This window comes from Bacillus thuringiensis (genome assembly GCF_022095615.2).
Lineage (GTDB): Bacteria > Bacillota > Bacilli > Bacillales > Bacillaceae_G > Bacillus_A > Bacillus_A cereus_AG.
Map to the genome: position 1 here is coordinate 3189769 of NZ_CP155559.1, position 115343 is coordinate 3305111.

Genomic DNA, 115343 nt, shown 5'->3' on the forward strand with positions numbered 1-115343 from the left:
ACATTTTAAAAATATTATCCTTATAATATAAATAAAGAAGCTGTTCCTTCCAGCTTCTTTATTTATATTACATTTTTCGCAACAATTTTCATATGTTCTGGTGCGATAATCTCCGTTATACTTTCTTGGAAATCTTCCCGCAACAATTCTTCAATATGTTCTAGCTGCACTTCAACATGAGTGCATTCTAGAGTATGTATATTCAATAGTGCATAATGATTTTTTTTCTTAATGACTAAATATTGATTTTCCTCTGTCACGAGCATCGAACCTAATCGTATTCCTAATAGGCGTTGATCATCAAACTTCATAATTACTTCTCCTTCCTTCACAGAGATGTGATTAACATTAATGAAATCACGTTTATGGAAATGCTTATCATTTAGACTATATCATAATTTGATTAAATATAAATATCATTATTTCTTTTAATAAAAATTCCTATCTTTTCATATATTTCGATACAAAAAACTTTCTCAACATAAAATTAGAATTTTCAGTTTTTATTCTTTTGAAAATCTATTATAATAAAGTTAATAAATGTTTGACCTCTCCTAATTCATGTACATATGGATGATCAGTAGTTGCTGTTGCTACTGATCTATTTTTTTGATTTCAGAAAGTAAATATGCTGCATCTTTTCCTACACCACAAATCAGTGCAGAACCTCTTTGAGATTGCCATGGCAAACCGATATAATATAATCCTCTTACTGGACTTATTCCCTTTACATGCTTAGGCAATCCATTCTCATTCACTGCCTTTTCTATTTCAATCCATTTATAGTTCTGAATAAAACCTGTTGACCATATAATGCTTTCTGCACTATACGTGCCACCATTTTGAAACATAATGCTATTTTCTGATGCACCAACCACTTTTCCCTCTAGTTTAATTGCTCCACTACGAATGAGTTCCTTACCTTCAAATCCAAAAATGGGATCCTTTCTCTTTTGAAACCACTTCCCCCTCTTTGTATTTATTTCAGCGTACAATAAACCTACCTTTTCTAACCTATTAAAAATACTTTTTCCAAATAAATGTAACGGTAAAAATGTTAACGGATGACTGATAGCCATTGTAACTTCATGAGTTTTTGCAAGTTCTACTGCAATTTGCATTCCTGAATTCCCGCCACCTACTACTAATACTTTCCCCTTAGTGATTTGTGATGGTGATTTATATTGTGATGAATGTATTTGATAGACATGTGATGAAAGATGTTGTGAAAATGAGGGAATGTATGGTTGCTGAAAACCACCTGATGCGATAATAACCTTTTTCGATTGTAAAACTTCTGTAGGAGTGTGTAATTCAAATATTTCTTCCTCTTTCCTTATTTTTAAAACTTTTGTTTGCAATTGTACCGGTAATTGAAAATGCCTTGCATATTCTTCTAAATACATTGCAATTTCAGCTTTATGTGGAAATCCATTTCCTTCTCCTTTTAATATCATACCTGGTAAACTACTATATTCCCTCGGTGTAAAGAGCTGTAAAGAATCATATCTGTTTCTCCATGAATCACCAACTCGGTTTCCTGCCTCAAGTAGTAAAAAATTATATCCTTCTTGCTTCAAGTAGTATCCCATTGTTAATCCAGCTTGACCCGCCCCAATAATAATTAGGTCTTTCATTCTAATCCCTCCTCCTTATATATGAACAATTGCTCATATATTCATACGTTTCCATAATCATAACATTTTATTTTTATATAATTCAATATCTACACAAAATAAAAAAGAGCAGTTTACCATAAAGTAAACTCCCCTTCATTCTATCTTCCCAGTCTTTATCGCCTGTGCCCAGTCATATCTTCCCTGTTGAACAGCCAATTTAGCAGCTTCTTCCCAATTATAAGGAACTGAAATTTGTTCAATTATCCATTCTCCCAAAACCTCTTCTATCACTACATATTTTGCATGCGGAGTTCCTGATTCCATTTTATGCATAATAGGTAACTCATCTTTGTATGCTGGAAATCCTACACTCCCTGGATTTATAACAATTTTTCCGTTTACTAAATGCACAACTCTAGGAATGTGTGTATGACCGCATACTATTATTTTTTGCTCAATATTTTGGAGTTGATCCATTATATTTTTTTCATTCTTTAATACCGCACCATATTCATTCATCTCTTCTAACAAATACATCTCATCTGAAGTCGGTGTACCATGACAAAATAACATATCGTCTATAATAAATTGTGCAGGATGTTGTTTTAACCAATCTATATGATGATTCGTTAATTGATTTCAAACAAAAGTTAGTGTAGTAGATTCCTCTTGTATAGGTTCCCAAAGTATGCGATCACAATTCCCCTTAATATGTATCATCTCTTTATTCATTAATAATTCAATTGTCCCTAAAGGATCTAACGGCCCATACAAGCTATCACCTAAATTTATTACCATTGCGACGTGCAATATCTTTTAATACGGCTTGTAAAGCGTGGCTATTCCCATGAATATCTGAAATTATCGCTATTTTCCGCTCCATTGTTACCCCCTATTTTCATAAATTATTTCTAAACCATTTCCTCATAAAATATAATTCTATTTGAAAACGGATCAATCACAGTTAATTCGATTGTACCCCAAGGTGTTTTTTCTATATCAGGATTCGAATAAGCATATTCTTTCCTTGATAATACAGAATGATAATCCTTTACATTATCTATTTTGATCCGAATTGCACCACCTGGCGAAGCATCCCCATGATGCTCTGATAAATGTATCACATCATTATGTAACGAAATTTGCATATATAATGGCATATGTTCCTCATACCGATGTTCCCAATCCAGTTTAAATCCTAAAAAATCAAAGTAAAATAGCTTTACTTTTTCAACATCAAAAATTCTAAATATAGGTGTAATCATTTATAATCCTCTCCTATTTATAAACATCTGCCGCCAGTTCCCTCAAAACATCCACATTTACTACTTCAAAGCAACCATTGTTTTTCGTTATAATCTCTTTATCACAAAAAATATTTAATGTACGTAATAGATGCCGATAACTCGTTCCTAACAATTCAGCTGTTTCCGTTAAATTCCCACTAAATACAATTCTATTTCCGTGCTGCACCGCTCGTTCCCCTGCTGCTAACATGTAACTCGCAAGTCTATTTTCAAGTGGATATAGTAAATTAATTGTACTATTTTTTGAAAGTCGATTTAATTTATGTGCTAACGATCCGCAAATACATCTTAAAAATTTCGCATCATGAAATAGTTGATTTCTCACTTTGCCTAAAGGTAAACCAACACAATATGAATCTGCCATCACTTGTACGTTTGAAGCAGTTTTTTGAGAATGAATTAACTCCACATCTCCTAACAACTGCAAACTGTCATAAAAACATAATAATACAGATTTCCCGTTACTTAATGTATTAAATGCTTTCGCTTTTCCTTCAACAAAAAAATATAAATAATCTATCTCTTCATTTTCTCTACAAATAAACTCATTCTTTTTAAAAAATATTAGTTCCATATACGGCTTCATATCATTACTAAAAAATGCGTCAATATTATTTTGTTTCATATACTCTGCTAATTTAATAGAATTACATACTTTCTTCATAGTTCCCCCGCCTTTACAACTCATCCCCATTGTAATCAAAATTTTCTTCTTTCACTATGACATATGTCATAGTAATAGACAATTTCAACATGATACAGTCATTACAAATATGAAAATTAAAGGGGATATTACATTGTATAACTTTCTTTCTGTCTTTATTGGTGTGCTCATCGCCGTTATGCTTCCATTGAATGGGATTTTATCTGAATTAATTGGCAAGTATACAGCAAGCGTTGTCATTCATCTTGTCGGTTTAATTGCAGTTATTTTCGTTTTAATCATAAACAAAAATAAAGTTCATTTCGATAAAAGTATTCCACTTTTTTTATATAGCGCTGGAGCGATTGGGGTATTCACTGTTCTTTTTAATAATATAAGCTTCTCCGTCCTTGGTGCCTCTATTACGATCGCATTAAGTTTACTCGGTCAATCCATTGCTTCCATCGTTATTGATCATTTCGGCTTATTAGGAATGAAAGTTACTAAATTTGAAAAGAAAAAACTAATTGGATTATGTTTCATTTCTTCTGGAATTATAATCATGACAATTTATTAATGGGGGCAAGAGAATGTTATATATTACTATCGCTATTTTAGCTGGTGTTTCTATCGTTGTTGCTAGAATTATTAATGCGAATTTAGCAGCAAAGATTGGAAATTGGGAAGGCACGTTTTTTAATTATATTACTGGATTATTTTTCTCTATGCTATTTTTAATTTTCAGTTCAGATTCATTGTATATCTCTAGTCATACGTTACAATCTATTCCTATCGCTGTTTACTTAGGCGGATTAGTAGGCGTTATCGTCATCTCGTTATCGAACTATATTACGCCTAAAATATCAGCATTTTATTTAACGTTACTCATCTTTATCGGGCAATTATTTGCCGGGACTATCATTGATTTCATTTTGTCACACGAACTCTCAATGGGCAAAGTTGTTGGTGGCATTCTCGTATTAATTGGGCTCACTTACAATTTACTCGTAGATCGCCCGTTAAAAACTGTGAAGCATAACCAAGTTCAACTATAATACTTTACGCTTCCCTATCATATATTAATAGAAAAGCTCTTCATACGAAGTAATAGAGAGGAGAATATTCTATTAAGAAAATCATTTTACTGCTAGGTAGTGCATTAATTATTTGTGGAATCGTATGGTTTGTAAACTCTGGAAAATCTATTCAAGATTTCTATACAGCAAATAAGCCCAAAAAGAAGGCTACTATCATTTCAACTCAAAGAGATCCAAATGAGCCCCCTGTCTTTTTAGGAAAACAGGAAATAAAAGATATACATGTCGAGTCAATTAAAACAAAAAAAGATATCTTTCTCACAAAAACAGATGAATTACAAACGTTTATTAACAGTATGGATACCGCTAAAAAAGGAAAATTAACATTAGATGAAGAAGGATCAGATTTAATAGATTGTGATATGTGGATTACTTTCGAGGATGGAACTTATAAAAAATATTTCATATGGATAGTTGACCATCACAGTAGTGAAGTGATGATTGCTCAGCAAGATGCTCCTGATGATGTAAACCTTACGTACTATCAATTAAATGAAGACAGTTCAAAAAGAGTTTATAACTTATTTAAAAAAATTATTTAAATAAAAAAGTCATGAGCAAGTGAGCTCATGACTTTTTGCACTATATATATTCCGGGAACACTTTACATCCCTTTTCCTGTTCTATATCATGCCCAAAGAAAACAATCGACTTCTCTTTCATCACAACTTCTTTCAAACGTTTAATTGAAGATAAAGCTAATTCTGGATTGAATCCGGCAAATGGCACTTCATCTTCAAAATTTTCTTTCGTATACGATGCATCAATTGTTAATAATACAGAGCCGGATTTTTCTGTCTTAATTAATAGCGACTGGTGCCCTGGAGTATGGCCCGGTGTATGCAATAATTGAACTCCTGGTACGACTTCATAATCGCCTTCAATAATCTTGTAGTTTAAATTCGGCAATATACATTCTTTCATATATTCTTCACTATGTTGTGCCGTCTCATATTCATCACGCTGTACAATAATCGGTGTATTTGTAAAAGCACCATTTCCACCTGCATGATCAAAATGCAAGTGAGAGCTAATAATATAAAGAAGGTCTTCCGGCTCATAACCAACGCGTTTTAAAATATTCACGATTCTATCTTCTTCAGTCATTTTCGGTAAAATCTGCCCTTCAACAAATGTACCGTCAAATAAATTTTCATTATTAACCGCACTTTCTGGCATACCTGTATCTACTAAAATTGGCCCTTCTTCTGTCTCCAATAAATAACACCATACTGGTAAGTTTAATAAATTCCCCGGTGTGAGCGTACTATTAACAGAAGAATGATCTAACATACAACGACCTGCTGGGATGAAATAAAGCTTCTTTACCGTCATTATGTATCCACCTTTACATTTAGTTTTGAATAAAACAATACAGTAAAGAATTCCTCTCGCTAGAAATAAACTCCTCCTCACTTTTCATTATTTCAGCTATTATTTTTGAGTCATTCACAAATTCTCCTTACACTATTAATTACTATTCGTTATTTTTCTAAGAATCCAGGGTAATAAATCAACTGTTTGTATTTTATAATACGAAAAGGATACACACTTAAACGAATGTTACATATAAAAGAACCGACTACCTATATGTTGAAAAAAGTAGTCGGTTCTTTTATATTTATTATTGCTCTTTATGTGCGACGAGCTGCGATTATAAAAGGTAATATGCTATTGGTTTTTCACTGTAATATTTCCGTTATGTGTGTTTAATTTAATTATATTTTCTCCCTTTCCAATAACCGTATTCCCGTTATATTTATTCAGGATATTCGCGCTGCCGTTATCGACAGAAACATTAAATTGAACATTGGTTGGTTCTTTTTCGGTTTCAATATTAATTTTTCCATTGTGAGTCGTAAAATTGAGATTTCGATCCAGTTCATTCGTTTTCAGAGTAAGACTTCCATTTTTAGTTTGCCCCTCTATTTCACCTTCAACATGGTCTAGCATTATTCGTCCGTTGTTCGATTTCACATGAATATTTTGTGCCAATATATCCTGGAAATCTATAATTCCATTGTTTGCTTCTGCGATAATTTTTGGCGAATTGATTTCTCTTAATTCAACACGTCCATTGCTTGTATTGATATTAAAATGTGTTGCGTTTATTTTTTTAGCAGAAACGTAGCCATTATTATTGGAAACTTTTAATGAATCATATTGTTTTTCGGGTAGATACACATTTAATGTTAATGGCGCCAATACTTCAGAAATATTAAAGTTGAACCAGCTCTGTTGCTTTTCTTTGTAAGAAATAAGAAGCGTTGAATCTTTCTCATCCGTTGCTAATGTTCTTTTTACGTTAGGATTAACTTCGCCATCTAATTTCACTTTCATGTTACTATCTGTCGTAGGATTGATGTTAACACGAACGTTATTCGTATCGATAATGACGCTTGACACATTATTATTGTTAATGACCTTTTCTTCTGAAATTGGTACTGCAGCAATTGAACGATATGTGAATAAACTTCCGATAATGCCAATAATAAAAATAATACCTGCAATGATTGAAAGACTCTTTTTATTTATCATGCTTCAAACCACCTTTTACTAATGCTATATTGAACTTTAAATAACGAACAAATCCATTCTTTGCTAGCTTCGTTAAAAATAACATAGCAATAACAATGAAATATCCAAGTCCACAAAGTGCTAAAGAAACGAAAAGATTAAATAACAAGAATGTATTTGGATGTATAATAGTATCAACTAAAACAAGTAATGGTGTGCCTAAAAATGAAATACCTAGAACCCATCCTGAAAAAATCAATGCCGCTAATGTAATTGCAGGTCCAAGCACGATTAACAAATTGAAAAAACCTAATCCAATTACTGCCCAAATTGCCCGGAAAACATTTCCTGTTGTCGCACTTGTTGTTACTTTCTCAATATGATAATCTGCTAATAATTCTTTGGCGATTTGAGATGGAAAACCTAATGAGGCTGCAATTTCTTCTTCGCTTTTCCCTTCCTCTAATCCGAAAGTAAAATGTTCTTCATAATCTTTTAAAATGTCTTCACGCTCTTTATCAGATAACCTTTTTAGAGATACATTTAATTGTTGTAAAAATTTATCTTTCGTCATTACGTACACCTTCTTTAATTAATTGATTGACACCTTGTGAGAACTCATTCCATTCCTCCAAAAGTTGGTGCAAATACGTTCTACCTTTATCCGTCAGTGTATAATACTTCCTTGAAGGCCCTTCTGAAGACTCCTGTAAATAAGTTGTAAAATACTCTTCTTTAGTTAATCTACGAAGTAGCGGATAAACAGATCCTTCTGATATTTCAATTTGATTGGATATACTTCGAACTAATTCATATCCATAACGGTCTTGCTTATCAAGTAAGACAAGAACACAAAGTTCTAAAACTCCTTTTTTAAATTGTACATTCAATATTCATTCACCCTATTCTAATTGAAATCCACTACTGTTTATTGTTCAGTACTGTTTTATAATAAGTAACTACAAGTATAATATAACAGTTAGTATTGTTCAATGCAAGGTACACTGGAAAAATAAGTATACCTTTCATCCGACGCTTATAAAATCAAAACGGTGGGTGGTCCTCTCCAGTTGCAAAGTTCAAAATAAAGCTGAAACAAGTCTTTTACAAAATGGAAAGAACGCAACTTTTTTACATAATGACACTTTACCTACTATAATAAAGGAGAATGACTCTTACTTTAATGGAGGGAATAGAAATGAAAGCAATTGGTTTACATGAATACTTACCTATTGAAGAAGAAAACAGTTTAATTGATATTGAAGTTGAAAGACCTGTTGCTACAGGAAGAGATTTACTTGTTAAAATTAACGCTATTTCCGTTAATCCAGTTGATACAAAAGTCCGATCTCCGAAAGATAAAAAAGAAGATGTAGCGAAAATACTTGGCTGGGATGCTAGTGGTGTTGTCGTGCAAACTGGCGAAGGTTGTACGTTATTTAAAGAAGGCGACGAAGTGTTTTACGCTGGAAGCATTACGAGACAAGGTACATATAGTGAATACCACCTAGTTGACGAAAGAATCGTCGGCAAGAAACCAAAAACGTTAAGTGATGCTGAATCTGCAGCAATTCCTTTAACAGCTATCACAGCTTGGGAAGGTTTATTCGAGCGCTTAGGCATTGATTATAATAAAAAAGATACAAACTCATTTAAAAACATTTTAATTATCGGCGGAGCTGGTGGTGTAGGTTCAATTGCCATTCAACTTGCAAAATGGGCTGGACTGAATGTAATCACAACTGCATCCCGCACCGGAACGATACACTGGGTTGAAAAATTTGGTGCCGATTATATTATTAACCATCACCAACCTTTACAAGATCAAATCGTAGAGTTTGGTCTAAAGGATGTAGATTATATTTTCTGCTTAAACAACACAGATCAACATTGGCAAGCAATATGTGACCTCATTAAGCCACAAGGTAAAATTTGCTCTATCGTAGAAAATGAACACCCTCTTGAGATGGGTATTTTAAAAAGTAAAAGTGCTACACTCGTTTGGGAATTTATGTTCACAAAAGCGATGTATGAAACTGGTGATATGATTACACAACACGAACTATTAAATAAAGTAAGTGAACTACTAGATGAAGGCATTTTAAAAACTACTTTAAATGAGACATTCACACCAATTAACGCTGAAAACGTAAAGAAAGCTCATGCCCTGCTTGAAAGCGGAAGTACCATTGGGAAAATCGTTTTAGAAAAGTTTTAATAACAAAAAGTCCGATTTCCAAATGAGAAATCGGACTTTTTACTATCTTTATTTACTTGAAATCTCTTGATCATTTTGAACATCTAACGGAGGTCGTTTTCCTATTCCGAAAGCATAGAAGCTAATTGTTACGATAGCTAAGAAAATAATACCTACAACTAGTGAAATACGCGTGTCATCGTTAAACCACATTCCGATTAATACCATAATTAAAAAGGCAATTGTTAAATAGTTTGTAACAGGAGCAAATGGCATTTTGAACGGATGATCTTTCATCTCTGCCCCTTTTTCTTTTCTAAAATTAATCTGACTAATTAAAATGACGAACCATGGTACCATACCAGGAAGTACACTCGCGCTATATACATATACGAATAAGTTTTTCGGTGCGATATAACTTAAAACAACACCGACCGCTAAACCGATAATTACACCAACTGTACCGAATAAAGGTACACCATTTCCAGAAAGTTTCGTGAAATACTTCGGCGCTTGTCCATTTACACCTAACGTATAAAGCATACGGCCCGCACTATAAATACCACTATTACAACCCGACATTGCTGCTGTAATAACAACGAAGTTAATAAGTCCCGCAGCTGCCGTAATACCAACCTTCGCAAAAGTCGCTACGAACGGGCTACCAATTGTACTTAATTGATCCCACGGATACACAGTTACAATAACGAAAATAGCACCAATATAGAATATTAAAATACGCCAAATTGTACTTTGAATCGCTCTTGTAAGTGTCTTCTTCGGATCCTTCGCTTCACCAGCAGTAATCCCGATTAATTCTACCCCCTGGTATGCACCAACTACAAGTGATAATGCAAAGAAGAATCCTGAAAAACCACCTGTAAAGAAACCACCATTTGACCAAAGGTTAGATATACCAATCGCTTCTCCACCGTTACCAATTCCAAAGAAAATAAGTCCAAATCCCGCAATAATCATTAATAGAATTGTAACGATTTTAATCATCGCAAACCAAAATTCAAATTCACCAAATGACTTAACAGAAATTAAGTTAGCTGCGCCAAGAATAACCATCGCGATTACACCTGGTATCCAAGCTGGTAAGTCCGGGAACCAATATTTCATATATGCCCCAACCGCAATGATTTCTGACATCCCAACGATAACCCACTGGAACCAGTTACTCCATGCTGTCATATAACCAGCTAACGGATGAATATACTTATGACCGAACGTCGCAAATGAACCTGTACTCGGCTCCATATACAACATTTCACCCATCGCACGCATAATGAAGAAGATAAAAACACCTGCAATTGCATACGCAAGCATTACTGACGGACCTGTCCATTTAATCGTGCTGGCTGACCCCATAAACAAGCCAACACCAATCGTTCCGCCTAAAGCAATCATTTGAATATGACGTGCTTCTAAGCCTCTTTTCAATTCTTTGTTTGCCACTTCACTTCCCCCTCTTAGATGATTCATAGCCGCATTTTAATACAAGATGCTTCCCCTAATTCCTTTCGGCCTTGAAAATGATGAAGCAAACGTCATTTTACACTAGCTTTAAAGCTATCCTAAAATCGTTTTTTTGCTTCTTATAAAATTCTCAAAACCTTTCATCTTCCAATATTCTATAAATCTTAAAATTACTTACCTTATATTAATTCATTTATCTGAAAAGTTCAATTATTTTTTCAATAAATTATTATTCATAAGTCTGATTAATTTTTAACTAAATTAACAATAAAATACATCTATTCAATATGGTTCCGGTATGAATATTATTACAGTATAAATAACCGAGGAGAGTATTCCTTCCTCGGTTTCACATCTCATTTACTTCAATCTTTATAGTTGATAACGTAAATTCCCACTCGTCCCATTCATATACCCATCAGAAATTTAATATATTAATAAACTACTAACCACTTTACTCTAGCCCAATTTTGAGGTAGGAATCTTACTACCATAAAATTGCGGAATAAAATATAAAAGAGTCTCATTTTTTAATGAGACTCTTTTACCATTTCATATTTAAATCATTTTTGAAGCTTTTTTCCCTAAAATAAACACTTTAGTAAACACCATCATGATAACTACTATAGCTAGAAAATAAAGCGGCATCACCAGTAACGAGCCCGTATGCAGCTGGCTCATTCCCCAAATTGTCATCGTTACAATTACATAGTAGCCTAAGCTAAACAATGCTCCGGCTGTACCAATAACATCTTGAAAATCTACTAATGCTAAACTTAAACAGTTAGGTAACGCTACTCCAATTCCTAATAGCAATATAAACATCGCTATTAAAAATCCAATCATATATATTACGTTTGGATTTGATCCAACAAACGTAATAACAGATAAAAGGATAGCTCCCCCTGTCATTACAAGACAACCAATATATATAATTTTCTCTGGTTTATACGTGGCAAGCAATCGTTTTGAAACTTTCGCTCCAATAATAGAAGCAGAAGCAACAACAATCCCTAAAAATCCATACATACTAGGTGATAACCGAAAGTATTCAATAAAGATAAACGGTGCTTCTGCATAATAGCTAAATAAAACACCATTCGCTCCTCCAATTAATAACCCATATGTTACTACTTTCGGATTTGTAATTAACCTCTTCAAAACTGAAAAGACATTTATTTTATTCGTTACTGAGTCCGTCTTTGTTTCCGGAAGAGAAACAAACGTATACAGAAAAATCCCGATACTCATAACTACTAAACTTAAAAATACGATTTTAAATCCAAACATTTGATCAAGAAAGCCACCAATTAACGGTCCTATCGCTGGTGTAAAAGCAATGACTGCCGAAATTTGAGCAAACATAACATGGCGTTTATGCCCTTCTACACTTTCACGAAGAATCGTTTGTGTCACAACAGAGCCAGCACTTGCTCCAAACGCTTGAATAAAACGACTTAACAATAAAACTTCAATGGAATTTGCAATAAAGCATAAGAAACTCCCAACGCCATATACGACAATTCCAAATAACATTGCCGGGCGACGACCAACTATATCTGATAACCATCCAATAAAAAATACACCTAAAGCAAATCCAGCGAAATACACACTAAGAGTTAACTGTACCTCATTATTACTTACATGTAGCGCCTGTGAAATGTCAGGTAAAGACGGTGTGTAAATCGTTTCACTAATTTGCGGAAATGCCACAAGAATAATCATTAACAAAAGTGATGGTACTGAGACTTTTTTCATTTTTCATACCCTCCTATAACTTTGAAAATCTCAGAAATAAAAAGACTTTCCTAAGCTACGGAACAGGAGGGGCCATTATAGAAATTCGATCATAAAACAACAAAGAAAACACCTCAATTACGTATGTTAATACTTATAGGAGGGTAATATTAACATTGATTTTTTAAATATACTTTTTCAATTATATTACATATTGCGTTTCTTTTTCTAGTGCTAGGCCTTAGAGTATTTGTTAAAAAGATAACTTGATGCTACCACCTTTTTATGGAATAATTAGGAATAGTTTGAATTGATAGTTCTAATTATTAAACGATAGACTAGCATATTTCTAATTTCACAAAGCTTACAAACAGGAGGCCTTTCGTAATGATTGAAATTTTAAAGACAGTACTAAATTTCCTGATTGCGCTATTCTCAGGAGAATTACCAATTGTATATTATGTGTGGATTATTACCCTATTCCTAATTCAAATAAGCCAATCTACTCTGAATTATAAACTCTTTAACAAGAAAGATAATTTCAGCACTTATACATCGGAAGGATTACTTGCTTTTATTATTTTATTATTTGGAGGTATGTTAGTATCTAAGTTACTTGCTTACATAATAGACGATCCTACTATTAGTATGACAAATGTAACACATTATTTTATTTCTCTTATTATATTAACTATATTTGTCGTCATAAGCTGTCTTAAAGATTTTATAGAAACATCTATCAAAAATAAAAATGTGTCTCTTTTTAGCTTTTTAGTAGTTTCCTTAATAACTAGTATACTTTCATTCAAGTTTTTATCACCTTTAATCGAAGGTTCTTTTTCTCTTTCTAAATCTTTTATAACCACTTTAATCATTCTTGTAACTATATCAATTCCTCTATTAATTGCCTTAGAGGAAAAGTATGCAGATGAAAAGTAATTCTTGCATTTATAGTTTGAAATTGAGTGTCTATTCTTTTTTAACGGTATTACTAAAAAATAACAGTCATTGAATCGAAAATTAAGCAGAAATGAGGACATACAATTGAGCATTGAACAACAATTATATGATGAAGTGAAAAGTTTAATTGACCAAAGGTATCCGCATAATTGGGGCGGAGCTGCAGCAATCCGTGTAGAAGATGGATCCATTTATACAAGTGTGGCCCCTGACGTAATAAACGCTTCAACAGAACTTTGTATGGAAACAGGTGCTATTTTAGAAGCACATAAATTTCATAAGAAAGTTACACATTCGATTTGTCTTGCAAGGGAAAATGAACATTCTGACTTAAAAGTGCTATCACCTTGTGGTGTATGCCAAGAACGTTTATTTTATTGGGGACCAGAAGTACTATGCGCCATTACAAATTCTAAACAAGATATCATTTTCAAACCGTTAAAAGAGTTGCAACCATACCATTGGAGCGAAGCATATCATAATGAATTCGTAAAAGAATGGAGTACAAGATAAAGTGAAGGCTGTTCGCAAATAGAGAAGAATAAAAATTATTCACTAAAAAAGCACCGTCACAAATGACGGTGCTTTTTCTATGTAAGAGCTACTAGAAGGTTCCCTTCTAGCCTACTCCCATTTATAAGTCCAAAATTGTTCAAGTTGCAGCCATTTTAATGTTGCTGCATCTTTGTTTTTGATTTTTGCATGTGTTTCTTCAAGCATTGCTTCTGTTTGTGAACGGTGCGCACCTAGTGCTGCTAATTTATGTTCAAATACTTCACTAATATTATTTACAACATCCGGTTCACCGAGTACTGCTTCACGATTTTTCGTAATCGCAACTGCATGAATGACTGGACGTTCTTCTTTTTGCATACGTGATACAGCGCGAACGACAGCGCGGCCAAATGCATCATGATCTGGATGTACGCCGTGCTCTGGATAAAATGTAATAATTCGAGATGGGTTTACTTCTTGAATGATCGCTTCAATTTTATCTGCAACGAAATCAACATCTTCAAATTCTAACGTTTTATCATGGAAACCAAGCATTCTTAAATCTTGAATCCCCATCGCTTCACATGCATCTTTCAATTCTTTTTCACGGATATTTGGAATCGTTTCACGGTTAGCGAATACGTTTTTCCCCATGTTACGTCCCATTTGTCCTAAAGTACCACACGCATATGTTACAGGTACTCCTTGATCTGTTAATAAGCGAATTGTTCCTCCCGCCGCAAATGCTTCATCATCTGGATGCGGAAATACAACAAGTACATGTCTCTCCATAAGTTTCCCTCCTTCTTACTTAAATGGCGTTAAGCTTAACTCAAGTGCAACTGCTAATCGGCCTTGATTATCATGCCCTGCAAGTATTAAACGCTCTTTATCGTCTACTTCCCAGTGCGTAATACCTTCAGCATATACCCAGCCATGATCCATTTTTAAACCAACTCGGTATGGATTCGTTCCAGTAATCTTCCCGCGCTCAAAGCGAATAATTGCATTTCGAATGAATGCTCCAACTGTCATCATCTTTTCGTTAAAGTGTGACGCATACGCTCCGTTCGTTGTTTCTAAATGAATATATACATCTTTATTTACAAAACGTTCAATTTCATTTTGAATAAGAGAACTATCTTTTACTATTTCCATCGGAATTCACCTCTTTAAACCATTTTACGCAAAAATAATGTAAATTGCTATCTCTATATTAGAGGACAACGCTCACTTTTCCTAATAATTTGCACTGTGTTTTTTATATTTTTTATATGATATGTAAAAAATATATTTTTTCCTTCACTTTGTTAAATAGTTTTCTTTCTTTTTTGAATTTGCTACAATATATTTTATCCCGTATTTATGCAGCGAGATACATTTCGACAATTGAATACATACTTTAAAGAAGGTGACATGATTGGAACAATCAGCACATGAAGTAGCAAATTGGCAATATTATTTTGCAATTGCCGTATTTTTAATCACGTACGGATTTATTATTTCTGAGAAATTGAATCGTGCTGTAATCGCACTATTCGGCGCTGCTATTATGATTATTTTTGGAGTTGTAGATTTACATACCGCTTTCACATCACATATTCAATGGGAAACGATTACTCTTTTAATCGGAATGATGATTCTCGTACATATTACGAGTCAATCGGGCGTATTTGAATTTGTAGCCATTAAAGCAGCAAAAGCAGCAGGCGGAAAACCAATCCGCATTTTATTATTACTATCCCTTTTAACCGCTGTCGGTTCTGCATTTTTGGACAACGTAACGACCGTTTTATTAATCGTTCCTGTTACACTGTCCATTACACGTATTTTAAAAGTAAATCCTATCCCTTATTTGATTTCAGAAGTACTATTTTCAAATATAGGCGGAACAGCAACATTAATCGGTGACCCACCGAACATTATGATTGGATCAGCAAACAAGCATTTAGATTTTAATGCCTTTTTACTAAACTTAGCTCCAATCGTAATTATTATTTCTATCGTTACACTTGGCATTATTTATTTCATGTATCGTAACAAACTAAAAACAACGCCTGAGCAAATTGAAAAATTAATGGCATTAAATGAAAAAGATTATATTAAAGATCAAAGTCTCCTTTTAAAATCGATCACGATTTTGGGACTAACTATTTTAGGCTTTATCCTTCATTCTGTTATTCATGTAGACGCTGCGGTTATCGCGATGACAGGCGCTACACTTCTTATGCTAATCGGAGTAAAAGAACATGATATTGAAGATGTATTTGCCCACGTTGAATGGGTCACCATTTTCTTCTTCGCCGGACTATTCGTTCTCGTTGGCGGGTTAATTGATATCGGACTTATTTCTTCACTCGCAAAAGAAGTACTAGACGTAACGAATGGTGATATAGGTTTTGCCGCTATACTTATTTTATGGGTATCAGGCATCGCGTCTGCGACAATTGACAACATCCCATTTGTCGCAACGATGATTCCGCTTATTCAAGATTTAGCTACAGGACTCGGACTATCTGTCGACTCTCCGCAAATCGAAGTACTATGGTGGGCGTTATCACTTGGAGCTTGCTTAGGAGGAAACGGAACATTAATCGGAGCATCTGCAAACGTAGTCGTTGCTGGTATTGCAAAACGTGAAGGACATTCTTTCTCGTATATGGACTTCTTAAAAATTGGTTTACCGTTAACTATTATTGCATTACTATTATCACACGCGTATATATATTTACGTTATTTAATGTAAAAGTTGTAGTGTGTGAAATTATATCGTCAAATACAAAAGGTTTGCAGCACTATGCTGCAAACCTTTTTTCATCACCAAAATATACCGATAATTGCTAATCCACCTAATATCATACCACCAATTTGTCCGACGATTGCTGGTGATAATTGAACGCCTTTTCGCACTTCAACAACCGGTCTTTCGTGCCTTAGTTGCTGCACTTCACTTTGCAGTTGATGTACACTTCCGTGCAATTCTTTAATTAGTTCCTTTAATTCAGCGACTTCTTCATTTACTGGTTTTGCTTTTTCTAAATTCATTTTGCATAGCTCCTTTTTCTCTAATCAACACATTGTAAAAATTCTCCAACAAGTGCTCTTTTTCCTTTCTTCACAGGCCTCATTTCTAAATTATTCATATAATAGATTTAAGAATGAGATTTAGAAAAAAGCTTAAATTTATAACTATACCTATGTATAAGTCTGAATTTTCAGTTATAATTAAAATTAATTACATTTTATACCAGTTAACTAAAAAGGAGGGATTATGATTGACTATTTTATCTATCAATAATTTATCCAAAAGTTACAAACATAAAAAAATATTAGATGGCATTAACCTCACAATCAACTCCCCAGGAATTTGGGCTTTAGTAGGTCCTAACGGTGTTGGTAAAACTACTTTTTTAAATGTAGTTACCAACCTTTTGCCCGCTACATCCGGAAATATTGAATTGATAGGAAAATCTAACAAAGATGTTTCAGTGTTTAAAGACGTTTCTTTTTTACAGGACAATTCTGTACTATATGACTATTTAAATGGCTACGACCATCTTACATTCATTTGTGATGTGCAAAAACTTTCAAAAGAACGCATGAATGAAGTTGTAAAATATGTAGGAATGGAAAGTTATGCGAAGAGGAAAATTAAAGATTACTCATTAGGTATGAAACAACACCTTCTCTTAGCGATGGCAATCTTAAACAAACCAAAGCTTATGTTCCTTGATGAACCTCTGAATGGCTTGGATCCAACTAGTGCGATACTAATGAGGAATATTTTATTACGCTTAGTAGAAGAAGGTACAACAATCATTCTTTCTTCTCATAATTTGTCAGAGATTGACCGTGTTACAAAGAAGATTCTTTTTTTAAAAGACGGTAAATTACTAGAAGAGGATATGACAAAGTACGAAAAAATTTATTATCACTTCTTATTTTCAAATTTAAAACATGCACAACACGTTTTATTACAAGAAAACGTACAAGCAGTGTTAACTAAGAATAGCCTTCGAATCCAATTAGAACACCACACCATCCAAGACCTTATTAATCTATTTTATTCTCATAACATTAATATTATTGATATTCAAAAAGAAGTTATCGGTTCTGAAAAAAGATATGAAGAAGTATTTAATGTAAGTGGTGATACGGCATGAAAATATTTCTATTCGAACTAAAAAAAATGCTCTACTCTAATATTCTCTTTACTTTAATCATTGCTACTATACTAATCATCTGCGGTTTATTTCTTCATAATGCGCTTAAACAAGAAATAGTCCAAATGAAAAAAATCGAATTATTTTCTAAATACGAAACAGAAGTTTCTAATCAAGTTACAGGGGATCAAGAAACATTAAAAAAAGGACCTAACGCAAAAATTGAATCTCGATTAGAGGTTGGGCTTCCGCTATTAAAACATTTAAATCAACTTATACAAGAAGTAAAAGAAAACAAGTGGAAAAATGAATTACAGACTGAAATGAAAGTGTATGACTTAGCTATGCGCTTTGAACAAGTAGAAGGAGGTTTCTCAGCCAGCGAAAAAGATATGAAAAAAGCAATTCAACTGAATGAAAACTTATTACAACAAGGTTTGCCAAAAGAAGATCTTGACCTTTCCATTCAACCATCTCTGTTTATGAAAAAGGTAATTTCACTACTACTCACTGCCCCAGGATTTCTTATTTTGCTACTCTTACTAGGTACAGTCATTACGAAAGAATTTGAAGACCATACGATTAAGTTAGCCTATACTTTACCTATTTCTCGTAGTCACTATATCTTAATAAAATTTTTCAGTTTACTTCTTGTTAGTCTCCTATGGATTTTACTAGTATTTTCACTGTCTTATATACTACCGACAATATTCGGAAAATCTACCGGTAATATTTTTAATTACCCACTTTTCACAAAAACAGAAACTATTACTAGTTCAGGTACATACTTAAAAACAGCTCTCACTTACAGTCTATGTTATTCCACTGTGGCTATTTCCTTATTAGTACTTATTGGATTTTGGATAAGAAATACTCTTGTTACATATTTAATTCTCACTTTTATTTTGAGCAGTGGTTTCATTTTATCAAAAATCGGCTTTAATCCGTTTCTATCTCCCCTTTCCTATCAACAAATAGATCGTGTCATTTTAAATAATAATGAATATTATCCATTAGGTGCAGCGGTCCTAATTGGAAGTACACTTTTGCTCTTACTATGTGCTATATGCATGAATCGAAAGCGGGGTATGTAACATGAAACAACTCTTCCAATTCGAATTCAAAAAAGCGTTTAAGAAAAAAACAACATGGATCGCAGTACTAACCTCTATTCTTTTCGTTAGTAGCTTATATTTCTTGAATTATTCTGTTGCGGAAGATATCCAGCGTGGGAATTTATCATTTGCACAAAATAGCATTAACATTTCGCAACAAATTTTAAAAGAACTAGAATTGCAAAAGATTGAAGCTGAACAGAATGGCGATATTGAAAAAATTACTGAAAATAAATTAGCTATTCAAGAATCGCAGCAATCTCTTTCCAAGAAGAACAACTGGATTGCGAACTATTCTCAAGGTAATTGGCAAAAAATATATGAAGAAAATATAACTGAATTACAATTTATGTTTAAGAGCTCAAAAGGCTCTAACTCGTTCCCTCAAGCAATTGAGAAACAAAATATTTCCTTATTTACAGCACGGGCAACGTTGGAAGAATTAGTATTACTGAAAAAAAATAAAGCTGAACCATTCATTCAAAATACCATTTATACCCCCTATCTATTTACAATTTACGATCAATTTACAGGTAATGCCTTAGAAGATTGGAAAAAGAGCACTATGCGTTATGGCACAACTGGCTCTTTATTTTTATATCAAATAATCCAGTACTACTATATACCAGTACTCATTTTATTGGGATGCTTTATTTTTGGAAACAATATCTCTTCTGAAATGAATAATAAGAAGCGTGGTTTGCACTTTTACTATACTTTGCCTATTAAACGAAAATCATTATTTATAACAAAGTATTTTAGTGGCTTTCTTTCTACACTTGTTTTCGTTTTACTAATGCTACTCATTCCTTTGTTATGTAGCTATTTCACGAAAGGAATAGGAAATTTTGATTATCCGGTCCTTGTATACGAAGGATCAGAGCTTAATCCATTTGGCAGTGAGTATAATAGTTTAAATCCCATTAAAGACCAATTTCACTTTATCACTTTGAAAAATTACTTCGGACAAGTATTATTACTAACTGTTGTACTCACATTTTTTCTATATTCTTTTTACTATATTTCATCACTTTTAATAAAAAGCCTAAGTATTACAACGTCTTTTGTAGGTATTATAACTTTTATCGGAATGAAGAGTTTCTCTTCTCCTTACAACCCATTTACTTACGTGAATATTCACAGTGTTCTAACTGGCGAAACAGCGACTTTAGTTTTTAATCCTTCTATTAATCTTTCAAATGGGATTATGTTAACATTTGTCTTAGGCTGTACTCTTTTATTCGCAGGATACAAACTATTTAGAAGAACATATAACTAGTACTAAAAATAAAAAAGGAAAACTAGTACCTATCTAGTTTTCCTTTTTAGTCAATTATTCATAGTATGAATAATTGATATGTTATCATCACGTTTATTTTTGCAGCCCTATCCATTCCCCCCGTAATATCCCCATAATCATACGATCAAAACAATTCCCATCTCTTTGCACTGCTTCTCTCATACAACCTTCTATCTGAAAACCCATCTTTTTATACAACCCAATAGCAGCTTTATTATAAGAAATAACATCCAGACCGACGCGGTGCAAATTCAATTCATAGAAAGCATATTTTAAGATAAGATGGATCGCTTCTCTTCCATATCCCTTCCCTCTATCATTTGCATCTCCTATACCAATGGCTAATAAACCCGTTCTGTTATTCCACTCTATGCCATGAATTGCAACAAAACCAATTAAGCGATCATCTTGAACTGTCCTTACCATGAAAGAAACACTATTCGATCTTCGCCCCTTTAATAGCCCATCACTTGCAATTTCTTGTATCGATTGCGGGAATGCTACATCTGTATCTACATTCCTTACATACTCACTATCTTCTTGCCACATAGCCATTACTACAGCATCTACTTCTCTCATAGCTGATAATTTAATCGTTTTATTTTGAAATAGATTCATTGTCATTTCAAACTCCCCCTTTTTTAATAACAGGGATAATTATTAGCCTATTTATCCCCTTATTCTATAAACTGCTTTATACACGGGATACTTACAATAAGCGCTGACATTGGCACATCTCCTCTACACGAAATTAACTTCATTGTATAATTTTTCGTTTATTCTAACAATATTAAAAAGCCCTCCAAATTTAGAGGGCCTTTCCTAATAGCGAAACTATATTATTTCGTAAACATTTTCTCCGCTTCATCCATTGCCATTTTGTTACCTAAAGCAGAATAGTCAAGCCATGGTTGGTCATTAATAATGTATACGTGCTTACCTTTAACAGCTTTTAAGTCTTTCCAAATTGGTGTTTCTTGAAGTTGTTTAAATGCAGCTTTCGCTTTATCATCTCTGTTAACAACAACGAAAATAGCATCTGCATCAAAGTCAGGTAATACTTCTTGTGAAATGACTTCGAAAGGACGGTTTCCATCAATTTTCTCTACACCATTTGCAGGTTGTAATCCTAAGTCTTGGAATAAAATTGGTCCCATCGGTCTTTTCGTACTAAATACTCGTAATTCTTTTGCAGTAACACGAATTGCCATTACTTTTTCGTTATTACCTAATTCTTTATCTATTAAACTTTTTACTCGTTTTGATTGCTCTTCGTAATCTTGAATATATGTATCCGCTTCTTTCTCACGGTTTACAAGTTTACCAACTTGTTTTAACTGATCTCTCCACGTGCCTTCATCTAAGTTGAAAGAATGTGTTTTTGCAATTTTTTCGTATTTCGCTAAATCTTTGCCCGCGTATTTTTCATCCACATAAATGTCAGTTGGCTTCAATTGAAGTAACGCTTCCATATTCGGATCTGTTACAACACCAAGTTTCTTCGTATCTTTCAACTGCTCTTTTGCGTGCGGTAAGAAATCTTTTAAATCTCCACCAATAACAGAACCTACTGGTGTAATTCCTAATGCAAGTAAATTATTTGTTAAATGAATGGACATAGAGGCGATTTTTGGATTATTACTTTTTTCCGTTTTTTTCGTTGCCTCTTCATTAGCTTTCGTTTGACCACATGCTGCTAATACTAAAATACACATCATGCTAAATAAAATAGTAAGTTTCTTTTTCATATGTTCTCCTCTTTGAAGTATTTATTTTGTTTTTGTAAGTAAATAAAGAAAATACGGTGCTCCTAATGCCGCCACTACTACACCAGCTGGAATAGAGTTTGGCTCAAATATAGAACGACCTATCGTATCTGCTAGTACTAAAATAATCATTCCAATAATGCCAGCTAGCGGAAGGAAATGCTGATAGGTAGTACCTACTAACTTTCTTGCGATATGCGGAGCAACTAAACCGATAAAACCAATTCCTCCTGCCATCGATACACTCGCGCAAGATAATCCAACCGCTGTAGCTAAAAGGAGTAACCGTTCTTTTTGAACAGAAACACCAAGCCCTGCTGCTACACTATCACCTAGTGACAATGCATTTAACGTTTTAGATTTTATCCATGTATACGGGGTTAGTATGAAAATCCAAGGTAATAATGCAAGGACATGAATCCAATCCCTTCCCCACACGTTACCAACTAACCATCTAGAAGCGAATGTATACGTCTCATCATTTAACTTGAGAGAGAAAAATAACGAAATCGCACTAAATCCAGCTGAAACAGCAATACCAACGAGAATAAGTCTAATAGGAAGTAAACCTTTTGACCGATCACTAGCCAGTATAATAATTAAAAATGCAGCTAGTACTCCCCCGCCAAATGTAAATAACGGTATTAAAATCGATGCATTCTCATTAATAGAATGAAAGAAAGTAACGAATATAATTAGCCCGAAAGATGCACCTGCATGTAATCCTAAAATACCAGGGTCTGCAAGTGCATTACGTGATAACCCTTGCAAAATCGCACCGGAAATCCCAAGGCCAATACCAGCTAACATTGTGATTATAATTCTTGGCATACGATAATCGTATAGCACGGTCTCACTCTCAAAATCACCATAACCGAAAAGCGTTTGAATTACTTTGAGCGGTGCAATGCTCAGTGTCCCTGTATTTAAACTAATTAAAATGACAGCGATACTAATACAACCAAAAATTGTAGTTACAGTAATGGCTCTCTTTTTATCTGTGTTCAAAAGATCCTTCACTTATAGCTCCCTCCCAACTTTACGTGCTATATAGAGGAAGAACGGAACTCCAACAAGAGCTACCATAATTCCTATTGCAAGTTCTTTAGGAGGGTTTACTGTTCTTGCCCCTAAGTCAGCTAAAACTAATAACATAGCTCCTAAAAATGCTGACATAGGAATAATGAGTCGATAATTCACACCAACTAATTTTCTAGCAATATGCGGGATAACTAGTCCTACAAACCCAATAGAGCCAACAGCTGAAACAGATACACCTGCAAGAATGACTACTATAATCATCCCTAGTATTCTCGTTCGGTTCGTTTTTACTCCTAAATTCGTAGCAACATCATCCCCCATTGATATGAGTGAAATAGATCGCCCTAACACTGTCGCAAAAACAATCGTTATGAGAATAATAGGAACTAAAAATTTCAAGTGTTCCCACTTAACCCCTGCAACACCTGAACTTAACGAATGCAAAAGCGCTGCCATAACGGCTCCAGCAATCGTTAACCTCATCGGTGTTAATCCGCCTGATGTTGCCGATCCGATAATAAAAATGAGTACTGTACTTAAGACTGCTCCAATAAAGGAAACAATCATCAAATAGGAATACGGCATATGCGGGAAAAAGGCAAAACTAAGTGCTACTACAAACATCGCACCTGCATTTACGCCAAGCACACCTGCATCCGCTAAAGGATTTCGTGTTACCCCTTGCATAACAGCTCCAGCCACCGCAAAAGCAGCTCCTACAACTGCTGCACCAATTACCCTTGGGAGTCTTAATTCATAAATAATTTGGTGCTGCGTTAATTTCGGATTATAATCAAAAACCGCTGTCCATACAGTTTGCAAATGGATATCCTTTGCACCAAATGCAACAGCTAAAAATATAGAGACGATTAAACATAAAATTGTTAAGCTCATGAAACATATGAACTTAATATGTAGCCAGCTATTATTGCCAGCATATACAGCAGGCTTATGTAACATGTTTCATTTCATCCTTTATATTCAGTTGTTTTTTATAATTATTTTTTATTTGTAATTATTATTGATAATAATTATCATTTTCATTTAGATATTATATCGCCACTTTTTTTAAATAGCAAACTATTTTTTTACTTTGCTACAATATTAAAATACTTATTACAATTCCCTTCCAAAACTTACAAATACACGCAAAATAGACTACTAGCTTATTTTTAAAATTGTAGTATACTTAGTCATTATTTTGAGTTTTCAAATAAAAATATTGAAGGTGACCCAATGTTATATATAAAACAACTACTACACTTCACTTACGCGCAAGCATTATCCTGCTTATTCCCAGGCGTTATTTTCTTAACACTAGCCCTTTCAAAAATCATATCGATCCCAGGGTTATACCGATATGATTTCATACTCATCGTATGTCTTCTTATGCAGTGGGTTATGTACAAGACTGGCCTTGAGACGAAAGACGAATTAAAAGTAATTACCGTCTTCCATCTCATCGGCCTTTTACTAGAAATATATAAAGTACATTTCGGTTCATGGAGTTATCCGGAAGAGGCATATTCAAAGGTTTTTGGAGTTCCACTTTACAGCGGCTTTATGTATGCAAGTGTCGCGAGTTACATATGCCAAGCGTGGAGAAGATTGCATTTGCAAATGCATCATTGGCCGAAGGCTATTTTTACAATACCTCTAGGAGCAATGATTTACTTCAATTTTTTCACACATCATTTTCTATATGACTTTAGATGGGTATTAACTTTACTTCTATTCATCGTTTTCTTTCGGACATTTGTGGAGTTTTCATTACGAGGCGTTACATATAAAATGCCACTCGTTCTCTCTTTTTTCCTTATCGGGTTCTTTATTTGGATTGCAGAGAACATCGCAACATTTTTCGGTGCATGGCAATATCCAAATCAACGTGAAGCGTGGAATCTCGTTCACTTAAGCAAAATTAGCTCATGGTTTTTACTCGTTGTTATTAGCATTATGATTGTTACACAACTTAAACATTTGAAGGAGTCGAAAAGATAATACTGATTATATAAAAATAGTTAGCCCATCACTCATTAGAGATTGATGGGCTTTTTTACCGTCCTTATCAAAGGAGTTATAAATTACAAGAGCATAAGCAGTTGCACATTATGAACTAGTACTAGCTGCAGATGTCGCTGCAGATGAAGCGGCAATCGTTGCCATCATAGCTGCTTGTTGTGCTTGTATAAGGACTTCTATCATAGTTTGTAAACCTGTGTTGGTAGCTTTACTTTCCTCACCTTTCTGACTTACGAACAGCTGAATAGCAATAAGAATATTTGTATCTGTATGCCAACGGAACAATTTCTCTCCCTGTAATTTTTCAATAAATGCTTTAATAGAATGAATCTCTTTTTCTCCATCCTCAAGTAACGCTAGTAGCCCGATAGCTGGATAATGCATCTGTTTCACTTTTACCTTTTCTTGTTTTAACAAATTCCATATGTTTGTACATGTTGCAACTAACATTTCTTCACGGACATCCTTCTTTAGTGAAAGAATGTGACTCAAAAATTGAAGATCATTCCCTTTACGCAAACCAGCTTTTGCTAGTTTCTGATACAGACGTTCTACACGGTCCATAAGTGTTTCTACATTCTCTGATTGTCCTGCTAATAAAACCGCAAGCGGATAATCATTAGTACTTGTAAGAAAAAGATGATCCTCTTTCATGCGTTTATATACTTGCATCGAACGCTGAATTTGCGTGCCATGCTGTTCATTTTCTTCTGTTAAAAGCACAGTTGAAGCGAGATACGTAAATATACTCCGGCTAAAGCCACCAGTGACCAATTGTTCATATAAATCTAAAAACTTCCGAAAAGCTTTCTTGTAATCTGTAAAGTGAATATCTAATGTTGCGGCCACTACAAAACGATGATAAGACTTTAAGTATGAAAACATCCCTACCTGATTCTTAATATAACTACTAATTTCTAAAAAACGTCCGAGATCAAACAATTTATCACTACCTGCATACATAGCAGCAATCATCATTCCTGTTCGAGAATCACTCGTTTTCCATTTTAGTTCTCCCTTTAACTGTACATATGTATGTTTATATTGCTCCAACTTTTGTTCTAATGTAATCATAGTATTCACCCCTATTTCTAGTTCTTCTCTATTATTATACGTATATTCCATATTTAGGAATACTATAATTAATAATCACACCATAAAAATTATAAAATTCTCTTATCCTTCTTCATCAGCACCACGATGATAATCCCTAATCCTTCAAGAAGTTATACAAAAAAGGTAGATAATAATTTATCTACCTTTTTTTGTATATATTATTTAACATTACAACTGTATTGCTTGTTATATGCAATTAAGACTAAAGAGCTTTAATAATACGTTCCATCGCTTTCATTTGCCCAATATGATCAGCTTCATGATAAAGCATCATACCGTAAAGCTCCCCTACTGTTTCCAATCCTAGGAATGGCTCTGGCAGTTTATTTTCAAATGCTTCTGCTGGAATTTCGTTAATACGTTTTGCTTGTTCTTTTAATTGAGCCGTTAATACTTCTAACGATGGTCCTTCTGTTTTCCATTTAGATGGTCGTGATCCATATCCAAACATACCTGGATATTCAGTTGGTAATTGTTTAAATTCTTTTCCAAACATGAAAACTTCTGCTGCTGTTAACACGTGACCGATATGCCAACGAATTGTATTGTTAAAACCCTCTGGCTGCGTATCCGCAGTTTTATCATCTAACGTTTCCATAAATTTAACTAACGCCCCGCGCGTCATTTCAAATTGTTTTAAACCCACTAGTCTATTCATTTTATCGTTCCCCTTCTTGATGTACAATTTATTATGAACTAAGAATGTTCAACTTATTAAAGTTTCACTTTGTTTAATTTATCAGAAACAATGAAGAAATACATCTAATTTGCTTAGTAAAAATAATAAAAAGGTTCACCTCTCGTAAATATAGAATTACTTACTACACAAATAGTTTAGTAAATAAAAGAGGAGTGTTAATTTCATGTTACATGTTTTAAAACAGCAATATAATCTTATTAGCGCTACAAGAGAAACTCTATTTTCGTTTTTGGAAGAAATCCCACTAGAAAAATTACATAGCACTGTTCCTAATTTCGGGAACGGTAGCATTATAAAGACGCATATTCATGTAGCCGATTGCTATCGATACTGGCTTGGATCATTCGCATTCAAGCAAAAACGAGCAGATTTTTCATTCGCTAGTGATTATGAAATTGAGCATGCAGATGTGGCAATAGTCCGTGCTAGATTTAAGTTAGTAGATGAGACTGTACAACGTTTTTTAGATGAATACAATGACCGTTGGCTCGAAAATATAGCCAATGAAGTGAAATGGCAAAAAGAACCTTGGAGTACAACACCGCTATGGCTTTTAACTCATACAGAAACGCATGAGTTTCATCATAAAGGACAAATCGTATCCATGGCTCGTCACCTCGGATACACTCCTCCTGATACAGATCTTAGTTAATTCTAACAACTCAACTACTATAACTGTCGTTAGCATTGTTTATATATGAAAAGGCTCTTCATTCTTTTTGATGTTGTTTATAGTTCTGCAATTTTTTTGCGGCACAAACTTGTATGTTATTTTAATTATGTTTGTGTCGTGTTCTTATTTATTAGTTTCATATCCAAAAAAAAATATATTAATATGTTTCCTTTTATTATTGCAGTTACCTAATCAATAAGAGGTTCTTTCTTTTTATTACAACTTTGCACAAAATAAATACGAATATTCCGAAAAATAAAGTTGAAAATGCTGGTAAAATTTTATCATTTGGCACGTACACACTCCAAAAAGAATTCAGAAGCGCATGAAAAATTAGACACATAAAAATACTTTTAGTTGCGTTAAAAATTGTAGTTAATAAGAAAGAAACGGCAATTGTCGTAATTATAAAGGCTATAAAATCCCTTTGAGTTTGATTCGTGCCTGGAATAAACCATAACGGCCAGTGCCAAATTGCCCATATAAAGCTTACAATAACCGTACTTAAAAATGCCGAAAATCTTTTCTGAAGGGCAGGTTGTAAGAATCCTCTCCATCCAATTTCTTCAAGACCACCACCAACGATCATTATTGGAAAACTAAGTAACGCCACGTATAATGGTTTTTGCATCGTTGCTCCACCAAATATCGTTGGAAGGTAACAGCTAATAAAAGCTAGAATAGTGATTAGAATATACCATGCAAAGTGATGTTTAGGATTTACAATATTTTTAATGAAACTTCTAAACTCCTCTTTTGATCCATATTTTTTCTTTAGACTAATCGCAATGATTGCCGGCATGATTCCGCCGAAAACAAATAGTATCCTCGCTAGCGGTGTACCAAATGTCGTAATGTTTAATCTTATCAAGCTAATTAATAACCCCCAAAGTGTCCATGTAACTATTAAAGTACATATTACATATCGTTTAATCTCATTCCCCATTTACTTGCCTCCTTTATTTTAATTACAGCATAAATTTGGATAAAATAAAATATTTAATGTTAAATTATCCCAAAAAAAAACATTAAAGGAACATCCATACTAAATCAGGCTTTTATGAGTGAGCCCACTTCCACCCACCTACTTTGCTTCATTCGCAATTCGAATGTGGAGTCTTACTATCCGTTAAGGGGGGATAAATAAACAAAAAAGGCTTGTTTTGAAAAACGATAAAGACACGCGCTTTTAAAGTGACGATAAAATAATTTAATTCTTGTTGAACTACAATGTAGATTATTGGTACATGCTTGTTTTCAGCTTAAAATATCTATAAAAAACTCGTTGATGCATTTTGTTATGTATAAAACTTTTATTATTCGTTTTAGGTATACCATATCATGATAAAATTCATGTAACATCAAAGTAAGACACATACTTTTCAAACAATACACAAAATAAAACTCTTCTTCCATGTAGAGCAAAAATATTTATATACTCTATCACCAAACTTAAGGAGAAATTTATAATGAGATTAGAGAGTGAAAGAATTTATTTAAGGCCCCTTTGTGAACTAGATGCACCCATTATATTAGAAAGTACGATGGATAAAGAAATAAGATATATGACTGGGACCAAGCCTACTTTTTCATTAGAACAAATTAAGAAACATATAGAAAATATAAATAATGATTCAAGTCGCTATGATTTCGCTATTTGCTTGAAAGGCAATGACGAAATGATTGGAGAGTTATCGATTTTAAATATCGATGAGGAGAACCAAAAAGCAGTATTCAGAATATCGATGATTTCTATTCCCTTAACCGGAAAAGGATATGGAACTGAAGCTATTAAAATAGTTTTAAAGTTTGTTTTTGAACAACTCACATTAAATCGTTTACAGTTAGAAGTATTTAGCCATAACTTACGTGGAATTAGAGCTTATGAAAAGGTTGGGTTTATAAAAGAAGGAACTTTACGTCAATCTTTATTTTATAACGATACATACTCGGATGAAATTATTATGGCCATACTTAAAAGTGATTATAAAAATATGCTATAAAGAACCGATACTTGTTTCATCCAAGTATCGGTTTTCTCTATACAAAAGTGCTATTCTTCTTTCGTATAAAACAAATATTTCTCCACTTACTTCTTTGTAAAAGACTCCCTCGTTACATCAATAAATTGCTGTAACGGCGCTGTCATCCATTTATCTTTATGCCAAGCAATTTGTGTATAAATCGGAGAGATTGCATTTTCTAAATGTAACTCTTTTATCGTCCCTTCTCGTATATCTTTTTCTACTACTATTGCTGGTAAAACTGCTATACCTAAATCTGCAATAACACATTGTTTAATTGCCTCGACACTAACAAATTCAATCTTATTTGCTGGATATACGTCTTCCCTGCGAAATAACTCTTCAAATAAAGTCCGATACGAGCAACCAAGTTCTGTTAACAAAAGTGTTTCCTTCTCTAAATCTTTTATAGAAACGGGAGTTTGCTGAAATAAACGATGCCCTGGAGCAGCTACTACTTTTAATTCTTCTTTCATAAGTGGTTCCACATGCAAAGCATCTTCTGTTTTACATTCGTCTAAAATAAATGCAAGATCTACTTTCCCCTCCATCAATTGTTCCTTCGCATCTTTATTGGAGTGTGCGGGTTTAAATATAAGTTTTATTTGTGGAAATTGCGCTTTAAATTTCTTTAATATGGATGGAAGTCTATATGTACACTGACTTTCTTGTGCACCAATTATTAACGTACCTGCTAGTTCCTCATCATCTTTCACAGCCATTTTTGCTTCGTTACTAAGTGCAATCATCTTATCAGCATATAGTTGAAACTTTCTGCCTGCTTCAGTTAAGAAAAGACGTTTTCCTAACCTTTCAAATAACGGCGTACCTAACTCAGCTTCTAACGTTTTAATTTGCGCCGTTACGCTCGATTGAGCAAAGTTTAATTTCTTCGCAGTTTGTGTAAAGTTCAAAGTATCTGCCGCTACTTTAAATGTAATTAATTGTTTTATCTCCATTTACCATACCTCTTTTCGATCGATATTTCCGATTGATTACATCGAAATAATCTTCTTTTTCTATCGATATTTGTATTGTATGATAAAGAGCATCGACAAACAATAAAAATGGAGGTATTCCATATGAAAGCACTTTGTTTCGAACAGTTTGGAAATCCAGATGTACTACAATATAAAGAAATACATGATCCAATCATAAATCCAAATGAAATTCTTGTCCGTACGAAAGCAATCGGATTAAACTTCGCTGATATTTATAGACGCCGCGGCGATTATCATCTCGCTGGCAATCCACCTTATATATTAGGCTATGAAGGAGCTGGAATTGTTGAAGAAGTAGGAGCTGACGTTACTACTATCAACCCAGGAGACCGTATTGCATTTACGGACGTCCCATTTGCAAACGCAGAACTAGTAGCTGTTCCATCAGAGAAAGCAATCCCACTTCCTAAATCTATTTCTTTTGAAACAGCCGCTTCTGTATTATTACAAGGATTAACTGCACACTATTTAACGAAAGATAGCTATCAAATAAAACAAGGTGATATAGCTTTAGTACACGCTGCGGCTGGTGGCGTTGGGCAACTTCTTATTCAAATGATTAAACTACTAGGCGGAACAGTAATCGGCCTTACGTCATCAAACGAAAAAGCAAAAGTAGCCACGTTAGCTGGCGCTGATCACGTATTTTTGTATACTGAATCATGGCCTTCAAAAGTACTTGAAATAACAAATGGTACTGGAGTAAATGTTGTATATGAATCAGTAGGCTCTACATTAGAGGAAAGTTTTAACGCTACTAAAACTAGTGGTACTGTCGTATTTTACGGAATGGCTGGCGGTAATCCTGCGCCCGTTGATCCGCGTATGCTTATGGATACTTCAAAAACGTTAACTGGCGGAGACCTTTGGAACGTGCTTACTACTTTTGAAGAACGTAAGCAGCGCTCTACTCAATTATTTGATTGGATCGCTAGTGGAAAATTAAACATTGCGGGTCCTACTACATTCTCTTTACAAGACGGTGCCCGTGCTCATGAATTATTAGAAAGCCGTAAAAGTACTGGGAAGATTTTATTAATCCCATAATACACAAAAGGAAGCTAGATTTCTCTACCTTCCTTTTCTTATATCTATTTGAGATAGTATTATATTTCCACACTTTCTTTCCCTTTTGCAACATAGCTCATATCTCCAACTGACTCGACTGTATATGTTCCACCTTGATATACAACCTTCGTCACACTAGCGTTTTCCACTCCAAGTTTTGTTTTGCTACTGTCTAACATTTCTATTAAGGCAGTAATCAAAAGCCCATGAACGACAACTAATACGTTACCGCCGCCATTTTTAGCAGCTTCTTCACTAATTTGATCAATCTCTGCTTTTATACGAGTAGAAAACAACTCCCAATCTTCCGCTTGTTTCGTAGGATCTGCTGCTCTAATAAGATCAATAACTTCTTGAATAGAAAACTTCATGAGTTCTTCTGGTGACGAAACGCCTGCAGCTTTTCCAACTACATCCCACATATTTTCAAGCTTTTCACCTTCAAAAATACCGAAATTCAATTCTCGTAAATCTTTTCTTTGCTCAAGTTTCAATTTTGACTGCTCACTATATTTTAATACTAAATTAGCAGTTTCAATTGCGCGGCCGCTGTCACTACTATACGCATTCGTAAAATGAATATCTTTTAATCCTGTTCCTAAATTAGTGGCAACTTCCACACCTTTTTCTACTAACGGAGAGTCTGCCCAACCTTGCGCGCGATGATTCGTATTTAATATTGTTTTACCGTGTCTTGTAACATATAACGTAACTGCATTCTCATTTCTCTCTGTTTCTCGCTTATTCATTCTCTTCGCTCCCTTTACATTGCTAAATCAATTTTACCATCTTAATTATTCATAGAGCAAAATATACGTCAGTAATATTCTTACTAAAAAAACGCTATCTTTCTGTATATCCCTACAAAAAGATAGCGTCTTTTATAATTACATTTCTTAACCGATTTTCCTACTCAGCAAAAGCACTCGAATATTGCACCATTCCTTCTACACCTTCAAGAGCATTTTCCCTTAATTCCATTACCATAAACACTTCATCTGGCACTTCAAATGGTGCTTTTATATTCCATTCACTTGCTTTCTTAAAACCAAATTTCGGATAGTACTCTGGATGTCCTAATACTACAACTGACCCGTATCCAAGGTCTTTCGCTTTATCTAAAGCAGCTACAATAAGCTTTCCACCAATTCCTTTTTTCTGATGGCCCCTAGCAACTGAAACCGGTGCAAGTGCTAATGATTCTACAGAAGTTCCATTCTGTTCTATCTTAATTTTGGATAACATAATGTGACCGACTATTTCCTCATCTACCGCAACAATTGATAATGCAGGAACAAATGCTTCACATTCTCTAATACGTTTTACAAGTTCATGTTCTGTTTTATCACTAAATTCTTCATGTAAAAATGCTTGTTGTACAACTTCTTCTGTTTTTCTATAATCGTTTTTTTGTTCTTGTCTAATCGTTACCATTCTATATTATCCTCTATTCTTTCTTATTTCTTTTTGGATTTTACGAAGCGCTTTTTTCGATCCGCGTTCAATATCATGCTGCATTTTTCTTTCTTTATAATCGACAAATAGTGTATTTAAATCGTATCCCTCTGGGTATAATTCTTTTGCCGCTACCTCTAACGTAATACGTTTTACATTCACTTCAACGAATTCACCGTTATAATATACAACGACGTTATAGAAATTATCTATTTCCTTATAGATAATACCAAAATCATCATAATCTAATACATTTACACGATCGCCGATTTTATACTCGTAATGGTTTTCTCTTTTTTCTTGCACGAATTTCGGTTTTCTAATTTTACTTTCATTCACTTTTTCTAAAGCGTACTCTTTATTTCCCATATACTCTTTCGCTCTTTTCAGTACATGTTCTTTTACGCTCATTTTATTCGCAATCCAAAGTGCATTACTTTCCCCTGATTTACCGATCACTATTTTATATAGAGGCTCTAATGTCTCACTATTAAATTGCATTGCTGCATTCATAAAATCATCGTGCATTTCTGAGAAGCGTTTAATTTCACCGTAATGCGTACTCGCAACTGTAATACATCCTGCAAGGTACAACTCTTCTAAAATAGAAATTGCAAGTGCTGCTCCTTCATTCGGTTCAGTCCCGCTTCCTATTTCATCAAATAATAGCAACGTATTATTATTTGCCATCCTCATAACCTCGGATAGATTTTTCATATGAGATGAAAATGTACTTAGTGCATTTTCAATACTTTGATTATCACCAATATCTACAAATACATTTTCGAAAATAGCAATTTCTGTTTCTTTATCTCCAGCAATATGCAGACCTGACATTGTCGCTAATGTTAACAATCCGATTGTTTTTAATACAATTGTCTTCCCGCCCGCATTTGGTCCTGTAATAATTAAACTACGATAGTCTTGACCGATTTCAAAGTGTAACGGTACTACTTTCCCATTTAAAAGCGGATGCTTACAATTTACTAAATGAATGTAGCCATGATCATTTAATTTCGGCTCTATTCCATCAATTGATTTACTAAACTTCGCTTTCGCAAATACCATATCATACTGACTAATTAGCTCCATGTTAATCTTTATACTATAAATGTTTTCTAACACCATTCCTGATAAAGTCGCTAAAATCTGATACTCTTCAACCGCTTCTTCTGCTTTCAAACCTGCTAATTCTGCATTCAATTTCGTAACCGTATGCGGTTCTATAAATACAGTAGAACCTTTAGCGGACGCTTCAACTATACTTCCCGCAACTTGATTTTTATAAGAAGATTTAATTGGAATCGTATACCTATCATCCTTCTTACTAATAAAGAATTCTTGAATATACTTCTTATTTGCACTACTATTTAAAAACTTCGTTAAACGTTCTTTTATTTTCCCATCTACCGAATCAATGTTATTTCGAATTCGTTTTAACTCTTTACTTGCAGCTGCATCAATACTATTACCTTTAATTGAAAAGTTAATTTCCTCTTCAATACTTTTATATTCAGTCATTGAATTTGCATAAGAAGCCAATACTGGCGCAAAAAATTCTTTATCTAACATAAATTTTTTAATCTTTCTACAGCCACGTAAAAAGTCAGAAACACTTACTAATTCTTCTGGATCTAAAATCAGCCCTTTTTCTATTTTTTGAATTGTACTAGCAATATTAGAAATGCCGAAGAAAGGAACATGCCCTTCTGCATCTAATATAGCTCGTGCTTCTGTCGTTTCATTCAAGCGATTCCTCACTACTTTTATACTCGTACTCGGCTCTAATTTGTTTAATAATTCCTTACCTAATCCACTTACACAATAAGATTTCACTATATCCTTTAATTCGTTATATTGTAACTTTTCAAAAGTCATCGTATTCATTTTGTTTCTCCTCACTATGATTGATTTTTATCATAAATGAAGATACCTACCCATTAGATTCCAATGAGCTCTACATTATTCAATTACCATTTTTATACATTAAATATATATACAAAAAAGCTGCGGGGATACCGCAGCTTTTACATTTACAAGGCATGTGTAATAACATATGAGGAAATAAGCCATAAAAAAACGGATGGCACTCCTCTTATTACACGCTTTATAAAGTATTGTAGGTATCTTCATAGGTATCGAAATAAATCCATGACAAAATTAGGGGTATGCTATACATAAAAATCCCCTGGTCTTATCCGATTTATTTCATTAAATTTTTCCTATTTAGTACCTACCGCACTCACAAAAAGCACCTCTCATTAATTTATATTATAGTCATTGAAATCTAATTTACTGAAATCATCATACTATATGTTTTGTAAGAAGTAAAGGTGTCATACCTTTATAACTATGCAGCATGTAAAAAGGAAGGTGGAAACCTACCTCTGAACATATATAGAAACTGATCCCCCACTTACATGGAACTGTCCCCATCCGTCCTTATTAATTGTTACAGTATTTGTTTGATTACCCGTAATATCGTACCATACTTCCCCTGCGTTATTCTTTCCAACATCCATCCACTTTTCCCCTCCTGGTCCATCAGAGATTAATGTTGCTAAACCAGAATTAGCATGTACACTATCACCTTCTCTTGTCCAGCCAATCACATCTGGATGATCAAAATAATCACGCTGCGTACCATATGCAAAGTTTTTTCGTGCCGTTAAAATCGGATCAATTTTGTCCTTTAACGCTGGAATTTCATAGTTACTATTTCCTTTTGTACCATAGTAATCACCATAGAAAACAGAAGGATATCCCTCTGCACGCGTTAAAATAAATGCATATGCCAACGGTTTGAACCAAGGGCTCACTACAGATTCCAATGACTGACCAGGCTGTGAATCATGATTTTCAACTAGCGTAACTGCAAGTGTAGGATGATTCGCAACTACTGTTCCTTTTAAAATATTTCTCATATCATAATTCCCATTTCCTTTTGAAGCATAATGAAAATTATAATGAAGTGGTGCATCGAACACAGATTGATTATAGTTGACCTTCGCTAAATAATTATTTAAAGTCTGGATATCATTTTGCCAATATTCAGCTACTGCAAACATTTCTTTCCCCGTTTGCTGTCTGACATGATTTACCCAATCGCGCAAATATTCATGATCAATATGTTTAACAGCATCTAGACGAAAGCCATCTAAATTTAATTCATTCGCATACCACGTTCCCCATTTTTTCATTTCATTCGCAACATCTGGATGATCAAAATCAAGATCCGCATACATCAAATAATCATAATTCCCATTCTCGCTAGACACTTCCCAGTCCCACGCTTTACCTATGCCCCTAAATTTATAAATTCGGTTTAATTTCCTTCCTTCATCCCAATCCGTTCCGTCAAAATGATACCATTTCCATTTGAAATTAGAATAAGAATCTCCACGCCCCGGAAAGTTAAATCCCGTCCACGCACTAATTTCATAATCACCTGATACTTCAACATTTCGATTGCTCGGGTCTACCTCAACTGCTGTGACAGTTTCCGTATAATCAGCCCCACCTTTATGATTCATAACTACATCACCGTATACATCGATGTTTTTCTTATGTAAAGCGTCAATTGCAGATTTCAATTGTGCTTTCGTCCCATATTTCGTCCGCACTGTTCCCTTTTGATTGAATTCACCTAAATCATATAAATCATATGCTCCATATCCTACGTCATTTTGCGTAGTTCCTTTATATGCAGGTGGTATCCAAACAGATGTAATGCCTTTTTGCGCTAAATTTTCAGCATCAGTACGCAAACGATTCCAATGATTCCCATCATTCGGAGCGTACCACTCAAAATACTGCATTAGCGTTCCATTGTTAACTGTATCTGCATATGCTTTACTCCCCCCATATATACTAGGTAAAAACATAACAACTGATAATCCGACTATTGTTATTCTTTTAAACATCTGTACTCCATCCCCTCCAAAGAAAACGTTTGCATACTTTATCGGAATTATTATAATATTCGTTCCACAATTAGTAAAGTAGCAATCTCTCACTCTCCCACATTATTTTTAGTCTAACTTCAAATATTCAACGTAGTTTTAATTTCACATCTCATTCAAGATTGTTTACAATTTATCTATAAAAGCATAACGGGGGGATTTCTATGACCGACTTTCAAAAGCAATTTTTTGCAAGATTACATATAGAAGAAAAAGACACAGTTTCATTTGAAGATTTACCTAACATTATGTACGCAATGGCACAAACTGTCCCATTTGAAAACTTAAATGTTCTCGAAAAGAATTTTAAAGAAATATCAAAAGAAAATTTGAACGAGAAAATTTTAGTAAATAACCGTGGCGGTCTTTGTTATGAACTCAACCCCACTATGTATTACTTCCTGAAAGACTCTGGATTCGATGTTCATCTCGTTTCAGGAACAGTGTATAACGCTGCAAATTCTATATGGGCTGTTGATTCTGGCCATATAGCAACTGTTTTAACACATCATAATGAACTTTATTTAATTGAAGTAGGATTCGGATCATACTTACCTCTTGCACCTGTTCCTTTCTCAGGTGAAGTCATTCACTCCGTTACAGGAGATTATCGTATTCGTAAAGAAATAACCGAAAAAGGAAACTACATTTTAGAGATGCGTAAAAATAATGAGTTTTTGGATCAATCTTCTGCTGATGATTGGACGTTAGGCTATGCATTTTATATAGAAGCAGTTGATGAAGAAAAAGCAAATGCAGCACAAAAGATTATTGTCGAACATAAGGGCTCACCGTTTAACAAAGTACCTCTTATTGTAAAACTAACTGAAGATGGGCATGCATCTTTAACAAAGGATAGTCTGACAGTAGCAAAGAACGGTAATAAAACGAAAGAAACCGTTACAGACATGCAATATACAAACCTTTTACATTCAAAATTCGGAATTACACTATAAGCATGAAAGCCTTGCTATTTTAGCAAGGCTTTCATTTTCCAGCAGGGATTTTTTGCAATTTGTTGTATTTCATAGTTATATAGGAATATAACTACATATTTAGAAAGGAAATGATTATGACAGAACTTAAAGGTCGACTACAAGTAGCTGATAAAGAGAAATGGGATTTAACGGATATATACCATAGCATTGAAGATTGGGAAAGCGATTTTCATAAAATTGAAGTATTAACGAAAGAATTACACGAGTTTAATGGACATATTCACGATGGTAACAGTTTATTAGCCTATTTAACAAAGAGTGAAGAAATTTCTAGCATAATATCTTTAATGTTCGCTTATGCGCGATTACAATCTGATCTTGATACGCGCGATACTGACGCTCAATCTCTTGTCGATAAAGTGTCACAATTACATGTGAAAGTAAGTGCGGCTAAATCGTTCTTTTCCCCATTCTTACTTAGCGTAGATGAAAACACATTACATTCTTACATAGAAGAAGCAGAAGGTTTACAATATTATAAAGAAGACTTATTTGAATTATACCGTTATAAAAAACACGTATTGAATAAAGACCAAGAAGAGATTTTATCACAAATGGGTGAAGCACTTTCCTCTCCGCAGCATACATATGGCATGTTAAATAATGCGGATATACTATTTGGTGAAGTGACTACTGATGATGGAGAAAAAGTTGCTTTAACGCGCGGAATGTATGCAAAATTAATAGAAGATGAAAATCGCGAGAAACGTAAAGAAGCCTATAAAGCTTATTACAAACCATACGTTCAATTAAAGAATTCTATCGCTTCTACTTTATCTGCTGCTATTAAAAATAATGTTACTGTTTCAAAGCTAAGAAAATATCCATCAGCTTTAGAAAAGTCATTATTTGGCGACATGGTTCCGAAAGAAGTATATGAAAATTTAATTGAGACGACGAAAAAAAATATTCAATCATTACATACCTATAATGAACTTCGAAAAGAAAAATTAAATGTAGATGAACTACGTCAATACGACTTGGGCGTTGATTTAGTAGCGGGTGTAAAACAAGACATTCCATATGACAAAGCATTTGACATGATGATCGAATCACTAGCTCCATTAGGTGAAGAATATATTGAAACATTAAAAAGCTTTAAAGATAAACGTTATATCGACGTGAGAGAAACGCCAGGAAAACGTTCCGGTGCTTATAACTTTGGTGTATATGGTGTTCATCCTTTCATTCTTTTAAATCATCACGATGATTTAAATAGCCTTTTCACCCTTACTCACGAATGTGGTCACGGTATGCATACACATTACTCACACGGATACCAACCAAGAATTTCTGCACACTATACTATTTTTGTCGCAGAAGTCGCTTCTACAGTAAATGAAGTGCTATTAATTCATCATTTATTAAAAGAAGCAAAAGATGCTAATGTACGTAACCATTTAGTAAACCATTTCATCGAGAAATTTAAAGGCACTTTCTTTACACAAATTATGTTCGCAGAGTTTGAAAAAATCACACATGAAATGGCGCAGCAAGGTAAACCATTAAATGCCCAAGTCTTTAGCGAAGTTTATGAAAACTTGTTTAGAGAGTATAATGGCGACTCTCTCGTATTTGACGAAGAAGTAAAATACGGCTGGGCTAGAATACCGCATTTTTATCGTCCATTTTACGTGTACAAATATGCAACTGGATTCGCTTCTGCAATCCAAATTGCTGATAAGTTATTGAGCGGCGATCCAAATGCTCAAAAACATTATATTGAATTCCTTAAAGGTGGAAGTTCTGACTATCCATTAAATCTACTGAAAAAAGCTGGTGTTGATTTAACTACGCCAGAACCGATTGAAAGTGCACTAAATCGTTTCAGCTCACTTGTTGAAGAGTTTTCAGCATTATAAAAAGCATGCAGAGTATATACTCTGCATGCTTTTTTCATTTGGGTTACTTTATGCTAAATGTTGCTGCGTTACGCAATGAATCATGCCACCATATGCAAACAGCTCATTTACATAAATGCCGACAATTCTTCTTCCCGGAAACTGCCCTTCAATGATTTGAAGCCCTAACTTGTCATGCTCATCGCCATATATAGGAACTAATACAACTTCATTTCCAATATAAAAATTCAAATATGAGCCCTTACAGTCTGCTTCTTTTACCATTCTTCTTGTCACCGGTACTGGTATGAGCTGAAATGGCTTTCCATCTATATTTCTTGACTGTCGCAATTCTTGATAATGCTTTTCATACGCTTCCAAAAGGTATGATTCACTTTCCCCGAAAGGATCATATTCATAAAGAATTGTATTTTCATTTACAAAACGTGCTGCACCATCAATATGATAATCTGTATCTTCATCATAATTATCCTCACCGCGAATACCGGTTATCCATATAAAATTCGTTACTCCTAAATATTTGGTCAACTCCGTTTCAATCTCTTTCTGACTTCGTGTAGGATTTCGATTCTCATTTATAATAGAAGTTTTCGCTGCCATTAAGGTCCCGTTTCCGTTTACCTCAATTCCTCCGCCCTCTATACAGACACTAGATTCAACTTTTGGAATACTATACCTTTCACTTATTTTAGTTGGTATAATAGCATCATTTTCATACGGATATTTATCCCCCCAACCATTAAATACCCAGTGTGTTAGGCGGAGATTTCCCTCTTTATCTTTCACAAAGATCGGTCCATTATCTCTTATCCAAACATCATCAGTTTCCTGAACTAAGAAATCAATTTTATCTATATTTACTTTTTCTTCCATTAACTTTGATTGGACATGTACTTTCTCTTCCTCATCACATACAACAATATGCACATTTTCACCGTAATGAAGTTCCTTTGCCATCGCTACCCAAATATCATCTAACTTAGCTTTGTAACCTTCACCTCTATGCGCTTTATCATGAGGCCATTGGAGCCATGTCCCCTCATGCTTTTCCCACTCAGCTGGCATATAAAACAAACTATTTTCCATACTTTTCATACATGTTCACCCCTTCTTCGAATGTAAGTTCAGTCTAAACTTTGACATCGTGTTAAGGTCAACAGGAATATATTCATTTACTTGTAGAAACTTTATAAGGTGACTCTTTACTTCTTCTTGTGATACACTATTTCTCCTTGTAAAACCGTCACCAAAACTTTCGCATTCGGAATCTTATCGGCCTTCATTTTAGTAATATCTTCATTTAGTAATACCATATCAGCTGATTTCCCTACTTCAATTGAGCCAGTGATGTTATCAAGACCTAATGCTTTAGCTGGCTTAATTGTATAGGCATCAATAGCTGCATATACATCAGACAAACCCTTGTCATCAATGCTTAATGCATTCGAAATCGTCACAAGCGGATTCAGTTCGTTTACATCCCAATCACTACTAAGCGATACATTTGCACCTGTTTTCCAAATTCGTCCTAGCGGCATAATTCGTTTCATCTGTTGATCTGAAAAATACGTACTTGCCCATCCTTGTTTAGGGTCTTCCGCAAAATCATGCCCTACCTGAAAATCAGCACTAACACCTAACTTAGCAAAACGATTTATATCACTATCTTCTACCATTTCAACATGTGTGAGCGTATAAGGCTGATTCGCCCCTTCTTTTTTCGCTGCTTCAATTGCATTTAAACTCTCTCTTACCCCGCCATCTCCAATCGTATGAATGAGTGCACCGTAACCAAGTTTATTCAGTTCCGTCAACCACCATTTCATTTTTTCTTCTGGAATATAGTTCAAACCATACGGCGTTCCTTTAAACCACTCAAATTTATATTTTTCTAGTATTTTAGCTGTACTATTAATACTAATTCCATCACTATACATCTTCACTTGATTAATAAGCATTCGAGATGATACATCATCACGCTTAATTTTTTTGAAATACTCCATTTGTTCTGCTTCATTTAAATTCGGATATACCCACGGACGAAGTACTACTCGCGATGTTAACTTTTTCTCATCATTTACTTTATTCCAAACATCTAACCAGCCTCGTTTCCAATAGAGACGTCCATCGCCGACTGTAGTAATACCATTCTTAGCAACCTCATCTAATCCGTCTAACAAACCTTCATAATTTTTTTCAAAGAGATTGGGCTGAGAATTCCATGCTTTTTCCATTACGATATCTCCTGCTGTATCATAAAGAATCCCAAAAGGTTCTCCTGTCTCTGGATCCCGAATAATTCTTCCGCCTTGCGGATCTTTCGTATCTTTATTTATTCCCGCTAACTCCAATGCCTTCGAGTTAACCCATACAGAGTGAGAGGTCCTTTCCATAATTAATACGGGATTATTAGGAAATAACTCATCAAGAACTTGTAATGGGGTTTGATGTTCTGATTTTTCATCCATATCTTTTAACAGCTCTTCCAAACTGAATCCTGTTCCACTTATCCATTCGCCATCTTTCACATCTTTTTTACAAGCCTTTAAATACGAGCGTTGTTTTTGCAGCGAAGCATCTGGTGAGACACTACAATTCCCTGCTGCTGGTGATTTCGCTTCAAATATATGATTATGATTGTCCACAAAACCAGGGAGGATAAAACGTCCTTGTAAATCCACCACTTTCGTATCTTCATTTATAAACCTCTCTACATCCTTATTTGAACCAACAAATGTAATTTTTCCTTCTTTAACAGCTACAGCCTCTACAATGTCTTGCTTTCCATTTGCAGTATAGATTGTACCATTTTTAAACACTACATTTTTGGGCAACTGATTAGGTAGAACAAAGTTACCATTCTCCCCTTCTCCTACTCCAGGAGTACATGCTGAAATCCATGTCATACTTAGAATCAGACAAATAATCATGATTGTTTTTTTCATATTCTTTCTCCTTTTTATTATGATAAATTACTTACATAAATAGAATAAGGATTGACATAATGTTAATGTCAATCCTTATTCTCAGTCTATTTTCATAACTAAAAAACAAATTTGTGTCACATACTCTTCTGCTAAACAATCACATTCAGGCCCTTTTATATAGACTTCATATGGATGACCATCAATTATATAACCGTTCCTTTCCACCCACTCTTCTAACGCCATATAAGCATAACCTATATAGTCATAGCTGCCATAATGCATAGTGGTAATAATTTGATGTTGGTGTATCTTTTTTATTTCGCACCCTTGTAATACACTTTTATTGTCTCCATCCATAATCGGTATTCTTAATTCAATATCACTGTGGCCTGGCATAAACTCTTCATCATAAAAGACGCTAGAAGGCGAACCAACTATTTGAAAGTTATTTTTTTGTACTTCTTCATATAAATCATAGAAATAATCATCCATATCATCTATATCTATTTGTAACCTTTGAGCAATTACTGTTATTTCATTTCTCGTTCCCATTAATATATCGTAATTTCTATGACGAGCAATATTTAAAGCATGATTCATATTAACCATTTCATTCATTTCAGAAATAACCTGTAAATTTTGTTTTACCTCATGAGACAATTCTACAATTTGCGCTTGCATATGCTGAATAAATGAATTTTGATCTGATGACTGGAGAATGACTTTAATTTTCGGCAAAGGAAACTTGTACTCCCTCAGCTTTTTAATTTTCAACGCTATCTCTAGCTGCCCTTGCTCATAATATCTATATCCATTAACTGGATTTACATATGCCGGTTTCAATATTTCCTCTTTATCATAATGTCTTAACATCCGTGTACTCATTTTACAAATCCGTGAAAACTCAGTAATTGTATACATATACTTACCCCTTGAATACATTCTCTTATAAGCTTATTTTAAAACCAATCAAAAATCTTTCTAACTGAAGAACCTTCATTTTGATTGTCTAACCTCTTCATTTTCGATGGTAATAATTGACTTGGACAATACCACGTTAAACAATTCATTGCGCCTCCCATAGTCGATATTTCTCCTACATGAATTTGAATAACTTGTTTCTCCGTATATTGTTGAATATATCGTAAAACTTCCCCATCTTTAGCTAGTCCAAACTTAGGGACATACAGAGCATCAAATGTTTCTAACATATTTATATATAAACCTTTTGCCGATGCTATTTCTTGATCATATTGCCCTTTCTCTGTATATGAGGAAGGAACAACTATGAATTCAGCCTCTGGCATTTGCTCTTGAATAATCTCTTGAACATGATATCTAAATTCATGATCCCCTAGAAAATCACTAATAAACATCGTATGTTCATCAATAAATTTAACCATTCCGTCTGCGTGTGCAAGTACGTCTCCTTCTTCAGCAGGAATAATAATAACTCGGCTCACATCTAAATCCCATTCTAATTGCTCAATAATCTCCTCTTCTGTCCAATCGTCATTATCATCAAATACGCGTTCTGTTAATATAACAGTATCTTTTTTATTCCAAATTAAATTGCCACCATCTAATATTAACGGGGATTTCACATATTCAAAGTCGTTCTTTTTCAACCATTTATTAAATTGTTGATCTAAATATCGTCCTTGATCATCTGGCAAATAATTTGGTCGATATTTAAATTTAACTAAATGATTCGTTACAACTGGCGCAACATCCCTTAGCCAAATATCATCATATTCAAAGAAACTTGTATGAAAGTCTTGCTCCTCAACAGATAAAGAAATAAGTTGATCAGTAACTCCCTTTTTTTCATTTAAATTTTCATTAAAATAAATAAGTTCTTCATAAAATGGTTCATAATACTCATTTGATTCATCTGGTATCGCAGTAAAAATAATTCCCTTTTGTTTTTGTTCCATCTTATTTACCTCACTTTTTATAATAATTGAGTGGCCTGCTCTTCCACAATACCTTTCACTTTTCATTACAAATTTTGAAACACGCACATTTCTTGAGTGGATTATAGCACGGAGAAATATTATATATTTATATAAAAAATATAAAGCCGTCATTGAGGCGTAAATTGGCTCTTGACAAGATTTAGAAATGCAATAGCGCCGACTTAATCGTTACATAATTTTCTCATCACAATGCATCTCCATTACTTCTAGCAGACGATGTTGACATAAATTCAATATATGCATTTCTACACCTATACAAATCGCTTCTAATGGAAGGTCATTCGGATCCTGCCCAAAAGGATCTTCAATTTCAACTCCTATTGCTTCAATACCAATAAACGCAAAACTTATAAACGTAGTTGCAAGTACTGTAACCCAGCCAAGACTATCAACAAGACCAATTGGTAACGTCCCGCAAAATATGAGCAATAAAATTTTTATATGCGCAAAATATGCAAAAGGAATAGGTGTCGTTTTAATACGATCACATCCCCCCACAGCCGTAAGCAGATTATTCAAATCAGCTTCCATATTAATTATTGCATTTGGATGAATTTGACCAGATTTCAAGCCTTTTGATAGTATAGTTTTTAACATAAGAACTATACTAATCGGTAAATGTATAGACTCGGTCAACATTTCTTTTTCCTTCTCAGAACAAATGTTAAACAATGCCTTTATTTCAGATAAATCTTTTTCGTCTCTCAAATGTCCTTTCGCTATCTTTGGAAAAGCAATTAATAAATGTAAAAATTTTAGTTTTTCTTGATCTATCTTTTTCCCCTCGGACTCCCAATAACACAAAAAACTAACTGCCAAATTTCTAGTACAAGCACCAATCGTGCCAAATAACTTCCTACCTTCCCAGTACCGATCATAAGCAGTGTTAGTACGAAATACTAATAATAATCCTAAAGCTCCCCCGACGATTACCCAAGGAGTCTGATTTATATTTATTTCTGCATAGTAATAATTAATCACAGCTACTATCGTTGAAACACACGTATAAAATAAGATTTGCGGGAAAATATCTCTTATAATTGTCCCTTTTAATGTAAATATTTGATGTAAACTATTTTGATTATTGTAATGCACCATATTTACAAAAACCTCTTCCCTTATTAACTTTTTATTTTTTAAATCATGAGAGTATACAATTAAATAGCAGAATCATAAACCCTATCATGATGAGGCTGGTTAAGATTATTTCTTTCAATACCGTTACTCCTTTTTTCCAAAAGATAAAATACCTTATTTAATTTCAACAACAAAAGTCTACTCTTCTAAATCACGACGCATTATTTTAAAATTTGCAATGAATAAAGCACTAATTAGTACAAGAATCGCGCAGGCATATAACAATGAATCTATCGGACTATCGTGATCTATAATAATGAGACGAACGATAGCTGTTATACCTATATATATAAAATATCGTAATGGGAAATGAAAATTCATTTGAAAATACTTTATAATCATTACGATGAATTCAAAATATAAAAAAAATACGACGATACTATCAATTAAATGATAACTAGATTCTTCACCATTTAATTTCAGTTCTTGTATAAATTGAACGACTTCTTTCATAAGAAACACACTTAATACAATCCCTAAACAAATCAAAGCTACATTTAAAATGTACTGTAGAACGATAGGGAAAAACGAAAATACTATTTTTAAGTTCTTTAACACAAACATTTTTCTCCTTTTTTATATAAAACGAAAAGCGAATACACACTGTAATTCATTTATCATTATATTTAAATTTCATTGTTTCAGATAATAAGGAATAACAAAATAGGTAAAGTTAGGATTTCACCTATTTTGTCTCAAAAGCAACATAATGAAATTCCAATCCATTACTTCAATGCAATCGGTTGTTGTTGTGTCACACAATGAATCATACCGCCATTTTTATAAAGCTCTCTCACATCAATACCAACTACTTTACGATCTGGGTATAATTTCTGAATCGTATCGTTTGCGATTTTATCATTTGGATCATTATAATTAGGCACCAATACCACTGTATTCCCAATATAATAATTGATATATGACCCTTTATAATCGAGAGTTTTTCCATTTTTTAATACAACTTTTTCTTTACTAAGCGGTAAGTATTCATACTTATATTTCTTTCCTGAAGCATTTTTTGCATCTAACAATGTATCCATATCTTTATTAGATAAACCCCATTCAGCTAGGTCATTTTCTTTCATCGTTACAATGGTAGATTTATTATGGAATTTAGCAAATCCATCAATATGAAAGTCCGTAATATCTAAATTAGGTACTCCATCTAACCAAATAAAGTTTGATACCCCAAGGTCACTTATATATTTTTCAATTTCCTTTTCTGATAAATCAGGATTTCTATTTTTATTCGTTACTGCACTTCGAGTTAATAACGCAGTCCCATTGCTGTCTAATTCAATTGCGCCGCCTTCAAGGACAAATTTCCCCCAATCAATTCTTTCAATCCCTGATTGTTTACTAACATTTTCACGTATACGAGCATCATTTTTATAAGGCGTTTTCTTTCCCCATCCATTAAATGCCGGATCTAATATTTTTAAATTTTTATTATTGTCATAAACAAAAATCGGTCCACTATCTCGTGCCCATACATCATCAGTAGGAGCGATAAAGAAATCAATTTTATCCATATTCAGTCCTTTATCTATTAAAAGCGTATTGATTCGCTCTTTCTCCTCCTCATCGTATGCAACAATGTGGACTTTCTCACCCTCAGTTAAAGCACTTGCCATCTTAACCCAAATCGGTTCAACTTCCTGCTTATACTCTTCACCATATGTGTATTCATGAGGCCATTGTAGCCATGTACCTTCATGTTTATCTTTTTCATCGGGCATCGTATATTTCCCGACGGTTTTCTGTACCTCTACTTTTCCATTCTCTTTCCCTTTAGCATTTTCATTGTTCCCCTCAAAAGAGCATCCACTAACAATCGTTGTAGATAATGTAGCCATTAAGCAAAACTTCACTATTTTTTTCATTTTGTAAACCTCCTGTTCTTGTCTTCAATAATGTAAAGCTTCACATAGTGTGAAGCTCAAGCTTTTTTATCGATGTAAAATTTACCAATTAATCTTCCGCATAAATTCAATACGAATAGATAAACTTCACACAGCAGCTTTCCTTTATTTAACATTCATATCATTTAACTTCCTATATAAAATTATTCTACTATTCCCCCTTCATAGTTACTCCTTCGCTGAACATTCCCAAATAAAAAATCGGTATTGATAAATTCATATCAATACCGATTTACAAATCATTATTTTCCTTCTATTAAATCATTCGCCATTTTCCTAAACTCTTGATTAAATGCATCATTCATACCATTTTGGACGTTAGAGAATAATATGACAAACGTTTTTTTATCCCAGTTAAAATTATTAAAAGTATTCCAACCTGCTAATACGCCGTGGTTGTGATAATAATCTGGATACGTATAGAAACTAAATCCATATTTTCTTGCAGGTGATGCAGTAAACATATCCAATACACTTTGTTTAGATAACAGTTTTCCATCCATTATTGCCTCATCTAATCTTTTCATATCTTCAACGGTGGTATACATTTCACCACACCCATATAACCAGTTCATTTTTAAGCGAGGTGCATCTATTAACTCATTATCTTTTTTTGTATAACCTTCTGCTAAGAAAATATCTTCAGGAAGAGTTGCCCCCATTCCAGATTCATGCATACCAACAGGAATAAAAATATTCTCTTTCACATATTCAGCAAGCGGCTTATTCGTAATCTTTTCTACAATATACGCAAGCACCATATAATTATAGTCTGTATATTTCCATCCTGTCCCTGCAGGAAATTGTAACGCTTGCGAACCAATCCACGTTACTAACTTTAAACGTGAAGCTGCGTCAACACTGCCTTGCCCCTGATCTGGTAACCCGGACGTATGTGTTAACAAATTTCGCAACGTAATGTTTTTATCTGCTGGAAACGATGGAATATACTTATTTACATTGTCTTCAATATTTAATTTCCCTTTTTCTTTTAGCTGCATAATAGATATTGCAACAACTGTTTTCGTAATAGAACCAATGCGATATTTCGTTCTTGGCGTCGTGAACACTTTATCTTTCACATTCGCATAACCGTAGCCTTTTCGTAAAATGACATGGTCTTTACTTGCTACAAGAACACTCCCATTAAATCCTTTATCTTTTAAATACTGATCTAATTTTCCAGCTGCAATTTCATAACGCTTTTTCTCATTCGCATCAACTTCCTGTTCAACATCTTTTTGCTTACTTTTTAAATTAGAAAATGCCTTTATATCATATTTCTTTCCTTTACTTGCATGTATTAATGTAACAACACTTCCACAAAAAACAGCAAAAATAAAGAAAATAATTAACCATTTCTTTAACATACTAGGAACCCTCTTTTATCTAGTTTCACTTAACGTGCATCCATTCTACTTTATATTTTTTAATTATCAAATACTTTATAGTATTATTTAATATTCACTCTGTTAGAGCTAGATTCCTTTTTCTCATATTCAGTTTTTGGCTACTCTCTATTGTATTTCTTTCTTGCAAAATTTCCACCATACAATCGGATACACCCTACTATAATTTTAACATCTTATGTAACATTTGTTACACATAATAAGAAACGGAGTTGTTACGATGAAAAATATTGATAAACGCAATCGTTTAAATGATAGGGTGTTTCATTACAGGGTAACAAAAAACATAGTTTCAGTTGAATATTACGGAAAACAGATTATGATATTAAAAGGAAATGACGCTGAAAAATTTTTATACAAAATAAATCATGCACATAACGATACAGAAAAACAACTCATTATGGCTAAAGTGACAGGCAATTTCAAAAGGGGCAATGAACGTCACTGAAAACGAATCTCATTTACTTTTTTGATTATACAACATATAAAAAAAGAAATGTCGCTCATTCGGCATTTCTTTAGACTTTCTTCATAAAAAATTTACATTGCTAACTTTCTTTTTTGTTTTTACTATATAAACTTACTGCCGAAATACTTAGTACTACCACTATACACAACCACGCATACGTATACCCTTTCTCGTCCACAATATAACCAAATAAAACAGGCGCAACAATAATAGCAATCTGGTTTAATGTAAGTGCCAAGCTAACTGTTATCCCAATAGATTCTTCACTTGCACATTCAGCAACTTCGACGATAAAAAGACTAAACCATCCAATTGAAAAGAAGCCTAACAATGCACTTACACCATACAATACTCCACTCGTTACTGTATGTATGCTTATTACTAACAATAGAATCAAACCGATAGAAGCACAGACAGCTATAAATAAAGGTATGCGCCGATTCCCCTTATAAAACAAATCACTACTAGCTGCTAATACAACACGGCCAATCATCCCAGAAAAGAACATCACTGAAAATACTGTTCCGGCTACAATAGATGTAATGGATTGTTCCCTTACTAAAAATTTCATAAAATGCCCAACTAACACCATTTGTAATGAAATCATACAAATACCCGTTATATATATTGGGTACAACTCTTTCTTACATATCACTACTTTTAGCTCCGTCCAAAAAGAAATTTTAATATATTCTTTCCTTACTTCCGCCTGAACATATGGCTCTTTATAAAATATAAAAAATAATAATCCTCCAATTATACAAATGCATGCAATACTATTTATCGCGTAAGTGACATTATATTGTATTGTAAGAAACGGAATTAACACTCCCGCTAACGCGCCACCAATCGGTATACCAGCTTGCCTTATTCCCATCGCTAATCCACGATTTTCTTTTGGGAACCATTTCATAATCACTTTACTTCCTCCTGGCTGGGAAACACTATAAAACATTCCTACTAATAAAAGTACAAATAATAGCCCATTAAATCCGCTTACTATATTAGTTAGTAAAAGCGAACCTCCTAGCAAAAATGAACTTATAAAAATTAATATTTTTTCATTATATTGATCAAGTAATCGACCTACAAAAAGCATACAAAATAACGGCCCAATATTTACAACACTTATTAACAATCTACTCTCCATATTCGTAAGCGCATATTCTTCTTTCCAAAATAAAGTAAAAACTCCTACACCATACGTTATAAGGGTCGCTGTTGTTTGAGCAATTGTCGCAAAAATTAACATAACCCACTTATAAGTACTATTCATCCTTTCTTCGATCAACACATTAATCCCTCCATCCCCTTCCATTATATGAAAGTTCTAATATCATATAAAATAAAGATTTATCATATAATCCATCAAAAAAAATGATACCTTTTCGGAGGGATGATACGTGGATATAAAAGATTTAACTGTATTTTACGAAGTCGCGAAGGAAAATAATATTTCTCACGCAGCTAAAAATTTAAACTATGTACAATCAGGCGTAACAATGCGTATGAAACAACTAGAAAATGAATTAGGTGTGCCTTTATTTTACCGTAACGGAAAAGGGGTAACTTTAACTTCTAACGGTGAGATTTTATTAACATACGCCAAACAAATTATCCACTTAATGGATCAATCTATAAAAGCGGTTCAAAGTAATGGAACTGAGCCTAAAGGCACTTTAAAAATCGGGTGTACAGAATCTACAACCGCTGTAAGGCTCCCCTCTATATTAACGGCCTACTATGAGAAATACCCAGAAGTCGAATTGATTTTAGAAACAAATACGACCGAACAACTAATTAGGCTAGTGTTAGAACGAAGACTAGACGGAGCGTTTATAGCAGGATCTACTCAGCATGCTGAACTTCATACAAGTGTATTTCGTGAAGAAGAATTAGTTCTCATTAGTAAAAAACCTTTATCCTCTCTTACAGACATAGGAGATATGAATTTACTCGCTTTTAGTCACGGTTGCTATTATAGAAGTTTACTTGAAGACTGGCTTCAAGAAGAAGACCTCTCACCTAAACGAGTATTAGAGTTCGGAACAATTGAAGCGATACTCGCCTGTGTAAAATCGAATATGGGCGTAGCAATTATGATGAAATCTATTTTAAATGATCATGATCATGCACATAACTTATCATTCAACCCTTTACCTAATAGATTCAAAAAAGTTCCTACTACTTTTATTACTAGAAAAGATCTATATCACTCAGCTGCATTACAAAAATTTATGGAGATGATTTAACAATGCGTGAAAAGAAAATACGTGGGATGAAACGAAAAACAAACACTATGATAAAGCGAATTGAAGAACATACAAAAACGTTCCCTTCTGCTTTCTATAACGATGAATATTGGTACATGCCTTTACCAGTTTCTCAAGCTTTTATCGAGTCTCATAAAACACCTAGAAAAGTAAAACGATTATGTATACAAACTTTAATAGATCGAGTAAATCATTTAATAAAAACAAAACCGAGTGATACACATACATATCGAGTTGTTACTTTAATTTCTATAGAAAATTTATGGAGATCGCAAATTATCGTATTTAAAAACAATGACTACTTTCAAAATTTTTTCAATAGAAATAATGAATTTCAAACATGGATTCCTCTTTCAAATGAAATAAATTTTTGGGAAACATGGGGAATTTCAATTTGCCCTACCGCCCAACTGTTGCACTTTCAAGAAGTCATTTATGATGAGGATGCAATCGATAAAAAAGAGATTTGGTTTATTGGAGAGTTATCTTAAAAGGGGTACTTTCAAATGAAAAGCTTCCCTTTTTTCACCTAACAAAATCGCTATATAATGAATTTATCATTTTACTATATAGGAGGTTTTCAAATGGTAATCCCTAAATATCCTGATGTCCCTACTCTTACGAAAAAACAAATCGATCAAATTACGGAAATCACTTTTCTAAAAGAAATAAAACCACAAAAATGTGATGCAATTTTCGTTTTCGGCGGTTCTCATCCTGGCAATTGGCAAGCTCCTCTAGAAGCTTATCGACAAGGTTTAGGAAATAAAATTATCGTTACAGGTGGTACTAGTTTGCATGGTATGAAACATCCGAGCTGGAATTACGGGGATTTGTCAGAAGCAGAAGTAATTGTAAATAAATTAATTGAACATGGCGTATCAAAAGATGCTATCTTGTTTGAGACAAATTCCCTCCATTCTATCGCTAATGTAATGGAAGCGAAAAAAATTTTTGATTTCACAAAGATTAATCGGTTACTATTTGTATGCAAAAGCTTAGGAGCCGGTCGGCAATATAGAGTATTAAAGAAACATTTACCTAAAACTGTTACTTGTATTCCATATACATTTGATACAAGTTTCGATGGTGATTTTATAATTAATAGATATAATTGGATGGAAAATGAAAAGAGTCGCTCTATGATTTTTGGAGAATACTTGAGAAATGTTTGCTACGGTAAAAAAGGTGGTATTCAGCCACCCGAAAAGGAAGTTCAAGGCTTAGAAGAATATGTATTCTACTACTATAATCTAGCATAATAGGAGAAAAGGTATACCAAAACGTCGGTATACCTTTTCTCCTATTTATTTTTCTTTTAACACACTATGTAATCGATCAGGATAATTTGTAAACATTCCTGTAGCACCCCATTTAATTAACAATCTCATATCTGGTTTCTCATTAATTGTATATGGATGTATTAACAGTCCATTTCTCCTAGCCATTTTCATATATGACTCATCAATAATTAGTTCTCCGTTATCATTACGTAAGTTTGGCCCAATACCAACTGCATACTTTTTAATTTCTTGAAAATCTTCATCCGTTACGCTTTTCGGTTCATGTGTAATACCAGACCATTCAACAATCTCATTGTTTTCATTTGGATAATACCAAAGCAGTTGAACTAACGGAATATTTTTATTCATACTATGAATCTTTGTTAAACTATCTTTACTAAATGATTGAATCATAACACGACTAGATGACATGTTTTGACCTACTAAATTATATTTATTTAACAACGCTAACAATTTCTCTTCCATTCCTGGATACACATCTGGTGATTTTGTTTCAATATAATACTTCATACTTCTACCGTACTTTTGGAATATTTCTTCAAGAGTTGGAACCTTTTGACCAACATACTCGCTCTTAGCTTTTTCTGGATAAGCTTTATTGAACCAAGATCCTGCATCTAAACTCTTTATTTCACTTAATGTTTTATCTCGTACTTCACCTGTACCATTTGTAGTTCGATCAACTGCTGTATCATGCATTGCAATCAACTGGCCGTCCTTAGTTAACTGAATATCTAATTCCAAATAATCCGCTTTCATTTTTTTCACAAGATCATAAGAAGCAAAAGTATGCTCCGGTGCATGTCCACTTGCTCCGCGATGTGCAATATTTAAAAACTTATTCGTATTCCTCTCATGCTTTCCTTCTGATTTCGCATGAACAGCTCCCCCAGCAAAGATACTTCCCATCATAAAGAAAATAACTAATACGCTAATAATTTTTCTCATTCTTCTAACCCTTCCTACGTTGCAAATTTCAACAAGTTAATGAGATTTACACGAAATAGAAGATATACTTTCATTATTTTTATAAGCTTATATTAAAATTCCAATCTTCCAAATATAATTCCCCTATGTTCTTGCTATACTATTTATTTTCTTTATCCCTCCTTTTACATGTAACTCCTATTGTTTACAGTTCATTCAATAAAAAAAGCCATAAATTATTTAGAGGAAACTTCTGTATCCCTAAATAAATTTATAGCTTATCTCAAATATCTCCAGCCTCGATTAACTTGTCGAAATTAATCATACCAAACCTATTAAAATTTGTGAATATTTTTTAAATAGATAGTTTCTACGCTAAAGCAGCTGGCGGCATTAATTGTGCCCCTTTCCCCATACGTGCCAACACCCAGTCATCATAATACCACATTTCTGTTTGACGACGGCTCATCATATAATCCCAGCGTACTTCACGCTCAAATTCGATGATTTGTCCTTCTCCTCCAATTGTCACCCAGTTGAAACTGCCATTATGATGCATCATTTTCACCCACAAAACGGGGAAAATAACAACTCTTCCGTCCTCTTTATACCGCCTCGTTTGTTTTTCCATACGAAGTAAAGTTAAACCACTTACATATTGTTGATCAACCTTTTCCATTACATCCATTGCCATCTTTTCAGCATCATCTTTATGAAGCAGGCTATTTGAGTATACTGGCATCATATTCGTATAACTTAATAAACACTTACCATTTTGAGAAGTAATAGTTGTAATATGAGCACCACCGTAATGTAACGGCTCTTCTGTTTGATAGCGCTTGATGGAAACTTGTACACCGTCACGTAATTCTTCATGCTCTCGTACTAACTTTACATACTTCGGAAGTGGTAATAACATTGACACTTCTTTACTACAATTTTGAAAAGTATTATATTGATTCGCCATTTAACATCTCTCCCTTATATATAATGCTTCTGGAACATGTATAAGAAATTCCGTTAACTCTCCAGTATAATATACATATAATTCATGCATCGCCCTCGTACACGCTGTGTAAAACAAATTACGCTCAGACTCTCTATAGTAACTTTCATTTGAAGCATCAAATATGATAACAGCGTCAAACTCTATTCCTTTCGCCAAATAAGCAGGAATAATAACAACGCCTTTCTCATAAGTTGTATTCTCTTTTTGCATAAAATGGACTTGTAACGTATCCCCTATTAGTCCCATAACTTTCATACATTCTTCATTTGTTTTACAAATAACCGCAATTGTTTTATGGCCGTTTTCTTCTAACTCTTTCACCTTAAAAATCATATTTTCTACATGATCTCGTTCATCACTTACTTTTATATAAACAGGCTTCTTACCCTCCCTGTTAAAAGCTTTAATATCATTTCCATTTGAAATCATACACTTTGTAAATTCAATGATCGGTTTTGTTGATCGATAACTACGGTTAAGATGGACCGTTTCTACTTTACAATCTGCAAATAATGTGGAGATAATATTGTTTTCTCTATTATGATCATACGAGAATATATTTTGATTACAATCACCAAGTAATGTCCATTTCGCCTTCGGAAATAGTCGTTTTAGAAACACTAATTGAAATGATGTATAATCTTGCACTTCATCAATAAATACAAACTTCACAAGATGATTGGTTTTAAAACCTTCCAGTAACTCTTTTAAAAACAAATACGGCGTAGCATCTTCATTTGCTAGCTGTTGATTCTTCAAACGCTTCACTGTTTGCTTACATATATCTCCCCAGCAATCTGGTACAAAAATATCTTTCTGCTTACTTTCAAATAACTGCTCAAAAATCGCAGGATGATTTACAAAAGCGAACTTTTTTATCCTTCTACGTAACGAACGAAAATGTTTCTTCACTACATATTTCGTTAAAAACTCATGTTCCTTCTCATAATAATCAAATTGATTATCCTTCTCTATTTTTTCATATATGCGATTGTAATCTTCTTTATTTACATACTGAATTTCTCGTTCCACCCAATCTTTTTTCGCTTCTATCTTTTCAAATTCATGTAACTTCTGAAAAATCCATTCCATTGTAAGTTGCATTCGATTCGGTATAGCAATAGACATATCTAGACTATAAAAATAAGCACATATTAATTTTGCCTCTATAAGCACTTCACCTTTACATCTAACATCATGAAATTGTAAACCTTTTTCACTTAAGCTTCGCGCGTATTTCTCAAGTAGTCCCATAAATTCAACCGAGGATTTATATTGAATTTCTTTTACTCTAGTTTCATACGTACTTTCATGCTTTTTCGTTAAAACGTATTCTAACTGCGCAAATGAATCTTCTACAGTAAAGCTTCTTCCAATCATATGTTCCACATACGCTTGGAAAGTCGTTTGTTGCATATTCTCTTCCCCAAGCTCTGGCAAAACGTTCGCAATATAACTATTGAACAACTCATTCGGAGAAAACAGTAGCATTTGATCCGCATGAACCGTGCCGCGGTAATGATACAATAAATAAGCAACGCGCTGCAGTGCCGCTGAAGTTTTCCCGCTCCCAGCAGTTCCTTGCACAATTAACACATCACTTTTATCGTTTCGAATAATTTGATTTTGTTCCCTTTGTATTGTCGCTACAATACTTTTCATTTGTTCACTTGCATTTCGTCCAAGTGCTTCTTGTAATAATTCATCACCTATCGTCACACCTGTATCAAACATACTTTGAATCGTTCCGTTTCGAATCATGTATTGACGTTTTAAAAGTAAATCTCCTGAAATCGTACCGATGGGCGCTTTATATTGTGCCCTCCCTAAAGTGTAATCATAATAAAGACTCGAAATAGGTGCCCGCCAATCGTATACTAAAAACTCATCATTTTCTTTATCATAAAAAGAGCCGATACCGATATACATTTCATCAGTATCCGCTTCATTATCTTCTTTAAAATCAATCCGCCCAAAATACGGCGTTTCTTTTATTTTCGTTAAAAGGTTATATTCATTTTTCGTATGACGATGTGTATGTTCTCTTTCAGCAAGAAGCTCTGCCTCTTGCCTAATACTCGCCGCTGTTTCAACCGCTTCTTTAATATTATCTATATTTACTTTTACATCTTCCCAAAAGTTTTTTCTAATACTGACAATTTCAGACTTCACCGAACCAGCTCGACCATCCAGCTCTTTCAGTTCCTCGTCTACTTTTTCAATAACTACATCTACACGTTGTTGCTCTTCTTTATAATGACTCATATAATCTCTCCTTCTCATACTATTTGAAAGTCTTATATGATACGTAACTTTTTACTTCTGAAAAATACCACAGGCAACAATATCCCATGACTTTTGGAACTCTTCGTTTACCCTCTCTTCTTTCCATCTCTCAGAAAAAGCGGGATGATAAAACGATGAAAGTAACCCAAATAACGTATGTGCTAAAAACAAACCATCTTGGTTTTCAATCTCATTGCGCTCTATCCCAAGGTTTATCACGTTCTCCAGTTGTCCAACTAATCTTTCTTCATGTTTTTGAATCACCTTATTCTTTTGCTGCACTAACGAACTATTCAATGTAAATAACTCTTCGTTTTCAAGTAGCTCTTTCTTTTTAAGCTGAAATAAACAAAAGAACCACTCTTGTAAAACGTTTTCTGTCTCTCCATCTTTTTCTGCAATTTTCTCAAGCTGATCCGAGTACTTAAGCAGCCACCTTTCTAAAATTGCATCGCGTAATGCGACTTTACTCCGAAAATAAGAATATAAAGCCGCATGACTAACATCAAGTGACTTCGCAATACTAACAAGTGTCGTCCTACTCCATCCGTATTTCATTAACTCTTTTTCCGCTGCATCTAAAACAACATTTTTCGTTAACGCCTTATCTGTCATTTTTCTCACCGTCCATGTTATTTACATAATAATATTATTTAAATAACAACTTACATTTTTTATTATTTGTAAGTTGAATACAAAAAAATACGATTTCAATTAGGTTATAAGATTAACATATCCTTTTTTAACTTACAATATTTTTATTTTGTAAGTTGAAAGCATAATAGAAGAATTGCCTTATATAAGACAATTCTTCCTCGTTACTTAAAAATTACATAATAAATGATTCATTACCTCGTTAAGCATTATACGTAGATTTGCTGTACCTTTTTCCGAACGCCATCCAATAAAGCCATCTGGCCTAATTAGTACAACTCCTTCATTCTCTATCCCATATAATTCACGAAAAATATTTTCTTGAGTAATAAAGTCTCCCCTTAAACCAACGCTGTAAACTTTTATATTTATTCCTAATTTAGATGAAACATCAAATACAGCTTCAGCCCAAGAACTATTTTCTATTTCAGTAAGTAATACAAAATTGTTACCGAATAAGTCTAATATAGAAACCTTCTCCCCTTCATACATTCCAAAAAAATGAGGTGCTCGCGTTCCAGGTCGTCCGCTCAAATCTACGATATCCATTCTATGTGAATTGGCTGAGTCATCTATTATTGCTTTTGAACAATACTGATACCCAACAGTTACAGCTAAACCGTCCATATTATTCGAACTTTCTTCCTCTCTATTGGCAGCACGAAACAGTAAACTACTCGCATAATCTGTCGTTAATTTTGCAACAGGATATCTCTCTTCATGATATGTTTCTAGCAATTTTGGCTTTGCCTTTCCCTTTATAACAGCCGCTAATTTCCAAGCTAAGTTATGCGCATCTTGTATCCCTGTATTTGAACCAAATCCTCCAGTTGGTGGCATAATATGTGCAGAATCACCAACTAAAAAAATACGATTATCTTGAAATTTTGTGGCTATACTTTCAGTCGCTTCCCACGGTAAAACACTTAATATTTCTAACTCAACATTTATGCTTCCGATTGCGGTTTGAATAATTTGTTTACAACGTTTTATAGTGAAACCCTCTGGCCGCTCTTCTTTTAATGGATCGTAGGATACATGGTAAATCCATCGTCTTTCGTTATCAACTGGGATAAGCGCCCCAAGAACTTCCGGATGAAGTACCATAGAAAATCCGAATGCGTCTCCTTGTATAAATTCACTTAAATCAGCTTCAAAATAAATATTCATATAATAGCCACCGATTGTACCTCGTCCCTCGGTACTTATCCCTAGCTGGTCACGTATTTTACCTTTTGCCCCATCTGCTGCAATTACATAGTCACAATGAATAATACTTTCTTCTTCCGTTTCACGATTCCGAATCGTTGCTATTACTCCGTGCTCATTTTGTTCATAAGAAACTAATTCATGATAAAAAGATAATTCTCCGCCTAATGTTCTCGCTTCTTGTAACATCATCTCTTCTAAAGTAATTTGATAACAAGCCGTTTGTTTTGATGGACTAATCTCTTCTACCTTTTGAAGTAATTTTTCATCGTTTCCATACTGAGCGGTCCTCATTTTTTCCAATTCTTCCTTATTCGCCTCAGCTATTGTGTGAACCGCTACTCTTCCTCGGCAATTTTCTAATGCTTTACCCGCCGATCTAATTCTTTGTTCTAAACCTAATTCTCGAAATAACTCCATCGTACGAAAAGTTATTCCACCCGCTTTTGGGTGAATTGCAGTAGACGGATGCCTTTCAATAAGTAAGTACTCAATATTATGTTTTGCAAGAAATAGCGCAGCCGCTAATCCTGATAATCCGCCTCCAACAATTAAAACTGGTGCATAATTCGATTTCATATATTTACCCTCCACATCATTGTTCTGAGCTCAGTGACATAAATATAACCAAAAAAAACATTAAAATATAGACTTATATTTCATTTTGAATTATCATATAGATAGATTACGCCCCAAATTACTTTTACTTTTTCATACATCTATAATCTGTTTGCATTATGCGTGTATGAAAGAGTAAAACGAAAGAACTCACTTTAGTAGACACCAAAATAATGAAAACATAATAAGCGGTCGTAACCCTAAAAATTATAAAGGGTTACGACCGCTTAATTTTTTTGCTCAATGGCTTAACCATTCTCCTCTGTAAACAACGTATTATTAAATACTTTTCTCCCCCCTATCACTTTCAACACATAAAATTTCATTCGTCTCGATTTTCTTTCCCAATATTGCAGCTCATATAACAATCATGTAGCATTACCGTATCAAAGTAATGGTCCATCATCTTAAACCTTTCGACTCATTACCAGGAGGTATAGTGATTAAAATGAATAAACAAGAACAATTAAATGTTATAAAAAAAGATTTTGTTGATTCTCAAAAAGTATTATTGGCAATTGGTGATGAAACACGTCAAGCTATTTTGTTAGTTCTCATGGAAACTGAATGTCAAACAGGATTACGTGTAGGCGAAATTACGAAACAAACACATCTTTCTCGACCAGCGGTATCACATCACCTTAGGATTTTACGAGAAGCCGGTATTATTTTAATGCGAAAAGAAGGTACAAAAAACTTTTATTATATTGATATACGTACAAAATTAAGTTTATTAAAGAACCTTGTATTAGATATTGAAAAGCTATTGCACAACTTTTATTGAAATTTGGAGGTATAAGAAATGAAAGCGATGATAATTGATAAATACGGCAAAGTTCCAATGCGTATGGCAGAGGTACCTACTCCTGAAATAAATGAGCATGAAGTGCTCGCAGAAATTCATGCAGCTAGTATTAACCCAATTGATTTTAAAATACGCGATGGCAAAGTAAAAATGTTACTGAAATATGAAATGCCCCTAATCCTTGGGAATGACTTTTCTGGTGTCATCGTAAAGGTTGGATCAAAAGTGACTCACTTTAAAGCCGGTGATGAAATATATGCACGTCCAAGAAAAAATAAGATTGGTACTTTCGCGGAATATATAGCCATTCATGAAGATGATATAGCCTTAAAACCGAAAAATTTAAGTTTTGAGGAAGCGGCGTCGATTCCTCTCGTTGGCTTAACATCCTATCAAGCTTTACATGACATTATGCAATTACAACAAGGACAAAAGATTTTGATTCACGCTGGATCTGGTGGAGTTGGTACTTTCGCCATTCAGTTAGCAAAAATAATGGGCGCTACCGTTACAACGACTGCTAGTGAGGCTGGTGCGAATTTAGTAAAGTCTCTTGGCGCAGATGAAATGATTAATTACAAAACAGAAAAATTTGAAGATATACTAACAAACTATGATGCGGTATTTGATACAATCGGTGGTACAACACTTGAAAAATCATTCAATATTATAAAAAGCGGAGGCAACATTGTTTCCGTTTCAGGGATGCCGAATGCTCGATTCGGTAAAGAATTCGGTTCAGGATTTTTCAAAACACTCTTATTTTCATTAGCAAGTAAAAAACTTACTGCACTTGAAAAAAAACATAATGCTCAATATTCATTTTTATTTATGAAACCAAGCGGAGATCAATTACGTACTATTGCAAACTATATTGAAGCTGGAAAAATCAAGCCGGTAATCGATCGCGTTTTCCCTTTTGAAGATGCTCAAAAAGCAATGGAATATTCGGAGTCTGGAAGAGCAAAAGGAAAAATAATTGTAAAAGTGAAATAATAATAAAACCTCCATTTTAATCAATCTTTTTGAAAAATGGAGGTTTTGTATTTGCTGTTAAATAGACATAGTGCAATGAAGTCCTTACAATAGATTGCAAGGGGAAATATCATATTATACTTTTAGCTAATTTTACAAAGAATACATACGTACAAATACATAATAGAAAAATAAACAAGGAGGAGATAAAATGACTAAAAATAATGAAGCTGGTTGGAATTTAGATAATAGTTATACGACTCTGCCGCAATCATTTTATACAGAAATCCCCCCTACTCCTGTAAATTCACCGGAGCTAGTTAAACTAAATCATTCACTCGCAATATCTCTTGGCTTTAATCCTGAAGAACTGAAGAAAGAAGTCGAAATTGCTATTTTCGCTGGTAATGCTCTCCCAGAAGGAGCTCATCCATTAGCTCAAGCATATGCCGGTCATCAATTCGGACATTTTAATATGTTAGGCGACGGTCGTACTCTTTTAATTGGCGAACAAATTACTCCTTCAGGTAAACGTTTTGACATTCAGCTAAAAGGTTCTGGCCCTACTCCGTATTCACGCCGTGGTGATGGTCGTGCTGCACTCGGTCCGATGCTACGTGAGTATATTATTAGTGAAGCGATGTATGCACTTGATATTCCGACTACACGCAGTTTAGCAGTTGTTACGACTGGTGAACCAACATATCGTGAAACAAAGTTACCTGGAGCAATTTTAACTAGAGTAGCAAGTAGCCATATACGCGTCGGTACATTCCAATATGCTGCAGCTCGTGGTTCTATCGAGGATCTTCAATCACTAGCTGACTATACGATACAAAGGCATTACCCAGAAATTGAAGCTCATGAAAACCGATATACTGCATTACTACAAGAAGTCATAAAGAAACAAGCAAGTCTCATCGCTAAATGGCAACTTGTTGGATTTATCCATGGCGTAATGAACACTGACAATATAACAATTAGTGGAGAAACAATTGATTACGGCCCTTGTGCATTTATGGACAATTACGACCAAGGAACCGTATTTAGCTCGATTGATACACAAGGTCGCTACGCATATGGAAATCAGCCATATATGGCCGCATGGGATCTAGCACGATTAGCAGAATCTTTAATACCAATCCTACACGAAGATGAGGAAGAAGCATTAAAAATTGCTCAAGACGAAATTTCAAAATTTAGCGTACGGTATGAAAACCAGTGGTTCATTGGAATGAAAAAGAAATTAGGACTATTTAGCAACGAAGAACAAGATCACTCACTTATTGAGCAACTTTTAAAAATGATGGAGAAATATAAAGCGGATTACACAAATACATTCCGTTCATTAACTCTTGATACGATCGAAAATACAGCGCTATTTGAAAGTCCTGAATTTAAAGAATGGTACAAACTGTGGCAATCTCGATTAGAAAAACAAGAAGAATCGAAAGAAAACGCCTACGAAATGATGAAAAATAATAACCCATCAATTATCCCAAGGAACCACCGCGTAGAAGAAGCATTAGAAGCAGCTGTTACAAATGGAGATTATAGCGTAATGGAAAAACTCCTTGAAGCTCTATCAAATCCTTATGCGTATTCTACAGATCAAGAAGAATACTGCGTTCCACCTGTACCGACGAATCGTCCTTATCGTACTTTTTGTGGGACTTGATTGCAATATAAAGAATGTTTCTAGTTATATTAACTGTTAACAACAAACTTAAAAGGTGTTTTCAATATTGAAAACACCTTTTAAGTTAACTTATTTAATGTCCATATTTAAAATCAACTAAAAATGCCGACTTCAAATCAAAAATACTTCATTCTATATTTATCCACGTTCTACTACTAAAAAATCTGGTTTTGCAGGTGCAGGCGTATCTCCATGAGCAGCATATTGTTTAGTATCAAAGTTTAATACCGAAAAATTTTCATGTGTCGCTTGTTTTGGTTCAGCTAAAATACCGCCAATACTCAAAAATACAACACTAGCAGCCGTTAACCCCATAATAGTTAATCCGATTTTTCTCATTATTTCAACGCTCCCTTGTCAAATATTCTTTTCCTCATTTCATAAGCCTTATAAAAATACTTTTCAGCCTGTTCTATATTGCCTTCTTTATGAAACTCTATTGCCAGCTTTTCAGCATATTCGCAGATATATTCGGTTAAATTTTCTCTTTCAAAGTAAGAAAAACTTTCAAGCATAATTTTTTCTACGTTTTCTGCTTTCAAACATTGACAAAATTCATTTAGAATTAAAAAATGATACCTATATTCATCATTTTTTAATTCTTTGCAAACTTTCAATCCAATTTCAATTAATGCTTTTGCCTTTTCTATTTCTCCTATTTTATAATATTCTCCTGCCTCTATAAAAATAGCTTTATAATGATTCGGCATTTTTTTAGAAACCTCTGATAAGTGTCTAATAGCCAAGACTGAAAGGTTTTGACTCGCATACAATAATCCTAAATTATGTCTTATTCTTAAAACTAGTGTTTCGGCATCATTTTTTTGCAAAGTATTTAATGCTGAAACAATATACTCCTCTGCTCTTTCATGCTGTTTTAATTTTGAAAAAGATAAGCCCAAAACATTTTCACATAGTGCTACATTCATTTCATGCCCTGCATGTTTTGCAAAGATATCCCTTGCTTTCGAAGCATATTCGATAGCTGAATACGCTTGATACATTTGATATTTTAATGTAGAAACTCTGTAGTTAAACTCTGCTTGTTCAACTTCATCTGGAATATTCTTTAGTAATCCTTCCGCTTTATCAACATAGTTACTCGCTTCACTATAATTTGAGAGAATTGTAGAATGTATAGATTTAAATAAATAATAATAATATTCTAAAAATTCTTCGTTCGGTTTAGGAAGCGAATCTAGTTTATCAAAAGAATTTTTTGAAATACCTATACCATCAATTAGCACTTTATATCGAAAATCTAAAAGATAATAGTGAAATAATACATTTACATCTCCTTCTATAATATGTAGCTTTTTATCAATCTCTTCCTTTAATTTTTTCGCTTCACTTACTCGTTGTGCTCTGATGTTTTGGTACCAATCATTCAGCATCTTGGTAATTAATTTATTACCTGTGATTTGTATATTCATTAAAACCCTCCTCATCTATTTAAGTATTCTAAAAGTAACACAACTCAATTATCTATATCCATATTTATATATATTTCTCAACAATTGTTTAAAATTCAATTCCTCAATTGATGATTTGTTCACATTACACCCATCTTTTATAACCGCTGAATATGAGTATCCTTAAAATCAGTCTCATATTTCAATCCATATCCAAACATTCGATCCATTCCAATATGCGCTGTCCATATTAAGCCAATCATTATAACGGTATCTACCTTAAAATAGACACCTATTATAGCTATTACTATCGATATACTATATGTGTGAAAAATATTATAAATTTTAGCACCTACATAATTATTTATGCCGTACGCTAACATTGATAAATCCGGGGCTAAAAGGAATACAAAAAATATAATCCAACTAAATTCATATATTGAATACGAATAAATCGTGGCTAAGAAAACAACCAGTCCTTCAAAATGTAAAATACGCTTTTGCATTCTTTATCATTCCTATTTTTCTATATTTACCGATACATTTTCATCACTGAAAGTATTCTTTGCATTTTTTGACCAGATGGTTGCTAATATCGGTCCTGCAATGTTATGCCATACTGCTGCTAATACACTTGGAAGTGCAGCTGCTGGTCCAAAATGTGCTGTTGCCAGCGCAACACCTAATCCTGAATTTTGCATTCCTACTTCTATTGAAATAGCTCTTCTTGTCCCTTCTTCTAGTCCAAGTACGAACGCTGTTATATATCCGAGTAAAAAGCCAAATGCATTATGGAGCATAACTGCAATAAAGATAAGAAGACCTGAAGAAGTAATGCTACTTACATTGGCTGAAACAACTGCAGAAACAATAATAATAATTGCTACAACTGATATTAAAGGAATAACAGTCATTCCTTTCGTAACAGTTTTAGGGAAAAACTTCTTCACTACTAATCCTAAAATGATAGGTAGGATAATAACTTGTACGATAGAAAGAAACATAGACATAGGATTTACTGGCATCCATTGTCCTGCAAGCAATAATAAAATGAGGGGTGTAGCAATTGGTGCTAGTAACGTTGATAATGACGTCATTGCGATTGACAACGCTAAGTTCCCTTTTGCTAAATAAACCATAACATTTGATGCAGTGCCACCCGGTACTGAACCGAGTAACACTAATCCAGCTGCTAACTCAGCTGGCAGATTCATAACGTAGGCTAGTACGTATGCGACAAGTGGCATAATAATAAACTGCGCACATACGCCGATAATAACTGGCAATGGTTTTGTAGCAATGATTTTAAAATCAGCAGCCTTTAATGTTAATCCCATCCCAAACATTACAACGCCAAGTAAAATTGTTATGTAACTAGTTAATCCGAGAAATGGTCCAGGAATGAAATATGCAATAGCTGCAATACAAATAACCCAAAATGCAAAATACTTTCCAGCTATATTACTTATCGCTTCTAGTACTTTCACCCCATCATCCCCTATCCTTCAACTGAAAAACTTTATTCGGATTCAAAATATTTTGCGGGTCAAGAGCTTTCTTTATTTTTTCCATTACGAGTAATGCCGCCCCATGTTCTTCTTCTTGGTACTTCCGTTTTCCAATTCCAACGCCATGTTCTCCCGTACACGTTCCACCTCGTTTAAGAGCATATAAAACGATACTTTCATTTATTTCGTCGCCCTTTTTCACTTCTTCTTTATCGTTTGGATCTATCATTAAGAGCACGTGGAAATTTCCGTCTCCTACATGGCCAAGAATACCACCAACAAGACCTACTTTATCTAATGTCTCTTTCGCATGTTGGATTGCGCCAGCTAATTCTGAAATTGGTACACATACGTCTGTACTCATAAGCTTTTTACCAGGATAGCTATGAACGTAAGAGTATGCTAGATTATGCCGTGCATCCCATAATTTATTTCTCGCCGCAGTTTCTGTTTCAAAAGTAACTTCTTTACATCTATGATCAAAAACAATTTCCTTAGTAAATTCAATATCTTGCTTAAGCCCTGCTTCATTACCGTGAAACTCTAAAAACAGTGTAGGTTCTTCTCTGTAACTTGTTTCATTATAATGATTTACTTGTTTCATAGATAATTCATCTACAAGTTCAATTCTTGCAATTGGAATACCCGCTTGTAATATATTAATGACAGCTTCTACTGCATCATTTATAGTTGGAAACGATGCTCTCGCAGCCATAACATGTTCTGGTATGCCGTATACTTTTAAAGTTAGCTCTGTAAAGCATCCGAGCGTCCCTTCTGATCCTACGAAAACACCATTTAAATGGTAACCTGATGATGACTTCGCTGCTAAATTTCCAGTATGTATTACTTCTCCATCCGCAAGAACGACTTCTAAATCACGAACTTGATCACGCATTACTCCGTATTTAACTGCTGTCGTTCCACTCGCATTTGTGGCAGCCATTCCACCTAACGTTGCATCTGCTCCTGGGTCTACACTAAAAAATAATCCATACTTTTTCAATTCTTTATTAAGCTGAGAGCGAGTCACTCCCGGCTGTACTCTCACAAGAAAATCTTTCTCTCTTATTTCGAGTATTTTATTCATAAGAGAGAAATCCATTGTAATTCCTTTTTCATATGGAATAACGTGTCCTTCTAAACTAGATCCTACCCCAAAAGGAACGACAGGTTTTTTATGCTCACCCGCCACTTTCATTATTCTACTAACCTCTTCAGTCGTTTTCGGAAAAACAACTACATCAGGTAAACTACTAGTATGATAAGATTCATCTTTACTATGTAACTCTCTTACTGTCGTATTCACAACTACTCGATCTTCGGGAAGTACACCCTTTAGTTCATTTACTAAACGTTCTACTGTTATCTCCATCGTACACACTCCTACTTTCTATAAATTAGAATTACAAAATATGTTAAGGGTTTTATACATAATAATCCGAAAAATTAAATAATTCAAGTTTTACATATACGAAATTCATTTCTTACTTTCGAATAAACAAAAAGAACTTGCAGCAATTGCTGCAAGTTCTTTTCTATAAAACTACATTTTAAACGACTTCTTTATTAACAACATAAACCAAATTAAAGTAACTGCCATCAACGAATGAGAAAAACCAACAATATAAGTTAACCCTTTAAAGTCCGCTCCATTTAACTGAAGAAGCCCTCTTGCTGCCAATGAACCTAACATTAAAATTAATGCGATATTATGTACAACAAACCACTTATTAAAACTTTTCGCTTCATGAAACGCGAATACTTTTGCTAATCCTAAAGCAATTAAGAAGAAGAAAAAGCCAAGTACAAGTGTATGTGTATGCAAAAGATTTAACAAAGTAGATCCTACAATCCCCTTATACTTTCCATACTCCCTAGCGAAAATTCCTGATAATAGACCGATAATCAAATACGTAAACGATGCATTATATAATTTTTTCATTATGTACCTCCTTGAGTAGAATGTGTAGTGTGTCATATTTAGTAATAATGATAGTTATATAGTAAAAACTCCTAGTTACCTAGGAGTCATTGTATAAGTATCTCACTCTTTACAATCAATCCTAATTATAAAATATCCCTTTATACAAAACAAACGAACTTTATGTGAACAATCAGGACTATTTTAAAATATGTTGCGATTTTGTATTACACAATCCATACTAAATATTATAAATGTTAAAGGTGGTGCAATAGCTTGATAGTTCTTGAAACTGAACGCCTCGTTCTTCGCTGGTTTGATATAAAAGATGCTCCATTTATTCTTAAATTAGTAAATGATCCTGCATGGATTCAGTATATCGGTGATAAAAGGATCAAAAACTTAGAAGATGCAAAAAAATACATCTTAAACGGACCTGTTGATATGTATAATAAAATGGGCTTTGGTCTTTACTTAGTTGAACGAAAAGAAGATTTCACTCCACTCGGTATGTGTGGTCTTATTAAAAGGGATTCATTAGAAGATGTTGATATTGGCTTTGCCTTTTTAGAAGAATTCCGTTCAAAAGGATATGGCTACGAGTCAGCTTCCGCTGTAATAGACTACGGTGTACAGAACCTAGGTATGAAACGAATAGTAGCAATTACTTCTATAGATAACATCGCCTCAGGAAATCTTTTAGAAAAAGTAGGATTGCAGTTCGAAAAGATAATTTCAGACTCAGGAGAAGATTTAAAATTATTCGGGTATAACGCGTAAAAAAGGTTCGCCATAAATGGCGAACCTTTTTTACTAATTTTATAATAATATGTTACGTTACATGATAGTTCGCGTTAGTTCTTGTAATTGCCAATACCCCTTTCATATCACATTTTTGGTACTTTATAGAAATAACTCTTCCGCTTATTTAATATATTATATTAATATATTAAATAAAGGGAGTGAGAATAAATGGTACAACCACTATTTTTGTTAGTTCTTCAATTCATTGCATTTATATTAATCATTTTTATCTTATAGGGGTCCTGCCGCATGCCCATTAAACTAAAATTTTATAGTACCCCCCCAGAACGAAATTTTGTACTAACTTGTAACAAAATGCTCATTTTTTCGTTTTGAGGTATTTGCATTTCTTAGCTTGATAGTGATGGGGGGTACCCCTACTAGAAAGATTGTCTCCGCGTGAACGTGAAGAACTTGAAAAAATAAAAAAAAGAAGCAATGAAAGAACCACCGGATTTCTTTGAATATATTCAGTCTACCGAAAAAGGTAATAAATGATACATAATGCCTCGAATAGAATATTTATCAAATTGATAACATATGTATCCCTTTCTATTTTTACAGAAATTGTAATATTATAAGTGTATGCATATAGAAGAGGAGGCATAGTTTCTATGAAAAAAGTTAAGTTTTATGGGTTGATTCTAGCATTCATCTTGCTACTGGCAGCTTGTAGTAGTAATTCCTTTGAAGATTATACATCAAAAGCTGATAAGAACATTAAGGATAAAAAATATAGCGAAGCTATAAAGAATTATCAAGAGGCTTTGAAGTTGAAGGATGATAAGAAGATTAAAAGTAAGTTAGAACAAACCGAAAATTTAAAGAAAGCGCAAGATGCTTTTGATAAGCATGAAATCGGGAAAGCTATGAATAATGTTCAAAAGGCAAAATGTGATGAAAATAAAGAATTAACAAAGCAAGCAAATGCATTGCAAGGTGAGATTCAACAAGAATTTTTAGCTACATTTAATAAGTTGAACATGAATGATATTACTGGCGATGTAAAAGAAGCCCGTAAATCTTTAGATAATCTTATGGCTTGGATACAACAATCTGACCTATTAAAATCTCAAAAGGATTTTGTTGATACGTTACCTGAAAAAGAAGCAAGTATCTCTAAACTAGAGGAAAGTAAAAAATAAAGAAAAGAGGTTGCCTAAAAGTAACTATTCAGCGACTTTTGAGACAACCTCTTTTTTTATTATAGATTTTTAAGAAAGTTTAGAATAAAATAAAAATACAGTCACCTACCTATTATTCACTAATGAAAAGAAAAGGAGGTAGCGAAATGCAACTGAAGTATGGGAAGCACATTAATATATTATCTATTGTTCTAACTTTGTTCTCTTTTTCCGTAATTGTAAGTTTCTCTACCTGGTTGAATGGATATTCAATTCCCAATCTTTCTACAATGCTTAAGGTAACAATGTTGAGTGCATTTATTCTTGGAATTATAGGGTTTAGACAAGAGAAAAGCGCACTAGCGATTATCATTATGGGAATATGTGCCTTTGCTCTAGTCGTTCTATATACTTATGCGGTTATAAGTTTTCTTGAGCATTAAACACCATGAAAAAGCCTCTTCTAATGATTGAGTACTGAATCCAAGAATTGATTTTTGAGTGTTATTTTCATGATCTTTTACAATGATATATGGAACGCCCTGTACCTTAAAGGATTCAAACTCTTCTTTTCCTTCTGGGGTATTAGGGGTACCGCCCCATCGCTATCAAGCTAAGATAAATTTGTATCCATATAATCAAAAAAACGCTATTCTTTTTGTAGAAATATACAGAAAGGATGGCGTTTTTGATGAATCCTATCATTTCCAATGAACTGAATCTTTTCGCACAAGAGCTACAATACTTTTTATCTCCAATAGTCCTACAAGATATCGCCAAACAAGTTGGTTTTGTACAGCGATCTAGTAAGTATCAAGCAAACGAACTCATTGCCCTTTGCGTATGGCTCAGTCAAGAAATCGCTAGCACATCGCTTACACAATTGTGCAGTCAGTTAGAAGCCTCAACTGGGGTACTGATGAGCTCAGAAGGATTGAATCAACGCTTTAATCCAGCAGCTGTCGCATTTCTTCGAGAAGTCTTTACTTCTCTTCTCACACAAAAACTCTGTTCAAATCACTCGCTTTCTGCACACATGATCTCTACTTTCAATCGTATCCGTATTTTAGATGCGACAGTGTTTCAACTGCCTGATCATTACGCCACTAACTATCAAGGTTCAGGCGGGAGTAGTAATACGGCAGGCGTGAAAATCCAATTGGAATATGATTTACTTAGTGGTCAATTTCTTAACGTGCAGCTTGGACCAGGAAAGAATAATGATAAAACATACGGTACCATCTGCCTTGAAACCGTAGAGGCGGGTGATTTGTGTTTACGTGATCTTTGCTACTTCGATTTAGGAGACTTACAAACTATTCATGATAAAGAGGCTTACCATATCTCGCGGTTGAAGCTGAATACACGCATTTATATCAAGAACCCTGAGCCAGAATACTTCAACAACGGCACGTTAAAAAAGCAAACAGAATACATCCAGCTTGATATGGCACAAATGATGTCGGGTCTAATCCCAGGTGAAACGATAGAAATCCCCGAGGCATACATTGGCCAAAATCAGAAGCTTCCAGCACGTGTCATTTTCCATCGTTTAACCGATGATCAAACGCAAACACGCCTGAAAAACCAAGCGATACGTGAAAAGAAAAAAGGCATCGTCATGAAGGAGAAAAGTAAACGTTTAATGGGTATGAATGTATATATCACGAACACGTCTCTAGAAGGAGTACCAACGAACTACGTGCACTCATTGTATTCACTTCGTTGGCAGATTGAAATTTTGTTTAAAACGTGGAAGTCATTTTTTGAAATTGATGAATGTAAAAATATTAAAAGAGAACGCCTAGAGTGCCATTTATATGGACAACTCATCGGCATTCTCCTCTGTTCTTCTACGATGTTTCAAATGCGACAGTTTCTGCTTGAAAAGACAAAGCAGGAGCTGAGTGAATACAAAGCGATTTATATGATTAAAGATTACTTTCCGTTACTGTTTCAAGCGATAGCCGTTGGCACAGAAGAAATTTTAAAAATTCTGCATCGTCTTTATCTGCTGCTCAAAAAGAACGGTCGTAAATGTCATCGGTATAAGAAGATGACTGTCTTTGATATTCTAGGGATTGTGTATAAAACGACGGTGAAGCATAGACAATCTGCCTAGCGAAAAAATCACGTTTTAATAGGCTTCTTTAGCATGCCTACTTTTCTATCAATTGCTAGTTTTGAAACAAGGATCGTTTCTTATCTAGTAATTTACTTGGTTAGCTTGATGGGCATGTGGTGGGACCCCTTTATGAGTTATTAGAAAAATAATTGTCTATATAAGTCTTTATTTTTTCAAAATTCTTTTCCATAAATAAGATTGCTGGTACTTCAATTATTGGAAGATTATTTTCATTATCAAAAGCTGGACACGGTTTGGGAACTACCAAATAGTCAACTGAGTTTTTATCCCTAATATAATTAATTGAAACATCATAATATTCAGAAAAATATCCTTTCAAATCATCCTGATTCCTTAAAAATGGTAGAGAAAATATTGAACCATAATTTATACCAGCGTCGACAATTAATACAAAGCATATTTTTTTCATGATACACCCTCCTCGTATAATAAGTTTTAAGTTAATAACTGTTCCTTGAAAATTAAATAGTTTTTATCTTCAAGAGCTACATCAAAAAAAATGATGTATGGGTAAAATTTAGTCTTGGATAAGGTAACACTGATAAAAACAGGTTTCCTTTTTCTTTATATTCAATTAAATTATATCATTATTTTACATAAATTTACAGACTTTGTTTTTTTATTTTATTGGTAAACTTATGCTTAGCATGAATTGGAGGGATATATATGATAGATTATAGAATAATTTCAAGAGAAAACTATTCAAATAAGATTGGAGAGCTTGTAACAATGCTTGAACATACAAGAGATGTTACATTGAGCGAAATCTCCAATTTAAACCAAAGGGTGCTTTACTTGAGAAAGTCACTAGAAGCATCAAATGATAACTATGAACTGCCCCCAATTGCTAGGTTTTGTTTAACAATTGGGGGCAGTTCATTTATAGCGCATAGGTAATCAGCTTTTTGTTAATCATGAGGTAGATATTTTTAACTAAAAAACTAATAATGGAAATATATTACATCTTATGACCCGTTTTTACACGTATCTCGGCTGAACCCCTGATAGGCTTTATGTTCATAAAGATTATCAAGGGAAAGGTATAGCTTCAGCTCTTGTTGATATGATTGAGTTAGAGGCAAAAAGATTAAACTTTTTAGAGATTATCACAGAGGCCAGTATTACTGCCAAGTCATTCTTTAAACACAAAGGGTGCCACGTAATCTGTTCACAAATTATAGAACGTAAGGGCATTAAATTAACTAATTATCGAATGGCTAAAAAGATAATAGCATAATTTCGCTCTACTACTAGCTATATACTCTATAAGGGCATCCATATTTTGAAACCACAATTTATACCAAAGTAGCTGTTTGGCCCCAGGTTAAGAAAACAACTATAAATTCATCACTAAGCTAAAAACCGATTTCCTTAGCGTACAGGAAATTGGTTTTTTCTTTGCTAGAAGTTGCTTAGCGTATAATTTCCGCGTTTTGTCGGCAGGACCCCTTATATGGAATCTTGTATAATGTCGTACTGAATTTAAGTATGCCTAAATGGACTGCACATATGGTAGCTACGATACTTTCCCTTGGTAGTGCCTATCAAGCTTTTGTAAATTTCATTTAATTTTTTTGTATAACACGCAACAAAAAGGTCGCCACTCACGGCGACCTTTTTACTATTTCACTTCTACCGTATAATTCCCTGTTCCCCCGCCATACTGATACACATGTAAATAATACTTTCCTGGATACGTATAATAACTTCCTACTAACTTATTTCCTTCTTGCTGGGCATACGTAACATAATTATTTAAATCTGCTTCTGAATAAAGAACCCAGTTTACTCCGATATTATTTTCCTTCGTTACATTAATTTGTAAGTTTTTCGCCGTTTCTATATTAATTTCAAAGTAATCACTCGTATCACCATTTCCTAAACTTGCGCGTAAAATTTGATTCAATTGCAGTTTATTCGCTGTCTGGAATGAGTTATTCGGCTCTTTTTCTACACTGTTATCTTCTTTCTTTTGAACAGTTACATTCGTTGTAACCGTATTCGTTAATCCTTTGTCATCTGTTACTGTTAATTTTGCCGTATATGTTCCTTCTTTTGTGTATACATGGGTCGGATTTTGTTCATTACTTACAGTACCGTCACCAAACTCCCATTTATAAGAAACAATTTTCCCATCTTCATCTTTTGATCCATCGCTTTTAAACGAAATTGCTGCATTTACATTTCCGCTATATGGACCATTTATAACCGCAACTGGTGCTTTATTCACAGCACCTTCTTCTGTATTAATACCGTGGAATACAACGTCATATTCAAATTGTCCCGATGCATTCACACGGTAATTTACGAAGTAAGCTGTTACTGTTTTATAGCCTGACCATTCTTTTGCACTTAAACGTTTTAACGTATCATTAACATTTTGTGTAATTGTTTTCCAGTCTTCATACTCTCCTTTTGCAGCAGTTCCTGTATACGTTCCTTGCAGTGTAAATGTATTAAAAAACTGTGATTTATTTTTCTTTACTGATACATTACTTAATTTTGCTTCTGCTGTAATTTCTGCCGCAATATCTGAAACTGGCTTTGGTGCGTGAGTTGCTAAATAATCATCTGACACTAATGGAACATTATATTTCTCACGGTTATCTACTAACATTTGCATATAATCTTGATACTCTTTATTTAAATTCGCATCTTTACTTAATACAGAGCGGTATGCATCATATGCTGTTACATCATTTTTTCTAATAAGATCATGAATTTTGTCAAACATATCATATCTCTTATTGTACATGTACGATTGTAAAGCGAAGGAATAATTATAGAAATCCCACGTTCCATACTTTGCATTTAACGTTCGCTCTGCCGTATAACGCTCTGCTGGATTTGAAGATAATCCTCCTATAATACTCTTTCTCGGTACAACATTATCTGTTCTCGTTGCCCCTGCAAAAAACTCCGCATTCCCTTCTTCAAACCAAGATAATCTCTCATTCTCATACATCTTACCTTGTCCCCAAAGTCCTGGTACTTCATATCTACCTTGCAAGTAATGCGTGAATTCATGTCGGAACAATTCTTCTAAACTATAAATACTTTCTTCTGGCGTACGCTCATAAGTAAAGAACGTACCTGTTCCTTCTATATAAAGACCACCGTTATTCGTTTCATATCCGTATAATTGACGATTAAATTGATACTCAGCTGGACTATTATAAATAACCATCGTTAATACATCATCAGGATTTCCTTTTTCTAAAGGTTGATCACTTTCAACCGTACGATGGAATTGTGCCTTCACTTCTTTTGCCGCCCAATATAGACGCTTTACTTTTTCTTCTGTCACTTTATCTCCAGCTTTTAAAACAATTGCACCATCATCAAACGTATACGTTTTCGGTAAATACTTTTTCTTCCCATCTTCTCGTATTTGATCTAAATTAACAACATTTCCATTTGCATCTTTCCCGCCATAATTCGTCGAGATTTGCTCAGCCGCTACGAAATATTGCTCTCCTAAATACGGATACATTTTCATCGCGTCTGTTACAACTTGTAGCCCTTTCGTTCCTGTACTATGGAACGTACCAAGTCTACCTGTATAATAAATACCATTATTAATTAACCAACCATTCTTCACCGTCACCGTTCCAATTAAGGCAAAACGACTTAATTCATTAATATAGCTATCAATTTTTTGGTACCATACTGTATCTTTCGGTGCTTTTCTTGTATCGTACAAATACGATTGAATATCGTAATCCACACCTTGCATAATATCGTAAATCGCATTTCCAGCTGATAGATTGTCTACCAATGTAGAAAAATTATCGTTATATTGTTTAAAAATCTTTGCAGCTGATGTTATCGTTTCCACATCACTCGAAGCATTTCCTATTAACTTTCCGTATGATGATACAACTCTATTTTGTTCTAATGTACCGAGCCTGAAATTCGGATTGCTTGCGATTGTTTTCAATGCAGGTAAGCATTTATCGTGATAGCTCCGTTCATTTAGTTTGCTTAATTCTGTATTATAAAACCCTAAATAGAAACCAGATCGCAATACTTCTACTAAAGTCTCAATCCCTTTGGAATCATCTTTCGTATAAGCTTGTCCTTGCTGCTTCAATTTATCAATAATTGCCTGCATCCTACTATCATTTTGATAGAATGCAAGACTATCCTTATTAAACTGAAATAGACCCGTAATTTGCTCCCAATTGATTGTTACGAGTAAATCTACTAACTGCTGATTGCTCAATTGATTTAATTCAGCAATTGTATAAGTTTTCGCTGCAGCTAATTGCTTACTTTCCTTCTTCACTTCAGGCGGTCTTTGCGACAAATCAGCAAATTGTAGCCTTTTCTCAAAAGACTTATTTTCAAGTACTTTTGATGAGTGAGCTAATTCTTGCACTGGTAGTTGTACACCAACTGGCTCCATTTTGAGCACATTCCGATAAGAAACTTGCTCTCCCTTTGTACTTTCTGCCAATGTGCTCCCTTGGAAACTCCCTAACATTAAACTAGCAAAACTTACCCCTACTAACACTTTTTTTGAATAGCCTTTCATACTCTCCCCTACCTTACATTTTTTAGTGTCCCGCACCATTATTTTACTATTCTTACTTTTTATTCTGTATTGAGAAAAAATAAGAGAACGTTCACATACGTATCCATGTCTTGTAAAATTAACACTTGACTTTCCGTGCATTTTATATCAAAAAAAGATAGATAATAGCGAAATTCCTGCTGCATCTATCCTCATTTTCAACGCTATGATTTTAACTTTATAAACGTAACTTCCGGTAATGTTTGCATATGCTGAATAAACTCATTCTTTTCTTCTGACGATATATTTTTCAGCTGCATCCCTACCTTATAAACTATTTCTGCTTCTTGCTGTAAAGCTTCCACTTCATATGAAAGTATTGGGATGCCTTTCACTTGTAGTGTTTTTAATATTTGTTGTACCGCCTCATGTTTATTTATATACATTTGTACTGTTATATTTTGCGGAAATAAAAATTGCACTTTAAAAATACGACTTACAATCTCTAAACCAATTAAAACGAGAATCGTCGCTCCAATTCCTACTACATACATGCCAGCCCCAATTGCTAATCCAAGTCCTGCAGTGGCCCATAAACCAGCAGCTGTCGTTAATCCTTTCACCGCCTGCTTTTGAATAATAATTGTCCCTGCACCTAAAAAGCCTACTCCACTAACAACTTGCGCTGCAATACGGCTCGGATCAAGAGCCATATGTTCTTCATTCATAATATCTGAAAAGGCATATTTCGAAACGACCATTATTAAAGCACTTCCTACCGCTACTAGGAAATGTGTTTTTAATCCCGCTTCTTTTGATCGAATTTCCCTTTCAATACCAATTATTGCTCCTAACAAACCCGCAACACCAATCCGTATAATCAAATCAAAGTTCACACTCACGAGCCCTTCCCCCTTTCGTTCATTATAGATAGATAAAACAAAAATTATCACACACATCCGTTTATCGATATAAAAGCATTTCATTAAAATACACTTAATTTCCTAAGTGATTTATGTTAATATTTTTAATATTAACATAAATTGAATTCAACTTACTTTTTATACGAAAAACCATAAACTGTACTTTCCATTTAAAAACGAGATATGGATTGCATAAAATGAGGTTGAGAAAGTTTAGAAAACGCTTTCATTTCGTATCGTATTTTTTTTAAAATACTACATAAATAAAGGGGATTACCAACAATGAACGTCTCTTTACTAATACCTACTATCGATTTACAAGAAGAATACTTAGATTTTTATAAAGAATGGAAAGATAGCGGTGAAACGATGATTCCATGGGTTATCTCAAAAGATCCTTCTAATTTCACGGCAATGATTCAAGAACTTCACGATGCGCATAACGGAGTAAACCTTCCTGAATCTTGGGTACCAGACTCTACATATTGGCTCGCTACAGATGAAAATAAAATTGTAGGCGCTGTTAATATACGTCATAGTTTAACCGAACATTTATTTAACGCTGGAGGCCATATCGGTTATGGCATTCGTCCTTCTGAAAGAAGAAAAGGTTATGCTACGAAGTTATTAAAATTATCGCTAGAAAAAACGAAGGAATTAAACATCGAGAAAGTACTTGTCGTTTGCGACGAAGTGAATACAGCTTCAGAAAAAACAATTTTACATAACGGTGGACTTCGTGACGATGATTTCACTGAGGAAAATGGAAATGTAGTAAGAAGGTTTTGGATTGAGCTATGAACAAGTCATCCAATGAAAATAATCTTATTATAGAGAAGTATAGTAGAAGTAATGAGCTAAAAGTAAAACAACTTATTGATTTATACAACGAAGAATCTTATGTATTTAACTTATTACAAGATAATAAAACAAAATGTGCGTATGTTGCCTACTATAAAAAAGATGTAGTAGGCACCTTTTTCACTTGGAACAATAACTTCCATCCATACTGCACATACTTTCGAATATATACGAATCCTTTCTATTCAGGGCTACACATTGAACCATTTTTATTAAACGAGATTCAAAAGCGAGAAAACTTCAAACTACCATTACAAACCTCTATATGGGAAACATCAGCTCAATTAAAAGCCTATTATGAAGAAGATAATTTCATGGAAATCCGAAGAACATATATGCCAATATTAGACGTACGAAAAATAGTTTCTATCGCTATAGTCCCTAATTCAAATTATCATTTACAAACTTTATCAAACATCGTATCCAATAATAATTTACTAGAAAAACTAGCCTACTTAGTAAAAGAAAATTACGAGCAAACCCACTTAGCAAATCCCGTTTCCTCATTCCCGCTACAAACTTGGAAAGAAATGATCTTGGCTGATGATATGTTACTAGATGGAAGCTTTCTAATTATAGATGAAGAGAACGAAATTATTGGGTACTCTTTCCTCCATACATCAGAAAAAGATAATACGTTAGAACTAGGATGGTGCGGGACCCACACTATGGACAATTTATCCTTATTGAAACTACTCGTTTTCGAACAAGCTATGTATGCAAATAAACACGGCTATTCTTTCATTCAAGGTGAATTCGATTCAACGAGTATATATGCAATGGAACTATTAAAATCCTTTCCCTTCAATCCCTGTCCTACTTGGATTACATACAAAAAGAAGCTAGAAAGTGATTAAACACTTTCTAGCTTCTTTTATACTGCGCTTCTATTTCAAATTGGACTGTAATACCACTAGGATCTACTACTGTAAATCCATTTGAAATTTCATTTATTTTATGTTGTTTTTCTACTAATCTTTCTTTTACTTCATCTAACGCTTCTTTGTGCGGTAATACAATCGTATATACCTTAAGTCCAGTTGCATGAATCGGTGGATGCGGATTATTTACTCCGTTCCACGTGTTTGCACCGATATGGTGATGGTAACCGCCGGCTGAAATGAATAGGCAATCCTCTTCACGCTGTTGCACTTCAAAACCGACTGTTTCTACATAAAACTCGTTTGACTCCTCTACATCAGCTATTCGTAAATGTACGTGCCCAACGATAGTATTAGTAGGTAATCCATCAAATTCATAATCAACGAGCGTTGCTAATTCTTTTAAATCAAGCGGCGTACTTCCTCCTGGTCCTTCTCCCCATTGATCGCGCGGACGGTCTGCATAAATTTCAATACCATTCCCCTCTAAATCTTGTAAATAAAACGCTTCGCTATATGTATGATCACTTGCACTATTAAACCTTGAAATTGGTAAAATTTCATTTGAATATGTATAACGTCCCTCTTGCTCAGCTGGGCTATCAATTACATTCTTATTACGAATCACCCCAAATAATGCCGAAGCAAAGGCTTCACGAGTCGGAACTAAAAAGGCTACATGATATATACCAGTCGTACGTGGCTCTTGCAACACCCCGTCCTCTAACTTTTCAAGAACAAGTAACGTATTCTTTCCACCTTTTCCTGATAAATATGCTTTATTCTCCTCTTGCTTAATTACTTCTAGGCCTACTACATTCTCATAAAAAGCGATTTGGCGCTCTAAATCTTGCACTTTAAATTCAACATGACCAATACGTGTTTCTGGATGAATTTGTACCATGAATAACTCCATCTCCTTATCCTGATATTTTCCTATTTCATATAACCGTTACTATGAAGGATACAACTAAAATCACCCCATGTAAATAAGAAAAGTCAGAATTTATACACATTTTTATTTTCATAATAAAAAAGCCACCTCTTCTAACTTTCAGAAAAGGTGACTTTATAACTCTTATTTCATTTTATGTACTTCAGCAACTAACTTTCCGCCCTGAATGCCCATATAAAGTTTCACAGGTGCATCATTCGTGTTTTCAAACACTAAGTCTAAGTATGGATAAGCAATCGTAGCATCTCTTCCTTGTGGAACATAGCCTACTGTTTTAGAATGTGTAGTTCTCTCTACCATTTTCAAACCAGCTTGATCTGCTGCATTGTATAATGTTGATGATGTTTGACAAACACCACCGCCATATCCATCTACTAATTTACCATCTACAATTTCTTTTCCTAGTTGATATCCTTTATCTGGCGTTGTATCACCAATTAATGCATTGAAAGAGAAACTGTCTCCTTTTGCTAATACAACTCCATTTATGCTCGCTGCTGACAAACGAATATTCTCAATACGACCACCTGTTGAGCCACCTAAATTCGTTTCATATCTACCAATTACCGTGCCACTTCCTTGTGCATCATTTAATGTTGCGGTAGGTTTTTTCTCAACAATAGGTAATTGATATGAAGAATCCCACATACCAACGTTTAATAATTTATTTACTAACTCTTTTTCCATTAATTCAAAAGAAGGCTTTCCTTCTTGCCAACTTCCGTCAGATGCTAAACGTGAAGGAACCATCTTTTTGTCAACATTTTTACCAACTTCCTTAGCAACCTTCTCTACCGATTTTTTAAATTTTGCTTCATCTTCAAAATAGCCTAGACTCGATAAATCTAACTTTTTCACTTCCGTACCAGTTCGACCATCAACTAAACTAATAGAATCCTGTACTTCTGCTTTAGCCTCTACCGTGTGGCCACCAATATCACTTACTAATGCAACATCACTTACTTTTGTGCCACAACCACTCACTACAGCTACACATAACACCCCAACTAATATACCCTTTACTTTACGGAACAATATACTCTCCCCTTTTTCCCAATATTACTTTTATGTATTATTTCATTTTTATGTATGTTTTGTTACAATCATTTTACAATATATTTATAAATTGTTACAAGTTATTTTTTACTCTATATAAATTACTCTTTTCTTTTCCAAATGTCTATACATATTTACATAAAAGTTTGAGTTTGATAGAATTGTAACCTTTATGTAACCCCATTACATTATCCAGTATATACCATAAAACGAACGAAATACAAATGTAAAAACTCCATATTCTTATTTACAAAGAAACATCCTATGAACATAAATAGGTATTTGCCGTGCCACCGCTCCGCTTTTGCACATACATTATGGTGAATTTAACCTATTTTAAAGAAATGGAGGATGTTTTATGTACCCCTACAATCCATACGATCCATATAACCAAAATGCTTATCAGCCTGAATATGATTTACAAGCACAATACCAACAATATATAGATCCAGTAGAACAAGTTAATCCATATGATCAAAATCGACAATTCCAACTTCCAATCTCTTTTCCTGGTACTGGAAACCGTCAACTAGAAAGACGAGTAAATGAACTTGAGCAAAGAGTACGTCAATTAGAAAACACAGTTGAGCGTCATACACGTAGATTAAACCGCTTAAACCAACGTTTACGTACAGTAGAAAACAGACTGAACATTCCATTTTCAGCATTAGAAGACGGATTTTAATTTCGAAAATAAAAAAATATATAAGGAAGGGGACTCCCCCTTCCTTATATAAATTGACGAAAGTTTTTTCCATCTCTATACTGATAAGAGTTAATGAAATGAAACAAGGTGATAAATATGGATTTTGAAATAAATTATCTTTCCTTTTATGTTGTACAGGTAGAAGGAAAAGGCGAAGCTGTTGATAAACGCTACAAACATTTTCAAACATTAGACGCTGAAGAGTACGAAGATAGCTCCTTAAAAGAATTTTTGAATGGTGAATTATTAAAAATTTCAAAGCGAAAAGTAGAACGCCATGCGAAAACAGAACAAGCTCCGACAAAGATCGGTCGCTTCATTGTAGAAGAAGGACACGAACTTGATTCAAACCCTCATTACAACCTATTTAATCGCATTCGCTTTGCAGAAACTAAGGAAAACTTCAAAGATATGAGCGAACCTCTCGTTTATACATATCTTGACACAAGTGCTGTACGCGGTGGTGTATTTTTAATTGCGCAAGCAAAACTACGCAAATACTTTGATGATCCATTCGTTTTCGTTATGAAATGTGACTTTGAACCGAAAGTCGCTTCAATTTCAGATGAATCCACACTAATTCGTAACGTTGAAATGGCCATCACAACAAAAAACATGAAATCTATCCAATATCCGTACATGCCTGAAGAAGGTATGGTCGAAGTGGGAGAGCTAAAAATTCACCAAGCATCACACGCCCGTTACTTTGAAGACTTCTTAAAATTCGTCGAGTACGAACGCTCTATGCCTGAAATTATGAAAACGCAAGTAATGGACATGGTATATGATCAAATTGAAGATGTATTTGAAGAAGGTACGGAAGAACGCGAACAATTCGACCAAGCAATGGAAGTATGGGCTGCCAGTCCGAAACGCGAAATTATGGAACAATTCTCAACCGAAGAAGTAATGGAAGCTACCGCTCAAATCGTCGAGCACGCTCCTGAAGTAGAATTAAAGCTAAAAGCGGATCATATCTCTGTGAAGGCCCTGCTTGCTGATTTCGGGGATCAAATACATATCGCAAAGGTAAATGACCGATACGTATTAATGATTGAGGCTGATACACTTACGTTCGAGAAAGGCTTCTCTCCAATTGAGTTTCTAAAGCCGGATGAGTTGCAAGATGTGATTGAGCGGATTGAGAATAAGCAGCAGTATTCTTATGATCCGAACGGGATTGAATAAATCCTTCCATATAACTATTTTTACTGAGCGCTTTTAATAAGCGCTCTTTTATTTGGTACATAGTTGACATTTATATAAAAAACCGATTCTACTAAGAATCGGTTTTTCTACTTTATAACAAAATATACTTATGTTTAAAAATCATTTTTGATCCAAGATGACATTTGTTGCAGAATCAAGTACATCCCTACCTTGCTATACAAGCGTATTTCCATTAGAGATATCTGCCTCAATGTTTCTAGTTGACCAAGTCCTTCTATAAGTTTTTAATATTTTTCCTTTTAGTCACTATGCATGTTGTTAAAGTGAAAATTTCACTTTACTACCTCAAATTTATTGTACTCGTAAAAAGATAATTGAAAACGATATTCTGGATGCTCTCTCACCCAATCATAGGCTTCTTCTAAAATATCCATGATATTTTTCGCTTCATTAAGTTCACTACATTCGTTCTTTTTCTGTTTGCACAGAGGACAGAATCCATTCACTATTTTGGCACTCGTTGCCCTAATAGTTTTACTTTCTAAGTCAACTACTAGACGAAGAAGAAGAGAATGCTCTTCTTTTGTAGTCACCATCATTTCAGCAATCCCATCCTCATTCCAAAAGACTCCGTTTAATTCCATCTGTACGGTGACATCTTTGATATCCAAATCTATCACTATCGCACCCCCTGTATAAAATTCTTATCTTACTCTCCGATTTTAATCTTTAATAAACCACGATTTAAAGATATATTAAACGTTTTCCAATTTTTCTTCTTTGCTATAAGAGGAGGTATAATAGAAGCAAAAACTGTTACAATGCTAAAGATTGCTTCTATTTAACTCTACCCTCTTTCATTTCTATGGGCTCTTATTCTATTAATATATTTGAAAATCCTTACCACACCTTAATTTTCAATGCAATTTTAATGGCCCAATCACAACAAATCAATTCCTATTTAATATGAATACTTTATTTATCGATCAATACAATGACGTAACATTTATGTAGATAGAAGTAGAGGAGAATGTCATTTAACCTCTGCATTCTCCTCCATCTCAGCCAAATACCTAATCTGCCTTTCCGCTTTTCTCACCGCCGTACGAAAATGCTTTTTCAGAAGTTCTACTGTAGCTTCACTAATATAATATCTTTCCGTTATACTTTCCCACGTATCACTACTTTCAAATGTACTCCAAACGAAAGGACGCTCTATATTTTTTCTCATTTCTTTAAATACCCATTTTCGCATCTTTTTTTTCGCTTTTTCTGTTAGTTTTCCGTTCTCTACAAGTTCAAGCTCACCGTGTCTTTTATACCGTTTATGAATATCTCTCTCGCTATATACTTTAAGAAGGATTTTGGCTGTATTCTCAGCATCCGCTAAAGCTCGGTGCTGCTTCCCTTCCCACGTTAAACCGAGCTGTTCTACTGCAAATTGTAAACTTGGTGTATGTTCAAATAATTCTTCATACGCTTGGAAAACAAACTTCTGCAAATCAAATTTGCTCTCTTTTTCCATACAGGGGCATTCTACACCGTGTAACGTACAATCATGAGATAGAAAACGATAATCTTCTCTTCCCCATGAAACAAATATAGAGTCTTCTCCGATAAATCGAATAAATTTCTCTATAACTTGAGGGAATTTCTCCACACCAATTAAATCTTTCTTTGTAATTCCCGTTAATTTTGTCGTATGACGAGTGAGTCGCGCACTCGGCTTTACTAACTCCGAAAATTCTCCAATTACCTTCATTGTACTTGCTTCTATTTTTACAGCTCCGATATCAACTATCTCTGACGGATCTTCTGATTTATACGGCCTGAAATTTCTCTCTATATCGAACACAATAAAATGTGTAGCGTTTTCCAATTTATTTACCTCTTTCTACATTCCTTTTCACACACATACTCTATTTTCAGTATTTATTTATTCATACACTTTATGCATGTAATAATTCGTCTAAGAAACAAAAATTCAATCTCATTATTATATGTACATAGAAGGTTATTCAATAAAAATGCAAAAAAAAAGAAGGGCAAGCCCTTCTTTTTTCCGTAATTACTTCTTGTTAACGTTAGTAGCTTGAGGTCCACGGTTACCTTGTTCTACTTCGAAAGTAACTTCTTGACCTTCTTCTAAAGTTTTGAAGCCGTCGCCTTGGATAGCTGAGAAATGAACGAATACGTCTTCTCCGCCTTCAACTTCGATGAAACCGAAACCTTTTTCTGAGTTAAACCATTTTACTTTACCGTTTTGCATGAAAAAAATCCTCCTACAATGTACCTATATGTACATATTCATTTTCAACCACTTTACAATAATACTTCAGACATTAAAAAACTGCAACCCCAGAGGAGATTTAACATTGCTATCCTCCTCGGAAGTTACAGCTCATTTAAATCTCTATATTATTAAAAGTAAAATGGTTTAGATATAATATATCATATCACTATAATAAAAGCAAAGTTTTTTTTGCTAAATAACTTTTTTCTTCCACTGCATCGCTTTTGATTCACCTGATCCAGCTACAACATAGCCCTCTTTTTGGTTAACAATGCGCCAGCCATGCCCTTTAACTGAGTCACATACTGTAACAATTCCTTCTTCTAGAAGTACACGACAAACCGCACTAATCCCCGCCTTATTTTGCGTTGACGTTGTATATAGCACATGTTGATCTACACTTAAGGCTAAATAGCTACTTGCTTTCTGCTCACTTTGACATGTGTGCCAATATATTTTTTCACTCTCAATACTTTCATCTATTTTACAAAAAGAAATATTCCCGCTAATCCCCTTGCACGATCCACTGGCTGCTACTATATAAGAATTGTGTAAAGTCGACGCTGAGATCATCTGATTCATCACGATTTTAATCCTCTTTAATTTACGTGTTTCCAAATTAAAGAGCCAAACACCACCATATTTAGCATGTATTTTCGTACCGATAAATAAGTAATGTTTATATAAAAATAACGATCGAATAGATGGCGCCTCTTCACCATATTCAAGAAATGGATGAATGCTTTCCCATGTCGAACCGAAATCATTCGAATGATACAACGTTTTATCTCCATGAGCAATGACAGTTCCTTGTACATTACTACACACATTCCAACTCGTTGCTTTTGTTGGAAAACGCTGCACCGTCCAGTTCTCTCCACCATTCATACTACGAATAAAAATCCCTTCGTCCCCTACACCATACACTACATTATCTTCGCTATGTAAATCCCTAATTCGTTTTTGAAAACCATTTAAAATTTGTTTCCATTCTCCGTCTTGTTCAATAAATAAGCCATTATATGTAGTAGCTAACATAAGTTTTCCATCTCTTAACTTTGTGATAGCGGTCGCACTTAGCATTGTCTCCACGTTGACACTCCCATTCTTAGAACTTCTCAGCAAATGCAATTGCAAAATTACTGCATTTTTCAACATCCTCTTTATCTTCTGGAGCTAATTCAATTTTCAACCCTTCTTGTACAAGCTCTGCACCGCGTTCTACAAGTTTCTCTTCAAATATCGTTACCGCTTCACAAAACAGTTCATACGCCGTATCTCCTGATCCGAATACCGCTACTTTTTTCCCTGATAAATCTATATTATCTAAGTCATCATGGAAATCTTCCGCTTCAAATGGTAATTCACCATCGCCCCACGTATAAGATCCTAAAATAATTCCATCATAGACTAACAATTCTTCTGCATCCATGCCTTCCATTTCTTGTAATACTACTTCATGATTAAAAGCATCCAAACTAACTTTAATTAAATCAGCAATACTCTCTGTATTTCCTGACATACTTGCATAAGCTATTAAAATTTTCGCCACTTCGGCATCCCCCTCTTACAATAAATGATTCTCATTCTCATTATATTAATAATGAGAATCAATTTCAATTGATTTTTTCCTACTTTTTTTACATTTCACATCTGACGAATCTTATTTCATTTTAAATAGCTACATTCATATTCAACTATTGCCAAATCTACTTTCAAACATTATTGTATTATCATCATTTCACATTTCTTATTTCAAATAAGAAATATGTGTATATCTTACTCAATCATTAATCAATTTTTTCACTTTACAGAAAGAGGAGTCCTTGTCATGAAAAAGTATTTTATTAGATTTTTAAAAATATCCTCTCTTTTAACGATATTATTACTAACCGGAGGCGCCATTACTTTGTTCGGGACTTCATACGGTCATAACTTACGTGTCATTGCAGCAGAAAGTATTTTAACTTCTCAGCATCCACAATATGCAAAATTCACGTTTTTGTCTGATAAAGAATTAAATGATATTTCTCAATCCATTACAAATCCAATATGGAAAAATAGCGATTTCGTTGCTTCTAAGTTTTCAAAAAAAGAATTAGAAAGACGAAAAGATTTACCGCTAAATGTTTCAATTGAAACAATAAAGAAAAAATATAATGACCATTTTTTCGAGGGGAAATTAATGACCATTAGTAATCCGTTAAACGTAAAGCTTGTTACTCAACAAGGGTCAGAAGGGAAAGATGTTGGGGAAAAAATATATGTCATGGCAAAGCGGAATCATGCACTCGCCGCAGTAAATGCTAGCGGCTTTTCGGATGAAACAGGACATGGTGGTGGTAAAACTGGTATCGGCATTGTTATTGAAAACGGAAAGGTTATAAACACACCAAAAGATAGTAACACCCCTACCCTTATTAGTGGACTTACAAAATACGGACAAATGGTGTCAGGAGATTTTTCTGCTAATCAACTGTTAAATAAAAATGTCGTTTCCGCTGCTGGTTTTATGCCTCAGCTAATTGTAAATGGTGAAAAAATGATAAAAAATGACGGTGGATGGGGCTATGGTCCTCGAAGTATTATGGCACAGAAAAAAGATGGATCTATTATGTTTTTCATTATTGACGGAAGACAATCTCATAGTATCGGAGCCTCTTTAAGAGACTGCCAAGATATTCTTTATGAAAAAGGTGCTGTAAATGCGATGGCAATGGACGGCGGTTCATCAGCAACATTATACGCAATGGGAGATATTTTAAATGTCCCTTCCACCTTATCGCATAAATCACGCTATTTACCAAACGCATGGGTAGTAACTGCAAATCCTAAGCAACAAGTTCACGTAACAATAGACGGTAATCCTGCTAGCTCTCAAAAAATTTCTGAAATAACGAAGACTACTGCTGTAGCTATGAACAAATAGAAAAAGCACAGATGACTATACAATCATCTGTGCTTTTTTATTACTTTTTAAAAATACCAAACGGCTTCCCAACTGGTAAAACAACTTTTCCGAAGTGTGTATTTAACACTGCTGCTGCTGAACCATAGAAAGATAATAATGAAATAAGAAGTTCAGAATATGCTGCTAAATTATGCATTGCATGCGGCATAACACCTAAAGTACTTAATGAAAGACCGATAAATAAGAAATCAATAAGGACGAAAATCATAAATAATACTTTATGTGTTTCCATTGCACCAATTGTCATAAAGATTGTGAAAATCAAATATCCGATAAAGGCTACACCAAGCTGTTTTGAATCTGCAGCTTGTGCTAATTTTTCGCCAAATACTCCAAGTTGAATTAACCAAGTCATTCCAACACCTAACCAAAATAGGCCGTATGCACCGAATGCTGTTGTACCGAACGTATTGTTATGCTTTGCATCGTGAATGCACGCAAAGATTTGTGCGAATCCTCCTAAAAAGATTGCCCATGGTAATACAAGTGAAACGCCATCTGTTAAGCCTAACTTTTGAGATGATGCTACAAGTGTTACCATCGCTAATCCAAATAGGCCAATTCCAGATGGATCTGCAGTTGTCATTTTCACATGATGTGTAGTAGATTGATTGCTCATATAAACCTCCTGATTATAAACATACTCGAATACAATACTTAAATCAGAAGACTATGTCAATGGTTTTTTTTGTATGTTGTCAGACTTTACATTTTATAATGATTGAATATACTTTCGACCACTTCATACGGTTTTATATTCACTTTTTCCAACTCGTGTATCGGCAACCATAACGGAATATACATCCCTCTATCTTTCAGTTCGAATTCTTCAGCTTTACCACTTCCGAAAACTCCACCTGTAATATGGGCATTATAATAATACTCCGTACCCTTATACTCCACCTTTGCAATCAGATGCTCCACTTTTATATGTACCCCTAATTCTTCATAAGCTTCTCGCTTCGTTGCTTCTTCAGGTGTTTCTCCTTCTTCAATTCCTCCGCCTGGAAAAACATAATACGTTTCATCTTCTCGAATACGTTTTATAAGAGCAATTTTCCCTTCCTGCACAATAATAGCCACGCCGCGATTTCTTATCATTTTATTACCTCAATACCAATCGCAACTGTTCCCCACTTTTGTTCTTGTTCTTTCGTATATATCTTGTATGTACTTTCTAGCATTTCCTCTAAACTATCATTTTCACAATCCAATAATTTTTTATCAATTTGTTCGTACATTGCTTTAAAGCTTTCGTATCGTTTTATTTCCGTTACTTTTACAGTCATCATTTCCTCTGTCGTAAGGTTCGTAAATACAATATGGTCGCCTTGTTTTATAAGCTGACGTTTCGCATCGTATAAACGTACTTCATATACTTTTTTCCCTAATTGAATTGATTGAAAAGGTTTATTATATAATCCCATTTCGTATATCATTCATTCCACTCCTTTTCTATTCATTGCGCCTACTACTATTTTTGTGCATTACCGATTCATACAACACAGTTCGACTTATTCCAAATTGCATATAATGTTCCATATCCATTACTTGCTTTAGAGAGGATGCTAAATTCGTTATGTTATATTTAAATCAAAAACCTGAATATAATAAATATGATATTGGTGATTATACTTATAGTAAAGTAGGGCCAACCATTTTTTCTTGGAATGATGAAACAAAATTAAAAATAGGTAAGTTTTGTTCATTAGGAGAAGAAGTCGTGTTCATACTTGGTGGTGAACATCGCGCAGACTGGATAACGACTTACCCATTTAATGCTCTTTTTGATGAAGGAGCACATATTACTGGTCACCCTTCTTCAAAAGGTGATATCGTAGTCGGCAATGATGTATGGATTGGTTATCAATCCTGCATTTTATCTGGTGTTACAATTGGTAACGGGGCCATTATTGGTGCAAAGAGTGTTGTTACAAAAGATGTACCACCATATGCAATTGTAGCTGGTAATCCTGCAAAATTTATTCGATATCGTTTCCCGCAGGAAATCATTGAAAAACTAGAAAATCTCGCATGGTGGGACTGGGATATTTCTGTTATAAAAGGAGCCATTCCATTTCTACTTTCCAACAAAATTGACGAGTTTTTTACCTCGCCCGAAAATGAATCTATGTGATTAATACAAAAAGAGCATCCTATTCTTTCCGGATGCTCTTTTTGGTTTTATTTTTTATGCCCGTGCAACTGATTACACGGAGAACATTGAAACGGAATTTTATCTAAGCAATTAAAATTAGTTTCGCAAATTTGTTCGATTGTTGGAACAAATGGAATGACAACCATGTTACTTTCTACTATTTGTGTAACAGGTGGCAATACTGTGCCTACTTGATGTTCGAAGCGAATACTCGCTTGATTTATATAATTTCCTGAACCACTTGGCGCGCTTTGCACTGCTACTTGGAACGAAACTGTCCTTGCTTCACCAGGATTTAAACTCCCTATAAGAAATCCTGCTGCCGGGCTTACATTTGGCACTGGCGTATTATCAACCGTTACACTTCCAGGAACAAATCGAACACTACTATCTAACATATCTTGAAAACGAATATTTTGCATTACAGTATCACCCGTATTTGTGATGACTGTCGTAAACGTAATGACATCTCCAATTGTTGTTGCCTGTAAATCTGCCGTTTTTACGACTGTCGTTGAGACATTTTGAGGAATAAATGGGATAACAACTGTGTTACTATCGCCTTCAACTACTACAGGCGGTTCATTTGGATTCACAGTTGCAAGCCCATTCGCTGTAGCAGTATTTGTAACTAAATTATTTATTTGTCCTCCTGTTATGACAACTTGGAAATTAATAATTGCTGCATCATTTGGCTGAAAATCACCTAACGGGATACCAGTATTCGGATTGGCAAATGGAAGAGGTACATCATTTACCGTTACCGTGCCATTTATAAATAACGTATTCGGATCAATGATGTCTGTTAAAACAATATTCGTCACAGGAACTGTACTGTCATTTATAACGGCAATTCCGTAAGTGACAACATCTCCTACCATTGCTACTTCAAAGTTTGCTCCTTTTGCAACAAATAAAATTGCAGTATTTACTGTTACAATAACAGTATTACTCGTGTCCATTACTGTAACCGGCGGCTCTCCTGGTACTAAAATATACTCTGCTAACGCCCCAGCAACGTTCACTACTGTACCACCATCTGGAAAACTTGTAATTGTAGCTTCATATGTTACAAGTGCGGTCTCACCAACTGGAATATCCGGTATCGTAAATCCAACCTGCGGATTTAACCCCGGCTGCGGAACTCCATTTATCGTTACACTATTTGCGACGAAATCAGCTTCTTGAGATAACACATCGATAAATTGAACATTCATCGCATCAGCAGTACCAGTATTTAATATACGAACAGAATACGTTACCGTTTCCCCTACTCCAACAATTGAATTGTCTACTTCTTTTAACATATCTAAACTGCCTCTATTTACCGGTGTCACTGTCGTATTACTTGAATTCGTAATTGTAAACGGTGGTTCTCCTGGAATCAATACGAAATCACCCGTTACACTCGATGAATTCATAATACTATTAGAAGGCGGTATTGCGATTACATTTACTTCAAATGTAATTAATACGCTATCCCCTACTGCAAGATCCGGTAATGAAAAACCTACAAAAGGATCTAAACCTACTTGCGGAATCCCATTTATCTGTACACTCCCTGGAACGAGTTCTAAACTAGGCGATGGAATATCAATAAACTGAACATTTGTCGCAGTTACCGTTCCTGTATTTGTAACTTGCACACTATAAGTTAACGTATCCCCTAATCGTGTTGCTTGCTTATTTACGGTTTTTATAACATTAAAGCGTCCTCTATTTACCCTTGTTATTGTCGTATTACTCGGTTCAGTTACTACAATCGGTGGCTCTCCTGGTACTAAAGTAAAGCTGCCTGTTATATTTGCAACGTTCGTAATGGTTCCTGATGACGGGATGTTTGTAACTGTCGCTTGAAACGTCACTATAACTGTTTCACCAACTAGTATATCTCCAACTCCAAAGCCAGTAATCGGATTTAAGTTTGGTTGAGAAACTCCATTTACCGTTACACTATTCGGTACAAATGACGCTCCTGCTGAAATCGTATCAATAAATTGAACATTATTTGCTGTTACTGTTCCTGTATTCGTTATTTGTACTGTATACGTTACTACATCCCCAACTAGAGTAGCTGCTCTGTTTACTTGTTTAATAACAGTAAAGCTGCCTCTATTTACAGTTGTTAGTGTTGTGTTACTTGGCTGATTCACTACAACTGGTGGTTCTCCTGGTACTAAAATAAAGCTTCCCGTAACATTCGCCGTATTGGCAATTGTTCCGTTTGACGGAACACTAACAACTGTTACTTGGAATGTGACTTCTACACTTCCCCCTGGATTTATATCTGGAAGCGGGAATCCATTATTCGGATTGAATCCAGATTGTAATACACCATCTATCGTTACACTGTTCGGCACGAATGCTATAGAGGAAGGTAATACATCACTATATTGAACATTCGTTGCTGTCACTGTTCCTGTATTTTGAACTACTGTTGTATATGTGATTGTATCGCCTACCGCAACAACCGGCTGACTTACTGATTTTAATACATTTAATCCAGGCTCATTGATTTCTGTTAATGTCGTATTACTTGTCGTCGTCTCCGTAATCGGTGGTTCTGTTTCACTTACAGCAAATGTAGCTGTAACGTCTACAAAGTTAACAATCGTTCCACCTTCTGGTATGCTTGTAACCACTTCCTGATATGTCACAAGCACAAAATCATCTACAGGTATATCTGGAACTGTAAAACCAATGAAAGGATCTAATCCTGGTGCAGGCACTCCGTTTATACTCACACTTCCTGGTACAAATGCTACTCCAGCAGAAGTCGTATCGATAAATTGAACATTGGTCGCTGGCACTGTTCCGAAATTAAAAATCAATACATCATACGTTAATATTTCTCCTACAGTCGCTACTTCTTTATCTACTAGTTTTAACGGAAAAATAGACGCTATATTAATTGTCGTAACGACTAAATTCGTTAATATCGTTTGCGTAATCGGTGGTTCCTGCGGATTCGGTTGTGAAGTAAATGTAACGTCAGCATCATTTAATATGACTTCATTATCTGGAACCTCTGTAATCGTCACTTGGAATGTTACCGTAATACTTCCACCAGCATTTAATAATGGACTAACTGTAAAGCCTATTTCTGGATTCAAACCAGGTTGCTGTATTCCACCTATCGTTACACTGTTGTCAACAAACGTCGTTCCTTCTGGTATGACATCTTGGAAGAACACATCTGTAACTGGTATAATTCCTACATTTGAAATGAGCACGGTATACGTTAATACATCCCCAACCGCTCCAGTTGCAACGTCAACTGTTTTTGTTGCTGTTACTTCACCAGGAGGAGGTAACGGTATTGTAACTACCGTTGTATTACTTGAGTTCGTTGTTGTTACAGGTGGTTGTAAAGGATTTAATAAGAAAGTGGCTGTAGCAGATGCTGTATTTAATACTGCTCCACGTGTAGACGGTGCAACTACCGTAACTTGGAACGTTACTGTCAATGATGTTCCAGCTGCAATATTAGGAAGCGGGAAACCAACATTTGGGTCAAATCCTGGTTGTGGCGTCCCATTTATCGTTACACTATTTGCTACAAATGTTGTTTCTAGAGCAATTGGATCAATGAAAGAGACATTCGTTGCTGTTACTGTACCGTTATTTCGAATGACAACAGAATACGTGTAAGTTTCTCCAAGTGCTGCTTGTTGTACAGATGAAGATTTTTGTATATTTAATCGAGCTGTATTTACTTGTGTCACTACAAAATTACTATTTGTAACAGTCGTTATTGGAGGGTTTGCTGGATTTATAAGAAAACTGGCAGTAACGTTCGATTGGTTTCTAACATTTCCACCGCTCGGAACACTCGTCACTGTAACTTGAAACGTAATCGTAGCCGTTTGCCCGACTGGAATATTGGTAACAGGGAAACCTGCCATAGGATCCGCGCCTTGCTGTACGACTCCGTTGATCGTTACACTATTTGCTACAAACGCAGTACCGGACGGAATTGGATCTTGAAAAATAATATTCGTTGCAGGAACAGTTCCTGTATTTTGAATAAGAATCGTATACGTTAACGTATCCCCTACTCCTGCTTGTGGTGTATTTACACTCTTCATTACATTAAGTGATCCTACATTCACTCGCGTCACAACAATATTACTAATCGTTACAATTGTTATTGGTGGCTGGAGAGGACTTACTTGAAAATCAGCAGTTACATTTGCATTATTCGGAAGAACTCTATTTGGCGGTACACTCGTGATTGTCACTTGAAAAGCAACTGTTACTATCCCTCCTACTGGAATATTGGCAAGCGGAAATCCAGTTGTTGGGCTTAAACCTGGTTGAGGTGTTCCGTTTATTGTTACACTATTCGCTACAAACGTTGTTCCAGATGGAATTGGATCAAGGAATGATACATTTGTTGCTGCTACTGTTCCACTATTTTGTATACGAACTGTATACGTTAACGTATCTCCTAAACCAGCTTCAGTAGCGCTTACACTTTTCATCACATTTAACCCTGAAGAATTCACGACTGTCATAACAGTATTACTTGGTACTGTTACAGTAATTGGCGGCTCTGTTGGATTTACAAGAAAATCTCCCGTTACATTCGCATTATTTACGACATTATTTCCTTGGGGGATTTCATCAATTAATACTTCAAAGCTAACAATTACATTCGCACCAATAGGCAAATTATTTAATGGGAATCCAAGTTCTGGATCTGCCCCTTCTTGTAAAACACCATTAACAACTACACTGTTTTCAATAAATAATGTCCCTTGTGGAATTGAATCTTGGAAAAATACATTTGTAGCTGGTACACTACCTGCATTTATGACTTCGATTGTATATACTAAAACATCACCTACCGTTGCAACATCCGTATTCACTGATTTCACAACTTCAAAATTCCCTGATTGTACTGTTGTATTCACGACGTTACTCGGAACAGTAATAGTAACTGGTGGTTCACTCGGATTTACTTGAAAACTTGCGGATACAGTTGCACTATTTAAAATATCTTCATTTGGCGGATCCTGCTCAATTAATACTTCAAATGTAACTACAACTGTCTGTGCCGCAGGGATATTCGGAAGAGAAAATCCTAAATTTGGATTTAGTCCACTTTGTGGTGTTCCATTAATTGTTACAGAGTTTACAACGAAAGAAACCGCTGAAGAAGTAGTGTCTTGGAAAAATACATTTGTTAACGGAACGTTACCTGTATTTTGGACGGCAATCGTGTATGTTAAAGTATCACCTACTGCCGCTTGAGCTGTATTTACTTCTTTTATTACATTTAAACCACCTGTATTAACTTGTGTTACAACGGTATTCGTTTGTCTATTAATCGTTACTGGTGGTTGATTCGGAATAACGACGAAATTAGCAGATACATTACCGCGATTCGCAATCGTACCTCCTGATGGGGTAGATGTAACTCGTACTTGAAAAGTCACCGTTCTACTTCCACCTGGAGATATATTCGCTACTGTAAACCCAGTCGCTGGATTTGCCCCAGGTTGTGAAACTCCATCAACAGTTACACTATTTGGTATAAAAGTCGTTCCAATTGGGATTGGATCTTGAAAAATAACGTTCGTCGCCAGCACATTTCCTGTATTTTCAATTGTAACTGTATACGTAAGAACGTCATTAACTGTCGCAAAAGCTCTATCTACTGTTTTTCTCGTTCTTATATCAGCTATATTTATTGTAGTAAATACTGTATTACTCGTCGCTTGGCCTGAAACTGGTTGTTGACCAGGCACTGGAATAAAGTTAAATGTTACACTCGCACGGTTCTGAATTGGATTGACAAGAGGATTAGATGTCACTCGAACTTGAAAGCGTACTACAGTCGTTTGCGAAGCATTAATGCTTCCAAGATTAATACTACTTGCTGGATTCGCTCCTGGACGCGCTACTCCATTTACCGTAACACTATTTGTTACAAACGTTGTTCCAGCAGGTATACTATCAACAAAAATAACATTATTTGCAGCGACATTCCCATTGTTCGTGACATTCACTGTGTAGGTTAGTACGTCATTAAGTGTTGCCGTCTGTAGATCTACAGATTTTTGCAAACTTAGACTTGCACGATTTACCGTCGTCTGTACTGTATTTGAAGATGCTGTACTCGTGATAGGAGGACTTCCAACGAAAGGACGGAATTGGTAAGAAACCATTGCACGATTGGGAATTGGATTTGGACTTGGGAATGACGTTACTCTCACTTGAAATGTAACAATTCTTTGAGCATTATTAGGTATTGTCCCTAAATTAATTCCAATGGCTGGATTTGCACTCGGCTGGGTTACCCCACCTACTGTGACACTACCTGCAATAAAGGTTGTTCCATTCGGAATACTGTCTTGTAATACAACGTTATCCGCACTTCCCGTCCCTGTATTCGGAACGGTAATCGTATAGGTAAGAATATCGCCAACTGCTGCAACTGTTTTATCAACCGATTTAACAGGATTTATAATTGGCCCCGTTGCATCAATTTGAACACCAAAACCTGCCGCCGCATACCCATCTCCATTTGTAATGAAACGAACAGTCGCTGACGTCTGATTGTTTACTAATGACGAGGAGGCATCTACATTCGTAATATCCCACCCTTGTCTTCGAACTGCCAAAGCTATTCCTAATGGCTGATTCAAATTTCCAAACGTGCCGCTCGTATCTAGATTTCCACTGTCATTACAAATTTGTGACTGAAAGAAATTATTTGCAGGATTTCTCGGTCCGAATAAAGCAACTGTAGCATTTGCATTCGGTCCAAAGCGAAGTTGATCTCCAACGATGTTAGAATCACCTTCTTGAGCAGTTACAAGTACTCTTCCTGTAACCGTTCCCGTAGACGGCGTTGCAAAACCTGAAATAATTGCATTAACTGGCGGTGATGAAGCATCGATGATTTCTTGCCCTGCGTACACCGATAAATTTCGCAGTGGCAAACTCGCATTTTGATAAACGACTTCGAGGGTCCAACCTACTGAGCGGCTGATGGTTGAATCAAAAGACGTTCTTGCAGCTGGTACGGCACCAGTTGTATACGTACCGGACCCACTAGCATTAACAAGGTTGGTTACGTTAGCTGATCGAACATAATAAAACTGTTGCCCAACCGACCCTTGCTGCGCAGTAGCGGGATCTGGTGTAACAGAAAACGTCCCTGCCGGTGTCGTAAACGAAATATTATCATTTAAAAATGCAGTAACATCCTCAGTATCAGTCCTGTATGTGCCCGCCCACACTAGTTCTGCGTATAAAACACTACTCCCTGCTGGAAGGTTTAAAATTGCACTTGAAGAATTTAATGGCCAATCATTTGTCGTTCCTGCTGGGAACCCTGGCACTTGAAGCGATGTATTTACTGTAGTAAATACATCAATCGTACCGAAATTATTGCCTGGTGCAGGCGATGAAGGACTGAGTCCCAACGTATTCCCAGTGAACGTGACGGCACCAGTTACTGTCGTTGTAAATCGATTCATAAAAGGCACGTAATCATCTCATTTCATTTATAGTAAAAAGTGCTCTATACTATAAAATGTAGACAAACTATACAATGTACGTTGTCCAACAAAATTCCGCACATATGAGAGGAGTTTATAAAACTATGCGCTACGTTATCATAACAGGAACTTCACAAGGTTTAGGTGAGGCAATCGCCGCACAATTATTAGAAAAAAATACGAGCATCATCTCTATTTCTAGAAGAGAAAATAAAGATCTTACTAAACTTGCAGCGCAATATAACAGCAATTGCATTTTCCATTCCTTAGATCTTCAAGATGTACATCATTTAGAAACTAACTTTAACGAAATCATTTCATCCATTAAAGAAGACAATGTATCTTCTATTCATTTAATTAATAATGCGGGTACAGTTGCACCTATGAAGCCGATTGAAAAAGTAGAAAGCGAACAATTCATTACGAACGTTCACATTAATTTACTTGCACCTATGATTCTTACCTCCACTTTCATGAAACATACGAAAGACTGGAAAGTAGATAAACGTGTTATAAACATTTCATCTGGCGCAGGAAAAAATCCTTATTTTGGATGGGGCGCTTATTGTACAACGAAAGCTGGTGTAAATATGTTTACACAGTGCGTAGCAACCGAAGAAGCAGAAAAAGAATATCCAGTAAAAATCGTCGCATTTGCACCTGGTGTTGTTGATACAAGTATGCAAGCACAAATTCGTGAAACAAATAAAGAAGACTTCATAAATTTAGACCGCTTCATCGTACTAAAAGAAGAAGGAAAGCTATTATCACCCGAATATGTTGCAAAAGCTATTCGTAATTTACTAGAAACTGAAGACTTCCCTCAAGGCGAGGTTATTAGAATTGATGAATAACAAAAAAGCGTGCTAAAATAGCACGCTTTTTTTCTACTTCTCTAAAAATATGAGCACAGACTCCGCAATTTGTTCATAACCAATCTCTTGATAAATTTTATTCGATGTCGGATTTGCCAGATCCGTATATAATGTAGTTGTTTTGTAACCTTCGTCTAGCATTCGTTGACTAAGTGCAGCGACGCAACTAGATGCGTATCCTTTTTTCCGTGCTTCTTTCGGCGTATATACGAAATTAACTGTTATATTGTTTGTAGTCGGTCTCGTTTTTGCAGCTACAGAAACAAGCTTTCCTTCTACTTCTAGACCAAATAGACGACGGTTAGTAATTAATGTATGGGCGGTTTGTTTCGCTTCGTCTTTCGTAGTAGGAAGCCTTACATCTTCGCAAAATTGATAAATCCACTGTTCTATTAATGGTAGCTCATCACCACCTATTTCTCGAAAAGCCCCATCCTCATTCCACTTCTTCTTAACCTGTTGTAATGCATACACACCTTGTTCCATTACAACATTCGTTTTCTTATTTTCTAACACGGCAATCTCTTCCGCTAATTTCTGTACAATTTTCTTATTACCAATCAATCCAGGAACATTTGAATATACTTTCGTTAATTTGTTTGCAAGTTCCACGATCTCCTCTTCTGCCATTTCAGACGTAGCAACAATGATTTGTTTCTTCTCTTCTGTTTGAAGAAATACAGCTGCTATTTCTTCCTCTTGTTTTGCTACCCCCATAAATACCGGTTGTTGGACCATTTGTAATACACCTAATATGAGATTATTTTCCTGCTCATTCTTTTCTAAAAATGACGTAACCTCTTCTTTAAAAGTAAGAATCTCTTCATATACATGTAATTGAATCATCGACAATCTCTTCTCTCTATTTATAGTTTCATAAAGTATTGGCGATTAATTCACTAAATTCCTCTTTTACGATTCAATAATATTCAAAGCTAACGTAGTCAAATCATTTTCAGCTTGTAAAATTCTTTGTTTTTCCCTTTCAAATACCTTTTCTTCTTTTTGAAATGACTCTTTTCGATTTTTAATCATGCGCTCCATTTCTTTTTTACTCGGTCCACCGTATACATTTCTTTTTTGAATGAAAGCTTCTGGCGATACAATCTCTTCCCACTCGTTTTCTAATAAATGTATTTTATAATTTTCTTGTAAGTATATGTTTACATCTTTTAAATGTAATTCATGTAGCTCCTTTTGTTGCTCCAATGACATATTTGCAATAACACTTGCTGCATGATGCGCATGCCGAAATGGAATGTCATAGTTTTTTGTTAAAACATCTGCGAAATCAGTTATCGTAATTGCATGTTTATAAGATCGACTTTTCAACGTTTCTTCTTCTACTTTCATCGTTCGAATAACTGCATTCATAATACAAAAAACGCGAATAGTCTTTTCAATTCCTTTATATAAATACGGCTGCAAATCATCTTCCGTATCGACAATATCGCCAAATGGTGTATTATGGATCATTTGAAATACTGTAAATGCTTCTCCTAAAGCGCTACTCGTAATCGCACGCGCATGCTCAATTGAAACTGGATTTCGCTTTTGCGGCATAATACTACTAATTTGTACATATGGCTTCGCAACAGTAATACCATCATACTCTTTCGTTGCTAATAGTAAGAAGTCATGAATCCATCTACTCGTATTCGTCATAATTACCATAAGTAACGAACTAACCTCTAATAAATAATCCGCTCCAGCAACAGCATCATATGAGTTCTCAATTACATTTGTAAACCCAAGTAAATAGGCCACTCGGTCTCGTTTAATCGGGAAACTTGTTGTAGAAAGAGCAGCGGCTCCCATTGGGGACTGATTTAAAAGTTTGTACGTTCTTTTCATTCGTTCTAAATCTCTTTGCATCGTATCATAAATCGCTAACGTATAATGACCAAATGTTGTTGGCTGTGCTGGTTGTGTATGTGTATAAGCTGGCATAATCGTTTCCTTATGGTCAGCAGCAAGTTGCAATACACTTTCTTGCAATAACAAATGGTGCTCCATTAATCGTAGTACATATCGCCTTAAACTCATGCGATACATCGTTACCCCCATATCATTTCTACTTCTACCAATATGCATATTACTTACAAAATCGCATTTCGCTTCTTGAGAAATTAAATGTTCCACTAAAAAAAAGAGATCTTCATGCTGCTCTGTATATAGCAATTGATCTTTTGGAATTCCCTCTATCTTTTTTAGTGCGTGTAATATAACTTTAGCTTCTTCCTTTTTCATTAAATTCTCTTCCGTCAGCATCGCAATATGCGCTTTATGCACTTGAAACATATCTTTTAATAAGTAATCTCGCTGAAAATGAAATACATGTTGTAATACACAATCTACATATGTTCTCCCAGGGAAATCAGCGCCTTCACTCTTTATAAACTCTTCTTTACTTTGTTTCATCACCTTTTCCCCTCTCACCTAAGTATTACTACCCATCATACCCAGAGATAGGAAAAAAGTGCTTGTATATAAAAATAAACTCGATGCAGAAAGCACCGAGTTTACTTAATAAAAGTCGCATCATACTTATCACTTTGCAACACTTGGAAATGTAAGTTCGCTAAATGTTTTCGTATTTCTGCACTGTCGTCCTCATTTAAATTATTTGCTAAGAACACAATTTCTGTACAGTTCCCGCGTTTATCCATCGCATAAACTGCTTTTGTAACTGTCCATGGCGTATAGCCATTTTTTTGCCCTGCATGTCTAAATGTTTTACGGTATTTCTTAGCACTCATATCTGTTTCAACGATATTCGCCCACACTTTTTCTTCAGCGTCTGTCAGGCCACCTTTATGATTTGCCTTTTGAAGCAGTACCATATAATCATTTGCAGAAGCTGCTGGTAATCGATCTGACCAAATTTTATCGTAACGTTCCTCTAAATAAAGAGGAATTTCCTTCTGTAATAATGGCCCTTTCTTTTTTAAGCGTTCATGAATGATCATCGCATATTCACGATATTGCTCTTGAGACATTTCTTTTAACTTTTTCTCTATTTTATATTTCGGAACATGTAGTTCTTTATGCAAATATCCAGGGATGTATAAAGATGAAACAATTGGAAATAGCGGCTGATGTGCTGGAAGCGATAAACTTTGTAAATTACGATTAATATTATCTAATCCTAACACTTCCATTAAATATTCAGCATTCGCATTCGAACTAAATTTAACCATTCCTTTTGCCACTTCTTCTAAAGAAACCGCTCCTTCTGTTATCTTGTCTGTCTTTTGCAAATACTTTTGCCATCTATCTTGTGCACCACCATCTGTATTCGGTACGTAATAACGATTCAGATCATTAATGGAAACGAAACTAGACGGGTCAATTTTCCCTTCTGTAACTTGTTTCGTATATTCAAGCGCCACAATTAATTTCATCGTACTAGCAACTGGTAATACAACGTTGGGATTGACAGAATAAACAACTTTATCATTTCTCTTTACTAGAAGCGCACTATTTTTTTCATCTTTATGTTCTTCAATAAAGGATGCGATATACTGTGCATCATCATTATTAGAACTCCACACTTTTTTCACTAAAAAATTACCCGATATTAGCAAAACGAAAATACCCACAATTACTGCGCATACTATAGTTTTTTTCAAGTAAAATTCCTCTCCTATTGTGTAACTCTTCTCTATTTATCTTAAAAAAACAAAATAATGGAGATGGTTATTGAAATAACCATCTCCATTATTTTAACTTGTATTCTCCTATTATGTCTACGTCATAATTTTCACGAAGTCTTCAAGAAATTTTTTATAATGCAATGACCAACCGATTCGCACCCAATTCTTTAAAGCTTTTGAGTCAGGTTGAGGACGGAAATCAGCAATACTTTCACCCTTTGCAATTCCAACTGTATCTATATCGACTCGGCGATATACATAATCTAAAAGGGACGGATTCGCCGCGACCATCATTGTAACAACGTCATGTACTGGGCTACCTGTTATTTTTGGATTTAACTTTTTATACGCTTTATAATAATACGCAAATATTGGTTCAATTAATTTATTAAAATTCGTTTTAGAGTGTTTCGTAATATATTTCACCATCTCTGGCGTAATAATTGCTTCAGATGTAACGTTAAGTGGCACTAATGTCACATTCTTGGCATTTTGCATAACTAATTGTGATGCAATCGGATCACCATGAAAATTCGCCTCTGCGACTGGTGTCACATTGCCGGGCATTAAAAAAGCACCACCCATTATATAATATTCTTTCACATACTTCATCATCGGCTTTTCTAAAATAAATGCTGTCGCTAGTGTCGTTGATCTACCAGCATCCACAATGATTAATTCTCCTTTATACTTTTCAAGAATATCAAAAAAAGCACAAAAAGGTTTTATATTTGGCGAAAAAGCTTTTGGTGGTTTAATCGGTCCTAATCCATCTGCCCCATGAATTTCCGGATAATACGTTACATAGTCCCCAGATAAAGGGATTTTTGCACCATTAATAACAGGTATATCTTCCCGCCCTGCTATTTGTAATAAATATGCTGCATTACTTGTCGCCTTTTCTTGCGTTACATTTCCATATCCTGTTACAACACCAACAATATCAATATCAGGATGCATAATTCCATACATGATGGCTAAAGAGTCATCAATTCCCGGGTCTCCCAAAAATAATACTTTTTTCATCGACCTCAACTCCATCCCCTCAATTGTTATTAATTTATGAATCGCAATAGGCATACAGAATAAAAAAGAACAAATTTATACGAAAAAAACGCAGTCCTATAAGGACTACGTTCTCCCTCTAACCTATACTGTTTTTCTTCACAACACTCATACTTCCAATGATATAAGCGATAAACGCAAAACAAATTGGGAAGACAACTGTATGTATACCGAACGGATTTGGATAGAAAAGGTGAATACACATATATGAACCTACCCCAACTAAAATAGAGGCAAGCGCTCCTGTTGCATTTCCCTTTCTCCAATATAACCCTAATACGATTGGCCAAATGAATGCTGCTTCTAATCCACCGAAAGAAAATAAATTTAACCATATTAAAAAATCTGGTGGTTTAATTGCTGCTGCATAAACGAGCAGCCCTACGATAGCAGTAATCCACAAACTTCCTTTTCTGATTGTACTGTCTGCTGCATCTTTATTTATGTAATTTACGTATATGTCTTTAATAATTGATGAACTTACAAGTAACAATAACGAATTTACTGTAGACATAATTGCTGCCATTGGCGCAGCTAAGAAAACACCAGCTAGCCAAGGTGGCAATACTTCCATCGCGAGTAGCGGCATGACTTTATCCGGTACCGTTATACCCGGAAGTACGACTCGTGCAAATACACCTGTTAAATGCATACCAATCATAATGGTACCTACAACAACCGTACCAATTATTAACGCTTGATGCATAGCTTTTGAATTTTTATAAGACATGGCACGCACACTAATTTGCGGTAAGCCAACAACGCCAATTCCAATTAAAATCCAAAATGATGTCACATATGATTTCGTTAAACTACCATCCGCTCCGAATGGTGTAATTAAATTCGGGTTAATTTGAACAAGTTCCTGCATAATCTTTTCAATTCCACCACCAGCAATGACAGTAGCAATTAAAATGATTGTCGTTCCAACTAACATAATGATTCCTAATAACGTATCTGATAAAGCAACTGCACGAAATCCACCAATTAATACGTACACAAGTACAGAAAAAGTAAATAAAAATAGTGCTGTTGTATAAGAGAGACCCGTTAACGACTCAATTAATCGGCCACCGCCGACCCACTGAGCTACTGTTGCTGAAAATAAGAAGATAATAATACATAACGCAGACAGTATAACAACTGCCTTATTATTGTACCTTCCCTTTAAATAATCGATAAGAGTAATGGCTTCCATCTTCCTAGCGATAATTGCAAACTTTTTACCGATAACCGTTAAAACGATATACCCTGTTACAACTTGAATCGCAGATAGTAGTACCCATCCAAGCCCCATATTGTACGCAATACCAGGACCACCAATAAAGCTACTAGCACTACCGTATGTAGCAATCATTGTCATCGCTAATAATAAACCGCCAAGCTCACGACCGCCAAGAAAATATTCTTGCAAAAATTTATTATGAGCAGTTGCTTGCACGCGTCTTGAAGCATATACACCAATTAAAAATACAACGATAAACGAAATTATCATTGGAATGATTACATACCAATTCATCTATTATTCCTCACTTTTTTCTTCCTCATCGAGTGAAATATCTTGAAATACAAAACGAACAACTAAACTAAGTAAAATAACCATAACGATAAATCCAACGATACAGCTATAAAAAAACCATGCCGGAAAACCGAATACATATGTATATTCACTTGGATTTTTACTACCAAGCCCATAAGCAAATCCATACCATATTATAAAATTAATAATAGCAAGTCCAAGACCAATTAACGCTTCTCTATGGGCAATTCGAAAGCGTGGATCATCATGATAATTCTTCATTTTCCCCCTCCTCTCACGATGTATTATTGTACCATTGTTCTTCTAGTTTTTCCTACTAGAAAGCAAAAACAAGCAGGATTTTTTATAATCATATAGAAGATTCTCTTACATTACATATTTTTTACAATTGTAACACAAATGAAATTTGAATTTTCAGTATTTATTAATTATGATTTTAATTAGAGGCTTTCCATCTAGTTCCCACATCCTTGATTTCGGAATAAACGCCGTCTCGTACTGCGTTTACATTATATTTTCAAGGGGGTTATACAATGAGTCAACTAGCTGTAAATCTTCATGAAAAGGTAGAAAAGTTTCTTCAAGGTACAAAAAAGTTATATGTGAATGGATCTTTCATTGAAAGCGCTTCCGGTAAAACATTTAAAACACCTAACCCAGCAACTGGCGAAACACTTGCCATCGTTTCTGAAGCTGGTCGCGAAGATATTCATAAAGCTGTCGTTGCAGCTCGCATGGCTTTTGACGAAGGTCCTTGGTCTCGCATGAGCACTGCTGAGCGAAGCCGCCTTATGTACAAGTTAGCTGATTTAATGGAAGAACATAAAGAAGAGCTTGCACAACTCGAAACGTTAGATAACGGAAAGCCAATCCGTGAAACAATGGCAGCAGACATACCGCTCGCAATTGAGCATATGCGCTATTATGCTGGCTGGGCTACGAAAATCGTTGGTCAAACAATTCCTGTTTCCGGTGATTACTTTAACTATACACGCCATGAGGCTGTTGGTGTCGTCGGTCAAATTATTCCTTGGAACTTCCCGCTTCTTATGGCAATGTGGAAAATGGGAGCAGCGCTTGCTACAGGATGTACAATCGTTTTAAAACCTGCAGAACAAACTCCACTATCTGCTCTATACTTAGCTGAATTAATTGAAGAAGCTGGATTCCCGAAAGGTGTTATTAATATCGTACCTGGATTCGGTGAATCAGCTGGACAAGCTCTCGTTAATCATCCACTCGTTGATAAAATTGCATTTACCGGTTCTACTCCAGTCGGTAAACAAATTATGCGACAAGCATCCGAATCATTAAAACGCGTTACACTTGAGTTAGGCGGTAAATCACCAAATATCATCTTGCCAGATGCTGATTTATCTCGCGCGATTCCTGGTGCACTTTCTGGTGTTATGTTTAACCAAGGACAAGTATGCTCTGCTGGATCACGCTTATTTGTTCCGAAGAAAATGTACGATAATGTCATGGCTGATCTCGTCCTCTATTCTAAAAAACTAAATCAAGGTGTCGGTCTTAACCCTGAAACAACAATCGGTCCTCTCGTTTCCGAAGAACAACAAAAACGTGTAATGGGCTACATTGAAAAAGGGATTGAAGAAGGCGCTGAAGTACTTTGCGGAGGTAGTAATCCATTCGATCAAGGCTACTTCGTTTCTCCTACCGTATTCGCTGACGTAAATGATGAAATGACGATCGCAAAAGAAGAAATTTTCGGTCCGGTTATTTCTGCAATACCGTTTAACGATATTGATGAAGTAATTGAACGTGCAAATAAATCACAATTCGGCTTAGCGGCTGGTGTGTGGACAGAAAATATTAAAACAGCACACTATGTTGCAAGTAAAGTACGTGCAGGTACAGTATGGGTTAATTGTTATAACGTATTTGATGCAGCATCTCCATTCGGAGGATTTAAACAATCTGGTCTTGGTCGTGAAATGGGATCTTACGCATTAAATAACTATACAGAAGTGAAGAGCGTTTGGCTCAACTTAAACTAATGAAAAGAACCTGGCCTATCCGGTCAGGTTCTTTTCATTATGTATTCATTTAAGCTTGCAGTCCCCCGCTCACATTTAATACTTCTCCTGTAATATAGGATGCGTATTCTGACGCTAAAAAGGCCGCTGCGTTCGCAATATCTTCTGGCGTTCCAATTCTACCAACTGGAATCGCACCAACCATCTTTTCTTTTACTTTATCTGGTATCGTTTTTGTCATATCTGTATCCATAAACCCTGGGCAAATCGCATTACACGTAATGCCGAAGCTTCCAACTTCTTTCGCCGCTGTTTTCGTCAAACCTACAACTCCTGCCTTTGTAGCAGCATAATTCGCTTGACCTATGTTTCCTTCTCTACTAATTGAAGATATATTAATAATGCGTCCATACCCTTGTTGTCTCATGTAAAGAAGCGCTGGCTGCATACAATAAAAAACACCTGTTAAATTTACTTGCAGTACTTGTTCCCATGCAGGTTTCTCCATCTTATGTAACATTGCATCTCGCGTAATCCCTGCATTATTTACTAAAATATGCAGTGTACCAAATGTTTGGACAGCGTATTCAATTAAGGACTTCGCATCATTTTGATTACTCACATCACAACGATACTGCTTCACTTCATACCCTTCATCTGATAACTCACGTGTCGTTTTTTGTAGCTTTTCTTCATTTACATCGCTAATTAATACTTTCGCCCCTAGTTTTGCATAAACCCTTGCAATCTCTTTTCCAATTCCCTGTGCAGCTCCTGTTACTACAGCTGTTTTTCCATTTAAAAACTCCATCCCTATCCCCCATTTCTATTACTTATACTGTATATTTCGGCTCTTTGCTTCCCAATTCCTCTTTGTATAAAAAAGTCTATTTGTGTCAAACTAACTTTGCAACGTCGCATAAAACACAAGGAGATTGTGTCGAATGAACAAAAAAAATTTCAAGCAAAACAAAGCTGCTGATGGCATTGACGTTGAGTTCTCTCGTGAACTCGCTGACCACAATGACTTAGAAGCAAACGCACGTGCAAATGCCGCTGATGCACGTCAAAAACGCCAGTCAACAGAAAAATAAGGAACGCACAACCTTATTCTTTTCAACAGGGACCTACTACCCAACAAAATAAACCGAGAGACATCCTCTCGGTTTATTTTCTATATTTTTTTATATAATGTGCTAAAGTAAGTAGCGGATATATATAGGCATAGCTATGATAACGAATATAAAACCCGCCTGGCAAACCTGTTCCGGTAGGATATTTTTCATTCACATAAGGATTCGCAAGCAAATATGAAATACCTTTTCGAATAATTGGTGTTTCTTTATCATGGTAAGAAATGAGAGCATCTAATGCCCATGCTGTTTGGGATGGTGTACTAAATGGTAAAGTAACGAACCTTTTTTCCACACTACTGTGGCACGATTCTCCCCACCCACCATCTTCATGCTGTATATGTTCCAGCCATAAAGCTGCTCTTTTCAATGAAGGATTGCTAGATGGGATTCCGAGTGACCGTAAACCTGTCATCACCGCCCACGTACCATATATATAACAAATCCCCCATTTCCCGTACCATGATCCATTTTTCTCTTGTACATTCATTAACCAATTTATCGCACTTTGTTTTTGCTTCTCAGGCAATTCATTTTGCGCATATGTCCCGAAAAGCTCTAACACTCTTCCTGTAATATCTGGTGTAGAGGGATCTGTAATCATATCGCTTGCATTTTCGATTGGTAAATTTGCTAATAAATTGCTTGTCACACCTTTTTCAAACGCTCCCCAGCCACCATCATTATTTTGTAATCCTTTAACCCAATTGACCCCTTTCTTCCAAGCATTATCTACATTTTCGTTTCCTCTACTTCTTGCCAACGCTCTTAGCACAGCTGTTGTATCATCGACATCTGGAATTGTCGTATTTACATCCGAAAAACCCCAACCACCTGGAGTCAGCGCCGGAGCATGTATGCTCCAATCAGCTTTTTTTGTATGCTGTTTTTTTAATACATATGTTGCTGCATGTTGAATCATCTTATTATCTTTCGAAGCGTGTGCCTCTTGTAACGTATAGCTGAGTAAAGCCGTATCCCATACAGTTGAAGGAGAGTTTTGCAAATGATCCCCTCTTTCCATCTTCCATATATAAGATGTTATCCCTGCTATAGCTTTTCGAATCATCGATGATTGAAGAGAATGTCCTAACGCGAGTAAAGCATAAATCATATAAAATGAGGCAGTTGCGTAACTATATAACGTTCCATTTTCATCAATACGCTCTTTCATAAAACGTTCGACTTCCTCATATCCTTTGTGGTGTAAAGAAAGTGGATACGATATGATTTGTTTTACATCACCTAATAACGTTTGAAACAACGGAGACCGCTCCTCCCGAAACCATTCCCCGCCCCCGCCTGCGATATGATTTAAATTTGGCAGTAACTTTTTCCCTACTCGAAATCTTTTATTTAAACAAACCATCATCGGAATTAAATGGATACGTGCTGAGCTACTCAATTCAAATATACTGAGGGGTGAATCATTTTGCAGAAACATAATCGGTGTTGGCAAATGAAAGAGCGAAGGGTATTCATATTCTCCATGAATTGCTAATAAAAACTTCGTCATAAAATGAGCACGCGCCACGCCTCCACGTTCCTTAATAAACATTTCGGCTCGCCTCATATTCGCATCTTCTTTTGTATATTTTTTTGAAGCTAGTAAGGCAGCATAAGATTGAATTGTAGCAGATAAATTGCCACCCACTTCATCTTCATACAATTTCCATGTTCCTTCATTTGTTTGAAGTGATGCTAATCTTTTTACAAACGGTTCTATCTCTTTATCTCTACCTAATAATTTTAATAAAAAAATCATATGGCAATCTGTTAATGGTGCTCCTTCAAAACAAAACTGCCACGTACCATCTTGCCGTTGCATCGTTTGAAGTGCAGTTGTTCTTCTCGCTATTTCTTCATGCACTTTTTCATATAATAACAAATTACTCACCCACCCTTTCGAAATCCGTATAACGATATTCAAAAAGGTAGCTAAATATGTATCAAAATAAAGAAAAACAGAACATATAAAATGTTCTGCTCATAAGCAATATCCCACTCCGACAATAATCCCTACTAAAGCACCGACTACTACTTCATACGGTGTATGCCCGACAAGTTCATTTAACTTCTTATATTCTGTTTGTCTACCGTGAAAGAACTCATTCAATATTTTCGCTTGCTTACTAACTGCAAGTCTTACTCCTGAAGCATCATACATAACAATTATTGCAAAGATAGCAGCAATAGCAAATAAAGTACTTTCCACACCTTCTACAACGCCAACACCTGTCGCAAGTGCTGTAACAGTTGAAGCATGAGAACTCGGCATCCCACCTGAAGCGAAAAACTTTGCAAAATCAAATTCACCCGTTTTGAATAATTTAAAGACTACTTTCGTTAATTGTGCTAGAAACCATGAAATTACAGCGGCCATAAGCGGATCATTATGTAAAATTGTTTCCACGTTCTCAGCTCCCTACTGACTATAATGGAAATCTCTATATAGTATCAGTATAAAGAAAAATGCGTAGAAAATACTACGCATTATGATACTTTTGCTGATTTATTTTTTATAAATTTCGGTTGTTTCTGCACTAAAAACTTTGTTTTCGCTATTGAAAACACAAATAATGCAACCCATATACAGAAAAATGCCATCATATGAGTAGATGTGAAATGTTCACCAAATACGAATACACCTAAAATCAAACTAATGGTTGGTGCAATATATTGTAAAAACCCTACCATATAGAGCGGAATAAGTTGTGCTCCTTTTGCAAAATAAAAAAGTGGTAAAGCTGTAACAATGCCTGCTCCTATTAATAGTAACGTCGATAACATGGAAATAGATCCAAATGAACCGAATCCATGCGCTCCTGTCATAACGAGATAGATAATCGCAAACGGCGTCACTAACATTGTTTCCATCGTAAGACCAATTGTCGCATCATAGTTTAGCAATTTTTTTGTTAATCCATATAATCCAAATGAAAAGGCAAGTGATAAAGAAACCCACGGAATAGATCCGAAACGCACTGTTAAAATGATAACCCCTACTCCAGCTAGCCCAACTGCAACATATTGCCAAAAGTTTAACTTTTCCTTTAAAACGACTGTACCAAGTAAAATACTAATAAGCGGATTAATATAATAGCCAAGACTCGCTTCAATGACATGATTATGATTAACGGCCCATATGTAAACAAACCAGTTTCCGCTAATCAAGACTGAAGCTATTGTTAATGACATTAATAATTTAGGTCGTTTAAAAAGATTCACGAACTCCCCAATAAACTGACGAAACCTCTTCGTAACACCTAACACAAGTAACATAAAAACAAACGCCCAAACGATGCGGTGTGCTAATATTTCATCTGCCGGAACTTCCTCAACCCACTTCCAATAGATTGGTAGGATTCCCCACATCGTATATGCACCAGCCGCATATATAATCCCTTTTTTTTGCTGTGCTGATTGACTCTCCATCTTCCCTTTTCTCCTCTTCTCATTTTTCTCCATTATACGGTCCCGCATGCTCACTTTACCAATAATCAATCTGCAATTCTTTCGACATTTCTCATACAGTAAAAAGTAAACATACTGTTATAACGACAAGTAACGGTATACCGAAAACAAATTTCTTTTTATGTGTTTTATGGTGAAACATATACATACCGATCCAAGCACCAACTGCGCCTCCAGCTGCCGCTGATAAAAACAACGTACTTTCTGGCGTTCTCCACTGTTTTTTCTTCGCTTTTCGTTTATCAAGCCCCATAAGGCTAAAAGCTATAACGTTAATAATAATGAAATAAGTCCATTTCATCGCTTTCTCTCCCTATGAAAAATTCGCTTAATGGTAACATGAAAAAACGATGGAAACAACTGAAGAACACTTTTTATTAATTAGTTACCTTTATATTTAAATAACCAACTAAAATCGCAGTTAAAGCAATTAAATAGAAAGATGTTATGAACAGAATCTTATATTGCATTCCCCTCACCCACTACCATATCATCGAAAAAACTTCTCTCAATCTCTTTTTCATCAAAATGAAGAACTACAATTAGCCCTACATATAAAGAAACGAAATTTAGAAACCATTCGCCATTTTCATCTTTGTTAGCTAGACATTTAAATATCTTTTGAAATTGCATACGCTCATCTGCCGCAACAACCGGACGCACACCAAAATATTTCAATACGAGATTCAGCTTCAGCTGCACGGATAATGATAAAATATATTTTAATAGCTCCGTATACTCTACACTATCTTTTTGACTATACAACTTCACAAGCTTTTGATGTAAAGTAGAAATCGATAATTCTTCGTCAGTCACTTTAGTTGCTTCTACCATTTCAATCATCTTTTTCATATCCATTACATATACGCCTCCTGTTACAAAACAAAAGCAAACGTGTATTTATTTTATAATCAGCAATAATTGAGTATTTCTCATCTCTCGTTCTTCTTCACTAACTAAGTCATACTTCTTTAGAAGATGAAAGACATCATTTAATATTTCCTGTGAATGATTACGTTGCAAAAATCCCTTCAATCCTATAAAAATTCCTTCCGGTAAAAAAAACTTCTGACTTTCAAGCTTATTCATTACATCTTCCATAGAATGATCGATATTACACGCCATAAAAAATTCCTCCTCTATCCTTTATAAATAATATCCTCCGCTAACGATGTAAACACTTCTCCTACAAGAGAGTCTTCATCATATACAGATGAATCGTTATTCTCTTCTCGTTTTGCAAAAGGTATTTGCGCAATCACTTCTGTTTGCAATTGTTCTGCAAGTATTTCGCCTCCACCTTTTCCGAAGAGATAATTTTTTGATCCATCTCGGTCTTCATAATAAGCCATATTTTCTACAATCCCTAAAATCTCGTGTTTCGTATGTTTTGCCATTACACCTACTCTAGATGCTACGAATGAAGCTACGTTGTGTGGTGTTGTCACAATTATTTCTTTCGCCTGTGGAATCATTGCTGCAACATCAATAGCTACATCTCCTGTGCCAGGTGGTAAATCAAGAAGTAAATAATCTAATTCTCCCCAGTGTGTATTCGCAAGGAAATTTTGAATCCATTTATTTAACATCGGTCCGCGCCACATAACCGGGTTATTTCCTTCCGTAAAAAATCCCATCGACATAATTTTAACACCGTGACTAACAACTGGAATTGCTGTTTGATCAATCATCGTCGGTTTTTGATTCGTTTCCATCATAGCTGGAATGCTAAAACCATATATATCTGCATCTAATATCCCCACTTTTTTGCCCATACGAGCTAAAGCAGTTGCAAGGTTAATTGTCACTGTTGATTTTCCAACTCCACCTTTACCGCTCGTTACAGTAATAAATCGTACCCCTGAATCAAGGCGAAGCATGCTCGGCATACCAGTTTCTGTTCTAGTATTTTTCTTTAATTTCTCTGTTAACGCAGCTCGTTCTTCTTGTGTCATAGAACCAAATGTCAAATCTACTTTAGATGCACCAATTGCCTGAAGAGACTCTTCTACATCTTGTTGAATTTTTGCCTTTAATGGACAACCTTGAATCGTTAGCACTACTTCAAGTTTAACCTCTGTTCCATTCATTTGTATATTTCTAACCATATTTAATTCTACAATACTTTTGTGTAACTCCGGATCCTCTACATGTTTTAATGCGTTCATTATTTGTTCTTGCGTAATCATAGCACTCATCCCTTCTCGTATTCGAATTTATATACAACATTTTCTTGGCGAAAAAGCTTTTTATCCCCCGCTAACAGGCGGGATTAATGCGACTATATCTCCAGCTTTTATCATCTCTTCATTCGTTACAAACTCTTCATTAACAGCCACTATCACTTTATCAAGTGATTGTAAACAATAACTTGCTTTGAGCCATTCTTTTAATTGCTGAACTGTCATTTCTTGTTTTTCAAAAATTACGAATCGATCCGATCCGACTTCCTCACGCAAATTTGCGAACAATAAAACTGTAATCATCTTCTCATTCTTCCTTCTTCGGTTTTCCTTCTGGATATGCCGTATTTTCAAGTTGATCTCCAATCCACATCGTTCCATCTTCCCAAAATTCTTTTTTCCAAATTGGGACGATTTGTTTTATCCGTTCAATCGCGTATTCATTCGCTTCATATGCTTCTTTACGATGCGGTGATGAAACTGCAATGACTACCGCAATATCCATGATTTCTAGCCGCCCTACACGATGTGTAATTGCTACTTTGGCATCCGGCCACTTATCATTAATCTCTTTACCAA

The 115343-nt window shown here is 34.9% G+C and carries 113 protein-coding genes and 2 pseudogenes (2 of these 115 only partly in view); 39 read left to right on the forward strand and 76 right to left on the reverse strand.

The features are described 5' to 3' along the window. Positions 1-26 carry the 3' end of a serine hydrolase domain-containing protein gene (locus KZZ19_RS16610; RefSeq protein WP_088097154.1) on the forward strand. Its footprint begins 1012 nt before the window's first position, so only the last 26 of its 1038 coding nucleotides appear in the window; its start codon lies beyond the left edge, outside the window; the stop codon is at positions 24-26. 36 nt (positions 27-62) lie between these two features. Here the strand turns inward: KZZ19_RS16610 and KZZ19_RS16615 are convergent, their stop codons facing one another. From KZZ19_RS16615 to KZZ19_RS16635, 5 genes and pseudogenes are all read right to left on the reverse strand, one after another. Next, positions 63-311 (reverse strand): hypothetical protein, encoded by a 249-nt coding sequence (locus KZZ19_RS16615; RefSeq protein WP_088097155.1) that lies wholly within the window; start codon positions 309-311, stop codon positions 63-65. 282 nt (positions 312-593) lie between these two features. Next, a complete protein-coding gene (locus KZZ19_RS16620; RefSeq protein ID WP_237980773.1) occupies positions 594-1637 on the reverse strand; it encodes a flavin-containing monooxygenase in 1044 nt (347 codons plus the stop codon). 135 nt (positions 1638-1772) lie between these two features. Beyond that, positions 1773-2502, reverse strand: a pseudogene (locus KZZ19_RS16625) (metallophosphoesterase family protein). Positions 2503-2530: 28 nt separating this feature from the next. Beyond that, positions 2531-2884, reverse strand: a complete 354-nt coding sequence (locus KZZ19_RS16630) for a glyoxalase superfamily protein (protein WP_237980770.1) — start codon at positions 2882-2884, stop codon at positions 2531-2533. A 13-nt stretch (positions 2885-2897) separates the two neighbouring features. Further along, positions 2898-3590, reverse strand: coding sequence for a cyclic nucleotide-binding domain-containing protein (locus KZZ19_RS16635; protein ID WP_237980769.1), 693 nt, complete (start codon positions 3588-3590; stop codon positions 2898-2900). A 109-nt stretch (positions 3591-3699) separates the two neighbouring features. Here KZZ19_RS16635 and KZZ19_RS16640 point away from each other — a divergent pair, with 109 nt between their 5' ends. The 3 genes from KZZ19_RS16640 to KZZ19_RS16650 all read left to right on the forward strand — a co-directional run bounded on the left by KZZ19_RS16640 (position 3700) and on the right by KZZ19_RS16650 (position 5208). Beyond that, positions 3700-4146 (forward strand): DMT family transporter, encoded by a 447-nt coding sequence (locus tag KZZ19_RS16640; protein ID WP_237980768.1) that lies wholly within the window; start codon positions 3700-3702, stop codon positions 4144-4146. Positions 4147-4159: 13 nt separating this feature from the next. Beyond that, a complete protein-coding gene (locus tag KZZ19_RS16645) occupies positions 4160-4624 on the forward strand; it encodes a DMT family transporter (RefSeq protein WP_237980767.1) in 465 nt (154 codons plus the stop codon). 89 nt (positions 4625-4713) lie between these two features. Continuing rightward, positions 4714-5208 carry a hypothetical protein gene (locus tag KZZ19_RS16650; RefSeq protein WP_237980903.1) on the forward strand — a complete coding sequence of 165 codons (495 nt, stop codon included), beginning with the start codon at positions 4714-4716 and terminating at the stop codon, positions 5206-5208. A gap of 40 nt (positions 5209-5248) precedes the next feature. On the opposite strand, the gene aiiA is transcribed toward KZZ19_RS16650, so the two are convergent. From aiiA to KZZ19_RS16670, 4 genes are all read right to left on the reverse strand, one after another. After that, positions 5249-6001: a quorum-quenching N-acyl homoserine lactonase AiiA gene (gene aiiA, locus KZZ19_RS16655; RefSeq protein ID WP_237980766.1), complete on the reverse strand. Its 753-nt coding sequence runs from the start codon at positions 5999-6001 to the stop codon at positions 5249-5251. 336 nt (positions 6002-6337) lie between these two features. Beyond that, complete coding sequence (locus tag KZZ19_RS16660) at positions 6338-7204, reverse strand: DUF4097 family beta strand repeat-containing protein (RefSeq protein ID WP_237980765.1); 867 nt, start codon at positions 7202-7204, stop codon at positions 6338-6340. Further along, entirely contained in the window at positions 7194-7757 is a 564-nt protein-coding gene (locus tag KZZ19_RS16665; RefSeq protein ID WP_237980764.1) for an HAAS signaling domain-containing protein, read from the reverse strand. The genes KZZ19_RS16660 and KZZ19_RS16665 overlap by 11 nt, the downstream gene beginning before the upstream one ends. Then, complete coding sequence (locus tag KZZ19_RS16670; RefSeq protein ID WP_237980763.1) at positions 7744-8073, reverse strand: PadR family transcriptional regulator; 330 nt, start codon at positions 8071-8073, stop codon at positions 7744-7746. Before KZZ19_RS16670 ends, KZZ19_RS16665 begins: the two co-directional genes overlap by 14 nt. Before the next feature lie 308 nt (positions 8074-8381). Between KZZ19_RS16670 and KZZ19_RS16675 the strand changes: the two genes are divergently transcribed. Next, entirely contained in the window at positions 8382-9401 is a 1020-nt protein-coding gene (locus KZZ19_RS16675) for a zinc-binding alcohol dehydrogenase family protein (RefSeq protein WP_237980762.1), read from the forward strand. Positions 9402-9449: 48 nt separating this feature from the next. Here the strand turns inward: KZZ19_RS16675 and KZZ19_RS16680 are convergent, their stop codons facing one another. Both KZZ19_RS16680 and KZZ19_RS16685 read right to left on the reverse strand, forming a co-directional pair. Continuing rightward, positions 9450-10841, reverse strand: coding sequence for an amino acid permease (locus KZZ19_RS16680; RefSeq protein ID WP_237980761.1), 1392 nt, complete (start codon positions 10839-10841; stop codon positions 9450-9452). 579 nt (positions 10842-11420) lie between these two features. Next, positions 11421-12620, reverse strand: a complete 1200-nt coding sequence (locus tag KZZ19_RS16685) for a multidrug effflux MFS transporter (RefSeq protein ID WP_237980760.1) — start codon at positions 12618-12620, stop codon at positions 11421-11423. 366 nt (positions 12621-12986) lie between these two features. Here KZZ19_RS16685 and KZZ19_RS16690 point away from each other — a divergent pair, with 366 nt between their 5' ends. Both KZZ19_RS16690 and KZZ19_RS16695 read left to right on the forward strand, forming a co-directional pair. Next, positions 12987-13538: a DUF5823 family protein gene (locus KZZ19_RS16690; protein ID WP_237980759.1), complete on the forward strand. Its 552-nt coding sequence runs from the start codon at positions 12987-12989 to the stop codon at positions 13536-13538. Positions 13539-13643: 105 nt separating this feature from the next. After that, the gene (locus tag KZZ19_RS16695; RefSeq protein ID WP_237980758.1) at positions 13644-14072 is read left to right on the forward strand and encodes a cytidine deaminase; all 429 of its coding nucleotides are present in this window, start codon (positions 13644-13646) and stop codon (positions 14070-14072) included. Positions 14073-14183: 111 nt separating this feature from the next. On the opposite strand, the gene bshB2 is transcribed toward KZZ19_RS16695, so the two are convergent. Beyond that, positions 14184-14846 (reverse strand): bacillithiol biosynthesis deacetylase BshB2, encoded by a 663-nt coding sequence (gene bshB2 / locus KZZ19_RS16700; protein ID WP_098387652.1) that lies wholly within the window; start codon positions 14844-14846, stop codon positions 14184-14186. Positions 14847-14861: 15 nt separating this feature from the next. Further along, entirely contained in the window at positions 14862-15212 is a 351-nt protein-coding gene (locus KZZ19_RS16705) for a YojF family protein (protein WP_237980757.1), read from the reverse strand. A gap of 262 nt (positions 15213-15474) precedes the next feature. On the opposite strand from KZZ19_RS16705, the gene KZZ19_RS16710 reads away from it, so the two are divergent. Then, positions 15475-16800 (forward strand): ArsB/NhaD family transporter, encoded by a 1326-nt coding sequence (locus KZZ19_RS16710; RefSeq protein WP_237980756.1) that lies wholly within the window; start codon positions 15475-15477, stop codon positions 16798-16800. A 71-nt stretch (positions 16801-16871) separates the two neighbouring features. Here the strand turns inward: KZZ19_RS16710 and KZZ19_RS16715 are convergent, their stop codons facing one another. Next, positions 16872-17099, reverse strand: coding sequence for a hypothetical protein (locus KZZ19_RS16715; RefSeq protein ID WP_001047302.1), 228 nt, complete (start codon positions 17097-17099; stop codon positions 16872-16874). A 230-nt stretch (positions 17100-17329) separates the two neighbouring features. Between KZZ19_RS16715 and KZZ19_RS16720 the strand changes: the two genes are divergently transcribed. The 3 genes from KZZ19_RS16720 to KZZ19_RS16730 are packed head-to-tail and all read left to right on the forward strand — an operon-like array spanning position 17330 to position 20611. Continuing rightward, positions 17330-18217, forward strand: a complete 888-nt coding sequence (locus KZZ19_RS16720; protein ID WP_237980755.1) for an ABC transporter ATP-binding protein — start codon at positions 17330-17332, stop codon at positions 18215-18217. Further along, positions 18214-19311, forward strand: a complete 1098-nt coding sequence (locus KZZ19_RS16725) for an ABC transporter permease subunit (RefSeq protein WP_237980754.1) — start codon at positions 18214-18216, stop codon at positions 19309-19311. The genes KZZ19_RS16720 and KZZ19_RS16725 overlap by 4 nt, the downstream gene beginning before the upstream one ends. A 1-nt stretch (position 19312) precedes the next feature. Further along, complete coding sequence (locus KZZ19_RS16730; RefSeq protein WP_237980753.1) at positions 19313-20611, forward strand: ABC transporter permease subunit; 1299 nt, start codon at positions 19313-19315, stop codon at positions 20609-20611. A gap of 93 nt (positions 20612-20704) precedes the next feature. On the opposite strand, the gene KZZ19_RS16735 is transcribed toward KZZ19_RS16730, so the two are convergent. The 4 genes from KZZ19_RS16735 to KZZ19_RS16750 all read right to left on the reverse strand — a co-directional run bounded on the left by KZZ19_RS16735 (position 20705) and on the right by KZZ19_RS16750 (position 24399). After that, entirely contained in the window at positions 20705-21256 is a 552-nt protein-coding gene (locus KZZ19_RS16735) for a GNAT family N-acetyltransferase (protein ID WP_237980752.1), read from the reverse strand. 215 nt (positions 21257-21471) lie between these two features. After that, on the reverse strand, positions 21472-22380 hold the full coding sequence (locus KZZ19_RS16740; protein WP_237980751.1) for an iron-hydroxamate ABC transporter substrate-binding protein: 909 nt from the start codon (positions 22378-22380) through the stop codon (positions 21472-21474). A gap of 21 nt (positions 22381-22401) precedes the next feature. Further along, a complete protein-coding gene (locus KZZ19_RS16745) occupies positions 22402-23418 on the reverse strand; it encodes a FecCD family ABC transporter permease (protein WP_071731236.1) in 1017 nt (338 codons plus the stop codon). Beyond that, positions 23419-24399 carry a FecCD family ABC transporter permease gene (locus KZZ19_RS16750; protein WP_237980750.1) on the reverse strand — a complete coding sequence of 327 codons (981 nt, stop codon included), beginning with the start codon at positions 24397-24399 and terminating at the stop codon, positions 23419-23421. Positions 24400-24675: 276 nt separating this feature from the next. On the opposite strand from KZZ19_RS16750, the gene KZZ19_RS16755 reads away from it, so the two are divergent. Further along, a complete protein-coding gene (locus KZZ19_RS16755; RefSeq protein ID WP_237980749.1) occupies positions 24676-25440 on the forward strand; it encodes a DUF817 domain-containing protein in 765 nt (254 codons plus the stop codon). A gap of 108 nt (positions 25441-25548) precedes the next feature. On the opposite strand, the gene KZZ19_RS16760 is transcribed toward KZZ19_RS16755, so the two are convergent. Beyond that, positions 25549-26586, reverse strand: a complete 1038-nt coding sequence (locus KZZ19_RS16760) for a DUF4003 domain-containing protein (protein ID WP_237980748.1) — start codon at positions 26584-26586, stop codon at positions 25549-25551. Positions 26587-26779: 193 nt separating this feature from the next. Continuing rightward, positions 26780-27235 (reverse strand): DinB family protein, encoded by a 456-nt coding sequence (locus tag KZZ19_RS16765; protein WP_098343530.1) that lies wholly within the window; start codon positions 27233-27235, stop codon positions 26780-26782. A gap of 205 nt (positions 27236-27440) precedes the next feature. Here KZZ19_RS16765 and KZZ19_RS16770 point away from each other — a divergent pair, with 205 nt between their 5' ends. After that, the gene (locus tag KZZ19_RS16770; protein WP_098343529.1) at positions 27441-27929 is read left to right on the forward strand and encodes a DinB family protein; all 489 of its coding nucleotides are present in this window, start codon (positions 27441-27443) and stop codon (positions 27927-27929) included. A gap of 205 nt (positions 27930-28134) precedes the next feature. Here the strand turns inward: KZZ19_RS16770 and KZZ19_RS16775 are convergent, their stop codons facing one another. Next, positions 28135-28896, reverse strand: coding sequence for a CPBP family intramembrane glutamic endopeptidase (locus KZZ19_RS16775; protein ID WP_088097181.1), 762 nt, complete (start codon positions 28894-28896; stop codon positions 28135-28137). Positions 28897-29419: 523 nt separating this feature from the next. Between KZZ19_RS16775 and KZZ19_RS16780 the strand changes: the two genes are divergently transcribed. Then, positions 29420-29953, forward strand: coding sequence for a GNAT family N-acetyltransferase (locus KZZ19_RS16780; RefSeq protein WP_088097182.1), 534 nt, complete (start codon positions 29420-29422; stop codon positions 29951-29953). A gap of 86 nt (positions 29954-30039) precedes the next feature. Here the strand turns inward: KZZ19_RS16780 and KZZ19_RS16785 are convergent, their stop codons facing one another. Next, the gene (locus KZZ19_RS16785) at positions 30040-30933 is read right to left on the reverse strand and encodes a LysR family transcriptional regulator (protein WP_237980747.1); all 894 of its coding nucleotides are present in this window, start codon (positions 30931-30933) and stop codon (positions 30040-30042) included. Between the two features lie 123 nt (positions 30934-31056). On the opposite strand from KZZ19_RS16785, the gene KZZ19_RS16790 reads away from it, so the two are divergent. After that, entirely contained in the window at positions 31057-32022 is a 966-nt protein-coding gene (locus tag KZZ19_RS16790) for a quinone oxidoreductase family protein (RefSeq protein WP_226545110.1), read from the forward strand. Positions 32023-32081: 59 nt separating this feature from the next. Here the strand turns inward: KZZ19_RS16790 and KZZ19_RS16795 are convergent, their stop codons facing one another. The 4 genes from KZZ19_RS16795 to amyS all read right to left on the reverse strand — a co-directional run bounded on the left by KZZ19_RS16795 (position 32082) and on the right by amyS (position 37421). After that, positions 32082-32792, reverse strand: a complete 711-nt coding sequence (locus KZZ19_RS16795) for a histidine phosphatase family protein (RefSeq protein ID WP_088097185.1) — start codon at positions 32790-32792, stop codon at positions 32082-32084. A 160-nt stretch (positions 32793-32952) separates the two neighbouring features. Further along, the gene (locus tag KZZ19_RS16800) at positions 32953-33477 is read right to left on the reverse strand and encodes a GNAT family N-acetyltransferase (RefSeq protein WP_098343521.1); all 525 of its coding nucleotides are present in this window, start codon (positions 33475-33477) and stop codon (positions 32953-32955) included. Between the two features lie 6 nt (positions 33478-33483). Further along, positions 33484-35385 carry an endonuclease MutS2 gene (locus tag KZZ19_RS16805; RefSeq protein WP_237980746.1) on the reverse strand — a complete coding sequence of 634 codons (1902 nt, stop codon included), beginning with the start codon at positions 35383-35385 and terminating at the stop codon, positions 33484-33486. A gap of 494 nt (positions 35386-35879) precedes the next feature. Then, positions 35880-37421 carry an alpha-amylase gene (gene amyS / locus KZZ19_RS16810; RefSeq protein ID WP_237980745.1) on the reverse strand — a complete coding sequence of 514 codons (1542 nt, stop codon included), beginning with the start codon at positions 37419-37421 and terminating at the stop codon, positions 35880-35882. Between the two features lie 203 nt (positions 37422-37624). On the opposite strand from amyS, the gene KZZ19_RS16815 reads away from it, so the two are divergent. Continuing rightward, positions 37625-38416 (forward strand): arylamine N-acetyltransferase family protein, encoded by a 792-nt coding sequence (locus KZZ19_RS16815; RefSeq protein WP_088097189.1) that lies wholly within the window; start codon positions 37625-37627, stop codon positions 38414-38416. Between the two features lie 116 nt (positions 38417-38532). Continuing rightward, complete coding sequence (gene pepF / locus KZZ19_RS16820) at positions 38533-40320, forward strand: oligoendopeptidase F (protein WP_237980744.1); 1788 nt, start codon at positions 38533-38535, stop codon at positions 40318-40320. Positions 40321-40368: 48 nt separating this feature from the next. Here pepF and KZZ19_RS16825 read toward each other — a convergent pair whose 3' ends face one another. The 8 genes from KZZ19_RS16825 to KZZ19_RS16860 all read right to left on the reverse strand — a co-directional run bounded on the left by KZZ19_RS16825 (position 40369) and on the right by KZZ19_RS16860 (position 49655). Then, positions 40369-41415: an agmatine deiminase family protein gene (locus KZZ19_RS16825; protein WP_237980743.1), complete on the reverse strand. Its 1047-nt coding sequence runs from the start codon at positions 41413-41415 to the stop codon at positions 40369-40371. Positions 41416-41522: 107 nt separating this feature from the next. Further along, on the reverse strand, positions 41523-43265 hold the full coding sequence (locus KZZ19_RS16830) for an amidohydrolase (protein WP_237980742.1): 1743 nt from the start codon (positions 43263-43265) through the stop codon (positions 41523-41525). Positions 43266-43346: 81 nt separating this feature from the next. Beyond that, positions 43347-44168, reverse strand: coding sequence for a MerR family transcriptional regulator (locus KZZ19_RS16835; RefSeq protein ID WP_237980741.1), 822 nt, complete (start codon positions 44166-44168; stop codon positions 43347-43349). 38 nt (positions 44169-44206) lie between these two features. Next, positions 44207-45184 carry an agmatine deiminase family protein gene (locus tag KZZ19_RS16840; RefSeq protein ID WP_088097194.1) on the reverse strand — a complete coding sequence of 326 codons (978 nt, stop codon included), beginning with the start codon at positions 45182-45184 and terminating at the stop codon, positions 44207-44209. 210 nt (positions 45185-45394) lie between these two features. Beyond that, on the reverse strand, positions 45395-46324 hold the full coding sequence (locus KZZ19_RS16845) for a bestrophin family protein (RefSeq protein WP_088097195.1): 930 nt from the start codon (positions 46322-46324) through the stop codon (positions 45395-45397). A gap of 177 nt (positions 46325-46501) precedes the next feature. Next, positions 46502-46921 carry a phosphate-starvation-inducible protein PsiE gene (gene psiE / locus KZZ19_RS16850; protein ID WP_140392511.1) on the reverse strand — a complete coding sequence of 140 codons (420 nt, stop codon included), beginning with the start codon at positions 46919-46921 and terminating at the stop codon, positions 46502-46504. 167 nt (positions 46922-47088) lie between these two features. After that, positions 47089-48246 (reverse strand): agmatine deiminase family protein, encoded by a 1158-nt coding sequence (locus tag KZZ19_RS16855; RefSeq protein WP_237980740.1) that lies wholly within the window; start codon positions 48244-48246, stop codon positions 47089-47091. A gap of 281 nt (positions 48247-48527) precedes the next feature. Continuing rightward, positions 48528-49655 carry a serine hydrolase domain-containing protein gene (locus KZZ19_RS16860; protein ID WP_237980739.1) on the reverse strand — a complete coding sequence of 376 codons (1128 nt, stop codon included), beginning with the start codon at positions 49653-49655 and terminating at the stop codon, positions 48528-48530. A 259-nt stretch (positions 49656-49914) separates the two neighbouring features. Here KZZ19_RS16860 and KZZ19_RS16865 point away from each other — a divergent pair, with 259 nt between their 5' ends. Next, positions 49915-50142, forward strand: coding sequence for a hypothetical protein (locus tag KZZ19_RS16865; protein WP_237980738.1), 228 nt, complete (start codon positions 49915-49917; stop codon positions 50140-50142). 100 nt (positions 50143-50242) lie between these two features. On the opposite strand, the gene KZZ19_RS16870 is transcribed toward KZZ19_RS16865, so the two are convergent. Beyond that, positions 50243-51481, reverse strand: coding sequence for an MFS transporter (locus KZZ19_RS16870; protein WP_237980737.1), 1239 nt, complete (start codon positions 51479-51481; stop codon positions 50243-50245). 85 nt (positions 51482-51566) lie between these two features. Between KZZ19_RS16870 and KZZ19_RS16875 the strand changes: the two genes are divergently transcribed. The 3 genes from KZZ19_RS16875 (at position 51567) to KZZ19_RS16885 (ending at position 53698) form a co-directional block, all read left to right on the forward strand. After that, complete coding sequence (locus tag KZZ19_RS16875) at positions 51567-52415, forward strand: LysR family transcriptional regulator (RefSeq protein ID WP_237980735.1); 849 nt, start codon at positions 51567-51569, stop codon at positions 52413-52415. A 2-nt stretch (positions 52416-52417) separates the two neighbouring features. After that, on the forward strand, positions 52418-52927 hold the full coding sequence (locus KZZ19_RS16880) for a DUF3916 domain-containing protein (RefSeq protein ID WP_237980733.1): 510 nt from the start codon (positions 52418-52420) through the stop codon (positions 52925-52927). Between the two features lie 93 nt (positions 52928-53020). Next, positions 53021-53698: a YdcF family protein gene (locus KZZ19_RS16885; protein WP_237980731.1), complete on the forward strand. Its 678-nt coding sequence runs from the start codon at positions 53021-53023 to the stop codon at positions 53696-53698. Positions 53699-53743: 45 nt separating this feature from the next. On the opposite strand, the gene KZZ19_RS16890 is transcribed toward KZZ19_RS16885, so the two are convergent. From KZZ19_RS16890 to KZZ19_RS16910, 5 genes are all read right to left on the reverse strand, one after another. Further along, positions 53744-54688 carry a glycerophosphodiester phosphodiesterase gene (locus KZZ19_RS16890; protein WP_237980729.1) on the reverse strand — a complete coding sequence of 315 codons (945 nt, stop codon included), beginning with the start codon at positions 54686-54688 and terminating at the stop codon, positions 53744-53746. 349 nt (positions 54689-55037) lie between these two features. Then, positions 55038-55634, reverse strand: coding sequence for a hypothetical protein (locus KZZ19_RS16895; RefSeq protein ID WP_237980727.1), 597 nt, complete (start codon positions 55632-55634; stop codon positions 55038-55040). Beyond that, the gene (gene helD / locus KZZ19_RS16900) at positions 55635-57941 is read right to left on the reverse strand and encodes an RNA polymerase recycling motor HelD (protein WP_237980725.1); all 2307 of its coding nucleotides are present in this window, start codon (positions 57939-57941) and stop codon (positions 55635-55637) included. A gap of 51 nt (positions 57942-57992) precedes the next feature. After that, positions 57993-58577: a TetR/AcrR family transcriptional regulator gene (locus KZZ19_RS16905; protein WP_237980723.1), complete on the reverse strand. Its 585-nt coding sequence runs from the start codon at positions 58575-58577 to the stop codon at positions 57993-57995. A 207-nt stretch (positions 58578-58784) separates the two neighbouring features. Beyond that, entirely contained in the window at positions 58785-60404 is a 1620-nt protein-coding gene (locus KZZ19_RS16910) for an FAD-dependent oxidoreductase (protein WP_237980721.1), read from the reverse strand. A 478-nt stretch (positions 60405-60882) separates the two neighbouring features. On the opposite strand from KZZ19_RS16910, the gene KZZ19_RS16915 reads away from it, so the two are divergent. From KZZ19_RS16915 to KZZ19_RS16925, 3 genes are all read left to right on the forward strand, one after another. Beyond that, entirely contained in the window at positions 60883-61227 is a 345-nt protein-coding gene (locus KZZ19_RS16915; RefSeq protein WP_048557152.1) for an ArsR/SmtB family transcription factor, read from the forward strand. An 18-nt stretch (positions 61228-61245) separates the two neighbouring features. Continuing rightward, positions 61246-62244: an NADP-dependent oxidoreductase gene (locus tag KZZ19_RS16920; RefSeq protein ID WP_237980719.1), complete on the forward strand. Its 999-nt coding sequence runs from the start codon at positions 61246-61248 to the stop codon at positions 62242-62244. Positions 62245-62434: 190 nt separating this feature from the next. Then, positions 62435-63901 carry a protein adenylyltransferase SelO gene (locus KZZ19_RS16925; RefSeq protein ID WP_237980717.1) on the forward strand — a complete coding sequence of 489 codons (1467 nt, stop codon included), beginning with the start codon at positions 62435-62437 and terminating at the stop codon, positions 63899-63901. Positions 63902-64060: 159 nt separating this feature from the next. Here the strand turns inward: KZZ19_RS16925 and KZZ19_RS16930 are convergent, their stop codons facing one another. The 6 genes from KZZ19_RS16930 to KZZ19_RS16955 all read right to left on the reverse strand — a co-directional run bounded on the left by KZZ19_RS16930 (position 64061) and on the right by KZZ19_RS16955 (position 68787). Then, entirely contained in the window at positions 64061-64261 is a 201-nt protein-coding gene (locus KZZ19_RS16930) for a hypothetical protein (RefSeq protein ID WP_237980715.1), read from the reverse strand. After that, the gene (locus KZZ19_RS16935; protein WP_237980713.1) at positions 64261-65355 is read right to left on the reverse strand and encodes a tetratricopeptide repeat protein; all 1095 of its coding nucleotides are present in this window, start codon (positions 65353-65355) and stop codon (positions 64261-64263) included. Before KZZ19_RS16935 ends, KZZ19_RS16930 begins: the two co-directional genes overlap by 1 nt. Positions 65356-65492: 137 nt before the next feature. Next, entirely contained in the window at positions 65493-65840 is a 348-nt protein-coding gene (locus tag KZZ19_RS16940; RefSeq protein WP_237980711.1) for a DUF4260 domain-containing protein, read from the reverse strand. 12 nt (positions 65841-65852) lie between these two features. After that, complete coding sequence (locus tag KZZ19_RS16945) at positions 65853-66821, reverse strand: bile acid:sodium symporter family protein (RefSeq protein ID WP_237980709.1); 969 nt, start codon at positions 66819-66821, stop codon at positions 65853-65855. 4 nt (positions 66822-66825) lie between these two features. Then, entirely contained in the window at positions 66826-68217 is a 1392-nt protein-coding gene (locus KZZ19_RS16950) for an FAD-binding oxidoreductase (RefSeq protein WP_237980707.1), read from the reverse strand. A gap of 171 nt (positions 68218-68388) precedes the next feature. Then, on the reverse strand, positions 68389-68787 hold the full coding sequence (locus tag KZZ19_RS16955; RefSeq protein WP_061183446.1) for a DUF2871 family protein: 399 nt from the start codon (positions 68785-68787) through the stop codon (positions 68389-68391). A 255-nt stretch (positions 68788-69042) separates the two neighbouring features. Here KZZ19_RS16955 and KZZ19_RS16960 point away from each other — a divergent pair, with 255 nt between their 5' ends. The 4 genes from KZZ19_RS16960 (at position 69043) to KZZ19_RS16975 (ending at position 72816) form a co-directional block, all read left to right on the forward strand. After that, positions 69043-69546 carry a GNAT family N-acetyltransferase gene (locus KZZ19_RS16960; RefSeq protein ID WP_088097216.1) on the forward strand — a complete coding sequence of 168 codons (504 nt, stop codon included), beginning with the start codon at positions 69043-69045 and terminating at the stop codon, positions 69544-69546. Positions 69547-70184: 638 nt separating this feature from the next. Further along, on the forward strand, positions 70185-70715 hold the full coding sequence (locus KZZ19_RS16965) for a hypothetical protein (RefSeq protein ID WP_237980705.1): 531 nt from the start codon (positions 70185-70187) through the stop codon (positions 70713-70715). A 146-nt stretch (positions 70716-70861) separates the two neighbouring features. Continuing rightward, positions 70862-71137, forward strand: a complete 276-nt coding sequence (locus KZZ19_RS16970) for a hypothetical protein (RefSeq protein ID WP_088097217.1) — start codon at positions 70862-70864, stop codon at positions 71135-71137. A gap of 248 nt (positions 71138-71385) precedes the next feature. Then, positions 71386-72816, forward strand: coding sequence for an IS4 family transposase (locus KZZ19_RS16975; RefSeq protein WP_237980703.1), 1431 nt, complete (start codon positions 71386-71388; stop codon positions 72814-72816). 130 nt (positions 72817-72946) lie between these two features. Here KZZ19_RS16975 and KZZ19_RS16980 read toward each other — a convergent pair whose 3' ends face one another. Beyond that, entirely contained in the window at positions 72947-73249 is a 303-nt protein-coding gene (locus tag KZZ19_RS16980; protein WP_237980701.1) for a hypothetical protein, read from the reverse strand. 257 nt (positions 73250-73506) lie between these two features. On the opposite strand from KZZ19_RS16980, the gene KZZ19_RS16985 reads away from it, so the two are divergent. After that, complete coding sequence (locus KZZ19_RS16985; RefSeq protein ID WP_237980906.1) at positions 73507-73737, forward strand: hypothetical protein; 231 nt, start codon at positions 73507-73509, stop codon at positions 73735-73737. A gap of 118 nt (positions 73738-73855) precedes the next feature. Continuing rightward, positions 73856-74077 (forward strand): annotated as a pseudogene (locus KZZ19_RS16990) (GNAT family N-acetyltransferase); the annotation flags it as partial. 384 nt (positions 74078-74461) lie between these two features. Here the strand turns inward: KZZ19_RS16990 and colA are convergent. Together colA and KZZ19_RS17000 are read right to left on the reverse strand one after the other, a co-directional pair. Continuing rightward, positions 74462-77377, reverse strand: coding sequence for a collagenase ColA (gene colA / locus KZZ19_RS16995; protein ID WP_237980700.1), 2916 nt, complete (start codon positions 77375-77377; stop codon positions 74462-74464). Between the two features lie 203 nt (positions 77378-77580). After that, positions 77581-78258, reverse strand: coding sequence for an MgtC/SapB family protein (locus KZZ19_RS17000; protein ID WP_237980698.1), 678 nt, complete (start codon positions 78256-78258; stop codon positions 77581-77583). Between the two features lie 303 nt (positions 78259-78561). Here KZZ19_RS17000 and KZZ19_RS17005 point away from each other — a divergent pair, with 303 nt between their 5' ends. Continuing rightward, positions 78562-79080, forward strand: a complete 519-nt coding sequence (locus KZZ19_RS17005; RefSeq protein ID WP_237980697.1) for a GNAT family N-acetyltransferase — start codon at positions 78562-78564, stop codon at positions 79078-79080. After that, positions 79077-79997, forward strand: a complete 921-nt coding sequence (locus KZZ19_RS17010; RefSeq protein WP_237980695.1) for a GNAT family acetyltransferase — start codon at positions 79077-79079, stop codon at positions 79995-79997. The genes KZZ19_RS17005 and KZZ19_RS17010 overlap by 4 nt, the downstream gene beginning before the upstream one ends. Before the next feature lie 7 nt (positions 79998-80004). Here the strand turns inward: KZZ19_RS17010 and KZZ19_RS17015 are convergent, their stop codons facing one another. Together KZZ19_RS17015 and KZZ19_RS17020 are read right to left on the reverse strand one after the other, a co-directional pair. Further along, a complete protein-coding gene (locus KZZ19_RS17015; protein WP_237980693.1) occupies positions 80005-80925 on the reverse strand; it encodes a VOC family protein in 921 nt (306 codons plus the stop codon). 174 nt (positions 80926-81099) lie between these two features. Then, positions 81100-82011, reverse strand: coding sequence for a VanW family protein (locus KZZ19_RS17020; RefSeq protein WP_098342891.1), 912 nt, complete (start codon positions 82009-82011; stop codon positions 81100-81102). A gap of 379 nt (positions 82012-82390) precedes the next feature. On the opposite strand from KZZ19_RS17020, the gene KZZ19_RS17025 reads away from it, so the two are divergent. Both KZZ19_RS17025 and KZZ19_RS17030 read left to right on the forward strand, forming a co-directional pair. Next, positions 82391-82717, forward strand: a complete 327-nt coding sequence (locus KZZ19_RS17025; protein ID WP_088097240.1) for a hypothetical protein — start codon at positions 82391-82393, stop codon at positions 82715-82717. A 117-nt stretch (positions 82718-82834) separates the two neighbouring features. Continuing rightward, a complete protein-coding gene (locus KZZ19_RS17030) occupies positions 82835-83926 on the forward strand; it encodes a DUF3900 domain-containing protein (RefSeq protein ID WP_000345047.1) in 1092 nt (363 codons plus the stop codon). Positions 83927-84240: 314 nt separating this feature from the next. Here the strand turns inward: KZZ19_RS17030 and KZZ19_RS17035 are convergent, their stop codons facing one another. The 5 genes from KZZ19_RS17035 to KZZ19_RS17055 all read right to left on the reverse strand — a co-directional run bounded on the left by KZZ19_RS17035 (position 84241) and on the right by KZZ19_RS17055 (position 87753). Next, complete coding sequence (locus KZZ19_RS17035) at positions 84241-84588, reverse strand: hypothetical protein (protein WP_140392518.1); 348 nt, start codon at positions 84586-84588, stop codon at positions 84241-84243. A gap of 353 nt (positions 84589-84941) precedes the next feature. Beyond that, positions 84942-85787, reverse strand: a complete 846-nt coding sequence (locus KZZ19_RS17040; RefSeq protein ID WP_237980691.1) for an exonuclease — start codon at positions 85785-85787, stop codon at positions 84942-84944. A gap of 189 nt (positions 85788-85976) precedes the next feature. Continuing rightward, positions 85977-86177 (reverse strand): cold shock-like protein CspB, encoded by a 201-nt coding sequence (cspB, locus tag KZZ19_RS17045; protein ID WP_001179148.1) that lies wholly within the window; start codon positions 86175-86177, stop codon positions 85977-85979. Between the two features lie 216 nt (positions 86178-86393). After that, entirely contained in the window at positions 86394-87293 is a 900-nt protein-coding gene (locus tag KZZ19_RS17050) for a WD40/YVTN/BNR-like repeat-containing protein (RefSeq protein WP_237980689.1), read from the reverse strand. A gap of 16 nt (positions 87294-87309) precedes the next feature. Further along, positions 87310-87753, reverse strand: coding sequence for a flavodoxin (locus tag KZZ19_RS17055; RefSeq protein ID WP_237980687.1), 444 nt, complete (start codon positions 87751-87753; stop codon positions 87310-87312). Positions 87754-88032: 279 nt separating this feature from the next. On the opposite strand from KZZ19_RS17055, the gene KZZ19_RS17060 reads away from it, so the two are divergent. Beyond that, the gene (locus KZZ19_RS17060; RefSeq protein ID WP_237980685.1) at positions 88033-89130 is read left to right on the forward strand and encodes a phosphodiester glycosidase family protein; all 1098 of its coding nucleotides are present in this window, start codon (positions 88033-88035) and stop codon (positions 89128-89130) included. Between the two features lie 40 nt (positions 89131-89170). On the opposite strand, the gene KZZ19_RS17065 is transcribed toward KZZ19_RS17060, so the two are convergent. From KZZ19_RS17065 to KZZ19_RS17075, 3 genes are all read right to left on the reverse strand, one after another. Then, entirely contained in the window at positions 89171-89791 is a 621-nt protein-coding gene (locus KZZ19_RS17065) for an acetate uptake transporter (protein ID WP_088097245.1), read from the reverse strand. 86 nt (positions 89792-89877) lie between these two features. Next, on the reverse strand, positions 89878-90273 hold the full coding sequence (locus tag KZZ19_RS17070; protein WP_237980683.1) for an NUDIX hydrolase: 396 nt from the start codon (positions 90271-90273) through the stop codon (positions 89878-89880). Then, positions 90270-90611 carry an ASCH domain-containing protein gene (locus KZZ19_RS17075; RefSeq protein ID WP_237980681.1) on the reverse strand — a complete coding sequence of 114 codons (342 nt, stop codon included), beginning with the start codon at positions 90609-90611 and terminating at the stop codon, positions 90270-90272. Before KZZ19_RS17075 ends, KZZ19_RS17070 begins: the two co-directional genes overlap by 4 nt. A 140-nt stretch (positions 90612-90751) precedes the next feature. Between KZZ19_RS17075 and KZZ19_RS17080 the strand changes: the two genes are divergently transcribed. After that, positions 90752-91309, forward strand: a complete 558-nt coding sequence (locus KZZ19_RS17080; RefSeq protein WP_237980678.1) for a CatB-related O-acetyltransferase — start codon at positions 90752-90754, stop codon at positions 91307-91309. Positions 91310-91356: 47 nt separating this feature from the next. Here KZZ19_RS17080 and KZZ19_RS17085 read toward each other — a convergent pair whose 3' ends face one another. Beyond that, complete coding sequence (locus KZZ19_RS17085) at positions 91357-98829, reverse strand: DUF7507 domain-containing protein (protein WP_237980677.1); 7473 nt, start codon at positions 98827-98829, stop codon at positions 91357-91359. Positions 98830-98945: 116 nt separating this feature from the next. On the opposite strand from KZZ19_RS17085, the gene KZZ19_RS17090 reads away from it, so the two are divergent. After that, the gene (locus tag KZZ19_RS17090) at positions 98946-99695 is read left to right on the forward strand and encodes a (S)-benzoin forming benzil reductase (protein ID WP_088097250.1); all 750 of its coding nucleotides are present in this window, start codon (positions 98946-98948) and stop codon (positions 99693-99695) included. A 33-nt stretch (positions 99696-99728) separates the two neighbouring features. Here the strand turns inward: KZZ19_RS17090 and KZZ19_RS17095 are convergent, their stop codons facing one another. The 6 genes from KZZ19_RS17095 to KZZ19_RS17120 all read right to left on the reverse strand — a co-directional run bounded on the left by KZZ19_RS17095 (position 99729) and on the right by KZZ19_RS17120 (position 106238). After that, complete coding sequence (locus KZZ19_RS17095) at positions 99729-100562, reverse strand: GNAT family N-acetyltransferase (protein ID WP_088097251.1); 834 nt, start codon at positions 100560-100562, stop codon at positions 99729-99731. A 66-nt stretch (positions 100563-100628) separates the two neighbouring features. Continuing rightward, positions 100629-102137 carry an argininosuccinate lyase gene (gene argH, locus KZZ19_RS17100; protein ID WP_088097252.1) on the reverse strand — a complete coding sequence of 503 codons (1509 nt, stop codon included), beginning with the start codon at positions 102135-102137 and terminating at the stop codon, positions 100629-100631. A gap of 101 nt (positions 102138-102238) precedes the next feature. Beyond that, positions 102239-103348 carry a serine hydrolase gene (locus tag KZZ19_RS17105; RefSeq protein WP_098342898.1) on the reverse strand — a complete coding sequence of 370 codons (1110 nt, stop codon included), beginning with the start codon at positions 103346-103348 and terminating at the stop codon, positions 102239-102241. A gap of 117 nt (positions 103349-103465) precedes the next feature. Next, complete coding sequence (locus KZZ19_RS17110) at positions 103466-104398, reverse strand: nucleoside hydrolase (protein ID WP_088097254.1); 933 nt, start codon at positions 104396-104398, stop codon at positions 103466-103468. A gap of 118 nt (positions 104399-104516) precedes the next feature. Next, positions 104517-105956 carry a sodium/pantothenate symporter gene (gene panF / locus KZZ19_RS17115; RefSeq protein WP_088097255.1) on the reverse strand — a complete coding sequence of 480 codons (1440 nt, stop codon included), beginning with the start codon at positions 105954-105956 and terminating at the stop codon, positions 104517-104519. A gap of 3 nt (positions 105957-105959) precedes the next feature. Next, the gene (locus KZZ19_RS17120; protein WP_000800722.1) at positions 105960-106238 is read right to left on the reverse strand and encodes a YhdT family protein; all 279 of its coding nucleotides are present in this window, start codon (positions 106236-106238) and stop codon (positions 105960-105962) included. Positions 106239-106510: 272 nt separating this feature from the next. Here KZZ19_RS17120 and dhaS point away from each other — a divergent pair, with 272 nt between their 5' ends. Next, entirely contained in the window at positions 106511-107995 is a 1485-nt protein-coding gene (gene dhaS / locus KZZ19_RS17125; protein WP_237980675.1) for an aldehyde dehydrogenase DhaS, read from the forward strand. Between the two features lie 49 nt (positions 107996-108044). On the opposite strand, the gene fabG is transcribed toward dhaS, so the two are convergent. Beyond that, positions 108045-108785 carry a 3-oxoacyl-ACP reductase FabG gene (gene fabG / locus KZZ19_RS17130; RefSeq protein WP_237980673.1) on the reverse strand — a complete coding sequence of 247 codons (741 nt, stop codon included), beginning with the start codon at positions 108783-108785 and terminating at the stop codon, positions 108045-108047. Positions 108786-108918: 133 nt separating this feature from the next. Here fabG and KZZ19_RS17135 point away from each other — a divergent pair, with 133 nt between their 5' ends. Continuing rightward, positions 108919-109068, forward strand: a complete 150-nt coding sequence (locus tag KZZ19_RS17135) for a YfhD family protein (protein ID WP_001035806.1) — start codon at positions 108919-108921, stop codon at positions 109066-109068. Between the two features lie 73 nt (positions 109069-109141). Here KZZ19_RS17135 and KZZ19_RS17140 read toward each other — a convergent pair whose 3' ends face one another. From KZZ19_RS17140 to KZZ19_RS17180, 9 genes are all read right to left on the reverse strand, one after another. After that, positions 109142-110995 carry a terpene cyclase/mutase family protein gene (locus KZZ19_RS17140; protein ID WP_237980671.1) on the reverse strand — a complete coding sequence of 618 codons (1854 nt, stop codon included), beginning with the start codon at positions 110993-110995 and terminating at the stop codon, positions 109142-109144. Positions 110996-111094: 99 nt separating this feature from the next. Further along, a complete protein-coding gene (locus KZZ19_RS17145) occupies positions 111095-111520 on the reverse strand; it encodes a divergent PAP2 family protein (RefSeq protein WP_000447816.1) in 426 nt (141 codons plus the stop codon). Between the two features lie 80 nt (positions 111521-111600). Further along, entirely contained in the window at positions 111601-112542 is a 942-nt protein-coding gene (gene rarD / locus KZZ19_RS17150) for an EamA family transporter RarD (RefSeq protein ID WP_088097257.1), read from the reverse strand. 91 nt (positions 112543-112633) lie between these two features. After that, entirely contained in the window at positions 112634-112882 is a 249-nt protein-coding gene (locus KZZ19_RS17155; RefSeq protein WP_237980669.1) for a DUF1294 domain-containing protein, read from the reverse strand. A 158-nt stretch (positions 112883-113040) separates the two neighbouring features. Then, entirely contained in the window at positions 113041-113439 is a 399-nt protein-coding gene (locus KZZ19_RS17160) for a hypothetical protein (protein WP_237980667.1), read from the reverse strand. 42 nt (positions 113440-113481) lie between these two features. After that, positions 113482-113706, reverse strand: a complete 225-nt coding sequence (locus KZZ19_RS17165) for a group-specific protein (RefSeq protein ID WP_237980665.1) — start codon at positions 113704-113706, stop codon at positions 113482-113484. A 14-nt stretch (positions 113707-113720) separates the two neighbouring features. Then, positions 113721-114770, reverse strand: a complete 1050-nt coding sequence (locus tag KZZ19_RS17170; RefSeq protein ID WP_237980663.1) for a P-loop NTPase — start codon at positions 114768-114770, stop codon at positions 113721-113723. A gap of 60 nt (positions 114771-114830) precedes the next feature. Further along, positions 114831-115067, reverse strand: a complete 237-nt coding sequence (gene moaD / locus KZZ19_RS17175) for a molybdopterin converting factor subunit 1 (protein ID WP_237980661.1) — start codon at positions 115065-115067, stop codon at positions 114831-114833. A gap of 4 nt (positions 115068-115071) precedes the next feature. Beyond that, positions 115072-115343: the 3' portion of a molybdenum cofactor biosynthesis protein MoaE gene (locus KZZ19_RS17180; protein ID WP_237980659.1), read on the reverse strand. Its footprint extends 199 nt past the window's final position; the window shows 272 of its 471 coding nt (coding positions 200-471); the start codon falls outside the window, past its right edge; the stop codon is at positions 115072-115074.

Bases quoted from the DNA above. Each gene is read 5' to 3' on its own strand.
- KZZ19_RS16935 (WP_237980713.1), bottom strand. From the start codon at position 65,355: ATGAATATACAAATCACAGGTAATAAATTAATTACCAAGATGCTGAAT.
- fabG (WP_237980673.1), bottom strand. From the start codon at position 108,785: ATGGAGTTTTTAAATGGAAAAACAGCTGTAGTAACAGGAGCTGCACAG.
- KZZ19_RS16845 (WP_088097195.1), bottom strand. From the start codon at position 46,324: ATGGTGCATTACAATAATCAAAATAGTTTACATCAAATATTTACATTA.
- KZZ19_RS17005 (WP_237980697.1), top strand. From the start codon at position 78,562: ATGAACGTCTCTTTACTAATACCTACTATCGATTTACAAGAAGAATAC.
- KZZ19_RS16890 (WP_237980729.1), bottom strand. From the start codon at position 54,688: ATGAGAAAAATTATTAGCGTATTAGTTATTTTCTTTATGATGGGAAGT.
- moaD (WP_237980661.1), bottom strand. From the start codon at position 115,067: ATGATTACAGTTTTATTGTTCGCAAATTTGCGTGAGGAAGTCGGATCG.
- KZZ19_RS16975 (WP_237980703.1), top strand. From the start codon at position 71,386: ATGAATCCTATCATTTCCAATGAACTGAATCTTTTCGCACAAGAGCTA.
- KZZ19_RS16870 (WP_237980737.1), bottom strand. From the start codon at position 51,481: ATGGAAGGGGATGGAGGGATTAATGTGTTGATCGAAGAAAGGATGAAT.
- KZZ19_RS16750 (WP_237980750.1), bottom strand. From the start codon at position 24,399: ATGTTACATAAGCCTGCTGTATATGCTGGCAATAATAGCTGGCTACAT.
- KZZ19_RS16675 (WP_237980762.1), top strand. From the start codon at position 8,382: ATGAAAGCAATTGGTTTACATGAATACTTACCTATTGAAGAAGAAAAC.
- KZZ19_RS16805 (WP_237980746.1), bottom strand. From the start codon at position 35,385: ATGAATACGATGACTTTTGAAAAGTTACAATATAACGAATTAAAGGAT.
- KZZ19_RS16985 (WP_237980906.1), top strand. From the start codon at position 73,507: ATGATAGATTATAGAATAATTTCAAGAGAAAACTATTCAAATAAGATT.
- KZZ19_RS16885 (WP_237980731.1), top strand. From the start codon at position 53,021: ATGGTAATCCCTAAATATCCTGATGTCCCTACTCTTACGAAAAAACAA.
- KZZ19_RS16645 (WP_237980767.1), top strand. From the start codon at position 4,160: ATGTTATATATTACTATCGCTATTTTAGCTGGTGTTTCTATCGTTGTT.
- KZZ19_RS16770 (WP_098343529.1), top strand. From the start codon at position 27,441: ATGTTACATGTTTTAAAACAGCAATATAATCTTATTAGCGCTACAAGA.
- KZZ19_RS16640 (WP_237980768.1), top strand. From the start codon at position 3,700: ATGAAAATTAAAGGGGATATTACATTGTATAACTTTCTTTCTGTCTTT.
- KZZ19_RS17030 (WP_000345047.1), top strand. From the start codon at position 82,835: ATGGATTTTGAAATAAATTATCTTTCCTTTTATGTTGTACAGGTAGAA.
- KZZ19_RS16725 (WP_237980754.1), top strand. From the start codon at position 18,214: ATGAAAATATTTCTATTCGAACTAAAAAAAATGCTCTACTCTAATATT.
- KZZ19_RS16685 (WP_237980760.1), bottom strand. From the start codon at position 12,620: ATGAAAAAAGTCTCAGTACCATCACTTTTGTTAATGATTATTCTTGTG.
- KZZ19_RS16825 (WP_237980743.1), bottom strand. From the start codon at position 41,415: ATGAAAAGTATGGAAAATAGTTTGTTTTATATGCCAGCTGAGTGGGAA.
- KZZ19_RS16735 (WP_237980752.1), bottom strand. From the start codon at position 21,256: ATGACAATGAATCTATTTCAAAATAAAACGATTAAATTATCAGCTATG.
- KZZ19_RS17090 (WP_088097250.1), top strand. From the start codon at position 98,946: ATGCGCTACGTTATCATAACAGGAACTTCACAAGGTTTAGGTGAGGCA.
- KZZ19_RS17070 (WP_237980683.1), bottom strand. From the start codon at position 90,273: ATGATAAGAAATCGCGGCGTGGCTATTATTGTGCAGGAAGGGAAAATT.
- KZZ19_RS16765 (WP_098343530.1), bottom strand. From the start codon at position 27,235: ATGAATAGACTAGTGGGTTTAAAACAATTTGAAATGACGCGCGGGGCG.
- KZZ19_RS16980 (WP_237980701.1), bottom strand. From the start codon at position 73,249: ATGAAAAAAATATGCTTTGTATTAATTGTCGACGCTGGTATAAATTAT.
- KZZ19_RS16930 (WP_237980715.1), bottom strand. From the start codon at position 64,261: ATGAGAAAAATCGGATTAACTATTATGGGGTTAACGGCTGCTAGTGTT.
- KZZ19_RS16800 (WP_098343521.1), bottom strand. From the start codon at position 33,477: ATGGTAACGATTAGACAAGAACAAAAAAACGATTATAGAAAAACAGAA.
- bshB2 (WP_098387652.1), bottom strand. From the start codon at position 14,846: ATGGAGAGACATGTACTTGTTGTATTTCCGCATCCAGATGATGAAGCA.
- KZZ19_RS16910 (WP_237980721.1), bottom strand. From the start codon at position 60,404: ATGAAATCGAATTATGCACCAGTTTTAATTGTTGGAGGCGGATTATCA.
- KZZ19_RS17160 (WP_237980667.1), bottom strand. From the start codon at position 113,439: ATGGATATGAAAAAGATGATTGAAATGGTAGAAGCAACTAAAGTGACT.
- KZZ19_RS16665 (WP_237980764.1), bottom strand. From the start codon at position 7,757: ATGACGAAAGATAAATTTTTACAACAATTAAATGTATCTCTAAAAAGG.
- KZZ19_RS16715 (WP_001047302.1), bottom strand. From the start codon at position 17,099: ATGAATTTAGAAAAAGCAAAACCAGTAAATGAAGAAGTCGCTGAATTA.
- KZZ19_RS16620 (WP_237980773.1), bottom strand. From the start codon at position 1,637: ATGAAAGACCTAATTATTATTGGGGCGGGTCAAGCTGGATTAACAATG.
- KZZ19_RS16635 (WP_237980769.1), bottom strand. From the start codon at position 3,590: ATGAAGAAAGTATGTAATTCTATTAAATTAGCAGAGTATATGAAACAA.
- KZZ19_RS17065 (WP_088097245.1), bottom strand. From the start codon at position 89,791: ATGAGCAATCAATCTACTACACATCATGTGAAAATGACAACTGCAGAT.
- helD (WP_237980725.1), bottom strand. From the start codon at position 57,941: ATGAGTCATTATAAAGAAGAGCAACAACGTGTAGATGTAGTTATTGAA.
- KZZ19_RS16865 (WP_237980738.1), top strand. From the start codon at position 49,915: ATGAAAAATATTGATAAACGCAATCGTTTAAATGATAGGGTGTTTCAT.
- KZZ19_RS16965 (WP_237980705.1), top strand. From the start codon at position 70,185: ATGAAAAAAGTTAAGTTTTATGGGTTGATTCTAGCATTCATCTTGCTA.
- panF (WP_088097255.1), bottom strand. From the start codon at position 105,956: ATGAATTGGTATGTAATCATTCCAATGATAATTTCGTTTATCGTTGTA.
- KZZ19_RS16740 (WP_237980751.1), bottom strand. From the start codon at position 22,380: ATGAAAAAGAAACTTACTATTTTATTTAGCATGATGTGTATTTTAGTA.
- KZZ19_RS17170 (WP_237980663.1), bottom strand. From the start codon at position 114,770: ATGATTACGCAAGAACAAATAATGAACGCATTAAAACATGTAGAGGAT.
- KZZ19_RS16880 (WP_237980733.1), top strand. From the start codon at position 52,418: ATGCGTGAAAAGAAAATACGTGGGATGAAACGAAAAACAAACACTATG.
- KZZ19_RS16775 (WP_088097181.1), bottom strand. From the start codon at position 28,896: ATGGGGAATGAGATTAAACGATATGTAATATGTACTTTAATAGTTACA.
- KZZ19_RS16790 (WP_226545110.1), top strand. From the start codon at position 31,057: ATGAAAGCACTTTGTTTCGAACAGTTTGGAAATCCAGATGTACTACAA.
- KZZ19_RS16615 (WP_088097155.1), bottom strand. From the start codon at position 311: ATGAAGTTTGATGATCAACGCCTATTAGGAATACGATTAGGTTCGATG.
- aiiA (WP_237980766.1), bottom strand. From the start codon at position 6,001: ATGACGGTAAAGAAGCTTTATTTCATCCCAGCAGGTCGTTGTATGTTA.
- KZZ19_RS16920 (WP_237980719.1), top strand. From the start codon at position 61,246: ATGAAAGCGATGATAATTGATAAATACGGCAAAGTTCCAATGCGTATG.
- KZZ19_RS17075 (WP_237980681.1), bottom strand. From the start codon at position 90,611: ATGATATACGAAATGGGATTATATAATAAACCTTTTCAATCAATTCAA.
- amyS (WP_237980745.1), bottom strand. From the start codon at position 37,421: ATGTTTAAAAGAATAACAATAGTCGGATTATCAGTTGTTATGTTTTTA.
- KZZ19_RS17095 (WP_088097251.1), bottom strand. From the start codon at position 100,562: ATGATTCAATTACATGTATATGAAGAGATTCTTACTTTTAAAGAAGAG.
- KZZ19_RS17165 (WP_237980665.1), bottom strand. From the start codon at position 113,706: ATGGCGTGTAATATCGATCATTCTATGGAAGATGTAATGAATAAGCTT.
- KZZ19_RS16815 (WP_088097189.1), top strand. From the start codon at position 37,625: ATGACCGACTTTCAAAAGCAATTTTTTGCAAGATTACATATAGAAGAA.
- KZZ19_RS17080 (WP_237980678.1), top strand. From the start codon at position 90,752: ATGTTATATTTAAATCAAAAACCTGAATATAATAAATATGATATTGGT.
- KZZ19_RS16955 (WP_061183446.1), bottom strand. From the start codon at position 68,787: ATGAAAAAATTATATAATGCATCGTTTACGTATTTGATTATCGGTCTA.
- KZZ19_RS16755 (WP_237980749.1), top strand. From the start codon at position 24,676: ATGTTATATATAAAACAACTACTACACTTCACTTACGCGCAAGCATTA.
- KZZ19_RS17135 (WP_001035806.1), top strand. From the start codon at position 108,919: ATGAACAAAAAAAATTTCAAGCAAAACAAAGCTGCTGATGGCATTGAC.
- argH (WP_088097252.1), bottom strand. From the start codon at position 102,137: ATGAAACAAAGTAAAGAAGAGTTTATAAAGAGTGAAGGCGCTGATTTC.
- KZZ19_RS16925 (WP_237980717.1), top strand. From the start codon at position 62,435: ATGACTAAAAATAATGAAGCTGGTTGGAATTTAGATAATAGTTATACG.
- cspB (WP_001179148.1), bottom strand. From the start codon at position 86,177: ATGCAAAACGGTAAAGTAAAATGGTTTAACTCAGAAAAAGGTTTCGGT.
- KZZ19_RS16785 (WP_237980747.1), bottom strand. From the start codon at position 30,933: ATGGAGATAAAACAATTAATTACATTTAAAGTAGCGGCAGATACTTTG.
- KZZ19_RS16630 (WP_237980770.1), bottom strand. From the start codon at position 2,884: ATGATTACACCTATATTTAGAATTTTTGATGTTGAAAAAGTAAAGCTA.
- dhaS (WP_237980675.1), top strand. From the start codon at position 106,511: ATGAGTCAACTAGCTGTAAATCTTCATGAAAAGGTAGAAAAGTTTCTT.
- KZZ19_RS16730 (WP_237980753.1), top strand. From the start codon at position 19,313: ATGAAACAACTCTTCCAATTCGAATTCAAAAAAGCGTTTAAGAAAAAA.
- KZZ19_RS17015 (WP_237980693.1), bottom strand. From the start codon at position 80,925: ATGGTACAAATTCATCCAGAAACACGTATTGGTCATGTTGAATTTAAA.
- KZZ19_RS16905 (WP_237980723.1), bottom strand. From the start codon at position 58,577: ATGACAGATAAGGCGTTAACGAAAAATGTTGTTTTAGATGCAGCGGAA.
- KZZ19_RS16780 (WP_088097182.1), top strand. From the start codon at position 29,420: ATGAGATTAGAGAGTGAAAGAATTTATTTAAGGCCCCTTTGTGAACTA.
- KZZ19_RS16940 (WP_237980711.1), bottom strand. From the start codon at position 65,840: ATGCAAAAGCGTATTTTACATTTTGAAGGACTGGTTGTTTTCTTAGCC.
- KZZ19_RS16895 (WP_237980727.1), bottom strand. From the start codon at position 55,634: ATGGCGAATCAATATAATACTTTTCAAAATTGTAGTAAAGAAGTGTCA.
- KZZ19_RS16830 (WP_237980742.1), bottom strand. From the start codon at position 43,265: ATGAAAAAAACAATCATGATTATTTGTCTGATTCTAAGTATGACATGG.
- rarD (WP_088097257.1), bottom strand. From the start codon at position 112,542: ATGGAGAGTCAATCAGCACAGCAAAAAAAAGGGATTATATATGCGGCT.
- KZZ19_RS17010 (WP_237980695.1), top strand. From the start codon at position 79,077: ATGAACAAGTCATCCAATGAAAATAATCTTATTATAGAGAAGTATAGT.
- KZZ19_RS17060 (WP_237980685.1), top strand. From the start codon at position 88,033: ATGAAAAAGTATTTTATTAGATTTTTAAAAATATCCTCTCTTTTAACG.
- KZZ19_RS17025 (WP_088097240.1), top strand. From the start codon at position 82,391: ATGTACCCCTACAATCCATACGATCCATATAACCAAAATGCTTATCAG.
- KZZ19_RS16840 (WP_088097194.1), bottom strand. From the start codon at position 45,184: ATGGAACAAAAACAAAAGGGAATTATTTTTACTGCGATACCAGATGAA.
- KZZ19_RS16860 (WP_237980739.1), bottom strand. From the start codon at position 49,655: ATGTTAAAGAAATGGTTAATTATTTTCTTTATTTTTGCTGTTTTTTGT.
- KZZ19_RS16795 (WP_088097185.1), bottom strand. From the start codon at position 32,792: ATGAATAAGCGAGAAACAGAGAGAAATGAGAATGCAGTTACGTTATAT.
- KZZ19_RS16835 (WP_237980741.1), bottom strand. From the start codon at position 44,168: ATGTATACAATTACTGAGTTTTCACGGATTTGTAAAATGAGTACACGG.
- KZZ19_RS16660 (WP_237980765.1), bottom strand. From the start codon at position 7,204: ATGATAAATAAAAAGAGTCTTTCAATCATTGCAGGTATTATTTTTATT.
- KZZ19_RS16760 (WP_237980748.1), bottom strand. From the start codon at position 26,586: ATGGAATATACGTATAATAATAGAGAAGAACTAGAAATAGGGGTGAAT.
- KZZ19_RS16690 (WP_237980759.1), top strand. From the start codon at position 12,987: ATGATTGAAATTTTAAAGACAGTACTAAATTTCCTGATTGCGCTATTC.
- pepF (WP_237980744.1), top strand. From the start codon at position 38,533: ATGACAGAACTTAAAGGTCGACTACAAGTAGCTGATAAAGAGAAATGG.
- KZZ19_RS16950 (WP_237980707.1), bottom strand. From the start codon at position 68,217: ATGGAGATAACAGTAGAACGTTTAGTAAATGAACTAAAGGGTGTACTT.
- colA (WP_237980700.1), bottom strand. From the start codon at position 77,377: ATGAAAGGCTATTCAAAAAAAGTGTTAGTAGGGGTAAGTTTTGCTAGT.
- KZZ19_RS16705 (WP_237980757.1), bottom strand. From the start codon at position 15,212: ATGGAAATAGTAAAAGATAGTTCTCTTATTCAAAATGAAATTGAACGT.
- KZZ19_RS17120 (WP_000800722.1), bottom strand. From the start codon at position 106,238: ATGAAGAATTATCATGATGATCCACGCTTTCGAATTGCCCATAGAGAA.
- KZZ19_RS17110 (WP_088097254.1), bottom strand. From the start codon at position 104,398: ATGAAAAAAGTATTATTTTTGGGAGACCCGGGAATTGATGACTCTTTA.
- KZZ19_RS16855 (WP_237980740.1), bottom strand. From the start codon at position 48,246: ATGAAAAAAATAGTGAAGTTTTGCTTAATGGCTACATTATCTACAACG.
- KZZ19_RS17155 (WP_237980669.1), bottom strand. From the start codon at position 112,882: ATGAAATGGACTTATTTCATTATTATTAACGTTATAGCTTTTAGCCTT.
- KZZ19_RS16970 (WP_088097217.1), top strand. From the start codon at position 70,862: ATGCAACTGAAGTATGGGAAGCACATTAATATATTATCTATTGTTCTA.